Annotated in this window: 50 protein-coding genes (1 of these 50 running past the window's edge); 25 read left to right on the forward strand and 25 right to left on the reverse strand. The window is 51.4% G+C overall.

The window, feature by feature from the left end; genetic code table 11:
* Window positions 1–3086, forward strand: partial view of a CHAT domain-containing protein gene (locus HY774_22350; GenBank protein ID MBI4751230.1) — the 3' portion only. The gene continues 523 nt to the left of window position 1, outside the view; only the last 3086 of its 3609 coding nucleotides appear in the window; its start codon lies off the left edge, out of view; the stop codon is at window positions 3084–3086.
* Between the two features lie 193 nt (window positions 3087–3279).
* Here HY774_22350 and HY774_22355 read toward each other — a convergent pair whose 3' ends face one another.
* The gene (locus tag HY774_22355) at window positions 3280–5037 is read right to left on the reverse strand and encodes an SUMF1/EgtB/PvdO family nonheme iron enzyme (GenBank protein ID MBI4751231.1); all 1758 of its coding nucleotides are present in this window, start codon (window positions 5035–5037) and stop codon (window positions 3280–3282) included.
* A 326-nt stretch (window positions 5038–5363) separates the two neighbouring features.
* Between HY774_22355 and HY774_22360 the strand changes: the two genes are divergently transcribed.
* Window positions 5364–5816: a hypothetical protein gene (locus tag HY774_22360; protein MBI4751232.1), complete on the forward strand. Its 453-nt coding sequence runs from the start codon at window positions 5364–5366 to the stop codon at window positions 5814–5816.
* A gap of 147 nt (window positions 5817–5963) precedes the next feature.
* Here the strand turns inward: HY774_22360 and HY774_22365 are convergent, their stop codons facing one another.
* Complete coding sequence (locus tag HY774_22365; protein ID MBI4751233.1) at window positions 5964–7649, reverse strand: DUF4139 domain-containing protein; 1686 nt, start codon at window positions 7647–7649, stop codon at window positions 5964–5966.
* Window positions 7650–7995: 346 nt separating this feature from the next.
* On the opposite strand from HY774_22365, the gene HY774_22370 reads away from it, so the two are divergent.
* Both HY774_22370 and ligA read left to right on the forward strand, forming a co-directional pair.
* Window positions 7996–10473: a hypothetical protein gene (locus tag HY774_22370; protein MBI4751234.1), complete on the forward strand. Its 2478-nt coding sequence runs from the start codon at window positions 7996–7998 to the stop codon at window positions 10471–10473.
* A gap of 194 nt (window positions 10474–10667) precedes the next feature.
* Window positions 10668–12785 (forward strand): NAD-dependent DNA ligase LigA, encoded by a 2118-nt coding sequence (gene ligA, locus HY774_22375; GenBank protein MBI4751235.1) that lies wholly within the window; start codon window positions 10668–10670, stop codon window positions 12783–12785.
* A 122-nt stretch (window positions 12786–12907) separates the two neighbouring features.
* Here the strand turns inward: ligA and HY774_22380 are convergent, their stop codons facing one another.
* Window positions 12908–14338: an L-seryl-tRNA(Sec) selenium transferase gene (locus tag HY774_22380; GenBank protein ID MBI4751236.1), complete on the reverse strand. Its 1431-nt coding sequence runs from the start codon at window positions 14336–14338 to the stop codon at window positions 12908–12910.
* A 405-nt stretch (window positions 14339–14743) separates the two neighbouring features.
* Here HY774_22380 and rpoD point away from each other — a divergent pair, with 405 nt between their 5' ends.
* The 4 genes from rpoD to HY774_22400 all read left to right on the forward strand — a co-directional run bounded on the left by rpoD (window position 14744) and on the right by HY774_22400 (window position 21994).
* Window positions 14744–16402 carry an RNA polymerase sigma factor RpoD gene (gene rpoD, locus HY774_22385; protein MBI4751237.1) on the forward strand — a complete coding sequence of 553 codons (1659 nt, stop codon included), beginning with the start codon at window positions 14744–14746 and terminating at the stop codon, window positions 16400–16402.
* A gap of 109 nt (window positions 16403–16511) precedes the next feature.
* Window positions 16512–17744, forward strand: a complete 1233-nt coding sequence (locus HY774_22390) for an ABC transporter permease (protein MBI4751238.1) — start codon at window positions 16512–16514, stop codon at window positions 17742–17744.
* 590 nt (window positions 17745–18334) lie between these two features.
* Window positions 18335–20689, forward strand: coding sequence for a YncE family protein (locus HY774_22395; protein ID MBI4751239.1), 2355 nt, complete (start codon window positions 18335–18337; stop codon window positions 20687–20689).
* 225 nt (window positions 20690–20914) lie between these two features.
* Window positions 20915–21994, forward strand: a complete 1080-nt coding sequence (locus tag HY774_22400) for a class I SAM-dependent methyltransferase (GenBank protein ID MBI4751240.1) — start codon at window positions 20915–20917, stop codon at window positions 21992–21994.
* Window positions 21995–22332: 338 nt separating this feature from the next.
* On the opposite strand, the gene HY774_22405 is transcribed toward HY774_22400, so the two are convergent.
* From HY774_22405 to HY774_22435, 7 genes are all read right to left on the reverse strand, one after another.
* Entirely contained in the window at window positions 22333–26199 is a 3867-nt protein-coding gene (locus HY774_22405) for a response regulator (GenBank protein MBI4751241.1), read from the reverse strand.
* A 301-nt stretch (window positions 26200–26500) separates the two neighbouring features.
* The gene (locus HY774_22410) at window positions 26501–26848 is read right to left on the reverse strand and encodes a hypothetical protein (GenBank protein MBI4751242.1); all 348 of its coding nucleotides are present in this window, start codon (window positions 26846–26848) and stop codon (window positions 26501–26503) included.
* A gap of 70 nt (window positions 26849–26918) precedes the next feature.
* A complete protein-coding gene (locus HY774_22415; protein ID MBI4751243.1) occupies window positions 26919–28436 on the reverse strand; it encodes a hypothetical protein in 1518 nt (505 codons plus the stop codon).
* 56 nt (window positions 28437–28492) lie between these two features.
* Window positions 28493–32278, reverse strand: a complete 3786-nt coding sequence (locus tag HY774_22420; GenBank protein ID MBI4751244.1) for a putative Ig domain-containing protein — start codon at window positions 32276–32278, stop codon at window positions 28493–28495.
* A gap of 293 nt (window positions 32279–32571) precedes the next feature.
* Window positions 32572–34212, reverse strand: coding sequence for a glycosyltransferase family 39 protein (locus HY774_22425; GenBank protein ID MBI4751245.1), 1641 nt, complete (start codon window positions 34210–34212; stop codon window positions 32572–32574).
* Between the two features lie 50 nt (window positions 34213–34262).
* On the reverse strand, window positions 34263–35162 hold the full coding sequence (locus HY774_22430) for a decaprenyl-phosphate phosphoribosyltransferase (GenBank protein ID MBI4751246.1): 900 nt from the start codon (window positions 35160–35162) through the stop codon (window positions 34263–34265).
* 75 nt (window positions 35163–35237) lie between these two features.
* Window positions 35238–35501, reverse strand: a complete 264-nt coding sequence (locus HY774_22435; protein MBI4751247.1) for a hypothetical protein — start codon at window positions 35499–35501, stop codon at window positions 35238–35240.
* Window positions 35502–35762: 261 nt separating this feature from the next.
* On the opposite strand from HY774_22435, the gene HY774_22440 reads away from it, so the two are divergent.
* Window positions 35763–38087 (forward strand): sulfatase, encoded by a 2325-nt coding sequence (locus tag HY774_22440; protein MBI4751248.1) that lies wholly within the window; start codon window positions 35763–35765, stop codon window positions 38085–38087.
* Window positions 38088–38175: 88 nt separating this feature from the next.
* Entirely contained in the window at window positions 38176–39048 is an 873-nt protein-coding gene (gene rapZ / locus HY774_22445) for an RNase adapter RapZ (GenBank protein MBI4751249.1), read from the forward strand.
* 250 nt (window positions 39049–39298) lie between these two features.
* Here the strand turns inward: rapZ and HY774_22450 are convergent, their stop codons facing one another.
* Window positions 39299–39655: an energy transducer TonB gene (locus HY774_22450; protein ID MBI4751250.1), complete on the reverse strand. Its 357-nt coding sequence runs from the start codon at window positions 39653–39655 to the stop codon at window positions 39299–39301.
* 555 nt (window positions 39656–40210) lie between these two features.
* Window positions 40211–40828 carry a hypothetical protein gene (locus tag HY774_22455; protein MBI4751251.1) on the reverse strand — a complete coding sequence of 206 codons (618 nt, stop codon included), beginning with the start codon at window positions 40826–40828 and terminating at the stop codon, window positions 40211–40213.
* 542 nt (window positions 40829–41370) lie between these two features.
* On the opposite strand from HY774_22455, the gene HY774_22460 reads away from it, so the two are divergent.
* The 5 genes from HY774_22460 (at window position 41371) to HY774_22480 (ending at window position 52151) form a co-directional block, all read left to right on the forward strand.
* Window positions 41371–42399, forward strand: coding sequence for a threonine/serine dehydratase (locus HY774_22460; protein ID MBI4751252.1), 1029 nt, complete (start codon window positions 41371–41373; stop codon window positions 42397–42399).
* 112 nt (window positions 42400–42511) lie between these two features.
* Window positions 42512–46885, forward strand: a complete 4374-nt coding sequence (gltB, locus tag HY774_22465) for a glutamate synthase large subunit (protein MBI4751253.1) — start codon at window positions 42512–42514, stop codon at window positions 46883–46885.
* Between the two features lie 90 nt (window positions 46886–46975).
* On the forward strand, window positions 46976–47299 hold the full coding sequence (locus HY774_22470; GenBank protein ID MBI4751254.1) for a hypothetical protein: 324 nt from the start codon (window positions 46976–46978) through the stop codon (window positions 47297–47299).
* 42 nt (window positions 47300–47341) lie between these two features.
* Window positions 47342–51757: a PAS domain S-box protein gene (locus HY774_22475; protein ID MBI4751255.1), complete on the forward strand. Its 4416-nt coding sequence runs from the start codon at window positions 47342–47344 to the stop codon at window positions 51755–51757.
* 13 nt (window positions 51758–51770) lie between these two features.
* Window positions 51771–52151 carry a response regulator gene (locus HY774_22480; protein ID MBI4751256.1) on the forward strand — a complete coding sequence of 127 codons (381 nt, stop codon included), beginning with the start codon at window positions 51771–51773 and terminating at the stop codon, window positions 52149–52151.
* Here the strand turns inward: HY774_22480 and HY774_22485 are convergent.
* The gene (locus HY774_22485; protein MBI4751257.1) at window positions 52132–53454 is read right to left on the reverse strand and encodes a hypothetical protein; all 1323 of its coding nucleotides are present in this window, start codon (window positions 53452–53454) and stop codon (window positions 52132–52134) included. The two genes, HY774_22480 and HY774_22485, sit on opposite strands and share 20 nt — an antisense overlap.
* A 269-nt stretch (window positions 53455–53723) precedes the next feature.
* On the opposite strand from HY774_22485, the gene HY774_22490 reads away from it, so the two are divergent.
* From HY774_22490 to HY774_22500, 3 genes are all read left to right on the forward strand, one after another.
* A complete protein-coding gene (locus HY774_22490; protein ID MBI4751258.1) occupies window positions 53724–54287 on the forward strand; it encodes a sigma-70 family RNA polymerase sigma factor in 564 nt (187 codons plus the stop codon).
* Window positions 54288–54326: 39 nt separating this feature from the next.
* On the forward strand, window positions 54327–55244 hold the full coding sequence (locus HY774_22495) for a zf-HC2 domain-containing protein (GenBank protein MBI4751259.1): 918 nt from the start codon (window positions 54327–54329) through the stop codon (window positions 55242–55244).
* A 437-nt stretch (window positions 55245–55681) separates the two neighbouring features.
* Window positions 55682–56884, forward strand: a complete 1203-nt coding sequence (locus HY774_22500; protein ID MBI4751260.1) for an ATP-dependent Clp protease ATP-binding subunit — start codon at window positions 55682–55684, stop codon at window positions 56882–56884.
* A 180-nt stretch (window positions 56885–57064) separates the two neighbouring features.
* Here the strand turns inward: HY774_22500 and HY774_22505 are convergent, their stop codons facing one another.
* From HY774_22505 to HY774_22530, 6 genes are all read right to left on the reverse strand, one after another.
* A complete protein-coding gene (locus HY774_22505; protein ID MBI4751261.1) occupies window positions 57065–59647 on the reverse strand; it encodes a tetratricopeptide repeat protein in 2583 nt (860 codons plus the stop codon).
* Window positions 59648–59813: 166 nt separating this feature from the next.
* Entirely contained in the window at window positions 59814–60734 is a 921-nt protein-coding gene (locus tag HY774_22510) for an FAD-dependent oxidoreductase (GenBank protein ID MBI4751262.1), read from the reverse strand.
* Window positions 60735–61050: 316 nt separating this feature from the next.
* On the reverse strand, window positions 61051–62463 hold the full coding sequence (locus HY774_22515; GenBank protein ID MBI4751263.1) for a response regulator: 1413 nt from the start codon (window positions 62461–62463) through the stop codon (window positions 61051–61053).
* Between the two features lie 131 nt (window positions 62464–62594).
* On the reverse strand, window positions 62595–65447 hold the full coding sequence (locus HY774_22520; protein ID MBI4751264.1) for a response regulator: 2853 nt from the start codon (window positions 65445–65447) through the stop codon (window positions 62595–62597).
* Between the two features lie 200 nt (window positions 65448–65647).
* On the reverse strand, window positions 65648–67360 hold the full coding sequence (locus tag HY774_22525) for an ATP-binding protein (protein MBI4751265.1): 1713 nt from the start codon (window positions 67358–67360) through the stop codon (window positions 65648–65650).
* Window positions 67361–67528: 168 nt separating this feature from the next.
* Window positions 67529–67912 carry a cytochrome c gene (locus HY774_22530; protein ID MBI4751266.1) on the reverse strand — a complete coding sequence of 128 codons (384 nt, stop codon included), beginning with the start codon at window positions 67910–67912 and terminating at the stop codon, window positions 67529–67531.
* A gap of 70 nt (window positions 67913–67982) precedes the next feature.
* Here HY774_22530 and HY774_22535 point away from each other — a divergent pair, with 70 nt between their 5' ends.
* Window positions 67983–68837 carry a ComF family protein gene (locus tag HY774_22535; protein ID MBI4751267.1) on the forward strand — a complete coding sequence of 285 codons (855 nt, stop codon included), beginning with the start codon at window positions 67983–67985 and terminating at the stop codon, window positions 68835–68837.
* A gap of 254 nt (window positions 68838–69091) precedes the next feature.
* Here the strand turns inward: HY774_22535 and HY774_22540 are convergent, their stop codons facing one another.
* Window positions 69092–70705 (reverse strand): GMC family oxidoreductase, encoded by a 1614-nt coding sequence (locus HY774_22540; GenBank protein MBI4751268.1) that lies wholly within the window; start codon window positions 70703–70705, stop codon window positions 69092–69094.
* A gap of 1010 nt (window positions 70706–71715) precedes the next feature.
* On the opposite strand from HY774_22540, the gene HY774_22545 reads away from it, so the two are divergent.
* Complete coding sequence (locus tag HY774_22545) at window positions 71716–72339, forward strand: hypothetical protein (protein ID MBI4751269.1); 624 nt, start codon at window positions 71716–71718, stop codon at window positions 72337–72339.
* Between the two features lie 188 nt (window positions 72340–72527).
* Here the strand turns inward: HY774_22545 and HY774_22550 are convergent, their stop codons facing one another.
* The 3 genes from HY774_22550 to HY774_22560 all read right to left on the reverse strand — a co-directional run bounded on the left by HY774_22550 (window position 72528) and on the right by HY774_22560 (window position 76042).
* Entirely contained in the window at window positions 72528–72989 is a 462-nt protein-coding gene (locus HY774_22550) for a gluconate 2-dehydrogenase subunit 3 family protein (protein ID MBI4751270.1), read from the reverse strand.
* 303 nt (window positions 72990–73292) lie between these two features.
* Window positions 73293–74519, reverse strand: a complete 1227-nt coding sequence (locus HY774_22555) for a hypothetical protein (protein MBI4751271.1) — start codon at window positions 74517–74519, stop codon at window positions 73293–73295.
* Complete coding sequence (locus HY774_22560) at window positions 74516–76042, reverse strand: DUF2029 domain-containing protein (GenBank protein ID MBI4751272.1); 1527 nt, start codon at window positions 76040–76042, stop codon at window positions 74516–74518. The genes HY774_22555 and HY774_22560 overlap by 4 nt, the downstream gene beginning before the upstream one ends.
* 19 nt (window positions 76043–76061) lie before the next feature.
* Here HY774_22560 and HY774_22565 point away from each other — a divergent pair, with 19 nt between their 5' ends.
* The 4 genes from HY774_22565 to HY774_22580 all read left to right on the forward strand — a co-directional run bounded on the left by HY774_22565 (window position 76062) and on the right by HY774_22580 (window position 83003).
* The gene (locus tag HY774_22565; GenBank protein ID MBI4751273.1) at window positions 76062–79469 is read left to right on the forward strand and encodes a CHAT domain-containing protein; all 3408 of its coding nucleotides are present in this window, start codon (window positions 76062–76064) and stop codon (window positions 79467–79469) included.
* A 414-nt stretch (window positions 79470–79883) separates the two neighbouring features.
* A complete protein-coding gene (locus HY774_22570; GenBank protein ID MBI4751274.1) occupies window positions 79884–80495 on the forward strand; it encodes a hypothetical protein in 612 nt (203 codons plus the stop codon).
* Between the two features lie 214 nt (window positions 80496–80709).
* The gene (locus tag HY774_22575; GenBank protein ID MBI4751275.1) at window positions 80710–82362 is read left to right on the forward strand and encodes an SUMF1/EgtB/PvdO family nonheme iron enzyme; all 1653 of its coding nucleotides are present in this window, start codon (window positions 80710–80712) and stop codon (window positions 82360–82362) included.
* Between the two features lie 83 nt (window positions 82363–82445).
* Window positions 82446–83003: a DinB family protein gene (locus HY774_22580; protein ID MBI4751276.1), complete on the forward strand. Its 558-nt coding sequence runs from the start codon at window positions 82446–82448 to the stop codon at window positions 83001–83003.
* A gap of 218 nt (window positions 83004–83221) precedes the next feature.
* Here the strand turns inward: HY774_22580 and HY774_22585 are convergent, their stop codons facing one another.
* Window positions 83222–84256, reverse strand: coding sequence for a 2-dehydropantoate 2-reductase (locus HY774_22585; protein ID MBI4751277.1), 1035 nt, complete (start codon window positions 84254–84256; stop codon window positions 83222–83224).
* A gap of 173 nt (window positions 84257–84429) precedes the next feature.
* Window positions 84430–85671 (reverse strand): hypothetical protein, encoded by a 1242-nt coding sequence (locus HY774_22590; protein MBI4751278.1) that lies wholly within the window; start codon window positions 85669–85671, stop codon window positions 84430–84432.
* Window positions 85672–85697: 26 nt separating this feature from the next.
* On the opposite strand from HY774_22590, the gene HY774_22595 reads away from it, so the two are divergent.
* On the forward strand, window positions 85698–86447 hold the full coding sequence (locus HY774_22595; protein ID MBI4751279.1) for a 16S rRNA (uracil(1498)-N(3))-methyltransferase: 750 nt from the start codon (window positions 85698–85700) through the stop codon (window positions 86445–86447).
* Window positions 86448–86656: the final 209 nt, after the last annotated feature.

An 86656-nucleotide genomic window follows, 5' to 3' on the forward strand; every position in this document is an offset into this window, starting at 1 on the left:
TGGCTTTCGGACAGGGCATGCAGTTTTACCAGCAGAGCACCAAAGAGTCATTTGAACAGGCACTGGTTCAGTATGATCTGGCACGACGCGCCTTTCAGACCAGTGGCGATAAGTTGCTCGAAGCCCAGACTTTGACGTTCAAAGTTCTGGCGATGGACACCCTGGGTGATAAAGAACAGGCACTGAAACTTGCCTATGAACTTCTGGCGCTTTGGAAAGCTGTAGACAACCGGGTTGAAGAGGTCCGAACACTCAACTACATCGGACTTGCCTGCAATACACAAGGCAATCATCTCAAAGCTCTGGAAACCCTCAATCAAGCCGCTGACCGCTTGAAAGGAATTCACGATCCGTCGGTTGAAGCTCTGACCAGGACCAATCTTGGCGTGGTGTATGGTGATTTAGGCGAATCCCGCAAAGCTCTGGCGGCCTTTACGACTGCCCAACCCGTCTGGCGCGAGCTGCATGACAAATTCAACGAAAATACTGGATTGCTCAATATTGGCCAGTGTTTGTATCAGCTTGGTGAAACGCCAAAAGCCATTGAATCAATTGAAGCGGCGCTTCAACTGGCCCACGAAATCAACGATCCGCTGGGTGAAAGTCAGGCGGCGCAGGCGCTATCAGGGATCTTTCGTGCGCTGGGGCAATACCCGAAAGCATTGAGTTTCGCCCAACAAACCCTCAAGTTGCGGCAGGTTGCTGGTGATCGGTTTGGTGAAACCTCTGCCCTCAACGAACTTGGATTGACCTACTACAGTCTTGGCCAGTACCAAAAAAGTCTTGAACTCCACCAGCAAGCGCTGACTTTAGCTCGTGAGACAAAAGCCTATTTGACCGAAACCCGCATTCTGGTCAACCTTGGGGTGGCCTATACAACACTCAAGGACTACAAAAAAGGACTTCAGGCTCTCCAGCAAGCACTGGTCCTGCTTAAAAAAGGAGATGACCGGTTTACCGAAGCCGCCGCCCTGGAAAATCTTGGGGCGATTTATTCGGACACCGGCAACTATCGCAAATCACTTGAGTATTATCACCGCTGTCACAAACTGGATCTGGCTGTCGGCCTGCCGCGCAATATCGGATATTCGTTGTATCGGCTGGGAATTGGCTATCATAACCTCGATAACTGGCCCAAAGCGCTGCAGTATCTCACTTCAGCCCTGGAAACATTTCAAAAAGTTCAGGATCCACGATGCGAAGCATCCGCCTACTTTGCCCTGGCCCGCACGCTCAGTGCCCAGGGACGGTATCAAGAGGCGCTCGAACGGGTTGAAAAAGCAATCGAAGTCGCTGAAGCAATCCGCCAAAATGTCCAGGGGGACGAATTTCGGTCCTCATTTTTTGCCACCGTGCAGGATTACTTTGAACTGAAAATCGAACTGCTGATGCGGCTTCATAAAAAATCTCCTGAAGCTGGACATCATCTCGCGGCTCTCCAGTCAAACGAACAGGCCCGCGCCCGAAGCCTGCTGGAACTCCTGACGGAAAGCCAGGCCAATATCCGCGAAGGCATCGCCCCGGAACTACTTGCCAAAGAACAAGAAGTGAAAGTCCGATTGACTTCCAAGCTTGAACGTCTGACTCAACTACTCAGTGGGAACGCTCCCAGTGAGGAACAAGCCACGCTTCAAAAGGAAATTGATGGGTTAAAAACCGAGTATCGGGAAGTTCAAAACCAGATTCGTACGCAAAGTCCCCACTACGCGGCCCTGACTCAACCTCAGCCACTGACCGCCCAGGAAATTCAAACCCAGGTCGTAGACAGCGAAACGGCCTTACTTGAGTATGCGCTGTGCGAAACAACGAGTTATCTGTGGGTCGTCACCCCGACAGGCGTGAAATCCTTTTCGTTGCCCCCACGTGATGTGATCGAAAAAAAGGCCCGGCAGGTGCGTGAATTCCTCCTTGAGCGAACCAATACAAAGCCAGTTTCAACCTCCACTCAGGGTTCAAAGTCAAAGGCGTCTCGGAATCTGCAGAAGGGTTCAGATCAACGGAAAGTGCGTGTCAGCCAGGCTGACCAGCAGTTCTTTCAAGCCGCAGCCCAACTCAGTCAGATGATTCTGGGACCAGCGGCTCAGGACCTGACCAACAAACGACTGGTGATTGTCCCTGACGGCGCCCTTCAATACATTCCGTTTAGCGCGCTCTGTCTTCCCAGCCCAACTCTCAACCAAACCAAACCCGGAACCCGATATACCGAACCACTGATTGTGCGACACGAAATCGTAACCTTGCCTTCAGCCTCGACACTGGCAGTCCTGCGACACGAAACTGCCAGTCGGCAACCCGCGCCAAACCAGCTTGTGATTCTGGCTGACCCAGTTTTTGGAGGCGATGATGATGATCGCGTATCATCAATGAAGTCAGCATCTTCCCTTCAACCGTCACCAACTGGGCTACAACCTGAATCAACCAGTGGTCTGGCCAGCGAGTATGTTGCCACTCGATTACTTGGTCGCAGTGAAGACACAGCATCCTCAGATTCAAGAAGCAGTCTTCAGATTCCGCGCCTGTTTTTCACCCGTGACGAAGCCAACCAGATTTTGAATCTGGCAGGTGAAACAACCACGCTCAAAGCGCTTGATTTCTCAGTGAATCGAGCCCTGATTTCAGAAGGCCGGTTGAGTTCTTATCGGTACATTCACTTTGCCACGCACGGGTGGCTTGATGCCGAACATCCAGAGTTTTCAGCGCTACTGCTGTCCATGGTCAATGAGAAAGGTGAACCCCAGGACGGCTTCCTGCGGGCCCTCGAAATCTTCAATTTAAACCTACCCGCCGAAATGGTGGTTCTTTCCGCCTGTCAAACCGGACTCGGCAAAGAAATCAAGGGTGAAGGTGTGGTTGGGCTGACGCGTGGGTTTATGTATGCCGGTGCCAAACGGGTTGTGGTCAGCCTCTGGAGCGTCAGTGACAAAGCCACCGCCGATCTGATGACGCGCTTTTACCAGAAGATCTTTCGGGAAGGAATGCCGCCAGCGGCTGCCCTGCGAGCTGCCCAACTCGAACTCTGGCAAAGTGAAAAATGGCGAGCACCATTTTTCTGGGCACCATTTGTGATTCAGGGCGAGTGGAAGTGAAGCCGGGTTCCGGGTTCCAGGTTCCGGGTTCCGGGTTCCGGGTTCCGGGTTCCGGGTTCCGGGTTCCGGGTTCCGGGTTTTCGAATTTCTGTCCTTTTCGTCCTTATTGTCTTTTAAACCTTGAACCCTAAACCCAGAACCCTAAACCCTGAACCCAGAACCCAGAACCCTAAACCCTGAACCCTGAACCCTACTATCCCACCTCTTTCAACACCCGAAAGCCCAGCCGGTTGGTACGGCAATCTGGCAATTCGACCTGTGACTGTGCCGAACGGCAAAAAGGAGCAATGTCGGCCCAACTTCCGCCCCGTGACAGGCGGTAGGTTCGGGTTGTGTCTGTGCCCAGGGCATTCTGGCACAGTTCCCGAACATTGCCGTGCATGTCATAAAGCCCCCAGTCGTTGGGGAGTTTTTGACCAACCGGATGAGTGCGATGACTGGAATTGTCAATATACCACCCCATCAGTTCCAGCGTCCCGGCATAGGGACCGAGGGTCCCCGCCCGGCAGGCATATTCCCACTCGCTTTCGGTCGGAAGCCGATAACTTGAGGTGCGTTCTTTTTTATTGAGTCGTTTGAGAAACTCCTGTACCTCTTCCCAGCCAATACTCTCAACCGGCAATCGGGTGTTGCCTTTAAAGAATGAGGGCGCCGTCCCCATCACCGCTTTCCATTCTTCCTGGGTCACTGGATACACCCCAAGATAAAACGGTTGGGAGATGATGACTTCCTGCTGTCGTTCGTCCCGACTGCGCCCGGCTTCGGTTTCAGGTGACCCCATCATAAAAGTGCCTGTGCGAATCAAAACAAACTCCATTTTGAGCCGGTTCTTGAATTCGCGAGGCACATCCGGAACTGGAATCCGCCCGGCTGGTTGAGCTGGTGGAATCACCCCAGCTTCTGGGGGATTTTTTCGCTTCCCTTTTCCAGTCAAGGTCTCAACCATTGAATTAAAAATTGGAATGATGATCCGTTTGGCCCGCACAATGGTTGGAGCTTCCGGCTGATCAGTTGGCGGTACCAGAGCAGCCATCTGTAGCGCTGAGGTCGAATAGCCAGACGCGGGTGGGAAACTTTGTTCGATAGAATCTTGAGGAACGAAATCAGTTGGTACCACGCCAGAGACAGCCGGCATACCGCCTGAAACAGTCACCGCCTGCACGGCCTGGAGCATTTCAACTGCCGAAGCAAACCGCTCGGTAAAATACATCCGGGTGGCTCGATCCAGAACTGAGGCCAGTCCAGGATTTACTGACGAAAGAAACGACTGCCACTTCACAGCTCCGGTTTGAGGATCAGTGGGCAAATCCTTGGGCCCGATCCCGGTCAAGGCACAAATCGCGGTCATTCCCAGGCTGAACAAATCGCTGGCCAGTACCGGACGACCAGCAGCCTGTTCGAGCGGCATATACCCTGGCGTTCCAATCCGGGTGGTGGCTTCCTCGTGGGCACCGATGACCCCACGCGCAATCCCAAAATCAATCAGAACCGGCAGGCGATCCCGCCGCCGAAAAATAATGTTGCTCGGCTTGATGTCACGATGAATGATGTTTTTGGAATGCACATACTGAAGTACAGGCAGCAAGCCCACAAGCATGGCGACGACTTCCGATTCGCTCAGGCGACCAGTTTTGCGAATCCGCTCAATCAGGGTCTGACCCTCAACCCATTCCTGAATCAGGTAGAAATTCCCACCTTCGGCAAAATAGGCAAACAGTTTGGGAATTTGGCCCAATGGCGACTGCTCCCCGAGGCGTTCCAAAATGGCGGCTTCTTCCTTGAAACGTTCAATCAATTCCTGTTGCAGTGTCCGATCAGTGGCCGGTTTCAACTGTTTTAAGACACATCGGCGATTGGACGGAAGATGGGTGTCTTCGACCAGAAACGTCTCGCCATAGGCACCCTGTCCAAGTTGTTGCAACACACGGTAGCGATTGCTGAGCAGTGCCATAGAGTTAGGGTTCAGGGTTCAGGGTTCAGGGTTCAGGGTTCAGGGTTCAGGGTTCAGGGTTCAGGGTTCAGGGTTCAGGGTTCAGGGTTCAGGGTTCAGGGTTCAGGGTTCAGGGTTTTCGAATTTATGTCCTTTTTGTCCGTTTCGTTCTTTTTGTCTTTTAAACCCTAAACCCTGAACCCTGAACCCTGAGTGCATTCTACCTGCCCAACACCTCGCTTGCATACTATCAGCCGCAACAAAATCTGGAATGCTGATTGCTCCTTATCAAAGCAGGTTGGTTTTGAGGAAATTGCCCCACATTCGGCGGAGGTGCGACAACCACTATGAATTTACCTCAACTGCTTGAATTTAAACGCAACGACCTGATTACCGAAGCCCTCGGAATCCTGAATCAGGCCCGGCTCTCTCATTATGACGAAGCTGGATACACCCAACGGCGATTGTATCTGATCCGGCTCTATGACTTGATGACTCAATGTATTGAACAAAATGACATGGTTCCAATGCTCAATTACATCAAGACATTGGCTGAGGAACGCTTTACCACTGGATTTGACCTTTCCGAAGTTCAAATGGCTTTCAATGTCATGGAAGAGGTGATCTGGAAACACATTCTGACGGACCTTCCAGCGGAAAAATACCCAGAAGCCCTGGGCATGATCAGTACTGTGCTGGGAACCGGAAAAGATTATCTGGCCAATATGTATGTTTCGATGGCCAGTCAGCACAAAGCCACCTCGATGGATCTGTCAGCTTTGTATCAGAAAGCCAGGTAATGGGCTAAAGACTTCGGGCTCAGGGCTGGGGGCTGAAGACTTTGGGTTGAAGAATTGGTTTTATTTCATCCCTCATCCTTCATCCCTCATCCCTTCCTTTGCTCCGAGTCTTCGAGTCTTCAGCCCCAAGCCCTCAGCCCCAAGATTTCACGGTCGGACAAATACCTTGTAAGTGTACTGAATTGTCTTTTCCTCGCCAGGTTTGAGTGGAATGTCCCACGTGATGCGTGAGGTTGGGTTGATGGCCTGAATCGCAACCGCCAGTTTTTCGGGTTTGCCCAATTCAGCCGCCGTGATGACTTCGCCGCGAACTGTTTTCTTGATTGAAAGTTTGATGTTTGTGGGTTTGAAGTTTTTCACTTTGAGCGTGCCGGTGACGGTCACGGCGTCATAGTCATACCCATAGCGTTTTTTCGCATTCTGCACCCGTTCGGTTTCCAACTCCTGGCGTTCAACCCGCACATCCGTCGCCACCGTCAATTTCAACAACGTGCTGGCGCTTTTCGGTGTGTAGTTGAGTATATCCTGAGCAATCGGTTTGTTTCCCGAGATGGTCATGGCTGGCGCTGTCGTCCAGGGAACGTTCGACACATTTTTTAACCGAAGCGAGTGCCACACTTGATCTTCAGCTTTTGGAGCGGCTGAACGGTTAATATTCCCATCATCATCAATTTGCAGAATATTGGATACATCCCACTGATAGACGTGCTCATAGGGGACTTCGCTTGAAAAGACGTTATAAGTTCCCCGTTCGCCTTTTTTCAGGTTGACGTGCTGACGGTTGTAGAGAAAGAGATCTTCTTCCGAATTGCCCTCCAGTTCATTGACGGTCGTGCTGTAGTCAAGTTCCGTGTCGTCCGCATCATAGGCATTGGCCTGCTGAGCCATAATTCGATTGGTTCGCACATTGTCCAGCCGACCATAGGCATAGGACGAGGAACTGCCCCCGCTTTGCAGGCTCGACATAAATTCAGCCAGCGTTTGCTGCAGCGTCATCGGCGACGGAATATCCGAGACGGCAAAATTTGGGAAGCCGACGACGAAAAAGACATCCGTATCCAGCAAATCTTCCATGTCATTGATCAACACCGCCTGCATCGTGACCTGGGCGGTTTTGTCGTCTTTGAGTGAAACCAGATAGGATGGCGTCCAGCCCATGCCTTTTTGCAAATACCCCATTGTGACGGAGGCAGTACTGGTGGCGCCTTTGGCTCTGAACTTTAATAATTTTGTTTTTTCTTTGGTCTCCAGTTTGGTAACGGGAGCGCTGGCGAATGAAATGAACTGGACCTGCGAATGACGAAAGGCCGTTACTTTTCCATCTATTTTCATGAGAAAAAGTTCTGAGGGAACCGGGGCCGGCAAGTAATTGTAGGAAGTTCCACCATCCCTGGTATTTCGGAGCGGAGTCGCCTCGGGCGCATCTTGAAATGAAAGGATTTCTCCAGAATACACTTTGTCATTGACGGTGATGCTGGCCATTTTCCCAGCATTTGCTTCGAGTAACTCAGCCAGCGATTGGACAGACTTTGGTTTTGTCACATCTCCTTGTGAAGCAATCACCTCTTCAAGGATGACTCCTGGATCACCAGGTGCCAGCCAGAGCGAACCAAACGTGGCATTCGGCACGGTATGAATCGTGCCCCACCCATCTTCAACCAGATTGATTTTCCCCTGTCGAACCACAAATCCCAGGCCGTTTTTAAATACCGCCAACGACACCGGTTTCGTGTCAGGCGGTGGCGTGGCCGGTTTTTCCTGTCCTAAAATCGCTACTGATGAAAGACACACCAGAACCAACAACCCTGAAACCAGAGCTTGTTTGAAACGCATAACTTTCCCCTTTTGTGGATAGTTTTTGAACTGCTTGAACTTGCTGAATTGATTCTAAGGCGTGGGACATCACATTGCTCGCTAAAAATGGAAATTCGTTCCAAGAAATCTGGATTTTTCCCAGACAAGCCTCGTGAACAGTTGGATTTTACAGCCACCTCTCTCCCGGTGTCAGGATTCGCGATTTCAGATTTTCATTTTGTTGGAAATTTCGGGCACACAACGCACTGCGTCAGGTTGACCAACAGGCACAACACCTTCATAATTTGGGGCTCAGTACCAACACTGACTTTCTATCTATCCCATCCAGTTCAATTAATCATATTTCTCGCGAGGTATTCTGCACGTGCGCCGTTCTTTGTCTGTCTTCGGTTTGGCGCTGCTTCTGGTCAGCAGCAGTCTTTTTTCAAATTTCCCGCTCTCATCTTGCTTCACTCAAGCAAACTCGCAATCTTCCCAATTTTCCAACCCTTCAACTCAGCCTGCCGATTTAGGTGATCTTGCCGCAACCTCACTCATTGACCGTGGGTTTGTACTCTATGGCGACGGCAATGGCGTGACTGGCTGCCGCGAAACGTCACCCTCTGAAACCATGCTGATGAAGCGTGGGCAGGAAGCGCAAAAACTCCACGTTTTGAACCGCCCCGAAGCCAACCGGCAACAAACCGGACTGAAAATCATTTTGCGTGGCACCGATCAACTCGAAGAAAATCAGCAGGCCAAGCAGGCGTTTTTTAATGCCGCTGCCCGGTGGGAAGCCGTCATTCAGACCCCAATCACAATGGTGCTGGACGTTGACTATGGCCCAACCCGGTTTGGCGTCCCGTTTGGTTCGGGAGTCATTGGGTCAACATTTACCTCTGACACAGCGGCTTCCTATAGCGAACTGCGCAAACGGCTGATTGCCGGTGCCATTGGAACAACTGATGAAACAATCTACCGCGCCTTGCCGGAAGATGCCCTCCCGACCGAAATTGGTCCAGCAACCCGCATCGAACTCCCCGTAACGGTCGCTCGCGCCGTTGGGTTAGCCCCAATTGCCGCCAGCGAAACTGGCGGTGGGGCACCTTCGATTGGATTTAATTCTAATTTTAATTTTGATTTTTCACCTGAAAACGGAATCGGATCTGGCCAAACTGACTTTGATGCCGTCACCGTCCACGAAATCGGTCACGCGCTTGGGTTTACATCCAATGTGGGATTAACCGAATTAACGGGCGGCACAGTTCCAGTTCCAACCATTTGGGATCTGTATCGCTTTGGCAATGAAATCACTTTGAGCGAATTTACCTCAGCCGAACGACTTCAGTTGACGGGCGGAACACAGATTCTGTTCTCCGGAAACGACCTTAAAGGATTATCACTGTCAACCGGTGCTCCAAATGCCAGCGGAGGTGACCGCCGACAGGCAAGCCATTGGAAAGACGACAGCATCCTGGGCCGACGCATTGGGATTATGGATCCAACCCTGGGCAGTGGAGATCGCTCAATCATTACTGAAAACGATCTGCGTGCCCTCGATTTGATGGGATTTCGCATGGCTGGGCAAACTGGTGGTGACACCGCGCCACCCACCGTTTCCATTATTTCACCGAATGGCGGCGAAACCGTGTTTGTCGGTCAACAATCAACCATTACCTGGACCTCCAGCGACAACGGGTTGATTGTGTCTCAGGATATTGCCCTTTCAACCGATGGGGGTGCCACCTTCCCCCGCTCGATTTCAACTGGACTGGCGGGTGAAGTGAATCAATTCACCTGGAATGTGCCAATTTTCCCAACCACCCAGGCTCGAATTCAGATTACCGCAACGGACGGGGTACTCTTACAAACAACCGTTCAGAGTGCTCAGAACTTTACCCTGGCGATTCCGCCGCTCCAACCACCAGCCGATTTGGCCGCCACGGTCAACGGTCCGCAAGTTCGCTTGAGTTGGAAAGCCGCTACGAGCAGCTCAACGGCAAGCCTTCAAGGATACACCATTTACCGGTCCAAGACTTCGCCGGTTGAAGCCGTGCCTCAAAACCGGTTGGGAAGCTTCACCCCGCAAATCACCTCATTTTCAGATCGTCCGTCTCCCGCTGATGGCAAAACCAGTTATTTTTATGTCGTGACGGCCACCTACAACACCGGTGAAAGCCGTCCTTCAAACGAAGTCACGGCTCTTCCAAATGCCAGTGAGGGTGATTTCACGGCACCAACCGTCCGTGTGGTGTCACCCAACGGCGGTGAAACCATCACCTCGGGTGATTCACTAACCATCACCTGGAGTTCGAGCGACAACGGCGCCCTTGCCAGCCACACAGTTGAGCTTTCAACCAACAGTGGCGGCACATTTGGAACGTCAGTGGCGGCTGGACTTGCCGGCACAGCACAAAGCTTTGTGTTTGCGGTCCCGGCACAACTGGTGTCAACCACGGCACGAGTTCGAGTCTCTGCCCGTGATGCCGCCGGAAACATGGCCCAGGATGTTTCAGATGCTGACTTTACGCTTCGCTCAAACGACACGGTCAAACCAGTCGTCACGGTCACCTCGCCTAACGCTTCGACCAAAAAGGTCAATGGCGGCACCTCACTTTCGGTTTCCTGGACGTCAAGCGATAACGTAGGATTGGCAGGTCACGAAATTTCACTCTCCAAAGATGATGGCGCGACCTTTGCGACCTCACTGGCAACCAGCATCAGTGGCTCAGCCACTTCATTTTCAGTGACGATTCCAAATGAAAAGATCAAAAAAGCACGCCTGAAAGTGACTGCCCGTGACGTTGCCGGTAATATTGGCGAAGGCATTTCGACCCCGTTCAAGGTCAAAGCGAAAAACTGACAAGGTGACCAAATGACAAGGTGACCAAATGACAAGGTGACTGAATGACAGAGGCAACTATCAAGGTATCACCTTGTCACCCTGTCACTTGGTCACCTTGTCACCTTGTCACCTTGTCACCTTGTCACCTTGTCACCCTGTCACTTTGTCACCCTGTCATTCTGTCACTTTGTCACTTTCTCACTCTTCAATTTATGTCATCTCCCAAACTCACACTTGCCGAAGCCCAGCAGGAAGTTGTTCGCCTGCGTGAAGAAATCGCCTATCACGATGAGTGTTATTATGTCCGCAGCCAGCCGGAAATCAGTGATTATGACTATGATCAGTTGATGAAGCGGGTGCAGGAAATCGAAGAAACCTATCCGGAACTCATCTCGCCTGACAGTCCGACACAACGTGTTTCAGGGCGAGCGGTTGAAGGGTTTGAGTCCTACAAACACCAGCGCCCAATGCTGTCGCTCAACAACACCTACTCGATCCAGGAGTTAAAGGAGTGGGATGCCCGGTGCCGCAAGCTGACTGAATCTTCTTATGAGTATGTTGCCGAACTGAAAATTGACGGTTTGAGCATTTCATTGATCTATGAAAACAATGCGCTCGCACGTGCCGTCACCCGAGGCGACGGGGTAACCGGCGATGTCGTCACCGACAATGTGCGTACGATTCGCAGTGTCCCGCTCAAAATTCGGACGCCAAAAGCTTCGGTCCTGGAAACCAGGGGAGAAACACCCCACCAGGCATCGCTCTTTGACGATCCAAAGCTTGCCCTTTCAACCGAATCGGCGCCAGCCCTCCAATTTCCAAGTTTTGAAGTGCGTGGGGAAATTTACCTGCCAATTTCTTCATTTCGCGAAATCAATGATGAACTCGAAGCCGATGGTCACGAACCATTTGCCAATCCACGTAACGCCGCTTCGGGCACACTCCGGCAACTTGATCCACGCGTGGTGGCCGAACGCAAACTTGATATTTTCTGTTATGACCTGATTGTGGATGGCGCCAAGCCGTTTCGCACCCATTGGGAAATGCTGAACTGGTTGCGCGAACACGGGTTCAAGGTCAACCCCCTCAGCCGCGCCTGTACGACACTGGAAGATGTGGTTGTCTTTTGCAACGACATGGAAAGCAAGCGCGAAACACTTGATTATGAAATTGATGGTGTCGTGGTCAAAGTCAATTCAACCGATGTCCAGGCCGAAGTCGGCACTACGAGCAAAGCGCCGCGCTGGGCTGTGGCCTATAAATTTGCGGCTCGTCAGGCGACAACCCGTCTGAATGCAATCACCTGGCAGGTTGGCCGCACAGGAACGGTGACTCCGGTGGCCGAACTGGAGCCGGTCCTCCTGGCCGGAACCACCGTCAGCCGGGCTTCATTGCACAACACCGATCAAATCGAGCGGCTGGATGTTCGAATTGGTGATCTGGTGGTGATTGAAAAGAAGGGCGAAATCATTCCACAAGTGGTCAATTCCCTGCCCGATCAACGCACATCGGATGTTCCGAAAGTTGAATTCCCGACCAATTGTCCGATTTGCACAACTGAACTGATGCGAAATCCAGGTGAAGTCGCCCTCCGGTGTCCGTCTGAAACCTGCCCGGCGGTCATCAAAGGCGCCATTTTGCACTTCGCCAGCCGCGATGCGATGAAAATTGAGGGCCTGGGGGAAGTTCTGGTTGATCAACTGGTGAGCCGGAATCTGGTTCGAACCCCAGCCGATCTCTACAAACTGGACCTGTTCAGTTTGGCCAACCTGGAACGCATGGCGACCAAGTCTGCCTCAAACGTACTCGAACAACTCGAACGCAGCAAACAGGCTGGTCTGGCGCGATTGCTTCATGCGCTGGGCATTCCACACGTTGGAAAGCACAAAGCCCAGGTTTTGGCGCGGCATTTTGGCGATCTCGACAAACTTGCCTCAGCCGGGCAAGCCGATTTGGAAAACATTCATGAAATTGGCGGCATTATGGCCGAAGCGGTCGCGAGCTGGTTTACAACTCCCAAAAATCAGGACCTGATTGCCGAACTCAAAGCCGCTGGCCTCAAAACCCAAACCGATGCGCCAGCCCTGGCCACTGGCTCACAAGTTCTTGCCGGGAAACAGTTTGTCTTGACAGGTACACTTCCAACCATGTCTCGGGATCAGGCTTCGGCGCTCATCACGGCCCACGGAGGACGTGTCACTTCGAGCGTCAGTAAAAAGACCGATTTTGTCCTGGCTGGGGCCGAAGCCGGCTCGAAACTTGAAAAAGCCCAAAAGCTTGGCGTGACCGTGATTGATGAAGCCGCTTTTCTGGAAATGATCCAGGGTTAGGGTTCGGGGTTCGGGGTTCGGGGTTCGGGGTTCGGGGTTCGGGGTTTTCGAAGAGGGCGCGGTTCAAAGCAACAGCGCCCTTCCTTTTCGTCACCCTGTCACCCTGTCATCCTGTCATCCTGTCATTCAACTCCGATGGAAAGCAAGGCGGCTTCCAGGTGTTTTTCGTCTGCCAGTGAGACGGTTCGCAGATCCAAAAAAACAAAATCATGTTCCACCCGACTAATCACTGGCGTCGAAGCTGATCGGAGCCGGGCTTCCAGTTCAACGGCTGAAAGTGTGGTTGATTGCAGCCCAATCAATGTGGTTGGAAGCTTGACCTGTGGCGCTGAACCGCCGCCAACCAGAGAAAATCCCGGCTGGAGCGTGATTGAAATCGGAAGTTTTGACGCCTTCACCTTTCGTTTGACACGTTGAACCAGCCGCCGGGCTCGGTGGGCTAATTGTTCTGGCGTGGCAGTTAAGGCGACCAGCGCCGGTATTTCTTCGGCGGCTAAACCGTCGAGATACAATCGGAGCGTTGCTTCAAGAGCGGCATACACCATTTTATCAACCCGAAGGGCTCGCATCAGCGGGTTGTTTTTGATTTGGCTGACCAGGTCACGCCGACCAGCAATAATTCCAGCCTGGGGTCCGCCCAGGAGTTTGTCTCCACTGAAAGCGACCAGATCAACACCAGCGGCAATCGAGTTTTTGACCAGCGGTTCATCAATCCCAAAAGGTGTCAGATCAATCAGGGCCCCACTGCCAAGATCCTCAAAACACAGCAGGTTATGTTGTTTTGCCAGGGTCGTCAGTTCAGCGAGTTCAGGTTTCTGGCTAAATCCAATCAATCGAAAATTGGACGGATGGACGCGTAAAATCATTCGCGTTTGGGGTGAAATCGCCTGTTCATAATCAGAAAGGCGGGTTTTATTGGTCGTTCCGACTTCAACCAACCGGGCACGGCTTTTTTTCATCACGTCCGGAATGCGAAACCCGCCGCCAATCTCAATGAGTTCTCCACGCGAGATTAAAACTTCTCCGTCTTGACAAAACGTGTCTAATGTGAGTAATACAGACGCCGCACAGTTATTCACCACAACGGCTGATTCACAGGCCAGAATCTTTTGCAGCACCGCCTCGCAATGCAAATGGCGTTGCCCTCGCTTTCCACTTCCCAGGTCATATTCCAGGTTTGAGTATCCACGTGACACATTGATGACGGCTGTCAACGCATTGACGGCCAATGGCGCCCGTCCCAGGTTGGTATGCAGCACAACCCCGGTGGCATTGATCACTGACCGGAGTTGGGGCATTTGGGACTGTTCCCATTGTGCCAACAGTCGTCTATCAATCAGATCCAAAAGAGCTTCAGCCGTGCCAGGAAGCGTAATCTGGTGGGAGCGAACTTCTTGACGGATATCATCCAAAAGCTGGCGCACAATATCCCGAATTTGCTCGCGCCGCCCGGCATCAATGAGCTTCCGGAATGTTGAATTGGATTCTAATCGGGAAAGAATTCGCTCAACGGAAGGTATCTGGCTCAGAATTTGCTGGATTTCTGAAGGCATAGGTGACATGTCAGGTCTCTTACGGCAAAGACATTCCTAGTACAACAGCGCCGAGAACATTTCCTGCATTTGGGAAATGAGAACGCAGGTTTTCCGGAAACTTTACCAGTGGGTTTGGCGTCCAAAGGAGGTGGGAGAAACAATCAAACCTGACAACTTGAATCAAATGCACACCAGGAAACCAAAGAAAATCAATCAATTTGAGGGAGATTCGGTTTTTTGGCTGTTTTTTCTAAAATAAACGCGTATACTAAAAGGCTGCCCAAGGCTTTGTCAATCTGTCGTTGTCTCTGTAGTACACCTTACTGCAGAGTTGGTTGTTGGTTGTTACCGAAAAACTGAAGACCTTCCCTTACCGGTTGGTCTTTTGGCTTTTGGGAAGGGATAAACATCGTGAGGTCAAACTTGAAAGACGATTATATGAATGGGGAAGGTGATCCAACCAGTGGGGACAATATGGTCTCCAGTTTGGATCTCGAAAAATTTTTAGCAGAAATAGATTCAACCACTGCGGATGATGACGATTTCGTTTGGGAAAGTGACACTGAAGAAGTTGAAGAAATTGAAGATGCCGAAGATGTAACCGAGGCCCTCGCGGCCCCACAACCTGATCTTTCAGCCTCCGAAGCAGACCGGTCACTTGATGCGATGACACTCTATCTGCGTGAGATGAGCAATGTTTCATTGCTGACTCGCGAAGATGAGGTCGCCATTGCCAAACGAATCGAGCGGGGTCGCCGGCGACTCCAAAAAGCGCATGCCCGATCCCTGATCGTGGCCGAAGCACTCGAAGAACTCGCTGAAAAACTTGTCCACGAACAATTGAGCATCCGCGCGGTCATTGACACGTCAGACTCAGTGGCGGAAGACATCACACTCGAAAACGAACAAAAATATCTCGAAGAAACGGTTGAAAAGTTTCAACAGGTCACCAAACTGGTGGTCCAAATCCGCAAAGAAACCGTCAAGATCCAGGAAGAGCAAAAGAATTCCAAAAAAATGAGCCGGTTGCTGCGGAAATTGTCCCGCCGCCGAATCGAACTGTCACGAGTCATCCGGACGATTCTGTTTTCAAATCAGATGCGTCGGGAGTTTACCAATCGCATTCAAGGCGTGGTCCGTCAGATTCTGGAACTCGAAGATCAGGTCACCCGCGCTGAAAAAGCGCTCGCTTCAAAGAAACGAGTGGATGAAAACGAGATGAAGAAGAAAATCCGGCTGGCGAAAAAACGCCTTTCGGAAATTGAGCAACGCTATGTTTCAACCACGGTTGAGATCAAACGCTCGCTCAAACAAATCATCTCCGCCGAAGCCGAAGCTGAAAAGGCACGCCGTGAAATGATCGAAGCCAACCTTCGTCTGGTCGTGTCAATTGCCAAAAATTACATCAACCGGTCACGCGGGCTGCAATTTGCCGATTTGATTCAGGAAGGCAATATCGGCCTGATGCGGGCGGTTGAAAAATTTGACTATCGCCGTGGATATAAATTTTCTACCTATGCCACCTGGTGGATCCGGCAGGCCGTTACCCGAGCCATTGCCGATCAAGGGCGGACGATCCGGGTGCCAGTGCATATGGTTGAAACCATTAACAAAATCGTGCGCACCGCGCGGTTGATGGTTCAGGAACTTGGCCGCGAACCAACGCACGAGGAACTTGCCCAGCGAACCGATCTGCCGGTGGTTAAAGTTCGCCAGGCGCTCAAAATCGCCCAGGAGCCGATCAGCCTTGAAACGCCGATTGGGGATGACGGCGAATCAAACCTGGGAAGCTTTATCGAGGACCGCAACAGCCTTAACCCGGCGGAAATGATCGTCGGCAAGGGGCTCCGGGAAGCCACCCTTGAAGTTCTCAACACCCTCACCCCACGCGAGGCCCAAATCCTCAAAATGCGGTTTGGTCTTGATAATGACGGACAGGAACGAACCCTCGAAGAAGTCGGTCGCCACTTTGCCGTCACCCGCGAACGCATCCGGCAAATCGAAGCCAAGGCGTTACGCAAACTTCGCCATCCATCACGGAGCCGAAAGTTAAAAACCTTCTTTGACGACGATTGGCGATAACCTGAACCGTTCAGGCCAGACTTCACAGTCTGGCCTGATTTTTGTTTGTCGCATTGTCTGAAAATACCAACCACCACCAGCCTCCCCCTCCTCTCCTTTTGAACACCCCATGTTTTCCGCTGCGCTTTGGGAATCTGTCCAACAAGCTTTTGTGAGCCTTTCCGCCAATAAACTCCGCACTATCCTCACCTTGATTGGAATTGTGGTTGGGGTGACGGCTGTCATTGCCGTGGTCACCGTGATCGAAGGACTCAATCAAAAAGTGGCCCAAACCTTTGCCAGCCAGGGCTCAAATGTTTTTTCGGTTCGAAAACTTCCGCAAATCATTCTCAGCCGGGATGATTTGTTACGGTTCCAAAAACGCAAAGATATCACTGAAGATGATGCCCGATTTGTCACTGACCGCTGTCGCGAGTGTGATCAGGTCGGATGGGATTTCACCACCATTGGCACGGTCAAGTTTGAACACGAAAAATCAGAGAATGTCATCATTCGAGGCATTTCGGGAAACGTGCCAACCATTGAGTCACTCACCCTTGACGCAGGCCGCATTTTTACCGACCAGGAAGCCCAGGGCTCCCGCAATGTGTGCATTATTGGGTGGGACGTGGTTGACAATCTCTTCCCTTCAAAAGATCCGCTCGGCAAAGAAATAAAAATTGCTGGTCGGCCCTATACCGTCATCGGGATTTCAACCCGGTATGGATCACTCTTTGGGTTCTCGCGTGACAATTTCGTCATGATTCCCTTTTCGACCTTTTGCCGTGTGTATGGAACAGGCGGGTCAATTAATATCATTATTGCCGCGATCAGTACCGAGCGCATTGACCAGGCCGAACAGGAAGTCCGCACGCTGATGCGCATTCGGCGGCAGAAATCGTTTCGGGACGAAGATGACGGGTTTGCCATTGAAAGCTCACAGGTTTTTCTCGATCTCTATGCCGATGCAACCCGCAATATCTACCTGGTTTCCTTTGTCGTTTCGGGAATCTCGCTCATTGTCGGCGGCATTGTGATTATGAACATTATGCTGGTCTCAGTCACCGAACGCACTCGCGAAATTGGCATCCGCAAGGCCATGGGTGCCCGCCGGGTTGATGTCTTATGGCAATTTCTGACCGAAGCCGTGGTCATTTCGGCGATTGGAGGCTTAATCGGCATCTTTTGCGGTTTCGGATTGGCCTATCTGATTTCGATCTACACGGCCTTTCCAATTGCCGTCAAAGCCTGGTCAGCGATTCTTGGTGTTACGGTTTCGTCGCTGGTCGGTATTGTGTTTGGTGTCTACCCAGCCAACCGGGCCGCCCAACTCGACCCGATTGAAGCCCTCCGGGCCGAATAAATACCAGGGTTCAGGGTTCGGGGTTCAGGGTTCTGAAAACCTGAACTCTGACAGAATGACAAGGGGACAGGATACAAAGTGATTTTTGTCATCCTTCTTCAGTTATCCCTCATTCCTTCAGAACCCCAGAACCTACAGTCACAATTTGAGTCATCCGACACAAAACAGACCATACCTCAGAGACATACCTCTCCCTCCTTCTGATTCCCCAAACTGCCCAATAGAGTCCAATCCACACATAAAGCTCTTCTTTCCAATAAGATACCCCCGACTACAAAGCAATGAATGGGTTTGGCACGCAAATTGACAAGGTCAGTTGTGTGACGTGCGCTTTTGAACCGCCAACATACTTATACCAGTTTGCAATGGAATCTTCGCATTAGAAAACAGTCAAGTGATTCAACCAAATAAACTTAGTGAACTACGGACTACTGACTACAAACTGTATTATTCACTTTTGACCGTGGCTTTTTGAATTGTGCATTCTGACTAGAAACTCACCGACTTCCTGCTCACAAAGTGGCAGAGTCGCTCTGGGCCAGATACACCGAAAATCACAGCTTTGTATTTACCCTCTTAGAGGAGGTTTTATGACGTCTCCCAAAAACACGCGGTACCTTCGGCTATTCGCTGTTTTGGCTGTCCTGTTGACGGCAGGCTCAGTTTTTCTGATTCGCCAGTGGTCTGAGACCTCAGCCCATACAGCGGTCTCACCCAATACACAGGAAGTACAGGATCAAATTTTTGTGCCGGATATGCAGACCGAAGCCCGGCTGTCACCCGGTCCAACCCAATCAAGTCCAATTATTATCAACAATAGCGATAGTTTTGTCTGGGTCGTCAACCCTGACAACAACTCCGTTTCGATTCTTGAAGTACGCGCCGACGCCAACCGGAAAGTTCGCGAAGTGCCAGTCGGAAAAGAACCCCAAAGCCTGGCGTTTAACTCTGACAATTCCAAAGTCTATGTCGCCAATGCCCTGGATGGCACCGTGTCGGTCATCAGCACGGCCACCTTCACGGTTGTGAAAACAATTCCCGTCGGGACCGAGCCCTGGGCGCTGGCATTTACCCCCAACGGCACCAAGCTCTATGTGGTGAATTCGTACTCCAAAAACGTGTCGGTGATTAACCCACAAACTGACACCGTGGTGAAAACGATTGAAATTCCGAATTCGCCATTGGGCGAGCGGGCCATTCCTCGTGCGATCACCATTAGCAACAATGGCGATTTTGATGACACCGATGAAAAAGTCTATGTGTGTAATTTCCTGAGTGAAGACCTGCCCAACCGGGTCATCGGGTCTGACAATTACAAACAGGGCCGAATCAACATTATTTCGGCTGGCACTGACCAGTTAATTGGATCAATCACCCTGGCCCCACTGGCGGTAACCGGGTTTAAATCGGATGGCGCGGCCATTGCCAAGATTCCACCGAAAGGCGGCGGCGTGTTTGAAGTTGACACTGGGGCATTTCCAAATCAGCTCACGGCGTTCACGATCAAAAATGACAAAGCCTATGTTTCCAGCCAGGGTGCTTCACCCGAAGGCCCGGTTCGCTTTAACGTCATTTTGCAGCCGTTGATCAGCACGATTGATTTGGGGGCTGAACGTGAGATTGGTGAGCCACTCAATGCCAATCGAGGATTTCAGTTTGAACCTCCCAAAGAAGTCACCGTCAATGGGCAACAAATTCAATTCCACCGCTTTAATACCATCCCAATGGCGCTGGTTTTCAAGCGAACGGAAAATGTCGGCTATCTGGTGCTTGGCGGCAGTGACTGCTTGCTGCGGGTCGAACTCGACAGCGCTGGTCGCCCAACCGTTTTGGCCCCAGCGGCGGCGGGAGATGCCGGCAATTTTGAACGGATTCTGGTCGGTAAAAACCCACGCGGCATGGTCATCAACAGCACCGACACCCGTGGCTATGTGTGGAATTACATTTCACGTGACGTGACAGCGATTGACCTGACCAAAGATGCCCGTCAGGTCAACAATGTGATCGGTTCGATTCAGGCGGCTGACCTGCCAGCAGCCGGTTCACGCGAAGCAACAGTTCTGCTTGGAAAAGAACTCTTCAACACCACCATTGGCCCAATGCAACCTCGGGCCGCCAAAAATGGAGTGCTTGAAGGCGCCATGGCTGACTTTGGCTGGTGTGGATGTTATGCCTGTCACCCGGAAGGTCTGACTGATGGTGTGGTCTGGATGTTCCCCGATGGACCGCGCCGGTCAATTCCACTCAATCAGACGTTTAACCCGCGCGATCCGAGCGATCAGCGAATCTTGAACTGGTCGGCGGTTCGTGACGAAGTTCAGGATTTTGAACTCAACACTCGTGGGGTGGCTGGCGGCCAGGGTCTGATTCTGCTCGCGAATGGAAACCAGGATCCAGAAGTGTTTAATCTTCTGCCCCGAGCGAGCAGTGGCCGTGATCCACGTCAGGATTCAATCAATGAATATGTGAAAACCATCCGCAGCCCACTCTCCTTTGTGCCCACCACCGACAAGGACGCGGCGAAAGGTCGGAAACTGTTCCAGAAAGCTGGCTGCATTGACTGCCACGCCGGTGGCAAATGGACGAGCAGCAAACTTGATTTCACCCCAGCGCCTCCGGCTGACCGGGTAGTTGACGGTGAAATCGCCAGCGTGCTGAGGAAAGTTGGTACGCTTGATGTCAATAATCCGAACGAAGTGATTGGGACTGGTGCCAATATCAGCAAACCAGCCAAGGGAGCGACCGGCTTTAATCCGGCCAGCCTCCTGGGTGCATTTGCTCTTGGGCCATATCTGCACAATGGTGAAGCTCAGTCACTCAATGAAGTGCTCAATAATGCCACTCACATGGGACCAAAAGCCGCCAAGACGCTAGGCAATGCCAAGAAGCGGGCGCAGTTGCTTCGATTTCTCGAATCAATTGATGACCGAACAACTCCATTTTAGAGAGGGCTAAAAACCAGGGCTCAGGGCTGAAGAAAACGGGTTGAATACCCTGAACCCGATGTCTTCAGCCCGAAACAAGTTCTGAGTCGAGGGTTCTGGGTTTTACCCTGGAACTCAACCCAGAATCCCCGACTCGGTGATGTAATTCAAATTCTGGATTCAACAATTTGAATTCAGATGTTTTTCTTAAGTACAAAATCAATGAAGTGAGGTAGTTGACCGAAAATGAGTACGCTTTTAACAGAAATCAATCAAGATCAGTCTCAGCTTTTTGCTGAAAAATTAATCAATATTATGAATGGCGGCGCCCTCGCGCTGATGATCTCAATTGGACATCGCACCCGATTATTTGACGTAATGGCTGAATTGCCACCGTCAACCAGCAAGCAAATCGCCACAGCGGCAAAACTTAACGAACGCTATGTCCGCGAATGGCTGGGTGCGGTTGTCACTGGCGGCATTGTTGAATATGACCCGGCAGATCAGACCTTCACCCTGCCCATCGAACATGCTGCCTTTTTGACGCGTGCGGCGTCGCCCAACAACCTTGCGGTTGGAACTCAGTTCCTGCCGTTGCTAGGGTCGGTCGAAGACAAAATTGTTGAGTGTTTTCACAAAGGTGGCGGGGTTCCCTATTCGGAATTTGGCCGCTTTCACGAAATCATGGCTGAAGAAAGCAGCCAGACCGTGGTTGCCTGCCTGCTTGACTCAATTCTGCCTCTGGTCTCAGGGTTGACAGAAGCACTTGAACTGGGAATTGAGGTGGTGGATGTTGGTTGTGGCAGCGGACGGGCGCTGATTCTGATGGCTCAAACCTTCCCCCGAAGCCGGTTTACGGGACTGGATCTGTCACCTGAGGCTGTTTCCCGGGCCCGTGAGGAAGCCGCTCACTATGGGCTAACCAACATCACGTTTGAAACCCGAGATGTGACCCACCTTGAACTGCATCATCAATTTGACCTGGTGACCGCATTTGATGCCATTCACGATCAGGCCAAACCAGCGCTGGTGCTCGAAGGAATTTTCAAAGCCCTCCGACCCGGAGGTGTGTTCCTGATGCAGGATATTTCGGGCTCAAGTCATGTCCACGAAGATACCAATCACCCGCTGGGGACCTACCTGTACACAATTTCCTGTATGCACTGCATGACGGTCTCGCTGGCTCAAAACGGCGATGGCCTCGGAGCAATGTGGGGGAAAGAAACCGCCGTTCGGATGCTCCGTGAAGCCGGGTTTGCCCAGGTTGATGTGGAATCGCTGCCGCACGATCCGATCAACTTTTTCTATGTCTCGCGGAAAAACTAATGTTTGAGAGGCTTTAAAACAGGGGTCAGGGGTCAGGGGCCGGGGGCATAAGCGCCAGGATAAGGAAACAAAGCCCGATCTGGACAAGGGGACAAGGGGGCAAGGAGAAAAAATATTCTCCCGCTCCCACCGTCGGAAGGATGATCTCCTTGTCTCCTTGTCTCCCCAGCTCCTTGTCTCAAACAGGCTCACATTTCCTTATCCTGGCGCTTATGGGGGTCAGAGGTCAGGGTTTAAAAGACATAAAAGACATAAGGGACATAAATTCGAAAATCCCGAATCCCGAATCCCGAACCCCGAACCCCGAACCCCGAACCCCGAACCCTGTCCCCTGTCCCCTATTTCTCCCCCTTTTCCAGCCAATCCAAAATTTCATCAAAGCGATAGCTCCGAACCAGACCTGCCAGTTCATCGGCCAGTGACGTGTCCTGCTGGCGTACCTTTTCAATCAGGCTCATCGCCAGTTCCGTATCTCCGGCCAGCAGTGCAGTGGTTAATGATTGAACCGCATCCGGAGAGAAAATTTGCAACCGGTCAGGAGTGAGTACTGAATCAGCCGAAACTGACACTGGCAACTCACTTTCTTCATAGACATATTTCACGCCCAAATACCTGGCCATCTTCTCAAAAATAACCGGAACCTCAAACGGTTTGGGGACATAGTCATCACATCCTTCACGTAAAAACCGTTCCTGTTCATGGTCAAAGGCTGATGCGGTGAGAGCAATAATCACTGGCTTCCACGAGTGATTTTCGCCTGGATTCTGAGCGCGGATGTGCTGGGTCGCTTCCAACCCATCCATCACCGGCATTCGCATATCCATCCAAATCAAATCAGGTTTCCACGAGGCAGCCAGCGCCACGGCTTCGGCGCCGTCCGAAGACTCCCGAACCTGAAAGCCAACTGATTGGAGCAACCGCGTGAGGAGTAACCGGTTCTCTTCCGTATCGTCCGCCACCAGGATTCGCCACGCGGATTGATTCGGTACCAGTCCAATGACTTCCCGATGCACTTCTTTTGCTTCGGCCTGGGTGGCGACCTGAAGCCTCACGTCAAATTGGAAGGTGGTCCCCTGGCCGAGGGTACTTGAAACCCGAATGTCACCACCCATCAGGCGCACAAAATCACGGCTGATGACCAGCCCCAATCCAGTTCCCTCCTGCATTTTGCGACCACTCTCGGTTTGGACAAACGCTTCAAACAGCCGGACACAATCTGACTCTGAAATGCCACAGCCGGTATCACGAATTTCAAAGTGGAGTTGCCCCGACTGGTCGCCATAACTTTTCCAGGTGGCAGTCAGCGTGATCGAACCCTGACTGGTAAATTTCACCGCGTTGCCAAGCAGGTTGACCAATACTTGTCGGAGTTTTCCTTCATCTCCAGAAACAATCGTCGGAAGGTTGGGGGCAAGCACAAAGTTCAAGGTCAGTTCTTTGGCTTCAGCCCGAATTTGGATCATGTCGCGGACTGACCGCAAAAGTTGGGACAGGTCAAATGTTGTTTCAACCAGGGTGATTTTCCCGGCTTCAATCTTGGCAATCGAGAGCACATCATTGATGAGACCCAGCAAGTGTTGACCACTCCGGGAGATAATCCCGAGTGATTCCCGATGAATGGCCGGCAAACTTGTGTCACGATCCATCAACTGAACAAATCCAAGAATCGCATTGAGCGGGGTGCGCAATTCGTGGCTCATATTGGCCAGAAAAACGCTTTTGGCACGATTGGCTTCAAGGGCACGGTGCTCAGAATCGCGCAACTCCTCGACCGTTTGCGCAAGCTGGCTGGTTCGTTCGGCAATCTTGGCTTGAAGGAGTTCATTGCGACGCCGGAGCGTTCGCAACCGATACCGGAATATCCCATAGCCCCCGAAAATCAGGGTCAGGGTATACCCAAGAAACGCCCACCACGTAAGCCACGGCGCCCGACGGATGGTAAACGACATCCCCACTGGGCCAGAGACATTGCCAAATACATCACGCCCCCAAACTTTGAACCGGTAACTGCCTGGCGGGAGGCTGATGTAGTCACGACTAAATTCCCTGGTCCAGGCCGAAGGATTTGGATCAAGTTCTTCAATCTGGGTGCGATATCGGATTTCGTCTTCCCGAAAAAAGCTCAGGAGGGCGAACTCAAACTGAATATGGTTCTCGTCATAAGCCAGCACCTCACCTTCCGTGAGCGCCCGCCCCTGATCAGGCAACATTGCCCGCTGGATCAACAAGGGTTTTTGGATCTGATTGGTCACTTCTCTGGCCGGGTCTAAAACCGCCACCCCAGCAATTGTCCCAACCCAAATCCTGCCGCGATGGTCAACGGTTGACGCCCCGGTGTTGCATTCATTGCTGGGAAGACCGTCATCGGTGGTGTAGGTATAGATGTGAAATTCAGACTCGTCGTCAGCAGTCGGCGTACGTGGGGTTAATCGTGCAACCCCTTTGTTGGTACATAAATACAGCCGATGTTGTGCATCTTCCTCAATCCGGTAAATGGTGTTATTGGGCAGTGCCGGAGTGGATGTGGTGGAAAGATATGACCATTTCGGGGTTGGTGAATCAAGCGACAACCGGGCCACGCCCAGATTGGTGCCAACCCAGAGACTGCGCTCACCGGTCAGGGTCCGGTACTCGTGCAATGAAAGCACCTGGTTCCCCGGCAATCCGGACCGGGCATCAAAAATATCGGTAATCTGCCCCTGGGCAATCCGGACGAGTCCTTGTCTGGTCCCTGCCCACAGAACCGTTCCGTGCGGAGAAGCAGTCTCCAAAATGGCATGGATGTTCTTGTCGGGCAGCTTCCAGGCTGGTTTGGTCGGAACAATCACCCCGTTTTGCAAGCCAAAAAGACCTTCCTCAGTTCCCAACCACAAGGCCGGCGTGCCATCCGGCGCCCGGGTCGAGTTGATGCACCAGATTGACACCGACTGACTCTCTCCCAGCACGGGAAATACCGTCCATTGCCCATCCTTAAACCGGCAGAGCTTTAAATGGTCCGTTCCAACCCAAAGTACGGACCGGCCATCCGGGTCCCGAGTTTCGCAAAACGAGCGAATCCCGGCATCCAGCGCCCAATTGGTTTCATTGAAATAGGTCCAGGTGCCATCGGGGTTCAGACGGGAAAAGCCTTTTGTGTTGGACCCCAGCCAAACCATATCCGCCCCTGTTTTCTGTTGGGTAACCAGCAGACTGTAGGTCGAATTTTCCGGCAGTCCACTGGCTTTATCGAACCGCATCCAGGTGCCGAGTTGCCATTGAAGAATCCCCAGACCCGCAGTCCCTGCCCAAACCGAAACCGTTCCATTCGGTCCCGGCATCTGGGCCAGACACCAGATGAGGAGATCTGGAACCCCCTGCCGCTCCCCCCAGTGAAGCCAACGTTTCTCCACCAGACACTTCAATCCCCCGGCGTTCCCCACCCAGAGGACCGGTTCTCCTGCCGGGGATTGGGTTTCGAGGAGGCAATGGGCTCCGCCACCGATGCTCAGTGGCGTTCCAGCCAGCGACTTCCAGTTGCTTTCGTTAAAGACCAGCAGGTCACTCGTAAAGGTCCCGGCAACCAGTCGGGGCTGACCGTCGAGGGCGGTGGTTTCAAGCAGACAGGTCACCCCTTCGGAAGGAAGCCCATGGTGCTGGTCATAAACGGTCCAGACACCATCCCGCCACCGGGCAATGCCAGCCCTGGGGCAACCAACCCAAATTTCCCGGTGGCCATCCGGCGCCGTTCGTTCCAGCAGGCTGGAAATTTCAGCCCTGGGATTGGCGGAAAAAGGAATTTCGGCTTGCCACCGCTGGCCAGTCCACCGGGCCAGCCCACGCCAGGTCCCCACCCACAGATCCCACCTACCCTGCCCGTTACTGATTTCTTTTACACAGCGAATCTCGTTGTCCGGCAAACCATCAGTTTTGGTAAAGCACCGCCACTGTCCCCGATCAAGGTGTGCCAGTCCTTCATGGGTGCCGACCCAGAGACTGCCGTCCGATGCCGCCATCAGACAATGAATCCAGTTGGTTTTTAATTCTTTCGGGAGATTGACCACCATCCATGACCGACCATCATAGCGGGCCACCCCGTCCTTGGTACCAGCCCACAAATACCCTTCGCGGTCAAAAACAAGGGAGGTGATGGCATTTTGCGGCAAACCCTCTTTATCGGTGAAGATACGGATATTTGGCCGCCCATAATCCATTGGGTCACTGGTCACAGACGCGCTTGAAGCCGCATGAAGAAGCGGCGTCGGGGACTGGGAAACAGCGGCAAGAGGTAGGGAGAAAAAAAGGAAAAGAAGAACTGTTGAAATCCACCTGACAGGCAACATACAGCACACAATGTAACTGTAGGACCGTCAATGAGTAAAGAGTTTCGAAAAGCGTTCCATTTTCGACCGACAGGGTGGTTGAGGATGAGCAGGATTGAATTCAGTGAGCGGAAGAGCACTACAATTCCTTTGAACCCAAAAACCAAACCGGCTGGCGGATTTAAGATTCGCCAGCCGGTTTGAACTTTCATTCTGGATCCTCATTGTAATCAGACAGGTAAAGCAACCCGTCATATTCAATAAGGCCGATCCGGAATTTCTCTAAAAACCCTTGTCGTCCAAGTAAGGATCGTGGAAATCCAGGATGTTTGACAAAATACACTGTTGTCTCAAAATTCAAATCAAACATCGAAACTTGGATCCAATGACCGTAGGCTTCAGAGATTGAATGAGCACTTCCAAAAGTCCTTAATTCTCCACTTTCGATATCAATCTCCAAATCCTCACCAACTTCTCTTGGGAAAATACAACTGGAAGCACCTGTATCTAATTTCCCATCAACTTCAACCTGTTTTGATCCAAATGTAAGTTTCAAAGGAATTGTGATTTCCCGATTCCCATTGCCATACTCATAGCGAATTGAGAAAGAAAGCTGGTAACCCATTTCAAACTACTTTTACCTCACTTTTTTCCGCAACTGGCTCAATGTAGAAAATTTGTGGAAGCCGTTGACCTTTTGCTCTCGCAATTTGCAAAACTTCACGAAGGTCACGCCCATGGCTGACCAGTATTCCTTCTGAAAGTGAGACCCACTCTCCAAGGTAGCGGGCTCGATTTCTTTTTAACCAGGTTCGATTACAGGCCCAGCGAAAAGCCGAAGCAAACCGTTGCTCTTCCTGGGAAAGCCAATTATCTGGATTGTCTGTATTTTCAGATACAATTTCACCAGTTTTTTGGTCAATAAAAATGAAAATCCAACCAGCTTTGCCTCTAAAATCAACGTCGGGAAGCTCAATGCGAACTTTCCAAACCGATTTTTCAGGAACTTTCTGGACTGCTTGCATCAGAACTGAGGTCTTGCCTGCATACCGTCGGTGGACTGAGTTTAATGCAAGTTCCATGGCTTCAAAGCGGGAGACCATTCCCCAGATCGGTTCAGTAACCCATTGCACAATCTCTTCAGGTTCTTTGGCGGTCAATTCTTGATGGAATTCTTGAAATTCACTCTCTCGATCAACCTCATTTTTAACAATGAAATTCACTCTTGCGTTGTGACACTTGATTTTCACGGTTACTGGACCCGGTTGTTGCTGAGCCACTCTGACTTCTTCACGGTTAATGATTTCCCCCAGTGGGATAAAGATTAAAACCTGCATCGTTGAGAGCTTTTGTCCAAAAAGCCAAATCCCATCCGTCACAATACTGATCGCTCCCTCTTTGGATCCAGAGATTGCTTCAACATCAATAAAAACTGGCGTTTTAGAGGTAGCACTTACGGTATCAACCTCATCTATGACAACGTTCCTCAGCAAACCACGAAACACTCGATCCAACTCATCAAGCATTTCAGATGTAACTGAGTATGGAATTGAGATGGTGACATCCAGGGTTTTCTCAACGAATTGCACCTTGCGATAAAACCGACCAAGTATTTGGATTGAACTTCGCCATTCTTCCGATGAAGCAGGTGTTTGACATTCAATCAGCGTCTGCTGGTGTTCTGTGTTCAAATGAAATCGGTTTGCCTTCATCAATAGCCAGGCCAGCCGGGTAAAATGAATTCCGGCTTGAGTCGAACCGCCTTTCATTGAAAAACGAACTTGATTTGAACTGGCCATTTGAATATTGGGAGTTATTGAACCACGCCATTCAATGTTGGGCCATTCATCTTCTAACTCAATCAGGAACTGAACTTCTTGATTGACCGCTCGACTTGAGATTTTTTGAATTCGAAGCTGAATCGGAGTTTCAGGAATTACAAACCATCCGTTTTGCAAAAGCTGCGTAACACCTTGAACTTTCAAATCAATTGTTTGGGGAAAGAGAAAAATGCTTTCACCAAATTCGATTTCTGAATCTATCGGCACTGTCTTCACGTGGCTTTCGCCAAAATCCAATTCCACACCAGGAAAAATGATTGCAATGGGAGGAACAAGATCAGGGCTAATTTCAGTCATTTGCATACTTTAACCTCATTAACCAATGCTACCCCATTTGACGGTTCATCACCTACTTATCTTTACTTCCCAATCATCACGGTTACCTCAGCCGTTTCAATATTTCCAGCATCGTCGCGCCCGGTAAAAACAAAGGTATAGGTCCCTTCCGGTGCCGTTGACTTAACCGAGTAGCCAAACCCAACCGCCGAACCCGTGGTAGTTAACTGGGTTGGAGTAAATTTCAGCCCGGTTTTCTTCAGCAGGGATTTATCCGGTGCCGAAACCAGAATATTGCCCTGAAAGCCTCCAATCCGATTGATTGTCACTGCTAAAACGCCTTTATCCTTTCGCTTCAAGTTCAATTCAGGTGGGTCAATGCTGAGCGTAAACCCAGGGCGAATCACTTCAATCGGCACCTCCACCGTCTGTACCAGATCTGCAAACGTGCCGGTGATGGTGACGGTAATCGTTGAGGGTTCAGCATTCGAAGGCGCACTGATGGTCAGGGTCGTCACACCACCTGGTGCCACCTGGTGCGTTCCAAGCTGCGCGCTGACGAACTCATCAGACGACTCAACGCTCAGGTTCACTGGCTGCTGGAAACCGCCAATCCCCTGAACTCCAACTTGCAAGGTGGTTGATTGCCCAATCACGACTGATCCTTCACCTGGATTGACCACCAGGGCAAACTCACCCGCCACCGTAATTTCAACCGAAACAATCAAGGTATGCGCGATGTCTTCATAGGTGCCCGTCACCACCAGATCATAAGTTCCCGGCGGAGTATTCAGACTGGTATTGACCAGCAGCGAAGCCGACTGCCCCGGCAGAGCAAATCCAGTTGGAAAAGCCACCGCAACCTGGGTGGTCGGCGATTCAACACTGAGCGTCACCGGGCGGTCAAATCCATTGAATCCCTCGACTTGAATTGAAAAATTCCCGGCACCACCTTGAGGAATCATCAGTACTTCCGGATCCGCCACAAGCCCAAAATCCGGCGGTTCAGGCGGCGCCGTGATGGAAAAGTTCGCCGGGCTGGTGCCGCTTCCGGCATTGAGTTCGACATCAAATGCCGTCACCCGAATCCGCCCCTGAGTTGTTTCCGCCGCCGGGACCGTCCAGGCAAAACTTTGAGCCGACCCAAATACCCCGGCGGCCACGGCAATGTCATAACTTTTCCCGCCGTTGGTTGAAAGGGCAATATCGTGCTTGATGACCTCGGTGTCATCAGTGGATGTCCAGGTAATTTCAAAAAACGAGCCTGGAACAACTTGTTCGCCACCTTTGGGAGCAGTGACGGTGACGGTTGGGGGTTTTCCATCCGGCACCCGATCTGCCAGTACCGTGTAGGTCTGGCGTCCAGTACACCCAATCGTATCCTGCACCCGCAGTGTAAAAGTGAAACTCCCTCGGGTTGTTGGACGCCCTGAAAATTCACCGGCCTGGGAAAAACTGACGCCGGTGGGAAGGGTTCCCTCCACCAGTTCAAACCGGTAGGGCGCGGTGCCGCCAGTCCCGGTCAATTTGACCTGATATGGTCTTCCAAGCGCGGCAGTGGGGAGCGACCCAGGGCTGATGCCCAATTTTGGGCAGCCTGGAATCCCAACGGTGATCGAATATGTTTGACGCGTCCGGCAGCCCAGGTCATCAATCACCTGGATGGTAAATGTGGAAATGCCGTCCACGACGGGTACGCCAGAAATTGTCCCGCTTTGTGACAGCGTCAACCCAGACGGCAAACGTCCCTCAATAATCGAGAAGGTATAGGGCGCCGAGCCGCCGACCACGCCGAAGACTTGCTGGTATGGATCGCCTGCCGTTCCATTCTGCAAAGTTGCCGGGTTGAGTGAAAACGGCTGGCAGCCACCTGGAATGACCGTCACCGTCAAGGTTTGATTCAAAGTACAATTGCTGGCGTCAGTCACCAGAATCGTGAAGGTAAAATCCCCGGCCAATGTCGCGGTACCAAATAAAACCCCATCTGTCGTCAGGGTAACGCCTTCTGGCAAAACACCATCCGTCACCTGGAAGAAGTATGGCGCGGTGCCTCCACTGGCCGTCAGGGTTTGATTGTACACCTGGAATTCCTGGCCTAATGGCAACAGCGTTGGGCTGAGTTTAATGGTCGAACATCCTCCGCCGGGTTCATCAATCACAATCGTGTAACTGAGGCTACCAGAACAACTGTTTGAATCAGTTGCGGCCAAAACAAATGAATAACTTCCTGCTGTTGTTGGAGTTCCGGAGAAGGTTCCAGTTGGTGAGAGCACAATTCCCGGCGGAATTTCTCCGCTAATCACACCAAACGCATAGGAACCATTGCCACCTGAAGCGACCACCGTCTGGTTATATGCCGTTCCAACCACCCCGTTCGGTAAGACTGATGGATTGAGGCTGATTGTACCGCATCCCCCCGAACCAGTAATCGCCACCGTGTAGGTTCGCTGCCCGGTGCAGCCATTCGTGTCAGTTGCACCAACCGTACAGGTAAAGCTCCCAGCAGTTGACGGTGTGCCGGAAAGAGTGCCGCTTGAATTCAGGGTCAATCCCGGCGGAAGACTGCCTGATAAAACCGCAAACGTATAAGGAGCACTTCCCCCTGTGGCACTGATCGTCTGGTTGTAAGCCGTTCCAATCGTCCCCCCCGGTAACGAAGTGGGATTGACAGTGATCGTCGGGCATTCAAGTCCATCAACCTTGAGCGCATAACTCGGCGTCACGACACACCCATTGCCGTCAATCACGCGAATGGTGAAATTTGCGGTTCCCGATACCGTTGGAACTCCGGAAATCGTGCCGCTGCTTGATAACGTGACGCCGGTCGGGAGTGAACCTGACAACAGTGAAAAGGCGTACGGCGACTGCCCGCCGCTGGCAGTGAGAACCTGGTTGTAATTTGTTCCAACCATTGCATTTGGTAGGGTTGACGGCGTAACGGTGATCGTTGGACAAGGGACGGCATCAATCGTCAGCGTATACGTCCGACTGCTGCTGCATTCGTTGGCATCAGTCGCTCGCACAGTGAAACTAAATGAATTGGGCACGGTCGGTGTTCCGGTAATCGCCCCCGCACTTGAAAGCGATAACCCGGTTGGCAAACTGCCCGAGGTCACCGAAAAGGCGTATGGCGACTGTCCCCCAGTAGCACTGATCGTCTGACTATACGTCGTTCCCACCGTACCATTTGGCAGCGTTGTTGGACTGATCGAAATTGCGGGGCAGCCGCCGCCATCTGAAATGGTCAATGTGCCAGGAGTAGTGGTAAACGGGATTTCATTTCCACCATCATTCAGAGCCTGGGTAAACCGAGTCGCAAATGGGTTATCAGCTGAGGCATCCAGCGGATAAGAACCAGTCGGCGCAGTTGGTCGAATGGGCACGGTGACGGTGCAAAAAATACCCGTCCCGCTGTTGATCCGGGCATTATTATTGGGTGGAACCAACTCGATTCGAATCGCACTGGCATCGCCAAGTTGAAGCGGAAAGGCAAATAAATCAGTGGATTGATAGGTATTTGGAATCAATGGTCCAGCCGTACGAGTATATTCGGTCACATCCACATCAACCACGGCTGGGTCCACCGGGATTTCAATTTCCACGGTTCCGGGTCTGGCGTTATTGCTTGAACCGACGGTCAAACTGACTTCGATTTGGACTGATGTCGTTCCAGGCGTGATCGTAGGCGAATTGAAACTCACATTGACTGGCGTTTGCCGAAACATCCCGCCGCCCCGCCCCGCCGCCTTGACCTCAGTCACTGGCCGGGCTGACCACACCGAAAGCAGCGTTGCCACAATCAGGCACAAACTCACCCCAAGCCGAATCGCCACTAATCGGCGACCATAGACAAATCCCGTGTACCCCATAGAAACCCTTTATGTTGGAAGATATAAGTGCGTTCGCGAACCGACATCAGAAACTGAAATGGAGGAAGGAAGAATATTCAATCTTGAGACACAAAGCAAAGTCGGGCGAACAATTACGATGACAAAATAATACCAGTTTGTAGTCAGTAGTCAGTAGTCAGTAGTTCACTAAGTTCATTTCATTAAATGATTTAATTGTTTTTAATACGAACACTTTGATGCAAAACACAATAACACACAGCATACACCAATTCTGAACTCTCACCCTGTCACTCTCTCACCCTGTCACCTTGTCACTCGTTCAAAACCTGCTGTGATTGGACCGCCGCCGCCGAAGCAACCGGAATGACCTTGAGCAATCGGGCGCGTGGGTACTGTCCACCAAATGACTGCTCGCTCACAACTGAAAAATTGGTATCAAACCCTTTGGAAGCAAACCATTGTGAATGATAATCCAGGATGACCCACCACTGGCGCACCTCTGGATGTTCTCGCATCTTCAAAATCTGTCCCTGACTTCTTGGGCGATATTCTGCTTTGATCAAAGCATCTTGTAGGCCATACTGCGGAGCATAAAACATCAAGACAATATCGTCATAATCTGGATCAATGACAATTTTATCTCCAGGTTGAGCCTGGGCCTGGATCGCGGCAAAGACTGGTCGCAGGTCGGTATCGCGTTCCGGCATCCGGTAGTAACGCACCAGCCCCAGCGTGAGAACCAGACAGACAATGCTCCCTGCCCCCCATACCATCCAGCGGCGCGGAAGCCGATCCAGTGCCATGGCAACCAGCAAAAACAAATAAGGCGTGATAATGATCAAATATCGTGACAGGTGGATGCTCTGACGGAGCGAAACCCAAAAGGCAACAGCCAGCGGCACAAGAAATACAATGGCGGCAAAATATTGTTTTTCTTCGGCTTTCACAAAGCTCCGGGCACTCAACCCCAGTGCGATCAGAAGCGCGACCAAAATCAAGGTGCCACCAGCGGCATAATACACAAGCACATATCCATACAGACCGAAATGACCTACGCCATGAATGAAAACCTGTCCTAAATCAATCAGTTCCGAGGCACACCCAATGACGGCTTCCTTGATGAAAACCAACACGTTAAAGGCAGCTTCCAGCGGCGGAGTTGGTGAGCGCCAGGGTTGGCCCCGTCTGGCTTGAAAGAGGAAAATCGGCACCCAGGGGGCAAAAAGTAACCCAATGGCCACCTGCGCCCGAACCCAGGTCATCAACCGGGGCTTCCAGAGCTCAAGATTGCGTGAGCGTTGCCAGCTCTGAAATACGGCCAGCGCAAAATGCACATTGAGGGCTGCCACAATGAGCATGCCAAAGTAGTGGGTATACATCCCCCCAACACCACACAGAATATAGACGAGAATCGCCGGGAGATGTCCCTGTTCGCTTTCAAACCAGTACCGATAAGCCAGTGCCGCCGCCAGCGAAAAGACCGTCACCAGCGTATACATCCGCACTTCCTGGGCAAAGTACACCTGGTGCGCTGACAAAACTAAAAAGCCAGTCATCAGGAGTGCCGCACGCTCACTGGCAATCCGACGGGCAATCAGGTAACTCAGCATCAAAATTCCGAGACTCAGTCCGACGGTCAATACTCGTAAACCGGCCACTGATTGGCCAGCCACGGCGGCCCAGACTTTCAAAACCAGATAAAACAATGGCGGATGCATATCACCAGCCGCCAGCCGGATGTTCTCTACCCAGGATTGATTTGAGACATTGAGCGAATAAACCTCGTCATACCAGAAATTTTGCCCGGTCAGGTAATACAATCGGGTCAGCAGAGCGAGCCCCAGGAGCAGGCAAAATCCTTTATGCGTGGCAAGCCAGGAGGACAGGTGGGGGGCTGGGGGCTGGGGGCTGGGGGCTGGGGGCCGGGGTTGAGATATGGGAGTTGTATTCATTACGTGGTTGATGATGGGGGAACAAGGCAGATTTGGGGAACGCTGCCTGGTTAATTCAGATACAAAATGATGCCCGACACGGCACCGTACAGAATCAGATTTACCAGCGAGGATGGATCGTTGAGCAAGGCTTTATCAGGACTCCCGCCCTGATTCTTGTGATGAATCAGATACAGATAGCGAAAGATGCCATAGAGCACAAAAGGAATCGTGTATTTCAAGTTGGGATGTTTGGTGCCTGTTTCAGAAGAAATCGTGTACATGGCATAACACACCAGAGTCGAAGCCGTCACAATTGAAATCATTTGCTCAAGCAGGTCAACACTGTATTCACCCAGAATTTTGCGATGAGTTGCCGCATCTTCTTCGAGTAACAGCAGTTCATGGCGACGTTTCCCAAGGGCCAAAAACAGTGACAGCAACATGGCACAAATCAAAAGCCAAGGCGAAATAAAGACTTGCAGGACTTCGGCCCCAGCAATCGCCCGGAGGACAAAGCCCGCCGCCACGCAAAATACATCCAGAATCACCAGGTGTTTGAGCCGAATCGAATACGCGACCTGCAAAAAGAAATACACCAGCGCCACATAGAAGAATGGCCTGGAGAGCAGCCAGCCAGCCAGGAGCGACGACACGGCCAGGACCACAAACGCGGCAATTCCGACCGGAACCGGCAATTGCCCCGAAGCCAGCGGGCGATGGCACTTCACCGGATGAACCCGGTCATTTTCCAGGTCCATCAGATCATTGAGCAGATAAATACTGCTGCTCAAAAAGCAAAAGACCGCACAGGCAGCGAGAACCTTGGCCGATTCCGACCAAACCATCAGGCGTTCGGAAAAAATCAAGGCTGGAAAAATCAAGACATTTTTGGTCCACTGCTGTGGACGCATGGCAAGAATGAGGGCTTTGGTGTAATCCACACCCTGGCTCAATGAAAGTGCTGTCATAAGGATGAAAGGGAGACGAGATTTGAAAACCGGGTATCCTACCCGGTTTTCATCACTTTGCACAAGCAGGCCCGGTTATTGACTCCGTTGCGGAAAGGTCATTTCAAATTGGCAATCCCGCCCGGAGAGCGCCGGAGAGTAGCCGGTGGGCAGCCTGCTTTGAGGCGCACCCACCGGAAGGCAGGCCGCGAATGGTTTGCGCCCGGATGGGCGCTGGATCAAAACTTCAAGGACCTCGGGAATTTTCGCCGAGACCTTTCCGGTGAACGCTTCCAGCGCCCATCCGGGCGCGAGCGAAATGGGCATGGATCCGGTGGTATGCCCAAAGCGGCAAACCACCGGCTACTTTCCGGCGCCCATCTGGGCGAAAGCCGACCTTTCCACAACGGAGGGTTACTGAAGGAGTCTGGCTTCGAGTTCGAACCCGTCCTTGCATTCAATGAGTGAAAACGGCTTGGTCTGGATAGGTGGAAAATGGTATAGGTAGGTCTCCTTTTGTTCCTGGCTCCTGGTTTTGGTTCTTGTTTCCATGGATTTCCAGGTTGCGTACCAATACCGGCCCATTGCTCAAGAAATCCCAAGCAATTTCCCTGCAAGTCTATGAATTCAACGGCTGTACCTCTTTCCGCACACATCAAATCGCGTCTGTTTTTCTACCTTGTGATCGGTTTTCTTTCCGGCTGTATGCTCTGGCTGATAGAAGGCATCGAACGCACGTTTTCCCTTAAACACAACTTTGTTCAATCTGGCGAAGGCACAATCTTCTGGCTTTATTTTGTGGTTACCGCACTTGGCGGCCCGTTGTGGGGACTGTTTCTTGGTTTCACGTCCAGTCTCCGGCTGATTGGATTTCAAGCAATTTCAGGTGAAACACCTAACCGGGTCGGAAAATTTGAAATCCCCGGCCACTGGCGGCAACGAGTCTCGGGTATGACCGCCGTTTTTGTGTTCTTTGGCCTGCTGACCGTTCTCTTCCCGGTGTATTTCAGCGATCCACTCTATGGAATGTTTGCCGGAGCGACCGAAAAAATGTGGGCCTTTCGGCTGGTATTTGGCCATCGCAAGATTTCGACCGCACTGATCCTGGTGGGATTGACCTTCCTGTTTTGTGTGCTGGATGAACTGGCAACCACCAGCCTGCTGCCACATTCCCAGGAAACTTCGCGGCTAAAGCTGTCGCCTCGGTTTGCCAAATTGCTCAATCCACAGCTTGTATATCCGGTTTTATCCCTCGCCGGGCTGTGGCTGCTGGTGGTGAGTTATTTTGCCGACGCCAACATTATGGTCACTCGCCGCGATTTGAGCTTTCACGTGCCGATGTATCTCACGGCGTTCACATCCTCCCTGATTCTGTCGGCTCTTTTGTACCGGCTCGTCATCGTCACGCGATTTGGCGGCGCGGTGATTGGAGTTTTGGTGCTGGCCGTGGCCGGTGCTTCATTTTTTGCCTCGCGGCAGTATGAAGCCAATCAGAACCTGAAATCGCTCTTCTGGCGGCGCGGCGTGGTGGCGAAACGCTATGTGAATTTTGCCCGGTCCCTGACCAATGGCGAGCAAAAAGACTTTACCGCGGTTATTGCCCAGAATTCCCCAGCGTCAACCAGACCGGACCAGCACGATTTGATCCCGGTACCTCCGGTTTCCGCTGCCGAGAACCCAAATCAATCCGGGCCTGACGCTGCCTCACCGACCATCAAACAAACCCTGACGTCAGCACTCACAACCGTGGCAACGGCGCTGGGCGGATCAGTTCCGACCCAACTTTCAACTGCTGTTTCAGGCCCGCGAAATGTGATTTTTCTCTCGATTGACACGCTTCGAGCCGACCATATGAGCATTTATGGCTATAAGCGCCATACCACGCCCAACCTGGATCGGTTTGCGAAACAAAGCATTTTCTTCGAACACGGCTACAGTAGCGGCACCAACACCGGCCATTCGTTTTCTTCAATTATGCGTTCGGCCCAGGGTGACGGTATTTTTGACAACAGCGTGCCGACGGTTGCCAAAATGTTTGTAGACAAGGGATATCAAACCGCCTTCATCACCAGTCCGAAGACCAAAACCTGGCTCTATAAAGGTCGCTGGTTTGAATACAAGCAAATCATGATGGAGAGCTATCAGGAAATTACCCACGAAGAAGCCCGCTTCTGGAAAGCCGACGAGATGACCAACCGGTCAATTGATTTGCTCAAACGGATGAAAGACAAAGGGCCGTTTTTTGCCTGGATTCACTACACGGATCCACACGCGCCCTACGAAGCCCATGCCGAATGCGGCTATGGCGAGACTGACCCGGATATTTACGACAGTGAAATTACCTTCACCGACCTGCACATTGGACGGTTGCTCGCCTATATGCAGGAATCCGGGCTGTTAAACAACACGCTGATTGCTTTTACTTCTGATCACGGCGAAGGCTTTAACGAACATGGCGCCCTCGAACACGGCTGCCTTCCCTACATTGAACAGGTGTTTGTGCCCTTCTGGGTCTATGTCCCCGGCGCCGAACCAAAGCGGTTGGCCATGCCGGTTTCTCACGTGGACATTGCTCCGACCATGCTGGCCTATGCTGGAATCACCCCTCCCGACCAGTATGAAGGCATTGATCTGGCCAAACTTGCCCGAGGTGAAGTGGCACCACACCCACACGTCATTTGCGAAACACCACGCAATATTCCCGAAGGGACCTTCTTTGCCTGGTCGTTGATTGAAGGTGATTGGAAAATCATTTACGACCGGGTTGGAAGCAACTGGCAACTCTATCATTTAAAAGAGGATCCGCTGGAACAACGGAATCTGGCGGACCTGGAAACCCAAAAATTCTCTAACTTAAAACAGAAACTTGGTCAATATCTGGCTCAACAGGCCAGGCGCAAAGACTATTCTAACTGGCGGCGGTTTGAATTTCGGTTTGGAAGCTGAGAAAACCAGGGCTGAGGGCTGAAGGCTCAGGATATTGAGCCCGATTTCTTCAGCCCGACGTCTTCAGCCCTTAGCCCCTCAATTTCTTATGCAACATTTTGTCATCATCACGGGACTCAGCGGATCGGGAAAACATTCGGCGGTGAAAACCTTCGAAGACCTTGGCTATTTCTGCGTTGATAACCTGCCAATCAAGCTTTTGCCGACATTTGCCGAGCTGTGCCAACGGTCAGGGGAAAATCTGGAACGGGCCGTGGCGGTGCTGGATATGCGGGAACCCCATTTTCTGGATGAATTTGCCGAAATTTACTGCTCGCTTCGCAACCGCCAGCCGCATCCACAACTGTTTTTCATTGAAGCCTCTGACGAAGTGTTGCTCCGACGTTTTAGCGAGACCCGGCGTCCGCATCCGATGAGCAACCGGGACCGAAAGCGCCGCAGCCTTCCCGAAGCGATTGCCGCCGAACGCGAACTGCTCAAACCAATTCGGTCGCTGGCTGAAAATGTGATTGATACCTCGGAACACACCGTTCATTCGCTCAAAAAAGCATTGCTGGAGGTGCTCCATCCGGAAGAAACTCAAACCCGGATGCAAATCACCGTGATGAGCTTTGGCTTTAAACACGGATTGCCGATTGAATCAGATGTGGTGCTCGACGTGCGGTTTTTGCCCAATCCGTACTTTGTGCCAGAACTCCGCGACCAGACCGGCAAGCAAAAAGGGGTGATTGATTTCCTGAAAAAAAATCAGGAAGTGGTTGAAACCCAGAAACGATTTGCTGACTTGCTGGAATTTATCGTTCCCCGGTATGCCCGCGAAGGCCGCAGTTATTTGACCATTGCCATTGGTTGCACGGGCGGTCGCCATCGTTCAGTGATGACCGCCGAGGTCCTGGGCCGCAACCTGAAAAAACTGGGGTACAGCGTTCGGGTGCTGCATCGGGATATTGAGAAGAAGTAGTGCAACTTGTCAGTACCACCTGCGTGAGCGGGTGGGCCCAGAAACCAGGCTACTCGTGGAAAATGAAAACGGGGGACGTGATGGGAACGTCCCCCGTTTGTGTTGTACATTCAAAGTGGCGTCAAGCCACCGCACTCCAGATTTGTTAGACCATTTTGTAATGAACCACTCATAACAGAAAACAGTCAAGTAATTCAATCAAAGAAGGTTAGTGAACTACTGACGACTGACGACTGGCTACTGACTGGCATTATTTGATCACAAACCGAAATTCAACCAGCGTTGAAACAGTTTTGCCTTGTGGTTCATATCGCCACGAACGAACGGCATCAAGGGCAGCTTCCCGCAAGCGATAATCACCTTTTAACACCCACGCCTGGGCCACATCTCCATTTGGACCAACGATAACCCGGATTACCACAGGTCCCTGAACATGCTGGGCTTTCGCCACGACAGGATATTCGGGCAGATTTCGCTCAATCACCGGCAATGAAGTCACTGATGGTCCAACCACAACCTGGGTTGAATTCTGTGCCTGTGCCGTGACGGTCACAGTCAAACAGAGGACACATGAAAGAAAAAACGACGTTACGATGGTGTGCAACATATGAAAAACGAACTCCTTTTCTTTAGTCATCCAACCAGAGCCAGCATCGGTTTGTGCCCGACGTGACATCCCATTGTGATTGGATGAAAATACAGTCTCAGTGTTTAAGAAAGCGGTTTCGTTCCGATTGGATCGGGTGAAATCAACTTTCCTTCGACGCCGAGGAGTATGCAAGGAGTAAGTTTCGATCACATCGCCAACCTGTAACATCTCTTTGACGGAAGTGTAACGATTGGGGTCAGGGGCATAAGGCGCCAGGATAAGGAAATGTGGGCCTGTTTGAGACAAGGAGACAAGGAGACAAGGAGATCCTCCTCCCGACGTTGGGAGCGGGAGAATATTTTTTCTCCTTGTCCCCTTGTCCCCTTGTCCCCTTGTCCAGATCGGGCTTTGTTTCCTTATCCTGGCGCTTATGGGGGTCAGGGTCAGGGTCTTCGAAGAAGTTGTTTTTATGTCCTTTTCGTCCTTTTTGTCCTTTTTGTCTTTTTCTCGAAAACCCGGAACCCGGAACCCGGAACCCGGAACCCGGAACCCGGAACCCGGAACCCGAAGACTTCACTCTTCCCGCTTCGGGACCTCAACCTGATACCGGCTGAATTCATACAAGATTGGTTTGAGAAACGGGTATTTCTTTGAATGCAGGATGGTCACAAGCTGGCCTTGCCGGGCGTTGTACCATTCGGGTTCGGTGACTTCACAGACCCCGCTGATTGGTTCACCAACTGGATCATCTGAAATAAAATGGATTTCATACTTGTTATGCAAGCGCTGGCGAAACTCAGTGATATGTCCGACGTAGGTATCACCATTGGCTGTCAGCCAGCGATGAGTCAATGTTCGCCACAGTTCCTGGATAAACCAAAAACCAAAAAGACCAACCAAAATCACCCAGAACGTGCTTTTGGACGACAACACCAGGACAAGCCCGGCCAGCAAAGCCAGTCCCTGAAACAGATGATTGCCAATTTGTCCCAGACTATTTCGCACTCGAACTGGTCGTGGCGTTTCAAGTCGAAGTTCTTCCAGAGCCACTGGTTGAGGATTGCGTTCCAATGCGATTGGCTGACACCGCTCGCAGAGGTTCCGCACCGGGTCAAATTTGTCGGCTTGATGGCAAATTTCACAACGGGTTGGAAGAAATTCTTTTTTGACCAGGAGTTTTTCTGAGCCCATAAACACCACCACGAATGAAGTCAGTACCACCGGCGTCAGCGGGTGGGGATTGAAGGCAAATCATACCAGCTTGAAGCCAGAAGTCCATCAAATCCATTTTTTTCAGTTATTTGACTATCTAGTCATTCTCTTAGGAGAATTTCAAAGGATCACACCCACCCGCTGACGCAGGTGGTATTGACCTCATCCTTACAAAAGGTACTTGTCACAAGCAAACATTCTCAGGCAGAATGGGGTTGTCATTCTCTCCCCCTTACAATTCAGGATTTCAGGTATCAGCGCTTGAACGCACTTTTTTGCCTCACGCAATTGAATTCGTTTGCTTACCGCGTTGCCGCCCCGGCGACTCAGCCGATGTGTGCCCCGTCCGCGGTTGGTCGTGAGGCTGTATCCATTTCTATTATTCGAATTTCAATTATTGCCATTCGCACTCAAGGCGTGAGGGCTACCTGACACCCAACTGCACAAGTTGAAAGTGACACCAAAGCCACCACGCCAGACCCGGCGGGTGGCTTTTTTGATTTTTGAGGAGAAACACACCAATGTCCGTCGCCACCGTTCCATCAACCGAATCTGAGGTACCCAGTCACACACACACCGCCTGGCCGATCTCCTTTCAGGATGTTGTCACCGCATCGCGTCAACTCCGGCAATACCTGCCAGTGACGCCGCTCCGGAATTATCAGGCTCTGGATCAGGCTGTGGGCCATAACATTCAAGTCCATGTGAAGCACGAAAACCACTTGCCGACCAATTCTTTCAAGGTCCGCAATGGGTTAAGTGTGCTGGCTTCGCTGACACCCGAACAACGCAAGCACGGTGTGGTCGCCGCGACGCGTGGAAATCATGGTCAGGGCGTCGCATGGGCTGGCGCACTCCTGGGTATCCCAGTTATTATCTGCGTCCCCCTCTCAAACAATCCTGAAAAAAACGCAGCCATGCGCGGCTTTGGAGCAACCGTGATCGAAGATGGTCACGATTATGACGAAGCCATTCGTGTCGCTCAGGAGCTGGTTCATTCGCGTGGAATGACCCTGGTCCACGCCACCAACAACCGACGAGTGCTGGCTGGTGCCGCAACCATGTCGCTTGAAATGGTGGTGGATCAGGCGGCTGAACTCGATGCCGTGGTCATGGCCATTGGCGGCGGTTCAATGGCCGTCGGAGCGTTGACGGTGCTCCGCAAACTGCGTCCGGAAATCGAAGTCTACGGTGTCCAGGCAGAAGGCGCATCGGCCATGCACGAATCGTGGCACGCCGGGCAACCAGTGGTGAAACATACCGCCCAGACGATTGCCGATGGACTGGCTACCCGTGGCGTCTATGAAATGACGTTTAGTACCCTCCGCGAAGGACTCACCGATTTCATCACGGTCAGCGATGAACTCATCGCCGAAGCCGTCCGCATGCTGCTCAAAACAACCCACAATCTCGCTGAAGGCGCGGGCGCCGCCGGGCTGGCTGGATTGCTGTCGCTCCGTGAACGGCTGGCCGGCAAACGGGTCGGGATTGTTCTCTCGGGATCAAATATTGATGAAACCACCCTTCGCTGGGTGATGAAAGCCGCTTGAAGCCGGGGCTGAGAAAACCAGGGCTTGGGGCTGAGGGCTGAAGATATTGGGCTGAAGACTTCGAAAACCCGGAACCCGGAACCCGGAACCCCGACCCCTGAAAGGAATCACTATGTGGAATCAAGAAAAATCAAGTTGTGGCGTTGGTTTTGTGGCCAGTCTCCATCAGGTCAGCAACCACGAAAATCTACAACAGGCACTCCATGCACTCCGGTGTGTTGAACATCGCGGTGCCTGCGGCGCTGATCTTGAAACCAGTGACGGAGCCGGGGTAATGACCGATATTCCCTTTGAATTGCTGGGGTTTGAGAAACATTCCGTTGGCGTGGCGCAATTGTTTTTGCCGCAGGACGAACCGTATCGAAAAGAAATTCTAGCGATTTTTGAAGACACCTTTGCTTTTCTCGATGTTGAATTGATTGGCTATCGTGAGGTACCGATCAACGCCGAAGTGCTTGGACCGCAGGCACGACAGACGATGCCGGTGCTCGTTCAGGCATTTTTGCGCCGTCCAGTTCATTGCACCACGGTGGATTCATTCAACAAGCTGCTCTATATCGGAAAACAACACGCCCGCACCAGGGTAATTCGCCGGTTTTCGAATTACGAGGTGTTTTTCTCGTCAATTTCTGCGGAAACAATTGTGTATAAAGCACTTGTGCGATCAGAAAAGCTTGATCAATTTTATCTGGATTTGCAATCTCCCCAGTATCGCACCCGGTTTGCACTCTTTCATCGCCGATTCAGCACCAACACCAGCACGGCCTGGGATAAGGCCCAACCGTTTCGCCTGATTGCGCACAATGGCGAAATCAATACGATTGCCGGCAACCGGTCGTGGGCCTACTCGCGGGAAAAAACACTCGGCTTGCAGGCCAACGAACTGATTACCCATCACGGCATCAGCGACAGCGGCAGCCTCAATGAAATGGTCGAAGCCCTCCGATATCGCAGCCACCTGGCCAATATCAATGACATTTTGGCGATCATGATGCCGCCGGCGGATCGGCAAAATGACTACTACACGTTTTGGGCGCGCACGATGGAACCGTGGGACGGGCCGGCGATTATTCTATTTTCAGACGGCAACCTGGTCGGCGCCAGACTTGACCGCAATGGATTCCGGCCTGGCCGCTGGATGCTCACCGAAGGCCATTTCTATGTGTGTTCTGAAGCTGGCGCCTTTGCGCTCAACGAAAGCGATATCCGGTTTAAAGGAGCACTTCATGCTGGAAATGCGGTGACGGTCAATTTACGAACTGGACTGGTGAGCTTTGAAGACCCAAGCACCATTGCCGCTTATCAAGGTGTGCGGTTTGATCCACGCCTGGTGTCATTACCGGCCACAACGCAGTTGCAAGCAGCCGGCATGGCCGACAAAACGGTGTTTGGGTACACCGAGGAAGATTCAAACCGCATCCTGCTGCCGATGATGGCCACCGGCAAGGAGCCAATTGGTTCAATGGGTGACACCGCCCGGCTGGCAGTGCTTTCCGATGAACCACGTTCGTTTTTTGATTTCTTCTATCAGGATTTCGCCCAGGTGACCAATCCGCCAGTTGATTACCTGCGCGAAACGATAGCCACCGATTTGACGGTGTTTCTGGGGTCGAAACCCAATATTTTCATTCCAACCGAATTGATCCCACCGCGCCCGGCGATCCGACTTGAGCATCCAGTTCTGAGCCTCCAGCAAATTTCAGAATTAAAAGCCCTGACCACCGATCATTCGCAGGAAGTCGGCATTCGGGCCGTGGTGCTTGATACCACATTTGATGCAACCGAGGGCGTGGCCGGATTTGATTTGGCGATTGACGAACTCACCCGTAAAGGATTGACCGCCGTTGAACATGGCACGGCGGTGGTGATCCTGAGTGATCGCCAGGCTGGGCATCATCGCCTGCCGATCCCTTCCCTGCTGGCCCTACGGGCGCTGGTCAATGCGCTCAACGAATCTGGATTGAAGCTCAAAGCGTCACTGGTGGTTGAGTCGGGTGAGATTCGCAGTTCGCACCACGTCGCGGCGCTGATCGGATTTGGTGCCACCGCCGTGTGTCCCTATCTGGCGCTCGAAATTGCCCGGTTTGAACCCAATGCCAAACTTGAAGGCATCGCCCCAGAACAGCGCGAAGCCAATCTGATTGCGGCGCTCCGGTCGGGACTCCTGAAAATCATGGCCAAGATGGGGATTTCCGTGCTGCGGAGTTATCAAAATGCCCGGCTGTTTACCATTCTTGGACTTGGCCGGAATCTGGTGAATTTCTATTTTCCAGGGATGGAAAGCGTTGTCGGCGGGTTTGAACTGGAGCACATCGTGGATCTGGTTCGACTCAACGCCACCCGGTCAGAAGCGGCCATGGCGGTCGGAAGCGGGAAACTGCTCCACACGTATCAGTTCCGCGAACACACTCAGGGCACGGCAGGTGAAAAACACGCCATGACCACGACTCGGGCGCGAATGATCCACAAACTGGTTCGTGAAACCGGGCATTCGCTGAGTTCGCCGGAACTCTATGATCACTATTTGAAACAGGGAGAAGACAGCGCCCCGGTGACCTTTCGTCACCTGTTCCGCTTAAAAACCGAATTGCCCGCGCTTGGGCTCAATCAGGTCGAACCGATGTCAGACATTTTATGGCGGTTTGGAACTGGCGGAATGTCGTTTGGCGCCATCAGCGCCGAATCACAGCGCGATTTGATCACCGCCATGCGCGAGGTCCGCGCCCGCAGCAACAGCGGCGAAGGCGGCGAAAATCCCTTTTATTTCGCTGAAGGCATCACCGCCACCACCAAACAGGTGGCCTCCGGGCGATTTGGCGTGACGGCTGAATATTTGATTTCAGCCCAGGAAATCCAGATTAAAATTGCCCAGGGGGCCAAACCCGGCGAAGGTGGCCAGTTGATGGCAGTGAAAGTCACCCCTGAAATTGCCAGGGCACGCCATTCGCCAGTCAATATTGATCTGATTTCTCCGCCGCCGATGCACGATATTTACAGCATCGAAGACCTGAAAGAGCTTATTTACGAACTCAAACAGCTTCATCCGTCAGCCAAAGTCAGCGTCAAACTGGTTTCCGGGGTCAATATTGACACGATTGCCGTCGGTGTGGCGAAAGCCGGGGCTGACATCATCCACATCTCTGGCGGAGACGGCGGCACCGGTGCCGCCGGGCTCGGTTCGATGAAACACGCCGGGCTGCCCTGGGAACTGGGTCTGGTCGCCGTGCATCGGGCACTGGTCGCCAATCATCTGCGCCAATCCATTACACTTCGAGTAGACGGCGGTTTGCACACGGGCAAGGATCTCGTACTGGCAGCGGCGCTTGGCGCGGAGGAATTTGACTTTGGCAAGCTCCTGCTCGTCGCCGAAGGGTGCATTATGGCGCGGATTTGCGAAACCAATCGCTGTCCGGCAGGCATTGCCACCCACGATCCGAAATTCAAAGCCAAATACCAGGGAACACCAACTCACGTGGTGCGGATGCTCGAATACCTTGCCGAAGACGTCCGCCGTCACCTGGCACGGCTGGGCTTTACCACGCTCACTGATCTGGTGGGCCGGATTGATCTGGTCGAGACCGATCCACGCTTTACCCAACTCGTCGCCGAACGCAATCTGGATCTGAGCTTTTTCTTTCAAACCGTGCTGTCTGGTTCGAAAGCCGCGTTTGACCTGACCACCAGTCTGGCCTATGTACCAGTCAGCCCGTTGAATGAATTTCTGGTCAACCGGGCCAAACCAGCGCTTGATCATCAGACGCCGTTTCGAATCGAATGCGGCATCCGCAGTACCGACCGGGCCGCACTCGCGACCTTGTCCGGGGTAATCGCCGAAACCATGTATCATCAACGCGGTCACTCAGAACCAGGAACTCAACCGCCAGCGACCAACCGGATTCAGGTGGATTTTGTCGGGAGTGCGGGTCAAGGATTTGGGGTATTTCTGGTGGATGGCATCGAGACCCGGCTCTTTGGCGAGGCCAACGACTCGGTCTGCAAAGGGATGTCTGGCGGAAAAGTGGTGATTCGCCCCCATCCGCATTCAAAATTAGAACCCGAGAAAAACACAATCATCGGCAACTGTGCGCTCTATGGCGCCACAGGGGGCAAACTGTTTATCAATGGGCTGGCCGGTGACCGGTTTGCGGTTCGCAATAGCGGAGCACTCGCCGTGGTCGAAGGCGTCGGCCTTCACGCCTGTGAATATATGACCAACGGTATTGTGGTAATCCTCGGCAAAATCGGGTTGAACCTTGGTGCCGGAATGACTGGCGGGAAAATCTACCTTCACAGTCAACCGGATCTTTCCAGAATCAATCAAAACTACGTTCAACTTCAACAGTTAACGAATCAAGATGCTGATGAACTGGTGCACCTCCTCGGCGAATATGCAGCGGAAACTGACAGCCTCCGGGCTCAAGCCATGGTGCGATCATTTGCGACTCTCCGTGCGGAGTTTTGGAAGATCATTCCTGGAAAAGCATAGGGTTCGGGGTTCAGGGTTCAGGGCTCAGGGTTCAGGGTTCAGGGTTCAGGGTTCAGGGTTCAGGGTTCAGGGTTCAGGGTTTTCGAAGAAATGTCACCCTGTCACCCTGTCACCTTGTCACCTTGTCACCTTGTCACCTTGTCACCCTGTCACCCTGTCACCTTGTCACCCTGTCACCCTGTCACCTTGTCACCTTGTCACCTTGTCACCCTGTCACCTTGTCACCCTGTCACCTTGTCACCCTGTCACCTTGTCACCTTGTCACCTTGTCCCTTTGTCATTCCCTCCCACTTTATCCCCTGTTTGGCTTATATTCTCAGTGTTTGGCTTAAAAATTGCTCCTCTCAAACCCAAATTGGCTTGAAAGCAGGAATGCCAGCTTTTTCTGCCTCATCACTGAAGTCAATTTTATGATTTTTCTGCCTAACCTGGCCCATTTTCCTCAATACCCGTACTATGGCACTCAATACCCAAAAGAAGAATGACCTGCAACTTCCCAGGCTGGCAGGCATCCTGGTGACGGGTATCGGTTTCTTGACGCTTTTGAGTTGGAAACTTGGCATTGAGGCCCCGCTCTCGGTCATTGAAGGCTTTCCAAAAATGTCGCCAACCACCGCACTGGCATTTGTTTGTGCTGGATTGGTGCTGATTCTCCGTCCAACCAGGCCGACTCAGGTCAGTCGCCGGATTGGATCACAAGTCCTGGCCAGCATTGTTCTAGGAATTGGGCTGATCAGCCTCAGTGGTCATCTGGGCGGACTTGGAATGGAGGGCGAACAGTTGCCGCGGATGTGGGATCACCCATCCCTGCGTTCGCTTATTGGGTTACCCGCGCCGGCAACAGCCTTGTGTTTTTCATTCCTTGGAATCAGTTTGTTGATGGTGGCGACAAATTATCAGCGATGGATCCTCGGTCAGCAGATATTTGCCTTCCTGACAGCAATTATCCTATTAACTGTTTTTTTATCATATATTTATAGTGCTTCACCAATTCACCAAACATCACCTATCGGTGGGACTGCTCTTCCAACGCTCTGTGTGATGGCAGTTTTGAGCCTGGGGATTTTGGGGGTCAATGCCCAAAGTAGCCTTATGGTGTTGATCACCAATCGTCACCCTGGCGGGGTTATTGCCCGATGGTCAACTCTCTTATTTACAACGATTTTGCTGGTGTTGGGTGAATTTCGGCTGCATGGGCAATTATCTGGATTGTTTTCTCTTGAAATTGGTCTTTCGATGATGATAGCCCTCACCATTGTCCTGGTGGCCGGCCTGATGATGTGGGCGTCAAATTTGCAATTGAAACACCAGGTTCAAATGCAGCAAGTCAACGAAAAGCTCCGCTCACGCGAACAACATTTCCGGACCCTGACCACGCTCGCACCGGTTGGAATTTTTCTCAATAACGCTGAAGGTGAGTGCATTTTTGTGAACGAAGCCTGGTCTGAAATCACCGGGTTGCCGGCTGAAGAAGGGTATGGCCAAAAATGGCTTCAAACTATTCATCCTGATGATCTGGAGCACATCCAACTTCAGTGGCAGCGATGCACAATCCTGGGTGAAGAAGTTTCGTTTGAGGTTCGGGTTCTGCGTCTGGATAGCACCACTGCCTGGGTCTCAGGTCGAATACGCCCGGTCAAAAACCGACCCGGAGAGGTTATCGGCTATGTGGGAACCGTGATGGACATCACAGAATCACGTCAGCTTGAGGAAATGCTCCACGAACGAGAAGCAACCCTGCGGGCATTAGGGGATAACCTGCCGAACGGTGCCATTTTCCAGGTTAAACATGACCGGGATGGCAAACCACATTTCAATTATTTTAGTGCGGGTATCGAACGCATTATCGGGATCCCTCGGGAAGCCATTTTTGCTGACCCTTCAGTGCTGATGCAGCAACTGAGCGAAGCCGATCAGGTGAGGTTCAACCAGGCCGTTGAGCGAGCCCAGCAAACGCAAAGCCTGGTTGATGAACAGGTACTCAAGCAAACTCCCCATCGAGGACCGGTGTGGACGCATATTCGAACCTCTCCCCGAAAACTCGCCGATGGAAGCATCGTCTGGGACGGCATCGAATTTGATATTACCGAAAGCAAACAGATGGAGGCCGAACTCCGCCGAAGCAAGGAGCTGTTCCAGGCAATCTTTGAAGAATCCGCCGACGCCCTGTTTCTGGTTGATGCCGAGACAACTCTGATTACCGATTGCAACCAGCGGGTCGTGGAAATGTTTGAAGGCGAATCCAAAGCTGATTTCATCGGCACCTATGGCGAACACCTCCAAAAATACCGTTTTACCCCCGACGAACTGGTATCACTCAGGGAACAGGCCCGCTCGGGAAATTTTGTTAGCCTTGAACGCGAATATGTCACCAAAAAAGGAAATGAATTTTGGGGAAATCTGGCCTTTAAACTGATTGATGTTGGTGGAACCCGATTGCAACTGGTCCGGGTCACCGATATTACGATCCGAAAACAGGCTGAGACAGCCTTGCGCAACAGCGAGCAACGGTTTCGGACGATGTTTGATACTGCCTTTCAAATGTCCGGGTTGCTGACACCCGAAGGTCTTGTCCTGCAGGCCAATCAAGCCGCCCTGGATTTTGCGGCACTCACGATTGACGACGTCATCAACCAACCCGTGTGGGAAACTTCCTGGTTTTCCCATTCGATTCAGGTTCAGGAAGACCTCAAACAGGCGATCCAGCAAGCTCGTCAAGGAGAGTTTATTCGCTATGAGGTTGAGGTGATGGCCGCCGGCGGACACATCCGCACCCTTGATTTCTCAATCAAACCCGTCTTTGATGATCAGGGAAAAGTGTCCTGGCTCTTGCCTGAAGGACGTGACATCACCGACTGGCTTCAAGCTCAGACGGACCTGATCAAAGCCCGGGAACAAGCCGAACAGGCGTCGAAAGCCAAATCAGAATTTCTCGCAACCATGAGCCACGAAATCCGCACCCCGATGAATGGCGTGATTGGAATGTGCAACCTGTTGCTTGAAACCGAGTTAACCCCACTCCAAAAGGAATATTCCGAAACCATTTATCGGTCAGGCGAAGCACTGCTCCTGATCATCAACGACATTCTGGATTTCTCAAAAATTGAGGCTGGAAAACTTGAGGTCGAACATGTTCCATTTGAATTGCAGCCAGTCCTGGAGGGCGTTATGGACTTGCTCGCCGAATCCGCCCAGCGGAAACAGGTGGAATTTACCTGTGTCGTCTCACCCAACGTTCCACAAACACTATCTGGAGATCCAGCCCGGCTTCGTCAGGTTCTCACCAACCTGCTCAGTAATGGCATTAAATTTACGGATCAAGGCGAGGTGACGCTTCGGGTATCACTCGTCAGTCAGGGTATCGGGCAAGTTCGCCTCCGATTTGAAATCAAGGACACTGGAATCGGTATTTCACCAAAGCGGCAGCCGCTGTTGTTTCAGCCATTTAGTCAGGTAGATTCCAGCAACACCCGACGCTTTGGAGGCACTGGCCTTGGACTGGTCATTTCCAAAAAACTGATTGAAGCCATGCAGGGGGAAGTTCAGTTTGAAAGTCAGATGAACCAGGGAACCAGGTTCTGGTTTGAAATTGAGTTCCCAATTCAAGCCCAGATACCACCGATGTGGGATCTCCCCCAATCGGTTTCCACCCGACGAATACTGGTGGTGGAAGATCACCCGCCCTGTCTTGAACTGATTATCCAAATGCTGGCAACCTGGCACCTCCCCTTTGACCAGGCGACCACGGCGGAATCGGTACTGGACAAAATCCAGGGAGCAGAGTTGACCACCCCCCCGTTTGATACCATCATTCTTGATATCACTCAGCCTGGACTGGATCTTTCCATCCTGATCGAAACCTTGCCGCACCATCTGATCTCAGAGAAAAACCTGATTTTGCTTGTTCCCTGGGGTCAAAGCCAGTTTGTCCAGCTTCCCAATCAATTCAAAACAGTCCGGTATCTTCAAAAACCGATTCGCCTGCAACAGCTTTTTGAGAGCCTGTTTCCGGAAGATCAACCGGCGGGTGCTGGTGCTGGCGCCTCTTGCTCAGTTGAATCGGCTGATTCAACTTCACAATTTGCCGGGTGCCGGGTGCTGATGGTTGAAGACAATGTTATCAACCAGCGGGTCACGCTGTACCAGCTCAAGAGGCTTGGGGTTGAAGTTCATATCGCCAACAACGGACGAGAGGCCCTGGTCGCCTTGCAAAAATCCAGGTACGATCTGGCTCTCATGGACTGCCAGATGCCGGAAATGGATGGATATGAAGCAACCCGTCAGTATCGTCAATGCGAAGCAACCGGAACGCATTTGCCGATCATTGCCCTGTCAGCCAATGCCTACTCTGAAAACAAACACCGGTGCCTTGAGGTTGGAATGGATGATTTTATTTCTAAACCGGTCAAACTTTCAGACTTAGAGCGTGTTATAAAACAATGGATTGTCAAAGCCCAACCCGCCCTGCCTCTGCCTGCTATGCCTGTCAGTCAACCGCCGATTCTTGATCCAGCCGCACTGACCAGACTCCGAGCCATGGTCGGAGAAACAAATCACGAGTTATTTCTTGAAATGATTGATTTGTTTTTGACTGAAAATGCGCTTTCGCTCTCTAAACTGGCACAGGCCGTCCAGGAACAGGACGCGACTGGGGTGCTCAAGCTCGCTCACCGACTCCGGGGTTCCAGCCTGCAATTTGGGGCTGGGCGTATGGTTCAACTCTGTCAGGAAATTGAACAAAGAGGTCGTGACAAAAAGCTTGAAGGTGTTGAAACATTACTGACTCAACTCCAACATGAATTTGAGCAAACTCAGGTAGCCTTCCAGGTTGAGAAGGGACAACCACCTGAAGATCCTCATCGCCGAAGATGAGCCTCTTACCCGGTTGGTTCTGCAAAAAGCACTGGAAGGAGCTGGACACGAAGTCATTACCGCAGATGATGGGCTTGAAGCGTTTGAAAAGTACTGTGTCAGCCGTGCCCGTGTGGTCGTGAGCGACTGGGAAATGCCCGAAATGAGTGGTCTCGAATTATGTCAGATTATTCGTGAACGGCCATCCGTCGAATACACCTATTTTTTAAGTACCTTACCGAAAATTTCCAGACATTTTAACCACGGAAAACACGGAAAACACGGAAAAAAATCAAGCACTTACCAAATCCAATATCTCAGGAAACTTATGACAAGGTACTTAGGTGACCGGCAGAAAACCCCGGAATTTATTCCGGGGATGAATGCCGTCCGACTCAATAGGGATTGGTCATGACTTCATAATCAGCAACTTCGTAAACAACACTCCAGCGTGGATTGGTTGAAGAATACAAAACCGACACCATATCTCCATTGTTCACCAGCGCATAAGCATCGGCGGAAACTTCCATTTTCCCTTGCTGTGTTCCCTCTTTCGGCACGTCAAACTGATATTCAACATAATAGGAAGTTGATTTCCCGCTGCTGACGGACTTGCCGGTAATGCGGCCAGGGGCCGGCCAGCCGTTTCGGACCAGCCACCGGTTGATCAGTGGCCGAATATAGAATGCCCACAGAAAAACTGACACAATCCCATTCCAAAACAAGGCCATGCCAGTTGAAACCATCACTTTCACAATGTGCGCATCCATTGCCCCTGGATATTTCAACTGGGTGAATTTTGTTCCAGGGAGCGGAAAAACTTTGACTTCCACCACGTCATTTTGATGGAAGGTGTCAAAAACGGCTTTGGGAACGGTTGTCTGGTCGCGATGGTCGCTTCCAAAATGCTGGTAGCGGAAATGGACCTCATAGGCGGTTGTGTTTTTTGACCCACGGGTTGTCTTCAACTCGGTCACTTGTGCCGGCACAGTGGTTCCAAAAACCAGAAACAACCAGCTCCCGATCATAAACATAATCAACCCAATCCCAACCAGCGTGTGCGGTAAAATGAAAATCTGTTGAAATCCAATCAACCATCCACGGCCAGAACGCCGACGAATCGGACGCGGCGGAAGCAGCGTCAATTCTTTTTTGACATTAAGTGAAATCGGTGGCGGACCCGGAACTGGGACGTGGGCCTGTCCCCGATGTGATTCAGGTCTGGTCTCGCTTTGAACGGGTGAAGCTCCAAAAACCGGAGGCAGAGGCAGCGTTTCAAAGACATCGTCTTGTAATTTCCAGCGCGCCTGAGGCCACTGGCTCAGCCAGATTTGGTAGGTCTGGGCAATACGCGGATCTTTGGCCTCAACGCGCAAGGTTTTGAGCGGTTTTTCGAGTATATGGATGACCAGGGAGGACACCGCCATAACGACTGTGAAAATGATCAGGTGCCGACTATCGCTTGAGGGCAACATTTTGGCTGCCAGTAACCCCAGCAGTAACACCAAATACCCACCTCCTCCAAGAATCAAGAGAAAGGCCAGCTTCATGTTCTGATTGATAGCGGCTTTGACCAGTTCCAGATCCTTGCGAGTCCGAATCACGTCTCCAAGTTGAGTCCGAACGTCAGAGATTCGCTTCATTGAGATAACAGCCAGCAACAGATACCCGGCCAACGGAAGCAAGCTCAAATACCAGTGTTCAAAAAAAGAGTTCATCGCGGTACCTCCATTGCGGGTCAGGGGTTTTCGAAACCAGGCTCCAAGTATCAAGCACCAAAGAGTGGTTAGTGGTCAGTGGTTAGAAAGCAATACTTTCGAAGAAGCACCAGTCACCAGGTTTTTCTGAAATCATACCCCCAAACTTTTTCCCAGTGTGAAATAAATCAAATCCTCGCTGGATTTCGCCGGCATAACCCAAAAATAAATCCCCTCGACAATTTTTAGGATGATTCACAATGCCGCTCGAAATCCCAGAGGAGAACAGCATGAGTAGCGAACATTCTGCTTCCCAGGCGCTCACTGATCAGACACAGCTTGCCAACTTTGAAAGCCACGTTTTTCCACACACCGCCGTGCTGCTTCGGAGTGCAATCCGCATGTGGGGCAATCCCACCGAGGCGGAGGATATTGTGCAAGACACGCTGCTTCGCGCCTGGAAATATTGGGATCGGTTCGAACCAGGCACCAACTGTCGGGCCTGGCTCTTTCGAATCATGATCAATGTCATCAACCGTCGCCGTGAAGGACTCGAAGCCGGGTCCGCCCACGTCGCCGCCCATGAACCGGAAATCACCAACGTCTTGCGGTTTGAACCGCGCATTGAGCTTGACGAACACGGTACGCTCCATGCCCTGGAAAAACTGCCGGCAGATTATCGGGATGTGTTGATGCTGGTCCTGGTCGAAGAGCTTTCTTACAAGGAAGCCGCCTTGATGCTCAATATCCCAATGGGGACGGTCATGTCACGCCTGCACCGTGCCCGCCAAATGATGAAAAAACTCCTTCGCCCAGGAAGTAGTACCAGCAATGAAGCAGCCACTTCTCATTGAGTTCACAAAGAGCTGTCGGGAGAGGAAAAAGAGGTCAGTATGAATCAGATGCAGTGTGAACAGGTAAATGATCTTTTGTCAGCTTATGTTGACAATGAAGTTGATACCGTGACGGCCATGAAAATTGCGCAGCACCTTGAACGGTGTCAGGCATGTCGCCACGAGTTCCAACTGACCAAACAGGTCTCGGATGTGCTCAAAACGGCGGTCAAAGGGGCCCCAGACCTGGAGCCGGCACTCGAAGTGCGTGCGTTTCAACTCAACAATCGAGTACACGGCCTGTTGACAGCCCAACTCGGAAAACCAAAACCGCCCATTTCAGGCGAAATTCCTCGACTTGAAGCGGAAGCCGTGCCACCGCCAGACGAACTGCCGGCCATTGTTGTGGCACTCAAACCCAAATGGACGGTGGGCCGGGTCGCGAGAACCATCCTGGCGATTGCTGCCTCACTGGTGGTGATGGTCGGACTCGGCTACGGAAGTTTTCTCTACTGGCTTGAGCACAGCGGGTCATTTTCGGTGGCCATTGCCCGTGACTATCGGGTCTGCAACGGCAATCCAGCATTGGTCGCCTGGTACCGGGACGGACATCCAGCGCCGGATCCGGCGCCGATTGATGCGGTTGGAAGAAAACTCAAACAGATGGGCTATGCTCCCGATGGACTGGCATTGTGCAAAATCGGGGGCGTGCCGTTTGTCCACACGTTTTACATGCGCGACAATCAGCCATTGTCAGTTTACTTTGGTCCCAAACAGGCAGTGGCGTTTCTCAAATCTGAACAGGGAGATGCCAAACCCGGCCAGGTGTACGAAGCTCAAAAAGACACAATCGCCATGTCAGCCTTCGTTTCCGCAAATGAAGAGCACGTCTGGGTGGTTGCCGGCGAGCTTCCACGAACTCAGATCAATGACATCACCCACAACCTGATGTCGGAAACACTCGCCAAGAAGGAATGAAGAAACCATATAGTGGTTCGTGGTTCGTGGTTAATGGCTAGTGGTTAGTGATTAGTTCTTGGTACTTGGTATTTCTTTGAAAGTATTGATTTCTAGCCACGAACCACGAACCACTATGTATTTTCTTCATTCTTCATTCTTCATCAGAGTTGCTTTTCGTCAGGAAAACTGGAAATATTTCCGGCACTGCTATACAAATTCAAATCCTTTATTCATTTCGGGATCCCTATCCCACACGTTGAAGTTTTCGGGAGGCGAGATGGTTGACAATGACTGATGCATCCAGCATTGCGTTCAGTGCTGATGCAAAGCCAACGCCCACTTCCCGCAAAACATCAGTTGAACCGACTGAGTGAGATTGACACACGCGTGCTAAGTCTCACTCATTATTGTTTTTAGGCATTTGAATTTCGAGACATCAGGGAGCGCGAAATCTCATGACAAATCCAGTTTCTGTTGACGAACCTTCTACACCGAAGCGGATACCACTCAATCCGGACCTTAAAAGTCCGCGGGCTCAAGAATTTGAAGACAAGCTGCTGGCCCGGATCGTGGGTCAGGAACGAGCTGTCCGACGACTTGTCAACCTGTATCAGATTTATCTGGCAGGGCTTTCGAATCCTGGGCGTCCCATCGGGACAATGCTATTCCTTGGGCCCACTGGCTCGGGAAAAACCCGCGTGGTCGAAGCCGCCGCTGAAGTTTTATTCGCTGATTCCAACGCCGTTATCAAAATTGACTGTGCCGAATTTCAGCACAGCCACGAAGTCGCCAAATTGATTGGTTCTCCACCAGGATATCTGGGTCATCGTGAAACAGCCCCGATGTTGACCCAGGAGAACCTGGACCGCTATCACAGCGAACGGGATCAATTGACCTTTGTCTTATTTGATGAAATTGAAAAAGCTTCAGACGCGCTCTGGCAGTTGTTGCTGGGGATTTTGGACAAGGCGACGCTGACGCTGGGCGATAATCGCCGGGTTGACTTCTCGCGCACGATGATTATTTTGACCAGTAACCTGGGTGCCCGCGAGATGTCGGAATTGATCACCGGCAGCATTGGATTTGCCCCACCCCGAATGGGACGCGATCAGGAAGCCAATGACGAAATTGATCAAAAGATTTATCGCACTGCCCTGGAAGCCGCAAAACGAAAGTTCTCTCCGGAATTTATGAACCGGATTGATAAGGTAGTAGTCTTCCGCTCACTCAAAGAACATCATTTGCAGATGATTCTGGACCTCGAATTGAAAGCGGTTCAGGATCGCATTATGAAGAGTGCGTCAGAGAAATTTGTCTTTAAGTGTTCAGATGGCGCCAAACGCTTTTTGCTCGATGAAGGCATTGATTTCAAATATGGCGCCCGCCACCTCAAACGCGCCATCGAACGATTTTTGGTGTACCCGATTTCCAATCTGGTCGCGACCGAACAGGTTCACACCGGCGACCTGGTTTTGATTGATCTGGCTGATGATCGAAGCAAATTGACCTTTATCAAAGAAGAAGGCGGCGCACTCATCCTGGCACCGGGTACCGAATACGCCAAAATTTTCGGTCTGGAAGACACTGATTCAGGTGAACGCTTTATCCCGGCCCGGGTGGCATCGGCTTCAATTCACCCACGCGATTCAAACTCATAAGTGACAAGGTGACAAGTGACAAGGTGACAAGGTGACCTTTTGACAGGGTGACAAATGACAGGGTGACAAGGTGACGGAATGAAACGTTCCAAGATGTATGCACCGTGGTCACTCTGTCACCTTGTCACCCACTCACCCACTCACCCTGTCACCTTGTCAAAAGGTCACCCTGTCACGTTGTCATTTGGCACCGAACGCTGGCAGGCGGATCGTAAAACAACTCCCCACACCAGGCTGGCTCTGAACGGCGATGTTTCCACCGTGAGCCGCCACAATCCGTTTCACAATTGCCAGTCCAAGCCCAACCCCAAGCTGCGCTTTTCGAGAAGATACCTGCCGATAGGGGTCAAACAAATAGGGTATTTCCTCGGCTGGAATCCCTTCCCCGGTGTCAGAAACGGCAACTTCCACAAACAGCATTCCTTCCTCAACCCCACTGCCGACCACGCTTTTTGCGGCCAGTCGAACCGTTCCCTGGCGAGGTGTAAATTTGACGGCATTTGATAACAGGTTGCTGAGAACCCGTCCAAGTTTGCTGGCATCGGCTTTCACGGGTGGAAGCTGGGCGGCAATATCGGTTTCGACCTGGATTTGATTTACCTGACCAGCCACACGAACTTCTTCAAGGCATTCCTGAAGGAAGGCCCTGGTTTCCAAAGGTTCACAGTGGAGTTTCATGTCCTGTGATTCTGACCGAAATACCTCCAACACTTCTGAAATCAGTGACAACACCTTTTCAACACTCCGGTGAGAGGCATTGACCAGTGGGAGCATACTGGTGTTTTGAACTTCTTTGTCAGTTTCAAAGATTTCAAGCGACGCCTTGACGACACTCAGTGGTGATTTCAAGTCATGCACCAGCATGGCGGTAAAATTGGCTTTGAGTTGATCCAGTTCCCTCAGTTTCAGATTGGCATCAAGGAGTGCCTGCCGCTGGGCATCAAGTTCCTGATTGGCCTGTTCAAGCGCCGCCGCCTGCTCTTCAACCACCGTTTTCTGATTGGTGATTTCCGCATTTTTGAGTTGAAGTTTGTGCTCAGACCGTTTTTTCACAAAATATAAATTGGAGAGCGCCACGATTAACAAAACGGCTGAACCAAATGCCCCTGCCAGCGAAGTTCGGATGGTTGAATTCAACTCAGCTTCCTTGCGCAGAAAGTGGTTCTCTTGCGCCTGTTGTTTTGCCAGGTGCTGGGTGTTGGCCAGGTTCAATGCCTGAATCTGGCGGTCTCGTTCCAGAACCGCCACTTCCCGTTCTTTGGAAGCAATTGAAATTTCCTTCAGTTCCTGTTCCCGCTGCAGATCCTCGATATGATCAGACTGGCGGGCAATTTCGAGTTCCTGGATTTCCTGGCTCCGGTGCAACAATTCGATTTCTTTTTCCTTCTTTTCGGATTCGAATCGCGCCTGGAGCACCTCAATGCGTTTGCTTGATTCTTCGCTGGCAATCGTTTCCTGAACGCCAATCATTTTGCGCACATATTCAAGCGCCTTATCATAGTTTTTCCGAGTTTCATAAAACTCGGAAAGGTCACGCAAAATATTGCGAACCCGTGGCCGTTCCCCGGTGGACTCAGCCAGCGAAAGAGCCTGTTGAAAGTAGGCTTCGGCTTTTGGTTCCTGATGGGTCTGTCCAAAGATCACCGCCATGTTTTCCATCACGGCGGCCATCAATTGCATATCGTTAATGGTTTGGGCCGTTTCCAGTGCCTGTTGAAAATAACTCAGCGCCTTTTCTTTTTGATTGAGACGAAGGTAAATCAGGCCCATGTTGTTTAACCCACGGGCAATTTTAGGTTTACGCCCCATTTCCTGATAAATCCGTATTGCTTGATTCAAACTGTTGAGCGCTTTTTCATACTCACTGGTGCCAAAATAAATCAGCCCCAGATTGTTTTGGGTGTCGGCTAAGCCACCCACATCATTGAGTTGTTCGAAAATCGTGAGTGCCCGCCCCAAATAATCAAGTGCTTTCTTCCCTTCATCAAGCTCACCATACACGATCCCGATGGCCTGGAGCGAAGCGGCAATTCGTGGTTGATCTCCCGACGCTTCGTTGAGTTTGAGTGCCTTGAGGTGATATTCCAGCGACTGGGCAAAGTCGCCAGTCATCGAATAGGTCGTTCCAAGATTATGCAGGGTGGTGCTAATTCCAATTTGATCATTGAGTTCCTCCCGAATCCGGAGGGATTGTCGGTGACAGTCAATCGCTTTTTGGGGTTGGCCGCTGTTTTTGTAGAGTATTCCAAGACCATTGAGTGAAAATGCCGTCGCCCCCGGCTCACCCATCTCTTCGCTCAACTGAATTGCCTTTTGAAAACAGTCAATTGCCCGATCAAGATTGCCATGAAAGCGATTGACCCGGGCAGCTTGCTGGTATGCTCGCAACTGGAGGCGCTTGTGGTTTGTCTTGAGCGCCAGCGTCAGTGCTTTTTCAATCGGCACCAGTGCTTTATCAGGAAACCGTCCATCCAGATAGAGTGTGCTCAAGGTAATCAAGGCCCTGACTTCTTCAATGATATTGCTGGTTGCCTGGGCTTGTTCAAGCGCTGCCTGAGCCAATTCGATGGCTTTGAACGCATTGGTTTTGAGCTGTTGATCAGCTTGATTGTTCAGAAGGCGTGATTGATTCCTGATTTTTGGGGGACGACCATTTGGGTCAAACCGCCTGGGGGGAGATTGGGCCGTTACGGTTCCCGCGATAATCAAACTACTAATCAACCACAAACAATAGCAGAAGATGCGTCTGAATGTGTCTTGCATAGGGCAGTGCTCCAACACGTTCGTCCACGGGTTTGCAAATTAGCCAGGGAGCAAAGGAGCGAAGGAGCGAGGTCCTTCAGCGTCAACTCTCAGAGTGATTATGTCAGCATCTAAACTCTTTGTCTTTCACTACTTCGCTCTTTCACTATTTCACTACTTCACTTTTTCAAGAGGTTTGAAGCCAATTATATGCCGCTTTGGCGGCGGTGGCACCCTGGCCAAAAGCCGTTGACAGGCTTGGGAGCAATGGATGGCAGGTATCTCCGACCGCCCATACTCCAGGAACGGAGGTGGCACCCCAGCGGTCAGTGACGATAAATCCTTCTGAATCAAGATCAAGTTGCCCAACTACCAGGCGGGTGGCCGGCTCGGTTCCGAGCGTGAGAAAGACGCCGTTAACCGGCAGATATTCGATCATCACTGGCTCATCGGGTCGGGCTACTTCCAGTTCCAAACCTGTCACCCGATCATCTCCGAGGATGCGGGTCAAACGAGTAAAGGGTTTCATCGTGATGCGAGGGTCAGTCAAGACCGGTTTCAAGTACATTGCGCGAGCGCGGAACTGGTCTGAGCGATGAATCAATGTCACCTGACAGCCTTCATTGGCCAGCATCAGGGCTTCTTCAAAGGCGCCATCCCCTCCACCAACGATGGCAACGGGTTGGCCCGTATACAGAGCAGCATCCCGTGTGGCGGAAGTACTCACCCCACGACCAGCAAATTCACGCTCTCCGGGAATCCCGAGCCGACGTTTGACCACGCCAAGTGCCAAAATCAGGGCTCGTGCCTGAAATTGTTCTTCGGCAGTCCAAACAGAGTGGGTTGAGGCATTGATTCGGGTAACGGGAGTGTTGACACGCCAGGGAACATCCAGGCTTCGGACGTGCTCTTCCAATCGCTCCGCAATTTCAATTCCGGTCAGTCCCCAAAATCCTGGACAATCAATCAGCCGGTTATAGGTTCTCAGGAGCTGGCCGCCAAGTTGGGCGTTGGCTTCGAGTAACAGTGGGGTGCAGCCAAGTCGTTTGGCCCAGAGCGCGGCGCTGATACCGCCTGGCCCACCGCCAATGATGAGCAAATCGTGCATAGTTTGGTTCCGGGTTCTGGGTTCCGGGTTCCGGGACCTGAAAACCAGAGAACATTCACTGTGTTTGTTAAACCAATTGGGAATTCCCAGTCTGGGCGAACTGATAGTTAAATAATTCAATTAAAAGTATTTATTAAGATATTAACGACTACTTTGTATTACAATTTTGAATTTGAATACCAGAAATCTGCCACTGAACAAGTCTACACTGAAAACAGCATTCTTTCGAAAACCCCGAACCCCGAACCCCGAACCCCGAACCCCGAACCCCGAACCCCGAACCCCGAACCCCGAACCCCGAACCCCGAGCCCCCAATCAATAATACAAATCATCCCCGATATCAGTGCTATCAAAGCGGGCTCGTTCAAGCGCTGCCTGTAAATCAAGGGCGAGTTGGCGCGGGGTGGGGCGAACTCCGGGTGTTTTGGAAAGCATTTGGAGAATGATGGTTTCAATGGCCTGAGGAATTTCCGGATTTCGTTGACGTGGGGGCTGAGGCGATTTTGTCAGGTGCATTAAAGCCAGGGCCACTGGATCCGCCGCATCAAAGGGAAGCGATCCAGTCAGCATTCGATAAAACAAAACACCCAAACTATAGATATCCGCCTGCCCATCATAGTCTTTCCGGTTAAATCGTTCCGGCGACATATAGGCTGGTGTTCCCACCACACCATTGAGGGTGAGCGAGGGTAAATTTGGGTTCACTGGATCACCAATGAGCTTGGCAATTCCAAAATCAACCACTTTGACCACTTCCCCATCAGGTGACTGGTGAAGAAAAATGTTTTCGGGCTTGATATCACGGTGCACAATCCCGGCCATTTGGGCGGCATCCAGCACATCACAAATTGGAAAAATGATTTCGGCGCATCGTTCCAGCGGCAATCTGACTTTTTGTTTCAGTTCCTGAAAGAGCGTGTGTCCAGAGAGCAATTCCATCACCAGATAAGCAATGCCTTCCGGTGACACCCCCGAATCAAGCACCGTAATTGCGTTTGGATGGTTGACCCGGCAGGCGGAAATTCCTTCCAGGCGAAACCGTTCAAGTTCTTCAAAGCGGTTTTCATCGGTTGGAGGCTGAAAAACTTTGACGGCGACCTCCCGATTGAGATTCAGGTGGGTTGCCCGGAACACTGCCCCAAATCCACCGGAACCGATTTTGGTTTCGAGGCGATATTTGTTGTCCAGAACCGTCCCTGGAAGGACTTCGGCCAGGGTCGAGAAGAGGGTTCTGACCCGCTGGTACGCCATGAGCAGTTCCTGGTTTTTCTGCATCAATTCGGCGTTCTTTCGCTCCATTTCCCGCTGCAACTGCGCCAGCTTCATCTGGGTTTCAATGCGAGCGATGACTTCTTCACACTGAAAGGGCTTGGTCACATAGTCAATGCCTCCGACCTCAAACGCCTTCACCTTATCCCAGACCTCATTGAGGGCACTGATGAAAATCACTGGAATCCGACTGGTTGATTCATCTTCCTTGAGTCGGCGGCAGACCTCATAGCCATCCATTCCCGGCATGTTGATGTCGAGCATAATCAAATCCGGGTGCGATAAGTTGACCTGCGCCAGCGCCCGGCGACCATTAATGGCCGCTTTTACTTCATACTGGCGTTCCATCAACAAATTTGAGAGCAACTCCAGATTGGTGGGGTTGTCGTCAACGATCAAGATGCTCCCTTTGGAGATCTGAGTGATTACGGTTTTGTCATCCGGAGAATGTGTGCTCATGAAAACCTGCGCTCAAAGTCAGTCTCACCTGCGTGAGCAGGTAGGTTCAATCTAAATCCTCTGTACTGAAAAGAAGTCCTACTTCAGCCCGTCTTCTTCAGCCCCAAGCCCAATGTCTTCAGCCCGATAACTCAAGGATGGAACCGTCGGTTGATCTCTTCCTTCAGCCGTGTCAGTTCAGCCCGGAATTCAGCCACCAAAAACGGAGCGTCCGCCAGTGCGGCTGAAGATCTGATCCCTTCTAACGCCTGACCAATGCGGATGATCCCAATGGCCCCAATACTGCCGCCTGTCCCGCGAAGCTTATGCGCAATTTTTCCAATATGTTCAAAATCCGCCCGGGCAAAAGCTTTTTGGAGCGCATCCGGAAATGGCACCAGAGTATCAAACGACATCGTCATTAACCGGAACAACACTCCCGTATCCTGGCGAGTTAAGTCCAGAAGCTGGGTAATGGTGCTTTCATCCAAAACGGGCGACGGCGGTGTGCTGTGATTGGTCACGGGCATCAATCCGGAGCCGCTTTCAGGCGTCAAGGTTGGGGTGTCATCGTCTTCGAGTTCTTCTTCACCTGATTCAAAGTCCACAGTGATCGCCGATTCGGGGGCTGGACTGGAAGCGGCGGCAAAGGGAACGGCGCCCGGTTCAGAACCAACCACCCAGCGTTGGAGCGCACGCTCAAAATCCTCGGGCCGGAATGGCTTACTGATATAGTCATCCATCCCAACCTGAAGGCACCGCTCACGGTCACCCTCCATCGCCCCAGCAGTTAAAGCCACGATGATGATGTGTTTACCGCTTTGTTCTTCCTGTTCACGAATCACAGCCGTGGTTTCAAACCCATCCATGAGCGGCATCTGGCAATCCATAAACACCAAATCGTAACTATTCTCGGCCAGCATCCCGAGTGCCTTCAGACCATTGGAAGCCACGTCCACCCGACAATGCAAATTTTCCAAAATGAGCCGGGCAACCACCTGATTGGCTTCAATGTCTTCGACCAGCAACACTCGCATTTGAGGAAGTTGCGGCACAGACAACAGCGAACTGCTTGACGCAAGTGTGTACCGGGTAATCAATGGTTGTGGGCCAGCGGTGTCGGTTCGTTGCATCACCTGGAGCAAACAATTGCGGAGATGGGTTTGTCGAACCGGCTTGGTCAGATAAGCCACAATCCCCGACTGGCGGGCTTCATCACCGTGCCCGCGCATGGCAAACGACGTCAGCATGACCAGTTTGGTTTGGGCAATTAAGGGGTCGGATTTAATGGCCCGGGCCAGTTCCATCCCATCCATGCCAGGTAACAACATATCCTCAATGACCAGATCGAATGGTTTGGCGCGATGAGCCGCGTTCCGAAGTTGTTCCAACGCCCGTAAGCCGGTTTCAGCCACGTCAGTGGTCATTTCCCATTCGGTGAGTTGTTGCTGTAACAGGTCGCGATTGGCTGCATTGTTATCCACAAGCAGGACCCGCAGCTTTCTGAGTCCGTCCGGGTCATTTTGATGGGTGTCTTCTTCTTTCTTTTGTGGCCGGGCCAGCGGAATTGAGAATCGAAAGGTACTCCCCTGCCCTGGGTGACTCTCAACGTCAATTTCACCCCCCATCAATTCGGTCAACTGTTTGCAAATCGCCAGCCCCAGTCCAGTTCCGCCATATCGGCGGGTCGTTGATCCGTCAGCCTGTGAGAAGGGGCGAAACAGCCGACTTTGTAGATCAGATGGAATTCCAATCCCGGTATCAGTTACCTTGAATTGCACTGTTGCCGTCTCATGCTCCTGGTGGAGCAGACTAATCTGGAGCGTCACCATCCCTTTATCGGTAAACTTGATGCCGTTTGCCACCAGATTGGTGATGATTTGTCGAATGCGAACTGGATCACCCAGCAAGGTCTTCGGCACATTTTTCTGAATGTGGGTTACCAACTCCAGGCCCTTGCTGTGGGCCCGCTCGGCAAACATGGTGATGACCTGGTCAACCAGAACCTCCAGGTTGAACTCGATGTTTTCGAGTGTCATCTTGCCGGCTTCGATTTTGGAGAGATCCAGGATTTCGTTGATGATCTTGAGCAGTGTCTCACCTGAATTTTGAATGGTTTCAACAAAATCCATCTGTTTGGCGGTCAGGTCGGTACCAAGCAAAAGGTGGGTCATCCCAATCACGCCATTGAGCGGCGTGCGGATTTCGTGGCTCATATTGGCCAAAAACTGTGATTTCAAGCGAACGGATTCGAGTGCGGCATCGTGGGCAATTTTTTGTAGAACCTCGGCGCGTTTGCGTTCGGTGATATCGCGTGCAATCCCCTGGACACCCACTGGACGACCATTGAGGGTAATGATCCGCGAACTGACTTCGATTGGAATTCGAACTCCAGTCGGAGTCACAATTTCGATTTCGTAGCGGGTGGGAATATTTTCCGCCACCTTTTGCTCCATCATTTTATGAACCGTGCTGAGATATTCAGGTGAAACAACGTCCCGCATATTCATCTGGAGCACGGCTTCACGTGGAATGCCAAACACCCGTTCAACCGCTCGATTGATGGAGGTAAAATGTCCCTCCATGTCATGGGTGTAAATCAGATCATTCGCGTTTTCATACAATTCCCGGTAAATATCACCCGCATCCGTAACAGCGGTTTTGTTCATACTTGAATAGACAATCGCTAACTGAACCGCAATTTCCGATTGATCTTCAAAGCTTGAAGCTTTCATTTCGGCCTGGATGGGTCGGCCATCCATCCGAAGCAATCGCGCTCGGAGCCGCGATGTTGATTGAACGGTTGAAGCAAGCCAGGTCTGGACTTTCTGCAAATCCTCTGGATGAACAAAGTCACCGCATTCAATTCCCAGCACTTCCTGACGGTCAATCGCCCCCAGAATTGCCAATGCCTCGCGATTCACAAATTGGACCACGCCTTGTTTCAGCACCAGGATCGGCACCGGACAGACATCAAGCACATCGTAGGTGGGTTGCATTGGCATAGGAACAAAGTGACTGGGTGACCAGGTGACCAGATGACTGGGTGACAGAATGACACAGTGACAAGGTGACAAGATGACACGGTGACTGAGTGACAATTGACAAGGGGACAAGGGGACAAGGGACACAATGACTGGGTGACCAAATAACAGAGCATATTTTGTCATCTTGTCAATTGTCACCTTGTCACTGTGTCATTCTGTCACCGTGTCATCATCCGCAGTTCTTCGATCCGCTGGCTGATTTCGGCGGGCGACAGGTGGCGATAGGCTTCTGGAAGCATATCGCGGGAGGTCGCTTCGCGCACCGCCACCAGGGTTTGATATTCGACCGCCATTTCATCGCGGGCCGGGGTGAATTCGAGCGCCACCTTTTCAACATCTTCCGGAAACACTTCTTTCCGCCCGGCCTGACGGGCCACCCGTCGGCATCGAATCAGCATACCTTCGATATCAGCTCCGGAAAGTTTGAGCTGGCTTTTCAGAATTGGCGACCAGTCTTCGATTTTGTGGCTGATTTTGTTCTTTCGAACCATCGCCTCAATGATGGCCTGACGATCTTCTTCCGATTCCGGGTAAAACAGCGAAATGTGTTCTTCGCACCGGCCCTGGCGCTTGAGGTCAATCGGGAGCAAATCCGGGCGACAGGTCATCAAAATCCACAGAATTTTGCCCCGGTTTTCGGTATTGCCCATCGCATTGGCAACTTTTGAGAAAATGCGCTGATCAACACCGCTGTCTCCGCCGCCGGAATCACGATTGCCCAGCGTGGCGTCGGCTTCGTCAATCAGGACCACAATCGGAGCCAGGTTTTGGATCAGGTTCAGAATTTTTTCAAGATTTGACTCGGTTGACCCAACCCATTTATCGCGGAAGTTTTTGAATTCCACCACGTTCAGGCCGCAATCCTTGGCAAAGGCTTCGGCCAGAAAGGTCTTCCCTGTGCCAACCGGACCGGAAATCAAAATTCCCATGGGAGCTTCTTCGGTTTCACCCGAACGAATGGTCTCGGCAATATTGGAGAGAAACTCTTTGGCCTTTTTCATGCCGCCGACGTTTTCCAGCCCATATCGCGGCGTCACAAACTCGACCAGTCCGACACATTCCGATTCGATGATTTCTTTTTTCTTGTTGCGGATGACTTCATAGGTCAGCCCATCCTGATTGATCGAAGCACTTTTGAGCATCGAGGAAATATGTACCCGATTCAGTCCCGAGGTCATATGTGACAACTGCTCTTCGGTCACTTCCATCTTCAGGTCCGGATTCATGATGTTGAAAAAGCGAATGAAATGCAGTCGCTCGTCGTGCTCCGGATAGGTAATTTTGATATTGACCAGGCGCGAGTTTTCACGAATGCGCTGGTGGACGTCCGACACGTTTTCCGTGATGAAAATGACGATATTGTCGGATCCAAGCAGCCGCGAACTGGTAATCCAGCGCTGAAACATCACCAGCAGGTTGCGTTCTTCAGAACTCATGTAACTGACTTCGCTGGCCGGGATCAGGGTTTCCATAAAGTTGATGATCACGGCAACCTGTTCGCCATAATACAGATAGCGTTCAATCGCCTGCAGAGCCTGCATCGGCTCGCGCATTCCGCGCATGGCCTGGGCCTGAACCAGCGGATTGGCCACTCGCTGCTGAGCCTCAAATTGCCGTTCGGCATCCAGCGAACCAAAGGTGATTCCTTCGCTGCGGTTATACAGGATGATGTTTTTATTTCCCAACATCTCCTGCTGCAGGAAATTGAGCAAGCCGACATACTGCCCCTTGGCTCGCACCAGATCATAAATGTTGTGATGAAGCAGGAAATGCGATGCTTCCCCAGCATAATACTTGCGGGCCATGGTGGCTGCCCAACTGGGTAAATTTTTCAACTCATCAAGCGACAGTTTGAGGCGCGGACTCGACATGGTGGGAAGGATCTCCTTTGGAATGAGCAAAATAGTGAACCTAAGTACCTTACCGAAAATTTCCAGACATTTTAACCACGAAAAACACGAAAAACACGAAAAAGATCAAACACTTACCAAACCCAATATCTCAGGAACCTTATGACAAGGTACTTATTTCACTCAGGATCAGAGCGTTTTCAAATAAGCAATCAGGTCGGCCAGTTGCGCGGCATTAAATTTGCCTTTGTAGGCTGGCATGGCGTTGCGGCCTTTTTGAATTAAATTTTTGACATTGTCATCCGTCACGGCTTTTCCGCTGAGCATTTTCTTGCGGTCTTTATAAAGCCCTTTCAACCCAGGACCAACCAGGGTGTCAGAACTCTCGGTGTGATGACAGATTTTACAAGTTTCGGCAAAGAGTTTGGCGCCGTTTTTGGCATCTTCAGCACTCATACCAGGAGTTGCGGGTGAGACTTTAACGGGTGACAAGGCCAGTGAATTCAACTGGTTTGCAACAATAAAGGCAACTGAAATAAACAACACGACCAGTAATTTGGCAGATCGATTCATACAATTCTCCAATGTGAACAAAAAGAATAAGGTGGGTGCGATAGGTCAGATTAAACGAAGGGATAAAAGGATGGAAAAAAATACCTTGCAGCGGTGGAAGTGGCAAGCCCTTCCTGATTTGTTCCAACGTTCGGCTCACACCAGTTATCAACTGGCGGATCGTGCACTCGACTGGGGGTTGAATCTGGCCGCACCACAGGTATGCAAAATCTGCGGAAAACTGGTTTTGTCACGCCACGACGGGGTTACCTGCCAGGCGTGTTGGATAAACTATGGATATACAGGCGCAGGCTATCAGGTAAGTTGTCTTCGATGTGGTCGGTGGCGTGCAAGACCAACCGGGCCGCAGCAAATAACTGCACTCCAGCCTGAGTGCGACCACTGCCAGGAAATGGCGTTTACCCAGGCGCGGTCGTGTGGGCCCTACCTGGGAGCACTCCGTGAAAATCTGCTGCTTTCCAAACGTCATCCATATCTGCCCAAACGACTTCGAAACTCTATTTCCACCGCCTGGGCACAATACCCGGAACTCCACCGGGTGAACCGGATTCTCCCGGTCCCGCTGGCCCGTGGGAGGCTTCGTGAACGCGGCTACAACCAGGCCGAATTGATCGCCCACATTCTGGCGGAGCAATCCGGAATTGAACTCGATTCCTTCACCTTAGCTCGCATTGCCGAAACCGAACGTCACCGGGTCGGGATGGATGCCCACCGCCGGGCCAAAAGCGTGCAACGCGCATTTCAGGTAATTTGCCCGCAACTGATAGAAAGCAATACAGTTTTGCTCGTGGATGATGTGTTTACGACTGGCGCCACGATTGATGCCTGTTCCAAAGTACTGCTGGCCGCTGGCACCAAAGAAGTGATGGTCTTTACCGTTGGCCGAACGATGCGGTATAGCGATTTAATTCATACCAGTCAGTAGTCAGTAGTCAGTAGTTATATAAATTTTAAATCACAATCAAACAAACAAGCTTCTAAACTATTCAAAAAAATGGGTTGAGCGAGCTACTGATGCCAGTTAAGGGTTGAAAAAAATGTTCGTTGAAAACAAAGGACTTATCAGAACCTCAAATTTCGGATGTTCAATCTGCTGTCTGTAAGCTGTTGATTTTGAAATCTCAAATTCAACCCTTAATTCGCATTACTGACTACTGACTACTGACTACTGACTAAAAACTATTTCGCAATGTACTCAGCCTGCCGGAGCGCCAGCGCCATCACGGTCAAGGTCGGCTGGTTGAGCGAGGTCACAAAGGTCGCGGCATCCGCCACAAACAAATTTGGGACGTCATGGCACTGACCAAATGAGTTTACAACTGATATTTTTGGGTCATTGCCCATCCGACAGGTCCCGGCAGCGTGGAGACCGCCACCCGTTTCCGGTCCTTTTTGCTGGACGGTAATGTATTGCGCCCCGGCCAGCTCTAAAAACTCCTGAGCAGCGGCGGTCATCGCCTGCCAGCGCAAGCCGTCTTCTTCGCTGAGGGAAAACACAACCTTTGCGGTTGGAATTCCCCACTCATCCCGGCGTGTGCGATCAACCACAACCCGGTTTTCACGCCGGGCATTGACAGGTGCAATGCCATAGAGTCGAATCGCCGCCGGGTACCAGTCCTGAATCGCCTGTTTGAATGATCTTCCAAAACCGGGAAGCTGTGAGGCATAGGTTGGGAAACTCCCCGGACCGCTTTCCACCAGAAACAAAAAGCCATCCGAATAACTTTCCTGAGATGCCCGCGAAAGATTAACCCAGCGTGGAATCAACCCATGTTCGCCAGTGCTGTTGATGTCGCCAACTGGCATTCCTTTAAGTTGTGGGAGCAGTCCTTCAACCAAAACACCAATACTTTCAGTAAGATAATGCCCAATCAAACCACTTTGATTGGCCAGGCTGTATCGTTTTCCAGATGATTTTGAATTGAGCAGGATCCGCGCCGTTTCAATCGCTGACGCGGCCAGCACCACGATTTTGGCGTTGAGGACTTCAACTTTGCGGGTCTTCCGGTTGACCAATCGCACGCCAACAACCTGCCCAGCCGGGTTGGAAAGCACTTCGGTCACAACTGAATCAGGTCGGAGGGTCAACTTTCCGGTTTGTAAAGCCGCCTGGGCCAGTCCGGTAAAGGCATCGAATTTCGCTCCGGTGCGACAGCCAAGGTAACATCGGCCAGCAAAATGGCACGCCGGGCGATGTCCAAAATTTCGGGTCAGAATGGCTTTGCGGGCTGAAATCAAAGGAATGTGGTGTGCAGCCAGCGCTTTTTGAAGGATTTTTTCCCCAGGTCGAAGCTCAAGTGGTGGCAAAAATTCACCATCCGGCTGGTGTGGCAAACCTTCAAAACTACCGCACACGCCCATCAACTGCTCAGCCGTTTTGTAAAATGGTGTGAGTTCGGCGCTGGTGATTGGCCAGTTCTCTCCCTGGCCAGTGGTTGAAAATGCCTGAAACTCAACATCGCTAAACCGCAAGGCATGCCCGGTCCAATAGAGCGTTTTTCCGCCAACCACCCGAGTTCGCTTGAGCCAGCTATTGGCAACTTCGGTCCCGATCACATATGGCACATTTCGTGGCGAAGTAAAATGGGCCGCCGGGTAATATTCGGCACCACCACGCCCAAGACCACGTTCGGGAAGTTCATCCGGCCAGGTTTCAGTCAGAAACTCAGTTTTTGGATCGGGGACAGGACCAAACTCCACCACCGTCACCAGATGTCCGCGCCGCGTCAGTTCGTAGGCAACGGTCATTCCAGCCACACCAGCACCGACGATGAGAACTTCCGTATGAGGCATAGGGTATAGAGGTTAAATGAATGTAGAATATAAAATTGAATTCGACCGTAACCTGAGATTATCTCAGGTTATGATCAAATTTCGAACCCAAACCCCAATTTTCATAGCAGCACATTTTCCTGTTCAGGTAGAAATTGTTGAGAGGAAAAGGTGTATCGTCAATGGCAATCCTTTGTTTGAATCAATCTAATTGACTTACAGTTTCAATTGCAAACAACTCTTTTTTTTTGAATTAATTAGAGAATTACTACTGATAAAGTGGAACTGTTTTGGTGAAAAATCCACAATAGTGGTAAAAACAACTCCGTATTCTGTAACCGTTCTGCGAAAAATTCCTCTCACCAGTTCTCTTTCCACATAGATTCTACCAAACCTTGCTCCTGTTCACTTTTTGTAATTAACGGGCAGCAATTCTTTGTTTAATCCAATCTAATGGATTTACATCTTTCTTCCTCCAAGCTCCTTCATTTTTGATCAACTAAGGAGTTGCTTAGCTAACGCGGTTACCTTTGTCAGGTTTTTTTAAAGTCTTTGGCAGTTCAATTGCAATTCAGCTTCAGCAGACATTACCTGGGCTAACTATTTGTTAAAAAAGTGAGTTAGTTAAGAGACTTGCCCTCACCCGCTCACACCAGTGGTACTGACTTAGCTTCTCACTGTTTTTCATCACCAACGGGTAATTCCCGATAATGTCTAGTGAATGACCGGATGCTAAAAATAAACCTCCTTTTTGAAGAGTCAAACTGTTTCTGTATTGAGCAACCAGTATTTTATGTCGTCCCTCAGAGTTCGAATTCTGGGGAGCGTGCATACCCGGCGATTGAGTGCTGTTCCTACAGGGCTCCGATCCTTATTTGCGCAAATTTGACCCAATTCCTCCCAAGAATTCGTCAAAGTGGTCAAGGCCGAGGTCAAAAACCTCACCACACAGTCCCCTCGTGGACTGACAAAGGCCAAGAACTTTAGCTCCTCAAGGAGCATTGTTTTACAAGAAAGAAAGTAGGAACCATATGAAGCAATTGCTAATGCTGGTATTAGTTCTCATAGCTCTGGCTGGTTTTACCAGTCTTGGCACAGGCCAAGAAGAGAAAAAAGGTCTCCCAGAACAGGAAGCGGTTGGTCGTACCCCACTGTGTCCAGATCCAAGGTACATCAACTTAACAGCTCCACCCCCGCAAGCAGCTACGCCGTATACAGCGGATTTTGCCCCTGGACCCGCGTCACTGATGGATTTTGGTGGGGACATACCTGACAGGCAGCTCCGGCACACCTTTTATTGGAGATTCAATACTCCTTGTTGCCAAGAGTTATCAGGCAAGCTAATCCTTCAGTTTCGTTCAATTCAGGGCGGAGGGTCAGCTACGTCTAGTGATGCTGGTAACGACAAGGTATATATTTTCAGCAACGGTGTGAACCTACTGGCACAACCGCTTTACACCAGCTTTCCATTTTCATCAGGGCAAACTGGGACAAAAACTATCGTGCTCACGCCTGCCATGCTGACGAACCACCGACTCAGCTTTCTTGTTCAGGATGACACTTCAGTTATATCGGCAAAGCTCAAATTAGTTGTTTGCTGTTTGGATGTAAAAGGCGGATTGCAACCTCCAACAGATGCAAAAACAAATCGCTAGCCGGAAAGAAATAGAGCTTTCAAGTGCAGGTTTTTGGGGTTCACTGGGAACCGGTAAAAACCAAAAACCTCGCATGAAAGGAGAGAAAGTGTGGTAGTCGCCTGAGATAAGTTTAGATGACCACCAAGAGTCGAGAATGAAGAATGTAGAAAATAAGTGGCTGAACATTTTTCTTCATTCTTCATTCTTCACTCTTCATTCAATCGGTATCCAAGCCATTGGAGGCCACGGCGAGTGGTGAAGAGTTCGGTGATGGCATCCTGCTTCACAAGTTCAAGAAACCGCCGGAGTCTGTGATTTCGAGTTGTGCTCCAGAGAATTTCAAGGAACTCAGTTCGTGCATCAGGTGAAAGAACCGCAAACCCGTGTTTTGATTTCTGAAGTGAAGCGGTATCAAGCATTTGCAAACCATTCCGGTAAACCGGCAACCATGTCTGGTCAGTTGCCAGACGTGATTCAATGAGGGAAATAACAGCCGTTCCGCTCGCTCCTGGTGATTTGTCATCCGCCGGGAGCACTGTTTCAACTAGCGCCGCCAGTGCGCGCCGTTCCTGGGTGGAAAATCGGAAACGGCCAGTGAGGGCACTTCCCTGCCCGTGGGAAAAACACCATAAACCAAAGATGAATTGAAACCATTGGCGACGAGTCATGGTGGGGTTCAGGGTTCAGGGTTCAGGGTTCAGGGTTCAGGGTTCAGGGTTCCTAATCCCCCCGGATTTTGTGGGGTAAGCTCAAAAATGAGTCCAAAAGCCGTAAAAATGGCCTATTTTGAGCTGTATTACCTGTTACCCACAAAAATGTGGGTTAGCTAAGTCCTTTGTTTTCAATAGAGGACTAATCACCCCACAAAATCCGGGGGGATTAGCAGGGTTCAGGGTTCAGGGTTCAGGGTTTTCGAATTTATGTCCTTTTCGTCCTTTATGTCCTTTTGGCCTTTCCCTGAACCCTGTTTTTCACTTTTTCTCAAGCTCCCGGTTGCGGGCTTCGACACCGGCTTTGGCCTGTGCCAGTGATGGGACGTTGAGACGGGCCCGTTCTTCATCGGTAACCGCTTTTTCATCAATCGGATCCATGGTCCACTTCCCGTCCCTCATCGTTGATTGCGTGCCGTAGATTTGCGGCTTGCCGATGCTCCACAGATAGCGATCTTTGGTGGCGGCACTGATCCAGCGGGCATCATAGCCAAGCTCAATCGCTTTGAGCGCCATCTGGTGGGCTTTGTCATAATCTTCGGGCTTGCTGCCATGTTGGAAGACAAACGCGGCGTGGTAAAAATCCTTGCCAACCTTTAATTCACCTTTGTCCAGCATTTCCTGAACCCGTTTGCGGTGGGCTTCATCGCGTTTGCTGACGACTTCCCAATCAATCTTTGGGCTCAGCCGGTCACCCTGGTCTTCATCAAACATCAACAAAAGTTCATAGTTGACGCCTTCAGCTTTAGCTCTGGTTTCTTGCTTCTTTTTGGCCTGATCAATGATTTTCGACCAGCGGGCATCTTCGCGGAGTGAAATCAAATCCTGGTCGTTCGAAATGTGCCGAACGCGGTCAAAGCCTTCATCAATCGCGATTTCCAGGAATCGAAACGCATCCTCTTTCAGCCCAGCTAATGCCATGGCACACGAGGCGTCATAAAACACCCCCGCTTCGGGAATGCCAGCACTGATCGCCTCTTTAAAGAATTTGGCGCTTTCCGCATAGTTTTTCTGCTGGTAGGCCGCATTTCCTTTGGCATGAAATTCCGAGTAGGGTCGGCTATCCACATACCAGTTGTCAGCCTGGAAGTAAAAATACCGCCGGTTTTGAAGGCCGGTCCGGGCATCAATTTGGAGGGAAAACACGGCTTTGGTGCAATCGTTATTCAACTCCGGTGACCTTCCCAGACAGTCTTTCAGAAATGGCAACAACTTTTGAAGCCGGAGGGTGTTTTCTTTCAAGAAAGTCTCGGTCAAAGCCTGTTCCGGAATGCTTCCCGGTGGAAGAGCCGACCTGAAAAACCCACGATAGTCTTTGGCTTCCAGTAGCGCGACATTCTTTTTGATGGACTCTGCCAGAAGGTGTTGGCGGGATTGGATCTCAGCCGGTGAAAGCGCTGGTGGTTGTGTCTCCTGCAAGAAAGCCAGGACTGGCATCGTGAGACAAAAAACACAGATCAACATTGAGAACAAAAACTTGAGTTTCATCCTGATTCTTTATCCTTGGTGGAAAATGATTGGGGCGGTACCAGTGTTTGGCGCGGATGCGGGTGTTTCACTCGTCGAACATACATTTGTTCCACAATCAATGCCACCACAAACCCGCCATGGATGAGCCATAACCGCCAGGGTTCCTCGATACCATCGCCGCGAATATACACCCAGTAGGACAACAAACACAGCGCTGAATACACCACCCAGGCAAACCGTTGTCCGGCAAGGGCTAACGGCAATACCCAGACCAGATACCAGGGCATTACAGCCGAACTAAAGAAGAGGATTCCGCCGATGGCCAGCAAGGATGTGTGCACCAGATCGAGCGCTGATTCACTGACGTGCGTTCGATAGAGCCACACCAGCAATCCCAGGTAACACACTCCACCAGCCACTTTGCCAGCCGTTGAAGGATTGATTGACGGCATCAACCACACCGCCAGCCACCGCACCAGTTCAAAAAAACCGGGGTTGAAAATCCACTCCTGTGAATAAGTTCCAAGCCCGCCCAGCAGGTTGTCCCCAGTGATGACAAATGGCAGGACACCAGCCACCGTTCCTAAACCGCAGACAATGACACCGGTCCAGCCCAGGCGTTTCCAAATCAGAAACACCAGAACTGCCGGTGCGAGCTTGGCCAAAATTCCACCCGCCAGCCAGACGCCGGCCCAAAGCGGTTTCATTTTCACGAGCGCCAGAACAGCCAGGACAATCATCAAGGCTGGTATGACATCGGCGTGAGCGGAACCAACGATCTCCTTGATCACCAGTGGGTTCCAGGCATATCCCGCCAGCAGCCAGACGGGCTGGTTCAGAGCTTTCAACAAACTGAGCAGCACCAGGCACAGGCCAACATCACACACCAGAAGAATGAGTTTCCACACCAGGACGCTCCCAGGCGCCACCGCATGCGACAGCCGAAAGGCAGCCTGCAGTAATGGCGGGTAGACCGTTCGAATTTCTTTATAGTTGAGGTTGTCCCAGATGTCGCTCCAGGTATCGGTCGGAAAAAGCTGTTCTTCAAGGTCGGGGTTGGCTTCAAACACAACTCCAGATCCTGGTTCAAGTTCCGCCGGAGCACAGGCATAAGGGTTGATGCCCGCTGATTGCACATGCCCGTCCCAGAGATAGCGCCACACGTCGTGGTCATAGAGCAAAAAACGGTCAAAGACGACTTCCGTGCCGGTCACGTCAGCCTTCAGTTTTTCCCAGGTCACGCCATCACTGATTCCGGCTGGGAGCAAAAAAATCCGGAAAACAATCGCCGCACCCACAATCCAGCCAACCAGCCAACGTGGAGAAACGCGGCTTCCAATCCGCTTCAATAGCCAAAGAACCAAACCATAGAAAAGAAAGGCGACTCCAAACACGCTGAGAAACTTGAAAACGGCGGCTTCCCCCCCGATACTGCTCAGACCAAATCCACCAAGCCAGTAACAACCACCAAGCCCCATCGTGAGCAAGCCGAGGCTCGCAAGCTGCAGGTTCTCACCCGATCTGGAATTGCTCTGAAACATCTGTTGAGGCTCCGTCCCCATGAAAATCCTGTCCGTGCTTCTCAGTCTGTGTTTATTGCTTCCGATAGTGCCGGTTTTGGCCCAAGACCCCGCACCAGTTTCACTTCCGCCGGATGCTCAATCCCTGGAGGTTGGAAAACCAATCACCGCCACCATCAAAGGAACCGAGCGCCACACCTATCGCCTGCGATTGGCCAAAGGCCAGTTTTGTCTGGTCCAGGTTGAGCAACTGGGGGGTGATTTGGTACTTGAATGGTTTGCCAGTGACGGCACCAGTCTTGGATTGACCAATCGGCGTCTCAGCATGGGCACGGAACAGGCGGTCTTTCTGGCCGAACAATCCTCTCTCGATGTGAAACTGGAGGTCCGCCCACGACTTCAGCCTGTCAATCCACGCGAGTATCGAATTCAAATCGCTGAGGTGCGCGAAGCCACTCAGTATGACACGTTGGCGGTGGCTGCCCAGCAGGCTTATCGGCAAGCTGGTCAGTTCAGTGACAATAAAGCCGGTAAACCGGATTATCAAAAAGCGATTGAAAAATACCAGTCCGCGCTGAATTTGTACCGGTTGATTCCCGACCCGGTTGGTGAAGGGTATGCCCTCCATCACATCGCTCGGGCACATATGCGGCTTAACCAGCGCGATAAAGCCCTCGATTTTTTCCAACAGGCCCTCAAGGTATGGGACGCCAATCAGAACAAACTTGACCGGGCAATCACGTTAAACAGTTTGTGTTTTTTCTATATCAACATCGGGGAACTGACCAAATCAGCCATGGTGGCCCGGGAAGCCATCGAAATCTTTCGCCAGTTTCAGGATCAGGATGGTGAGGCTGGCACCCTCAATAATCTGGCAAACACGCTGACCTATCTGGGTGACATACGTCAGGGTCAGGAGTGCCTGAATCGGGTCCTGGCCATTGATCAAGCCAACGGGTCACTCTTTGATCAGGCAACAACGCTCAATAACCTGGCTGGAACCTATGACAAACTGGGTGAAACCCAACGTGCCCGTGCCTGTTATGAACAGGCACTCGAACTGCGCCGGTTCGCCAAAGATCGTCAGGGCGAGGCATTTACCTTGATCAATATCAGTGTGAATGAAAGCAGGCTCTCAAATTTCCAGCAAGCCATTCAGCTTATCCAACAGGCTCAGGGAATTCTCAAAGAACTCAACGATCAGGAAGGCCAGGCTTATGTATTTAGCAATCTCGCCTTGTACTACAAACAACTCGGTGATCCGGCCAGAACGCTCGAATATATGAACGAAGCGGCCAGTTTGTGGAAAACCCTCGGCAGTCAACGTCAATATGCCAATATGATGGTTGGTCTAGGCCGGTTCCATGCTGAAACCAGTGACTATGCTCAGGCCAAGAAGTACTATACCCAGGCTCTTGACCTGAGTCGTACCCAGGGCTATGCATCCATTCAAGAGTACGGGTTGACCAATCTCGGTGTGGTATTTCTCAAAGAACACGATTTCGCCCAGGCGGAAAAATGTTTTTCCGAGGCACTCGCCGTAAACCAAAAAACCAATGATCTGATCGGGCGGGCCTTTCTGTTTGACAATCTTGCTGACCTCAACATTGAAAAGAAAGACTACCAGGCTGCACGTCAGTACCTGGAACAGTCACTGGCCCTCAATACCCAGGTGGCGTATGCGGCCAACATTGCTGAAAACATGTACTCCATCGCCATTGTTGACCGCCAGGAGGGCAAACTCCTTGATGCCCTTAACCGCATGGAACAGGCCATTCCCTTGTTTGAACAAATCCGGTCAAGGGTTGATGACCAGCGGTTACGGACGACCTATTTTTCCTCTAATCAGATTTTTTATGACTTTTACCTGCAACTGTTGATGGATCTCCATGAGCAATTCCCAGAGCAAGGGTATGCGGCCCTGGCATTACAAGCCAAAGAGCGTGCCACGGCTCGCGGTTTGATTGAACTGCTTCGAGAAGCCAAAACCGATATCCGTCAGGGTGTCGACCCACACCTGATCCAACGGGAAGCCGAGTTGAATCAACGGTTAGGCGATAAAGCCACCCGAATCACCGAGTTCCTGAGCCGTAATACCCCATCCAGTTTAAAAGAAAGTGTGGAACGTGAATTTGCCGAGCTCAATGCTGAGTACCGACAAGTCCAGGCTGAAATCCGTCAAAAAAGCCCAGGGTATGCCGCCATCACCCAGAATCAATCAGCGACCCTGGCCGACATTCAAAATCAGTTGCTCGATGACACGACCCAACTGGTGGAATTTGCCCTGACACCAGAAGAAAGTTTCGTCTGGCTTGTATCGCGACAGTCCATTGAAGTTTTTTCACTTCCACCGAAAGATGAAATCGAACGCCGCGCCAGCCGGGTGTATGAGCTACTGACCGTGCGCAACCTGTCCGTGACCACCACCCACGACCGTAAAGTCCAAATTGCCAAAGCTGATCTGGCTTTTCCAGCGGCAGCTCGCGAATTGAGCCAGCTTTTATTTGGCCAGTTCGCCAACAAACTCACCAAAAAACGATTGTTGATTGTTCCGGATGGCCGATTGCAATCAATTCCATTTGGAGCGTTACCACTCCCATCGAACCAGACCAAATCAGCCACTGAACAGCCTTTTTTGATTGAACAGCACGAACTGGTGGTGCTTCCCTCGGCCACCACCCTGCTGGTCAAACGTCAGCAACCAGCCGCCCCACCCCAGCTTCAATCCAAAAAAGTACTGGTGGTGGCGGATCCGGTTTTTGATCTTCAGGACTCAAGAATGGCTGAAGTCATCAAAAATAGGCCGGATGCAATGCTTGCTGAGGCTCGAAACCTGAAATCACTGGCCGAAATCCCGACCACCAATGCCATCCAACGACTGGTGTTTACCCGTCAGGAAGCCACGCAAATTTCACGATTACTCAAGCCCGATGAAGGAAAACAACTGCTTGATTTTGATGCCAGTCGCCAAACCGTACTCGCCGAAAACCTCAACGACTATCGCATGCTGCATTTTGCAACCCACGGTATTTTTAACCGCCAGACCCCGGAACTTTCCGGTCTCGTTTTGAGCCAGATCAATCGGAACGGAGAACCTGAAAATGGCTTTTTGAGCCTGACAGACGTGTTTAATCTCCGACTCAACTCCGATTTGGTGGTCCTCAGCGCCTGTCAAACCGCCCTTGGCACCAACTATTGGGGAGAAGGCATGGTCGGGTTGACTCGTGGTTTTCTCTATGCCGGAACCAATCGGGTTGTTTCCAGTTTATGGATGGTTGACGATAGCGCCACCAGCGAATTGATGACCGAGTTTTACCGCCGAATGCTCGGCAAAGACCGTCTGTCCCCAGCAGCAGCACTCCGAGCAGCGCAACTTAAAATGCTCAACCGGTCCAACCGTAAGCACCCGTTTTACTGGGCTGCTTTTCAGGTTCAGGGCGAATTCTGAGCGAAGTAGCGTAACCGGAGCGAGTAGTGAGTAGCGAGTAGCGAGTAGGTCAATCCAAGAAATCTTTTTTGATATCGCTATAGATTTTCAGAATAAGAAACCACGGAATACACGGAATACACAGAAAATAAATCCAAATTTTTCAATAATTTCTGAGATTCCAATGAAATACGAACCGAGGAAATATTTATCTGAAAAACTATCTAACCCCAGACTCAATTTTCCAAAGCCAATAGTCTAAAGAACTCATACTGTTTTGGTTTTACTACTCGCTACTCACTACTCGCTATTCGCTCTGGTTGCACTACTCACTACTCGCTCTGAAATTGCTATTCCTCTCCCCACTCAGGATTTGCTAAGTTTAGGGTTCCAACTCATCACATCCAGCCACAGTCTTCATTGTTTGTCAGAGGTATGAAATCGAAACACTCCAAAACCGCACGGTTGGGATGCCGGGAGCGGGCTGAAAAAATACTGCCCGAAGTCACTGAAGCCAGAGCTCTGGTGCAGCTTCGCGAGATGAAACAGGCATTTGCCCGCTACATTGGCAAAACGTATGGTCATCTGGCGGTTGATTGCGCCACCTGCCAGACGCCCTGTTGCGCGGATGCCGAATTTGTCAATGTCAACATCACCCAACTCGAAGCCGTCGCCATGCTGCGCACCATTGAGGCCAGTTCCAATCATGGCCCTGAGAAAGTGGCTGAAGTTCTGCGCCGGGCGGAGGCTTCTGTCCGGGAGTATGGACTGACCGATGAAGGCGATTCATTTGAAAAAACCTACGCCTGTCCGCTGTTTGAACCTGGAAAAGGCTGCCTGGTCCACTGGAAAGCCAAGCCGGCCCCCTGCATTCAACACGGATGCTATGAACGCTGGCAGGATCTGCCCGAAACGCGTTCGATGCGTCGTGTTGAGCACTCTGTCGCCAAATTGAACGAACAGGTCTATGATGAGCCAGTCGAATATCAAACCATTCCGATCTGGTTGCTTCGAGTAGCGAAAGAAACCGCTGAGAATGAAGAATGAAGAATGTGATTAGTGGTTAGTGGTTAGTGGTTAGTGGTTGGTTCTTCAAAACTATTGATTTATAAGCACCAAGCACTAAGTACTAACACTACAACGAGGTTTGGATTGAAGTTTCGGTTCTTAGCCCAGGAACTAGCCACTAGCCACTAGCCACTAGCCACTAAAAGGCTTCTTCATTCTTTATCCTTAACTCCTGACTGGGGACAATCAACGCATGCTGAGTCCAGACACACTGTTGCAAAACCGGTATCGCATCCTGCGTTTGCTTGGCAAAGGTGGCATGGGAGCGGTTTATCAGGCACAGGATGAACGCCTTGGAAGCACGGTCGCGGTCAAACAGGCTTTCTTTGTCGAGGAGGAACTTCAGCGGGCGTTCTTACGCGAAGCCCGGCTGCTGGCCAATTTGCGCCATCACGGACTGCCAAAAGTCATTGACCACTTTATGGAAAATGAAGGGCAGTTTCTGGTCATGGAATTTATTCCGGGCAAAGACCTGCACCAGATGCTCAAAGAGCGCAACACGGCGTTTCCCGTGGCCCAGGTTCTGGATTGGGCCGATCAACTGCTTGATGTGCTCGAATTCCTGCACAGCCAGGATCCGCCGATCATCCATCGTGATATCAAGCCCGCCAATATCAAATTGACCTATCGAGGGGAGATCATTTTGCTTGATTTTGGGCTGGCGAAGGGATTGCCCTCATCAACCTCATCCCCGCAAACCTCGATCAGTGTGGTTGGGTACAGCGCCGGGTATGCTCCGGTTGAGCAAATTCAACTGACTGGAACTGATCAGCGAACTGACCTCTATGCCCTCGGCGCCACTTTGTTTCACCTGATGACTGGCTCGGCACCGCCGGATGCCTTGACTTCCAGAGCCGTCAACCTCGCGATTGGGAATCGGGATCCATTGCGCGGCACGCACGAACTCAATCCCCAGGTGCCAATCAGTGTTGCCACGGTGCTGGCTCAAGCTCTGGCCTTTAGTCGCGACAACCGGATGGCATCGGCGGTCGAAATGCGGCAAAAACTGCGGGCGGCGAAGATGAATGTTCCCTCAGCCCCAACTCGCGGCACATCGGTCATCAATTTGGACGATGCACCAACCGTCATTACTCCACGGCAAACGCCCCCTCCAGACTCGGATGAAACCAGGCCCCAAACCAAATTGCTTGTTTCCGGAGGGCTGACCCAGACCAGGCCCCCAACCAAAAATCATCTCGGCATGGAGTTTATGTTGGTTCCAGCCGGAGAATTTATGATGGGCTCACAGGTGTCGGATTATGAGAAACCTCTGCATCTGGTCAAAATTTCAAAGCCTTTTTATCTGGGCAAATTCCCCGTTCTCCAAAAAGAATGGAAAGCCCTGATGAAAACCAATCCCAGCCGGTATCAGGATGACCTGCTACCTGTTACCAATGTTTCGTGGGATGATGCGCAGCTTTTCATTCAAAAACTGAACCAGTTACAGGATGGGGTCTACCGGCTTCCAACTGAGGCAGAATGGGAATACGCCTGTCGGGCGGGAAACCATGCCGAATGTGCCGGCGAACTCAAGGAACTGGGCTGGTTCAAGGAAAATGCCGACAATCGCCCGCACCGGGTTGGGCTCAAAAACCCCAATGCCTTTGGCCTCTATGATATGCATGGCAATATCTGGGAGTGGTGCGCTGACTGGTACGGATCAAACTACTATGAAAAAAGTCCAGCCCTTGACCCACCCGGTCCCAGCACCGGCTCGTTTCGAATCAATCGTGGCGGGAGCTGGATGTCGGTCGCGATTCAATGCCGGGCTGGTTTTCGGGGCATGAATGCGCCCGGAACCCAACTCGATTACTTAGGATTTCGTCTCGTACGCCTGATTTCTTGACTTTTGTGGCGGTACTCTCAACCTTGCCCACTCAAATAGCCAATCATTCTGAACCATTTCATACTGAACATTCGATTGAAACTATGACCACACCCATTACTCAAGCTGAACGTGACTTTGCCATTGCCCACTTGCACCGAACTGGCAACCAACTGGTTGAAGCCGTTTCCGGTCTTTCCGAAGCCCAACTTTCTTTTCAACCAACTCCTGAGAGCTGGACGATTGCCCAGATCACGGAGCATATTGTCGCGGCTGAAGTTGGGGTTCTTCAACTGGCCGTGGGTCAGGTGCTCAAATCTCCCCCTGGACCAGAAGAACTGCGCGAACGGGTCAAAAATAAAATGGATTTGGTCCTCAAAGCCGTCCTGGACCGGCGAACGAAAGTCCAGGCACCTGACCGGTTGGTTCCCCAGGGACGCTTCGGCTCAATCAACCAGACCATTAAAGCCTTTCAACAGGCCCGACAACAAACCATTGCCTTTGTCGAACAGACACAGGAAGACCTGCATGGGTTCTTTTTCCCACATCCGATTTTTAAGGAACTGGATGTCTATCAATGGATGTTGTTCCAGGGCTCTCATTGCGAGCGCCACACGCTGCAAATTCAGGAAGTGAAGGCAGCCCCCGGATTTCCGGAATGAAGAATGTGATTAGTGGTTAGTGGTTAGTGGTTAGTGGTTAGTATCTAGTGCTTAGCACTTAGTGCTTAGAAATCAATACTTTCGAAGACGAACCAGTCACCAGGAACTAACCACTAATCACTAACCACTAATCACTAACCACTAATCACTAACCACTAACCACTAACCACTAACCACTAACCACTAACCACTAATCACTAACCACTAATCACTAACCACTAGATGGTTTCTTCATTCTTCATTCTGCCTGCCAGTTCATCGGCTGACATTTTGGGAGCTGATTTCGTTTTTTCAGCTTCTTTCACCAGCCGGGTGATGGCGGCATTGATTGGTGCCCGGAGTCCGTTTCGCTCAGCCAGCGCCACAATTTCACCATTTAGAAAATCAATTTCGGTCTGGCGGCCACGCTGCAGGTCTTCCCACATCGAAGACCGTGCCTGCGGATCAATTTTGACCATCCGTGACGCCACCCGAAAAAAAAGAAAATCCGGAAGCGACATCACCAGCGGTGCAATCTGCGGTATCAATCCGCCTGATCGAGCTGGTTTGATGCCACTTTGTTTCATGACCCGCATTGCTTCGCGCATCGCAGCGGCCAGTATTTTGCGGTAAGCGGCTTGCCCGAGTTCCTCGCGGAGCGGAATCCCGGATAGCGCGTTGAGTGCGTTGTTGAGATTAAAGACCAGCTTTCCCCATAACACATTCTGGAGATTGGGTTTTACTTCCGCTTCAAGCCCTGCGGCTTTGAGTGCTGCCAGAACTTTGGCCGAAGCGTCACCCTGGTCTTCAATCGCCAGTGCCCCACTCGTGCCAGAGTGAAAATGGGCGCCCGGTTTCCAAACCACGTTGTAGGGCACCATCCCGGCCAGCACCGGATTGTGCGTTAGTATCCCGCGCAAAACCTCAGCATTCCGAACTCCATTTTGAAAACTCACCACGATGGCATCGGATGACAAAACTGGCTTGAGTTCTTCGGCTGCCTGAGCGGTGGCAGCGCTTTTGAGTGTCATCAGCACGATTTCACGGTCCGACATCGCTGCCGCACTGGTGGCATAGCGCACCTGTGACGGTGACAATCGAAAGTCGGTGCCCTTCAGGTCGGTGATTCTGAGACCGTGCGCCTGAATTTCCTGACCAAGTTTTTCACGCCCGACCAGAATTGTGTCCAGACCAGCCTGAAAACAGTGAGCACCAATAAAGGTTCCGATACTGCCCGAGCCGTAAATGCCGATTCGAAGAGGAGCATGTGTCATTGGAGTCTCAAATTCAGCCGATCAATACCTGAAAGGAGAACTGTTCAGAGTCCCGCCTTCAGACGGTTCCTGCATTCGGTTAGATCAATTTGGAAATTCCAGAACCACCTGAAGGTGAAACTCTGAACCTTTTCAACCGCCTGAAGGCGGAACTCTGAACTTTTTCGGTGGGCTTACATCAACCCAGCCTCGCGTAACCTGGAAATGAAACTTGTTTTTTTGAGGTGGGGTTGGATTAACCGTTCAAACCGTTTTTCAAATGCCGACAGTTTCTTTTCCCTGATGGCAACTTCACGTAAATCAGCCAGCATGATGGCGATTTCGGCATAACTTTTCGCCATGCGCAATTCGATCAACGAATCAATCTTTTTCCAGGCGGCTTCCTGGGTGTTGGCGAGTGCAGCGAGATACTCCTCTCGGCGGCGTTCGGCTTCGGCTTTCTTTCGGGCGGCTTCTTCGGCTTTGATTCGCTTTTCTTCTGCAATTTTGACCTGGGTAAACTGATTGGCACGCGTTATAAGCTGGGCGATGGAGCGTCGTCGGGGCGAACCGCCTTTTTCGGCTTTGGAATTTGAAAGCTCACCGGCACGAAACTGGCTCAGGAGCTTGACACGAACTGCCCCTGGGTCATCCTGGATCAATTCGAGCAGGAAAGCATTCTTTTGATCCACCGGGAGTTTTGCAATCCATTCCGCCAGTCGGGCGCTGGAATCGTGATCCGCTTTCAGTGCCGGGCTTGCTTCGGCAACAGCAGTCAACAAATCGTCGGGAATTCTCAGAAATTCAGCCAGGCTCTGCTGGGCCACCGTCAATTCCCCCATTCCCGGCGGAACAGCAGGTTCGAGTTCATCACCTCCCTCCCCTTCACCAAAAGATGATTCGTCATCCTCTTCATAGTCATCGTCCGAATCGTCATCATCCTCATCCGGGACGCTGTCGAGTAAATACCCATGTTCGTTACACACCCAGGCCAACCAGCCCAGATAGAATGGCCGGAGGTCACCCTTGAGCAATTCGTCACGAACGCCAATCATTGACGACATCCAGGGTTGAACTTCCACCCATTCACCGCCCTCCAGGTCACTGTCAAATCCCAAAATGACATGGGTTGGTGTTTCAGTCATTTCAAAGCTGTATTTGTGGAGATACTGATTGATTTCTTTCAAGTCAATCACGGCTTTGGGAACTTTGACCACGAAGCGGTGGGTTCCCCAGTTAGCCACATAGACATGGGCATCGAAATATTTGGCTAAAAAAGCAATGTGGTCTCCCTTGAAATCTCCGTAGCTGTATTCATTCACAAAAGATCGTGATGTAATTTCCGCTCGCGACGAAATCGCACGCAATTCTGCCATTTCAGCTTTGGTCAACTGACGATCCACGGCAAGAAACTCATAATATTGATATTCACTCATAAAATTTCTAAATTTCCTTTCAAACTATGCCGGTAAAACATCGCTTTTTTGCATCGCCTGAGCACGTTCTGGGCTCGACCGTGGCGCTTTCCGAAGAGGAATCACACCATGGGGTACACGTTATTCGCCTTCGACCAGGTGACGAAGTCTCAGTTTTTGACGGATGCGGTCAGGAGTGGACAGCCACGGTGTCCATGATTGGGCGCAAACAGATAACACTCGAACTGAATGAAAAACTTGACGGAGAACGTGAATCTCCACTGGAGTTAACCCTTGCAGCCGCCCAAATTAAAGCTGATCGTTTTGAGTGGCTGCTCCAGAAAGCGGTTGAACTTGGGGTCAGCCGGGTGATTCCACTCATCACCACCCACACTGAGCAAAGCCTAATCAAACAGGATTCACCCAATCGGCGGACACGCTGGGCACGCATTGTGCTCGAAGCCACCAAGCAATGTGGTCGGCGGCGATTGATGGAGCTTACTGAACCACAATTATTTCAACAGGTTGTGGCCCATTTACCACAAAGTACAACCGGAGTGATGTTTATTGAACGGGCGGCGATTCCCTGGCACGAAATTCTGAAGCAAACTGAATTGACTCCCACTAAATGTTTGGCCTTCATCGGACCTGAAGGCGGCTGGAATCACGCTGAACTTGAATTGGCAACTGAAAAGGATTTGCTCCAGGTAACACTCGGCCCTCGAATTTTGCGGGCTGAAACGGCTGGGGTTGTGGCAGCAACGCTCCTTCAGAATCTGTGGGGTGATTTGGCTTGAAGCCATTTTTGGTTCTCAGCCCAGGAACTGGGCGCCGGCTCGTAGCCCAGGGCGAGTCTTCGAGCCCTGGGAACCCGGCCCTCCCCCATGTTTTCCCCGCCCGACCATCCGCCGCTGTAGGCGGCGGATGGTCGAGCGGGGTTGGGAGGCAACGTTTTCCCAGGGTTAAAACCCTGGGCTACATGCCTTCCGCCCAGTTCCTGGGCTCA

Source organism: Acidobacteriota bacterium, from assembly GCA_016208495.1.
In the GTDB taxonomy this organism is placed as follows: Bacteria; Acidobacteriota; Blastocatellia; order Chloracidobacteriales; family Chloracidobacteriaceae; genus JACQXX01.

Excerpts from the sequence above, each read along its gene's own strand:
- HY774_22545 (MBI4751269.1), top strand. The coding sequence starts at position 71,716 with ATGAAGCAATTGCTAATGCTGGTATTAGTTCTCATAGCTCTGGCTGGT.
- HY774_22555 (MBI4751271.1), bottom strand. The coding sequence starts at position 74,519 with ATGAAACTCAAGTTTTTGTTCTCAATGTTGATCTGTGTTTTTTGTCTC.
- HY774_22580 (MBI4751276.1), top strand. The coding sequence starts at position 82,446 with ATGACCACACCCATTACTCAAGCTGAACGTGACTTTGCCATTGCCCAC.
- gltB (MBI4751253.1), top strand. The coding sequence starts at position 42,512 with ATGTGGAATCAAGAAAAATCAAGTTGTGGCGTTGGTTTTGTGGCCAGT.
- HY774_22460 (MBI4751252.1), top strand. The coding sequence starts at position 41,371 with ATGTCCGTCGCCACCGTTCCATCAACCGAATCTGAGGTACCCAGTCAC.
- HY774_22450 (MBI4751250.1), bottom strand. The coding sequence starts at position 39,655 with ATGTTGCACACCATCGTAACGTCGTTTTTTCTTTCATGTGTCCTCTGT.
- HY774_22525 (MBI4751265.1), bottom strand. The coding sequence starts at position 67,360 with ATGTCGAGTCCGCGCCTCAAACTGTCGCTTGATGAGTTGAAAAATTTA.
- HY774_22430 (MBI4751246.1), bottom strand. The coding sequence starts at position 35,162 with ATGACAGCACTTTCATTGAGCCAGGGTGTGGATTACACCAAAGCCCTC.
- HY774_22400 (MBI4751240.1), top strand. The coding sequence starts at position 20,915 with ATGAGTACGCTTTTAACAGAAATCAATCAAGATCAGTCTCAGCTTTTT.
- HY774_22595 (MBI4751279.1), top strand. The coding sequence starts at position 85,698 with ATGCCGGTAAAACATCGCTTTTTTGCATCGCCTGAGCACGTTCTGGGC.
- HY774_22510 (MBI4751262.1), bottom strand. The coding sequence starts at position 60,734 with ATGCACGATTTGCTCATCATTGGCGGTGGGCCAGGCGGTATCAGCGCC.
- HY774_22420 (MBI4751244.1), bottom strand. The coding sequence starts at position 32,278 with ATGGGGTACACGGGATTTGTCTATGGTCGCCGATTAGTGGCGATTCGG.
- HY774_22360 (MBI4751232.1), top strand. The coding sequence starts at position 5,364 with ATGAATTTACCTCAACTGCTTGAATTTAAACGCAACGACCTGATTACC.
- HY774_22530 (MBI4751266.1), bottom strand. The coding sequence starts at position 67,912 with ATGAATCGATCTGCCAAATTACTGGTCGTGTTGTTTATTTCAGTTGCC.
- HY774_22590 (MBI4751278.1), bottom strand. The coding sequence starts at position 85,671 with ATGAGTGAATATCAATATTATGAGTTTCTTGCCGTGGATCGTCAGTTG.
- HY774_22500 (MBI4751260.1), top strand. The coding sequence starts at position 55,682 with ATGACAAATCCAGTTTCTGTTGACGAACCTTCTACACCGAAGCGGATA.
- HY774_22390 (MBI4751238.1), top strand. The coding sequence starts at position 16,512 with ATGTTTTCCGCTGCGCTTTGGGAATCTGTCCAACAAGCTTTTGTGAGC.
- HY774_22470 (MBI4751254.1), top strand. The coding sequence starts at position 46,976 with ATGTCACCCTGTCACCCTGTCACCTTGTCACCTTGTCACCTTGTCACC.
- ligA (MBI4751235.1), top strand. The coding sequence starts at position 10,668 with ATGTCATCTCCCAAACTCACACTTGCCGAAGCCCAGCAGGAAGTTGTT.
- HY774_22455 (MBI4751251.1), bottom strand. The coding sequence starts at position 40,828 with ATGGGCTCAGAAAAACTCCTGGTCAAAAAAGAATTTCTTCCAACCCGT.
- HY774_22520 (MBI4751264.1), bottom strand. The coding sequence starts at position 65,447 with ATGCCAATGCAACCCACCTACGATGTGCTTGATGTCTGTCCGGTGCCG.
- rapZ (MBI4751249.1), top strand. The coding sequence starts at position 38,176 with ATGCAACATTTTGTCATCATCACGGGACTCAGCGGATCGGGAAAACAT.
- HY774_22585 (MBI4751277.1), bottom strand. The coding sequence starts at position 84,256 with ATGACACATGCTCCTCTTCGAATCGGCATTTACGGCTCGGGCAGTATC.
- HY774_22550 (MBI4751270.1), bottom strand. The coding sequence starts at position 72,989 with ATGACTCGTCGCCAATGGTTTCAATTCATCTTTGGTTTATGGTGTTTT.
- HY774_22515 (MBI4751263.1), bottom strand. The coding sequence starts at position 62,463 with ATGAGCACACATTCTCCGGATGACAAAACCGTAATCACTCAGATCTCC.
- HY774_22380 (MBI4751236.1), bottom strand. The coding sequence starts at position 14,338 with ATGCCTTCAGAAATCCAGCAAATTCTGAGCCAGATACCTTCCGTTGAG.
- HY774_22540 (MBI4751268.1), bottom strand. The coding sequence starts at position 70,705 with ATGCCTCATACGGAAGTTCTCATCGTCGGTGCTGGTGTGGCTGGAATG.
- HY774_22505 (MBI4751261.1), bottom strand. The coding sequence starts at position 59,647 with ATGCAAGACACATTCAGACGCATCTTCTGCTATTGTTTGTGGTTGATT.
- HY774_22535 (MBI4751267.1), top strand. The coding sequence starts at position 67,983 with ATGGAAAAAAATACCTTGCAGCGGTGGAAGTGGCAAGCCCTTCCTGAT.
- HY774_22355 (MBI4751231.1), bottom strand. The coding sequence starts at position 5,037 with ATGGCACTGCTCAGCAATCGCTACCGTGTGTTGCAACAACTTGGACAG.
- HY774_22475 (MBI4751255.1), top strand. The coding sequence starts at position 47,342 with ATGGCACTCAATACCCAAAAGAAGAATGACCTGCAACTTCCCAGGCTG.
- HY774_22570 (MBI4751274.1), top strand. The coding sequence starts at position 79,884 with ATGAAATCGAAACACTCCAAAACCGCACGGTTGGGATGCCGGGAGCGG.
- HY774_22365 (MBI4751233.1), bottom strand. The coding sequence starts at position 7,649 with ATGCGTTTCAAACAAGCTCTGGTTTCAGGGTTGTTGGTTCTGGTGTGT.
- HY774_22485 (MBI4751257.1), bottom strand. The coding sequence starts at position 53,454 with ATGAACTCTTTTTTTGAACACTGGTATTTGAGCTTGCTTCCGTTGGCC.
- HY774_22495 (MBI4751259.1), top strand. The coding sequence starts at position 54,327 with ATGAATCAGATGCAGTGTGAACAGGTAAATGATCTTTTGTCAGCTTAT.
- HY774_22490 (MBI4751258.1), top strand. The coding sequence starts at position 53,724 with ATGAGTAGCGAACATTCTGCTTCCCAGGCGCTCACTGATCAGACACAG.
- HY774_22575 (MBI4751275.1), top strand. The coding sequence starts at position 80,710 with ATGCTGAGTCCAGACACACTGTTGCAAAACCGGTATCGCATCCTGCGT.
- HY774_22560 (MBI4751272.1), bottom strand. The coding sequence starts at position 76,042 with ATGTTTCAGAGCAATTCCAGATCGGGTGAGAACCTGCAGCTTGCGAGC.
- HY774_22565 (MBI4751273.1), top strand. The coding sequence starts at position 76,062 with ATGAAAATCCTGTCCGTGCTTCTCAGTCTGTGTTTATTGCTTCCGATA.
- HY774_22440 (MBI4751248.1), top strand. The coding sequence starts at position 35,763 with ATGAATTCAACGGCTGTACCTCTTTCCGCACACATCAAATCGCGTCTG.
- HY774_22415 (MBI4751243.1), bottom strand. The coding sequence starts at position 28,436 with ATGCAAATGACTGAAATTAGCCCTGATCTTGTTCCTCCCATTGCAATC.
- HY774_22395 (MBI4751239.1), top strand. The coding sequence starts at position 18,335 with ATGACGTCTCCCAAAAACACGCGGTACCTTCGGCTATTCGCTGTTTTG.
- HY774_22425 (MBI4751245.1), bottom strand. The coding sequence starts at position 34,212 with ATGAATACAACTCCCATATCTCAACCCCGGCCCCCAGCCCCCAGCCCC.